The sequence below is a fragment of the Bradyrhizobium niftali genome, assembly GCF_004571025.1.
GTDB lineage: Bacteria > Pseudomonadota > Alphaproteobacteria > Rhizobiales > Xanthobacteraceae > Bradyrhizobium > Bradyrhizobium niftali.
Map to the genome: position 1 here is coordinate 1 of NZ_SPQT01000013.1, position 113,943 is coordinate 113,943.

At 64.4% G+C, this 113,943-nt stretch carries 102 protein-coding genes, 1 tRNA gene and 2 pseudogenes (1 of these 105 only partly in view); 37 read left to right on the forward strand and 68 right to left on the reverse strand.

The features are described 5' to 3' along the window. Positions 1–502 precede the first annotated feature (502 nt). A pseudogene (locus tag E4K65_RS21970) lies at positions 503–1,891 on the reverse strand (ComEC/Rec2 family competence protein); the annotation flags it as partial. Positions 1,892–1,987: 96 nt separating this feature from the next. Beyond that, a complete protein-coding gene (locus tag E4K65_RS21975; protein ID WP_038967854.1) occupies positions 1,988–2,221 on the reverse strand; it encodes a DUF2171 domain-containing protein in 234 nt (77 codons plus the stop codon). 393 nt (positions 2,222–2,614) lie between these two features. Between E4K65_RS21975 and E4K65_RS21980 the strand changes: the two genes are divergently transcribed. Next, entirely contained in the window at positions 2,615–3,943 is a 1,329-nt protein-coding gene (locus E4K65_RS21980) for an MFS transporter (protein ID WP_135175958.1), read from the forward strand. A 64-nt stretch (positions 3,944–4,007) separates the two neighbouring features. Here E4K65_RS21980 and E4K65_RS21985 read toward each other — a convergent pair whose 3' ends face one another. Continuing rightward, a complete protein-coding gene (locus E4K65_RS21985) occupies positions 4,008–4,370 on the reverse strand; it encodes an SPW repeat protein (protein ID WP_167771028.1) in 363 nt (120 codons plus the stop codon). A gap of 234 nt (positions 4,371–4,604) precedes the next feature. Between E4K65_RS21985 and E4K65_RS21990 the strand changes: the two genes are divergently transcribed. Together E4K65_RS21990 and glnA are read left to right on the forward strand one after the other, a co-directional pair. Next, positions 4,605–4,787, forward strand: a complete 183-nt coding sequence (locus E4K65_RS21990; RefSeq protein ID WP_027545803.1) for a hypothetical protein — start codon at positions 4,605–4,607, stop codon at positions 4,785–4,787. Positions 4,788–4,913: 126 nt separating this feature from the next. Continuing rightward, positions 4,914–6,344, forward strand: a complete 1,431-nt coding sequence (gene glnA, locus E4K65_RS21995; protein WP_135175960.1) for a type I glutamate--ammonia ligase — start codon at positions 4,914–4,916, stop codon at positions 6,342–6,344. A gap of 46 nt (positions 6,345–6,390) precedes the next feature. Here the strand turns inward: glnA and E4K65_RS22000 are convergent, their stop codons facing one another. Together E4K65_RS22000 and E4K65_RS22005 are read right to left on the reverse strand one after the other, a co-directional pair. Continuing rightward, positions 6,391–6,777, reverse strand: a complete 387-nt coding sequence (locus E4K65_RS22000; RefSeq protein ID WP_135175961.1) for a YybH family protein — start codon at positions 6,775–6,777, stop codon at positions 6,391–6,393. 7 nt (positions 6,778–6,784) lie between these two features. Continuing rightward, entirely contained in the window at positions 6,785–8,464 is a 1,680-nt protein-coding gene (locus tag E4K65_RS22005; protein ID WP_135175962.1) for a glutamine--tRNA ligase/YqeY domain fusion protein, read from the reverse strand. Positions 8,465–8,618: 154 nt separating this feature from the next. Here E4K65_RS22005 and gltX point away from each other — a divergent pair, with 154 nt between their 5' ends. The 9 genes from gltX (at position 8,619) to E4K65_RS22050 (ending at position 18,670) form a co-directional block, all read left to right on the forward strand. Beyond that, positions 8,619–10,046 (forward strand): glutamate--tRNA ligase, encoded by a 1,428-nt coding sequence (gene gltX, locus E4K65_RS22010; protein WP_135175963.1) that lies wholly within the window; start codon positions 8,619–8,621, stop codon positions 10,044–10,046. Positions 10,047–10,214: 168 nt separating this feature from the next. Further along, a complete protein-coding gene (gltA, locus tag E4K65_RS22015) occupies positions 10,215–11,519 on the forward strand; it encodes a citrate synthase (RefSeq protein ID WP_011087607.1) in 1,305 nt (434 codons plus the stop codon). Positions 11,520–11,560: 41 nt separating this feature from the next. Then, positions 11,561–12,325 (forward strand): hypothetical protein, encoded by a 765-nt coding sequence (locus tag E4K65_RS22020; RefSeq protein ID WP_135175964.1) that lies wholly within the window; start codon positions 11,561–11,563, stop codon positions 12,323–12,325. Between the two features lie 161 nt (positions 12,326–12,486). Then, positions 12,487–13,665 carry an ROK family transcriptional regulator gene (locus E4K65_RS22025; protein ID WP_209312081.1) on the forward strand — a complete coding sequence of 393 codons (1,179 nt, stop codon included), beginning with the start codon at positions 12,487–12,489 and terminating at the stop codon, positions 13,663–13,665. A 58-nt stretch (positions 13,666–13,723) separates the two neighbouring features. Next, the gene (locus E4K65_RS22030) at positions 13,724–15,010 is read left to right on the forward strand and encodes an ABC transporter substrate-binding protein (RefSeq protein WP_135175966.1); all 1,287 of its coding nucleotides are present in this window, start codon (positions 13,724–13,726) and stop codon (positions 15,008–15,010) included. A 44-nt stretch (positions 15,011–15,054) separates the two neighbouring features. Continuing rightward, positions 15,055–15,930, forward strand: a complete 876-nt coding sequence (locus E4K65_RS22035; RefSeq protein WP_135175967.1) for a carbohydrate ABC transporter permease — start codon at positions 15,055–15,057, stop codon at positions 15,928–15,930. Then, positions 15,923–16,780, forward strand: a complete 858-nt coding sequence (locus E4K65_RS22040; protein ID WP_167771029.1) for a carbohydrate ABC transporter permease — start codon at positions 15,923–15,925, stop codon at positions 16,778–16,780. The genes E4K65_RS22035 and E4K65_RS22040 overlap by 8 nt, the downstream gene beginning before the upstream one ends. Before the next feature lie 10 nt (positions 16,781–16,790). Further along, positions 16,791–17,906 (forward strand): ABC transporter ATP-binding protein, encoded by a 1,116-nt coding sequence (locus E4K65_RS22045; protein WP_135175969.1) that lies wholly within the window; start codon positions 16,791–16,793, stop codon positions 17,904–17,906. Further along, entirely contained in the window at positions 17,903–18,670 is a 768-nt protein-coding gene (locus tag E4K65_RS22050; RefSeq protein WP_135175970.1) for an SDR family NAD(P)-dependent oxidoreductase, read from the forward strand. The genes E4K65_RS22045 and E4K65_RS22050 overlap by 4 nt, the downstream gene beginning before the upstream one ends. A 118-nt stretch (positions 18,671–18,788) precedes the next feature. On the opposite strand, the gene lpxB is transcribed toward E4K65_RS22050, so the two are convergent. From lpxB to lpxA, 3 genes are read right to left on the reverse strand one after another with little or no spacing between them, the layout of a single operon-like run. After that, positions 18,789–19,967 carry a lipid-A-disaccharide synthase gene (lpxB, locus tag E4K65_RS22055; protein WP_135175971.1) on the reverse strand — a complete coding sequence of 393 codons (1,179 nt, stop codon included), beginning with the start codon at positions 19,965–19,967 and terminating at the stop codon, positions 18,789–18,791. Next, on the reverse strand, positions 19,964–20,821 hold the full coding sequence (locus E4K65_RS22060) for an LpxI family protein (RefSeq protein WP_049823630.1): 858 nt from the start codon (positions 20,819–20,821) through the stop codon (positions 19,964–19,966). Before E4K65_RS22060 ends, lpxB begins: the two co-directional genes overlap by 4 nt. 19 nt (positions 20,822–20,840) lie before the next feature. Beyond that, entirely contained in the window at positions 20,841–21,632 is a 792-nt protein-coding gene (lpxA, locus tag E4K65_RS22065) for an acyl-ACP--UDP-N-acetylglucosamine O-acyltransferase (RefSeq protein WP_135175972.1), read from the reverse strand. A 175-nt stretch (positions 21,633–21,807) separates the two neighbouring features. Here lpxA and E4K65_RS22070 point away from each other — a divergent pair, with 175 nt between their 5' ends. Continuing rightward, positions 21,808–22,131: a KTSC domain-containing protein gene (locus E4K65_RS22070; RefSeq protein WP_135175973.1), complete on the forward strand. Its 324-nt coding sequence runs from the start codon at positions 21,808–21,810 to the stop codon at positions 22,129–22,131. Positions 22,132–22,156: 25 nt separating this feature from the next. Here the strand turns inward: E4K65_RS22070 and fabZ are convergent, their stop codons facing one another. The 17 genes from fabZ to E4K65_RS22155 form a co-directional block, all read right to left on the reverse strand. Continuing rightward, complete coding sequence (fabZ, locus tag E4K65_RS22075; protein ID WP_092181072.1) at positions 22,157–22,618, reverse strand: 3-hydroxyacyl-ACP dehydratase FabZ; 462 nt, start codon at positions 22,616–22,618, stop codon at positions 22,157–22,159. Continuing rightward, a complete protein-coding gene (gene lpxD, locus E4K65_RS22080) occupies positions 22,615–23,682 on the reverse strand; it encodes a UDP-3-O-(3-hydroxymyristoyl)glucosamine N-acyltransferase (protein WP_135175974.1) in 1,068 nt (355 codons plus the stop codon). Before lpxD ends, fabZ begins: the two co-directional genes overlap by 4 nt. Positions 23,683–23,819: 137 nt before the next feature. Beyond that, the gene (gene bamA / locus E4K65_RS22085) at positions 23,820–26,342 is read right to left on the reverse strand and encodes an outer membrane protein assembly factor BamA (protein WP_135175975.1); all 2,523 of its coding nucleotides are present in this window, start codon (positions 26,340–26,342) and stop codon (positions 23,820–23,822) included. 177 nt (positions 26,343–26,519) lie between these two features. Beyond that, on the reverse strand, positions 26,520–27,671 hold the full coding sequence (gene rseP, locus E4K65_RS22090) for an RIP metalloprotease RseP (RefSeq protein ID WP_135175976.1): 1,152 nt from the start codon (positions 27,669–27,671) through the stop codon (positions 26,520–26,522). 44 nt (positions 27,672–27,715) lie between these two features. Continuing rightward, entirely contained in the window at positions 27,716–28,939 is a 1,224-nt protein-coding gene (gene dxr / locus E4K65_RS22095) for a 1-deoxy-D-xylulose-5-phosphate reductoisomerase (RefSeq protein WP_135175977.1), read from the reverse strand. 4 nt (positions 28,940–28,943) lie between these two features. Continuing rightward, a complete protein-coding gene (locus tag E4K65_RS22100) occupies positions 28,944–29,786 on the reverse strand; it encodes a phosphatidate cytidylyltransferase (RefSeq protein ID WP_027545781.1) in 843 nt (280 codons plus the stop codon). Beyond that, complete coding sequence (locus E4K65_RS22105; protein WP_135175978.1) at positions 29,783–30,541, reverse strand: isoprenyl transferase; 759 nt, start codon at positions 30,539–30,541, stop codon at positions 29,783–29,785. Before E4K65_RS22105 ends, E4K65_RS22100 begins: the two co-directional genes overlap by 4 nt. Before the next feature lie 10 nt (positions 30,542–30,551). Continuing rightward, positions 30,552–31,115 (reverse strand): ribosome recycling factor, encoded by a 564-nt coding sequence (gene frr, locus E4K65_RS22110; RefSeq protein WP_027545779.1) that lies wholly within the window; start codon positions 31,113–31,115, stop codon positions 30,552–30,554. 68 nt (positions 31,116–31,183) lie between these two features. Next, positions 31,184–31,900, reverse strand: a complete 717-nt coding sequence (gene pyrH, locus E4K65_RS22115) for a UMP kinase (RefSeq protein ID WP_027545778.1) — start codon at positions 31,898–31,900, stop codon at positions 31,184–31,186. Positions 31,901–31,958: 58 nt separating this feature from the next. Continuing rightward, a complete protein-coding gene (gene tsf, locus E4K65_RS22120; protein WP_135175979.1) occupies positions 31,959–32,882 on the reverse strand; it encodes a translation elongation factor Ts in 924 nt (307 codons plus the stop codon). Between the two features lie 133 nt (positions 32,883–33,015). After that, complete coding sequence (locus E4K65_RS22125; protein ID WP_028171749.1) at positions 33,016–34,011, reverse strand: 30S ribosomal protein S2; 996 nt, start codon at positions 34,009–34,011, stop codon at positions 33,016–33,018. Positions 34,012–34,244: 233 nt separating this feature from the next. Continuing rightward, positions 34,245–36,806 (reverse strand): caspase family protein, encoded by a 2,562-nt coding sequence (locus tag E4K65_RS22130; protein WP_135175980.1) that lies wholly within the window; start codon positions 36,804–36,806, stop codon positions 34,245–34,247. A 131-nt stretch (positions 36,807–36,937) separates the two neighbouring features. Further along, complete coding sequence (locus tag E4K65_RS22135; RefSeq protein WP_135175981.1) at positions 36,938–37,678, reverse strand: carbonic anhydrase; 741 nt, start codon at positions 37,676–37,678, stop codon at positions 36,938–36,940. A gap of 59 nt (positions 37,679–37,737) precedes the next feature. Further along, positions 37,738–38,211, reverse strand: a complete 474-nt coding sequence (locus E4K65_RS22140) for a DUF2846 domain-containing protein (protein ID WP_235885699.1) — start codon at positions 38,209–38,211, stop codon at positions 37,738–37,740. Between the two features lie 153 nt (positions 38,212–38,364). Further along, complete coding sequence (gene dnaE / locus E4K65_RS22145) at positions 38,365–41,868, reverse strand: DNA polymerase III subunit alpha (RefSeq protein WP_135175982.1); 3,504 nt, start codon at positions 41,866–41,868, stop codon at positions 38,365–38,367. 509 nt (positions 41,869–42,377) lie between these two features. Next, positions 42,378–43,097, reverse strand: a complete 720-nt coding sequence (locus E4K65_RS22150) for an outer membrane protein (protein ID WP_135175983.1) — start codon at positions 43,095–43,097, stop codon at positions 42,378–42,380. Positions 43,098–43,460: 363 nt separating this feature from the next. Then, positions 43,461–44,072, reverse strand: coding sequence for a transglutaminase domain-containing protein (locus tag E4K65_RS22155; RefSeq protein ID WP_167771030.1), 612 nt, complete (start codon positions 44,070–44,072; stop codon positions 43,461–43,463). Positions 44,073–44,487: 415 nt separating this feature from the next. Between E4K65_RS22155 and E4K65_RS22160 the strand changes: the two genes are divergently transcribed. From E4K65_RS22160 to E4K65_RS22170, 3 genes and pseudogenes are all read left to right on the forward strand, one after another. After that, positions 44,488–45,804, forward strand: a complete 1,317-nt coding sequence (locus E4K65_RS22160; protein WP_135175985.1) for an MFS transporter — start codon at positions 44,488–44,490, stop codon at positions 45,802–45,804. A gap of 22 nt (positions 45,805–45,826) precedes the next feature. Further along, positions 45,827–46,078, forward strand: a pseudogene (locus E4K65_RS22165) (alpha/beta fold hydrolase); the annotation flags it as partial. Positions 46,079–46,223: 145 nt separating this feature from the next. Continuing rightward, positions 46,224–47,495, forward strand: a complete 1,272-nt coding sequence (locus E4K65_RS22170; RefSeq protein WP_025575606.1) for a hypothetical protein — start codon at positions 46,224–46,226, stop codon at positions 47,493–47,495. Between the two features lie 170 nt (positions 47,496–47,665). On the opposite strand, the gene E4K65_RS22175 is transcribed toward E4K65_RS22170, so the two are convergent. Continuing rightward, on the reverse strand, positions 47,666–48,259 hold the full coding sequence (locus tag E4K65_RS22175) for a DUF6647 family protein (protein WP_135175986.1): 594 nt from the start codon (positions 48,257–48,259) through the stop codon (positions 47,666–47,668). A gap of 171 nt (positions 48,260–48,430) precedes the next feature. After that, on the reverse strand, positions 48,431–49,174 hold the full coding sequence (locus tag E4K65_RS22180; protein ID WP_135175987.1) for a hypothetical protein: 744 nt from the start codon (positions 49,172–49,174) through the stop codon (positions 48,431–48,433). A gap of 571 nt (positions 49,175–49,745) precedes the next feature. Between E4K65_RS22180 and E4K65_RS22185 the strand changes: the two genes are divergently transcribed. The 3 genes from E4K65_RS22185 to E4K65_RS22195 all read left to right on the forward strand — a co-directional run bounded on the left by E4K65_RS22185 (position 49,746) and on the right by E4K65_RS22195 (position 51,818). Then, positions 49,746–50,045 (forward strand): hypothetical protein, encoded by a 300-nt coding sequence (locus E4K65_RS22185; RefSeq protein ID WP_025575610.1) that lies wholly within the window; start codon positions 49,746–49,748, stop codon positions 50,043–50,045. A 241-nt stretch (positions 50,046–50,286) separates the two neighbouring features. Then, on the forward strand, positions 50,287–50,883 hold the full coding sequence (locus tag E4K65_RS22190) for a TetR/AcrR family transcriptional regulator (protein WP_135176101.1): 597 nt from the start codon (positions 50,287–50,289) through the stop codon (positions 50,881–50,883). A 74-nt stretch (positions 50,884–50,957) separates the two neighbouring features. Continuing rightward, positions 50,958–51,818 carry a DMT family transporter gene (locus tag E4K65_RS22195; protein WP_135175988.1) on the forward strand — a complete coding sequence of 287 codons (861 nt, stop codon included), beginning with the start codon at positions 50,958–50,960 and terminating at the stop codon, positions 51,816–51,818. On the opposite strand, the gene E4K65_RS22200 is transcribed toward E4K65_RS22195, so the two are convergent. Further along, on the reverse strand, positions 51,815–52,630 hold the full coding sequence (locus E4K65_RS22200) for a helix-turn-helix transcriptional regulator (protein WP_025575615.1): 816 nt from the start codon (positions 52,628–52,630) through the stop codon (positions 51,815–51,817). The genes E4K65_RS22195 and E4K65_RS22200 overlap by 4 nt on opposite strands. Positions 52,631–52,739: 109 nt before the next feature. On the opposite strand from E4K65_RS22200, the gene E4K65_RS22205 reads away from it, so the two are divergent. Beyond that, positions 52,740–53,819 (forward strand): quinone oxidoreductase family protein, encoded by a 1,080-nt coding sequence (locus tag E4K65_RS22205; protein ID WP_025575616.1) that lies wholly within the window; start codon positions 52,740–52,742, stop codon positions 53,817–53,819. Between the two features lie 130 nt (positions 53,820–53,949). Here E4K65_RS22205 and E4K65_RS22210 read toward each other — a convergent pair whose 3' ends face one another. From E4K65_RS22210 to E4K65_RS22250, 9 genes are all read right to left on the reverse strand, one after another. After that, positions 53,950–54,654: an ABC transporter ATP-binding protein gene (locus tag E4K65_RS22210; protein ID WP_025575618.1), complete on the reverse strand. Its 705-nt coding sequence runs from the start codon at positions 54,652–54,654 to the stop codon at positions 53,950–53,952. Between the two features lie 7 nt (positions 54,655–54,661). Beyond that, the gene (locus E4K65_RS22215) at positions 54,662–55,942 is read right to left on the reverse strand and encodes a lipoprotein-releasing ABC transporter permease subunit (protein WP_025575620.1); all 1,281 of its coding nucleotides are present in this window, start codon (positions 55,940–55,942) and stop codon (positions 54,662–54,664) included. 73 nt (positions 55,943–56,015) lie between these two features. Next, positions 56,016–57,335: a proline--tRNA ligase gene (gene proS / locus E4K65_RS22220; RefSeq protein ID WP_135175990.1), complete on the reverse strand. Its 1,320-nt coding sequence runs from the start codon at positions 57,333–57,335 to the stop codon at positions 56,016–56,018. A gap of 152 nt (positions 57,336–57,487) precedes the next feature. Beyond that, positions 57,488–59,044, reverse strand: a complete 1,557-nt coding sequence (locus E4K65_RS22225; RefSeq protein WP_167771031.1) for a copper resistance CopC/CopD family protein — start codon at positions 59,042–59,044, stop codon at positions 57,488–57,490. After that, entirely contained in the window at positions 59,044–59,562 is a 519-nt protein-coding gene (locus E4K65_RS22230; RefSeq protein WP_135175992.1) for a YcnI family copper-binding membrane protein, read from the reverse strand. The genes E4K65_RS22225 and E4K65_RS22230 overlap by 1 nt, the downstream gene beginning before the upstream one ends. A 20-nt stretch (positions 59,563–59,582) precedes the next feature. Continuing rightward, complete coding sequence (locus E4K65_RS22235) at positions 59,583–60,014, reverse strand: hypothetical protein (RefSeq protein WP_135175993.1); 432 nt, start codon at positions 60,012–60,014, stop codon at positions 59,583–59,585. Next, a complete protein-coding gene (locus E4K65_RS22240; RefSeq protein WP_135175994.1) occupies positions 60,014–60,535 on the reverse strand; it encodes a copper chaperone PCu(A)C in 522 nt (173 codons plus the stop codon). Before E4K65_RS22240 ends, E4K65_RS22235 begins: the two co-directional genes overlap by 1 nt. Positions 60,536–60,576: 41 nt before the next feature. Beyond that, positions 60,577–63,036: a TonB-dependent receptor gene (locus E4K65_RS22245; RefSeq protein WP_235885700.1), complete on the reverse strand. Its 2,460-nt coding sequence runs from the start codon at positions 63,034–63,036 to the stop codon at positions 60,577–60,579. 84 nt (positions 63,037–63,120) lie between these two features. After that, complete coding sequence (locus tag E4K65_RS22250; protein ID WP_209312080.1) at positions 63,121–63,495, reverse strand: DUF2946 domain-containing protein; 375 nt, start codon at positions 63,493–63,495, stop codon at positions 63,121–63,123. Between the two features lie 479 nt (positions 63,496–63,974). Here E4K65_RS22250 and E4K65_RS22255 point away from each other — a divergent pair, with 479 nt between their 5' ends. The 4 genes from E4K65_RS22255 to E4K65_RS22270 all read left to right on the forward strand — a co-directional run bounded on the left by E4K65_RS22255 (position 63,975) and on the right by E4K65_RS22270 (position 68,103). Then, positions 63,975–64,379 (forward strand): globin, encoded by a 405-nt coding sequence (locus E4K65_RS22255; protein WP_167771032.1) that lies wholly within the window; start codon positions 63,975–63,977, stop codon positions 64,377–64,379. Positions 64,380–64,515: 136 nt separating this feature from the next. Beyond that, complete coding sequence (locus tag E4K65_RS22260; protein WP_025575635.1) at positions 64,516–65,538, forward strand: sugar ABC transporter substrate-binding protein; 1,023 nt, start codon at positions 64,516–64,518, stop codon at positions 65,536–65,538. A 21-nt stretch (positions 65,539–65,559) separates the two neighbouring features. After that, the gene (locus tag E4K65_RS22265) at positions 65,560–67,062 is read left to right on the forward strand and encodes a sugar ABC transporter ATP-binding protein (RefSeq protein WP_135175999.1); all 1,503 of its coding nucleotides are present in this window, start codon (positions 65,560–65,562) and stop codon (positions 67,060–67,062) included. Positions 67,063–67,074: 12 nt separating this feature from the next. Next, positions 67,075–68,103, forward strand: a complete 1,029-nt coding sequence (locus tag E4K65_RS22270) for an ABC transporter permease (RefSeq protein ID WP_135176000.1) — start codon at positions 67,075–67,077, stop codon at positions 68,101–68,103. A gap of 177 nt (positions 68,104–68,280) precedes the next feature. On the opposite strand, the gene E4K65_RS22275 is transcribed toward E4K65_RS22270, so the two are convergent. Both E4K65_RS22275 and E4K65_RS49525 read right to left on the reverse strand, forming a co-directional pair. Then, positions 68,281–68,556 (reverse strand): hypothetical protein, encoded by a 276-nt coding sequence (locus tag E4K65_RS22275; RefSeq protein ID WP_167771033.1) that lies wholly within the window; start codon positions 68,554–68,556, stop codon positions 68,281–68,283. Between the two features lie 122 nt (positions 68,557–68,678). Then, complete coding sequence (locus E4K65_RS49525) at positions 68,679–68,804, reverse strand: hypothetical protein (protein WP_283813863.1); 126 nt, start codon at positions 68,802–68,804, stop codon at positions 68,679–68,681. 611 nt (positions 68,805–69,415) lie between these two features. Here E4K65_RS49525 and E4K65_RS22285 point away from each other — a divergent pair. After that, positions 69,416–70,870: a DUF1254 domain-containing protein gene (locus tag E4K65_RS22285; RefSeq protein WP_135176001.1), complete on the forward strand. Its 1,455-nt coding sequence runs from the start codon at positions 69,416–69,418 to the stop codon at positions 70,868–70,870. Positions 70,871–71,234: 364 nt separating this feature from the next. Next, positions 71,235–72,071, forward strand: coding sequence for a hypothetical protein (locus E4K65_RS22290; RefSeq protein WP_167771034.1), 837 nt, complete (start codon positions 71,235–71,237; stop codon positions 72,069–72,071). Positions 72,072–72,158: 87 nt separating this feature from the next. On the opposite strand, the gene E4K65_RS22295 is transcribed toward E4K65_RS22290, so the two are convergent. From E4K65_RS22295 to E4K65_RS22315, 5 genes are read right to left on the reverse strand one after another with little or no spacing between them, the layout of a single operon-like run. Then, positions 72,159–73,196 carry an ABC transporter ATP-binding protein gene (locus E4K65_RS22295; RefSeq protein WP_135176002.1) on the reverse strand — a complete coding sequence of 346 codons (1,038 nt, stop codon included), beginning with the start codon at positions 73,194–73,196 and terminating at the stop codon, positions 72,159–72,161. After that, entirely contained in the window at positions 73,189–74,169 is a 981-nt protein-coding gene (locus E4K65_RS22300) for an ABC transporter ATP-binding protein (RefSeq protein ID WP_135176003.1), read from the reverse strand. Before E4K65_RS22300 ends, E4K65_RS22295 begins: the two co-directional genes overlap by 8 nt. Further along, positions 74,166–74,987, reverse strand: coding sequence for an ABC transporter permease (locus E4K65_RS22305; protein WP_092180959.1), 822 nt, complete (start codon positions 74,985–74,987; stop codon positions 74,166–74,168). The genes E4K65_RS22300 and E4K65_RS22305 overlap by 4 nt, the downstream gene beginning before the upstream one ends. Beyond that, the gene (locus tag E4K65_RS22310; protein ID WP_135176103.1) at positions 74,984–75,907 is read right to left on the reverse strand and encodes an ABC transporter permease; all 924 of its coding nucleotides are present in this window, start codon (positions 75,905–75,907) and stop codon (positions 74,984–74,986) included. The genes E4K65_RS22305 and E4K65_RS22310 overlap by 4 nt, the downstream gene beginning before the upstream one ends. Before the next feature lie 60 nt (positions 75,908–75,967). Continuing rightward, positions 75,968–77,557, reverse strand: a complete 1,590-nt coding sequence (locus E4K65_RS22315) for an ABC transporter substrate-binding protein (protein WP_135176004.1) — start codon at positions 77,555–77,557, stop codon at positions 75,968–75,970. A 323-nt stretch (positions 77,558–77,880) separates the two neighbouring features. Between E4K65_RS22315 and E4K65_RS22320 the strand changes: the two genes are divergently transcribed. Further along, complete coding sequence (locus E4K65_RS22320; protein ID WP_235885701.1) at positions 77,881–78,732, forward strand: hypothetical protein; 852 nt, start codon at positions 77,881–77,883, stop codon at positions 78,730–78,732. A 13-nt stretch (positions 78,733–78,745) separates the two neighbouring features. Here E4K65_RS22320 and mtnK read toward each other — a convergent pair whose 3' ends face one another. The 24 genes from mtnK to E4K65_RS22440 all read right to left on the reverse strand — a co-directional run bounded on the left by mtnK (position 78,746) and on the right by E4K65_RS22440 (position 102,963). After that, positions 78,746–80,038 (reverse strand): S-methyl-5-thioribose kinase, encoded by a 1,293-nt coding sequence (gene mtnK, locus E4K65_RS22325; RefSeq protein ID WP_135176006.1) that lies wholly within the window; start codon positions 80,036–80,038, stop codon positions 78,746–78,748. A gap of 35 nt (positions 80,039–80,073) precedes the next feature. Continuing rightward, entirely contained in the window at positions 80,074–80,421 is a 348-nt protein-coding gene (locus E4K65_RS22330; RefSeq protein WP_027548089.1) for a hypothetical protein, read from the reverse strand. Between the two features lie 94 nt (positions 80,422–80,515). After that, positions 80,516–80,791, reverse strand: coding sequence for a DUF1467 family protein (locus E4K65_RS22335; protein ID WP_135176007.1), 276 nt, complete (start codon positions 80,789–80,791; stop codon positions 80,516–80,518). 9 nt (positions 80,792–80,800) lie between these two features. After that, positions 80,801–81,205 (reverse strand): methylmalonyl-CoA epimerase, encoded by a 405-nt coding sequence (mce, locus tag E4K65_RS22340; protein ID WP_135176008.1) that lies wholly within the window; start codon positions 81,203–81,205, stop codon positions 80,801–80,803. Between the two features lie 67 nt (positions 81,206–81,272). Continuing rightward, positions 81,273–82,943: a ribonuclease J gene (locus tag E4K65_RS22345; RefSeq protein ID WP_135176009.1), complete on the reverse strand. Its 1,671-nt coding sequence runs from the start codon at positions 82,941–82,943 to the stop codon at positions 81,273–81,275. Further along, a complete protein-coding gene (locus E4K65_RS22350; protein ID WP_135176010.1) occupies positions 82,943–83,749 on the reverse strand; it encodes a biotin--[acetyl-CoA-carboxylase] ligase in 807 nt (268 codons plus the stop codon). Before E4K65_RS22350 ends, E4K65_RS22345 begins: the two co-directional genes overlap by 1 nt. 1 nt (position 83,750) lies before the next feature. Next, positions 83,751–85,187, reverse strand: a complete 1,437-nt coding sequence (gene nuoN, locus E4K65_RS22355; protein WP_135176011.1) for an NADH-quinone oxidoreductase subunit NuoN — start codon at positions 85,185–85,187, stop codon at positions 83,751–83,753. A 22-nt stretch (positions 85,188–85,209) separates the two neighbouring features. Next, positions 85,210–86,718 carry an NADH-quinone oxidoreductase subunit M gene (locus E4K65_RS22360; RefSeq protein WP_135176012.1) on the reverse strand — a complete coding sequence of 503 codons (1,509 nt, stop codon included), beginning with the start codon at positions 86,716–86,718 and terminating at the stop codon, positions 85,210–85,212. Further along, entirely contained in the window at positions 86,719–88,797 is a 2,079-nt protein-coding gene (gene nuoL, locus E4K65_RS22365) for an NADH-quinone oxidoreductase subunit L (RefSeq protein ID WP_135176013.1), read from the reverse strand. A gap of 8 nt (positions 88,798–88,805) precedes the next feature. Then, on the reverse strand, positions 88,806–89,114 hold the full coding sequence (nuoK, locus tag E4K65_RS22370; protein WP_008547737.1) for an NADH-quinone oxidoreductase subunit NuoK: 309 nt from the start codon (positions 89,112–89,114) through the stop codon (positions 88,806–88,808). Then, positions 89,111–89,749, reverse strand: a complete 639-nt coding sequence (locus E4K65_RS22375) for an NADH-quinone oxidoreductase subunit J (RefSeq protein WP_135176014.1) — start codon at positions 89,747–89,749, stop codon at positions 89,111–89,113. Before E4K65_RS22375 ends, nuoK begins: the two co-directional genes overlap by 4 nt. A 9-nt stretch (positions 89,750–89,758) precedes the next feature. Continuing rightward, positions 89,759–90,247 carry an NADH-quinone oxidoreductase subunit NuoI gene (gene nuoI, locus E4K65_RS22380; RefSeq protein WP_026232873.1) on the reverse strand — a complete coding sequence of 163 codons (489 nt, stop codon included), beginning with the start codon at positions 90,245–90,247 and terminating at the stop codon, positions 89,759–89,761. Positions 90,248–90,261: 14 nt separating this feature from the next. Then, positions 90,262–91,329 carry an NADH-quinone oxidoreductase subunit NuoH gene (nuoH, locus tag E4K65_RS22385; RefSeq protein ID WP_135176015.1) on the reverse strand — a complete coding sequence of 356 codons (1,068 nt, stop codon included), beginning with the start codon at positions 91,327–91,329 and terminating at the stop codon, positions 90,262–90,264. 10 nt (positions 91,330–91,339) lie between these two features. Continuing rightward, positions 91,340–93,415: an NADH-quinone oxidoreductase subunit NuoG gene (gene nuoG, locus E4K65_RS22390; protein ID WP_135176016.1), complete on the reverse strand. Its 2,076-nt coding sequence runs from the start codon at positions 93,413–93,415 to the stop codon at positions 91,340–91,342. Between the two features lie 5 nt (positions 93,416–93,420). Next, positions 93,421–94,746, reverse strand: a complete 1,326-nt coding sequence (gene nuoF, locus E4K65_RS22395; protein ID WP_129272069.1) for an NADH-quinone oxidoreductase subunit NuoF — start codon at positions 94,744–94,746, stop codon at positions 93,421–93,423. Positions 94,747–94,761: 15 nt separating this feature from the next. After that, on the reverse strand, positions 94,762–94,968 hold the full coding sequence (locus tag E4K65_RS22400) for a hypothetical protein (protein ID WP_135176017.1): 207 nt from the start codon (positions 94,966–94,968) through the stop codon (positions 94,762–94,764). Continuing rightward, positions 94,968–95,579 (reverse strand): NADH-quinone oxidoreductase subunit NuoE, encoded by a 612-nt coding sequence (nuoE, locus tag E4K65_RS22405; RefSeq protein ID WP_135176018.1) that lies wholly within the window; start codon positions 95,577–95,579, stop codon positions 94,968–94,970. Before nuoE ends, E4K65_RS22400 begins: the two co-directional genes overlap by 1 nt. An 11-nt stretch (positions 95,580–95,590) precedes the next feature. After that, on the reverse strand, positions 95,591–96,568 hold the full coding sequence (locus E4K65_RS22410; RefSeq protein WP_167771035.1) for an FkbM family methyltransferase: 978 nt from the start codon (positions 96,566–96,568) through the stop codon (positions 95,591–95,593). Further along, entirely contained in the window at positions 96,568–97,764 is a 1,197-nt protein-coding gene (locus E4K65_RS22415; protein ID WP_135176020.1) for an NADH-quinone oxidoreductase subunit D, read from the reverse strand. The genes E4K65_RS22410 and E4K65_RS22415 overlap by 1 nt, the downstream gene beginning before the upstream one ends. A 2-nt stretch (positions 97,765–97,766) precedes the next feature. Further along, positions 97,767–98,381 carry an NADH-quinone oxidoreductase subunit C gene (locus tag E4K65_RS22420; protein WP_135176021.1) on the reverse strand — a complete coding sequence of 205 codons (615 nt, stop codon included), beginning with the start codon at positions 98,379–98,381 and terminating at the stop codon, positions 97,767–97,769. A gap of 11 nt (positions 98,382–98,392) precedes the next feature. Beyond that, on the reverse strand, positions 98,393–98,974 hold the full coding sequence (locus E4K65_RS22425) for a NuoB/complex I 20 kDa subunit family protein (protein WP_371090238.1): 582 nt from the start codon (positions 98,972–98,974) through the stop codon (positions 98,393–98,395). Continuing rightward, positions 98,971–99,336: an NADH-quinone oxidoreductase subunit A gene (locus E4K65_RS22430; protein WP_008136158.1), complete on the reverse strand. Its 366-nt coding sequence runs from the start codon at positions 99,334–99,336 to the stop codon at positions 98,971–98,973. The genes E4K65_RS22425 and E4K65_RS22430 overlap by 4 nt, the downstream gene beginning before the upstream one ends. A gap of 686 nt (positions 99,337–100,022) precedes the next feature. Continuing rightward, positions 100,023–102,275, reverse strand: a complete 2,253-nt coding sequence (locus E4K65_RS22435) for a TonB-dependent siderophore receptor (RefSeq protein WP_167771036.1) — start codon at positions 102,273–102,275, stop codon at positions 100,023–100,025. A gap of 178 nt (positions 102,276–102,453) precedes the next feature. Continuing rightward, positions 102,454–102,963, reverse strand: coding sequence for a MarR family winged helix-turn-helix transcriptional regulator (locus tag E4K65_RS22440; protein ID WP_135176023.1), 510 nt, complete (start codon positions 102,961–102,963; stop codon positions 102,454–102,456). A 226-nt stretch (positions 102,964–103,189) separates the two neighbouring features. Between E4K65_RS22440 and E4K65_RS22445 the strand changes: the two genes are divergently transcribed. The 10 genes from E4K65_RS22445 to E4K65_RS22490 all read left to right on the forward strand — a co-directional run. Next, a complete protein-coding gene (locus tag E4K65_RS22445) occupies positions 103,190–104,380 on the forward strand; it encodes an aromatic ring-hydroxylating dioxygenase subunit alpha (protein ID WP_135176024.1) in 1,191 nt (396 codons plus the stop codon). Positions 104,381–104,442: 62 nt separating this feature from the next. Beyond that, positions 104,443–105,738 (forward strand): spinster family MFS transporter, encoded by a 1,296-nt coding sequence (locus E4K65_RS22450; RefSeq protein WP_135176025.1) that lies wholly within the window; start codon positions 104,443–104,445, stop codon positions 105,736–105,738. Between the two features lie 145 nt (positions 105,739–105,883). Then, positions 105,884–106,087, forward strand: a complete 204-nt coding sequence (locus E4K65_RS22455; RefSeq protein WP_025576489.1) for a hypothetical protein — start codon at positions 105,884–105,886, stop codon at positions 106,085–106,087. Positions 106,088–106,247: 160 nt separating this feature from the next. Continuing rightward, positions 106,248–106,324, forward strand: a tRNA-Asp gene (locus tag E4K65_RS22460). 195 nt (positions 106,325–106,519) lie between these two features. Beyond that, positions 106,520–106,849, forward strand: a complete 330-nt coding sequence (locus E4K65_RS22465; protein ID WP_135176026.1) for an HU family DNA-binding protein — start codon at positions 106,520–106,522, stop codon at positions 106,847–106,849. A 201-nt stretch (positions 106,850–107,050) separates the two neighbouring features. Continuing rightward, entirely contained in the window at positions 107,051–108,301 is a 1,251-nt protein-coding gene (gene pepT, locus E4K65_RS22470) for a peptidase T (protein ID WP_135176027.1), read from the forward strand. Between the two features lie 428 nt (positions 108,302–108,729). Beyond that, the gene (locus E4K65_RS22475) at positions 108,730–109,089 is read left to right on the forward strand and encodes a hypothetical protein (protein WP_135176028.1); all 360 of its coding nucleotides are present in this window, start codon (positions 108,730–108,732) and stop codon (positions 109,087–109,089) included. Between the two features lie 130 nt (positions 109,090–109,219). Continuing rightward, positions 109,220–109,618 carry a FixH family protein gene (locus E4K65_RS22480; protein ID WP_135176029.1) on the forward strand — a complete coding sequence of 133 codons (399 nt, stop codon included), beginning with the start codon at positions 109,220–109,222 and terminating at the stop codon, positions 109,616–109,618. Further along, the gene (locus E4K65_RS22485) at positions 109,615–111,024 is read left to right on the forward strand and encodes an efflux RND transporter periplasmic adaptor subunit (RefSeq protein ID WP_135176030.1); all 1,410 of its coding nucleotides are present in this window, start codon (positions 109,615–109,617) and stop codon (positions 111,022–111,024) included. The genes E4K65_RS22480 and E4K65_RS22485 overlap by 4 nt, the downstream gene beginning before the upstream one ends. After that, a protein-coding gene (locus E4K65_RS22490; RefSeq protein ID WP_135176031.1) for an efflux RND transporter permease subunit crosses the window boundary here: on the forward strand, positions 111,021–113,943 show its 5' portion. The gene runs 236 nt beyond the window's last position; 2,923 of the gene's 3,159 nt are visible here — the first part of the coding sequence; it begins with the start codon at positions 111,021–111,023; its stop codon lies off the right edge, out of view. The genes E4K65_RS22485 and E4K65_RS22490 overlap by 4 nt, the downstream gene beginning before the upstream one ends.

The window sequence follows — 113,943 nt, forward strand, 5'->3', positions numbered from 1 at the left end:
CGGCATAGAAGACGTGGAGGAGATCAAGAACGCAACCGGGCTGAACTGAAGCCCAGTGCCCGAAGTCCCGTCGCCGGGACGGTGGATCCGGTGAAGCCGTTACACGCCCAGTGGCCGTCATCTGACGAACCACGCGTATCTAGATAGGCTCACCGCTCCCTCTGACAGCATGATGTGGCGGCCAGGCGTTGACCACGGACAGAAGCATGAGTTCGGCGGCGTGACGTTCACTCGGGAGGCTTGACATCATCGGGCCCATTACAGAAGAACGCAACCGGGCTGAACTGAAGCCCAGTGCCCGAAGTCCCGTCGCCGGGACGGTGGATCCGGTGAAGCCGTTACACGCCCAGTGGCCGTCATCTGACGAACCACGCGTATCTAGATAGGCTCACCGCTCCCTCTGACAGCATGATGTGGCGGCCAGGCGTTGACCACGGACAGAAGCATGAGTTCGGCGGCGTGACGTTCACTCGGGAGGCTTGACATCATCGGGCCCATTACAGAAGGGCGTGGTCGCAAGCCCCGCGATCAGCGAGGCCAGAAACAGCATCGCGATCTCGCGGCCGCCCCACATCGCAATGCGCGCAGTCGCCGAATGATCGGGCGACGCGAACAGGTTCGGCATTCCGATCTGCACCAGCGCAACGAGCCCCAGCGTTGCCGCAAACGACATCTGGAAGCTCGGATGCACCAGCGCTTCCGGCGCGACCGCGAGCACGATCAACGCGGCCACCGCCAGCGTGCGGAAGGTGATGGCGCGGCGGTCGACCATGACGGCGATCAGCACCACGGCGGTCATGAAGAACGAGCGTTGCGTTGCGACCTCCGCGCCCGAGAGCAGCAGATAGAACGCGGCGGCAACCAGCGCCGCGGCCGCGGACCATTTCTTGATGGGAAAACCGACCGCCAGTCCCGGAATCAGAGCGAGCAGCGCGCGGACGGCGAAGAACACGACGCCGGCGACCACCGCCATGTGATAACCGGAGATCGAGAGCACATGGCCGAGCCCTGAAATGAACATTGCGTCGTTGACGGGCGTGGTGATCGCGTCGCGCCGCCCCGTCAGCAGCGCCGTCGCGATCGCGCGATTGTCACCTTCGAGTGTTGCCCGGATGCGCGCGTCGATCCCATCGCGCAGGCTCTGCATGAAGGCGGCATAGCGCAGCCGCAAGCCGCCGGCATCGGGCGGCACTGCTGCCGTGATCGCCCCCATCACGAAGCCGGAGGCGCCGATGCCCTGGAAAAACATGTCGCGCGAGAAATCGTAGCTGCCGGGGCGCACCGGCGAGATCGGCGGCATCAGCCGCGCCTTCAACTGCACGAAGCTGCCGACCTCCGGCGCAGTCCCCTTGCGAACCGAGAGGCGCACTCGCTCCAGCTTCACCTCGCTCCGCTGCGCCTCCATCGCGGTGACACGCAGCACGAAACGGTCGGTGCGCTCGCGGATGTCGCGCGTCTCGACGAAACCCGAGAGCGACACCGAATAGAGCGGTTTTGCGAGCACGGCATGGCCGATGCGCGCCGTCTTCCAGGTCGCCGTGGCAAAGCCGGCTGCGACCGCCGCGATCAGGATCGCAGGCGCGAACAGCCGGCTCCGCCGCAACAGAACCGCACCCAGCATCAACGCGATGGCCGTCGCAGCAACGACCCACAGCACCGGCTCGTGATCAGCGGCAAAGTAGAGCGCTATGCCGTTGCCGAAGGCCACAGGCACCCAGGGCAACAGCCGCCCGGCGCCGGCCTCGGCGCGCATCCATTCGCGCAGTGTCTCGACGAGCGCGGGCCAGGCGCCAATGCCCGCCGGCACAAAGCCACCAGCCGGAGCAGCCCGGCCGACGGGCCAGGTCCCCGCAATACCTTGGGACCGTACTGGCCGGCCCGGCTCCGCCATTCCCCTGCACCTTACGATACGCGACGGAGGCGGAGGCTACCGGAACGTGCAGGGCGGCGAATAGCGGTACAGATCGGGAACGAACTCGAGTGAACCCTACTTTTCCTCTTCCATCGTGACGGCGACATCCGCCTTGGCCGACAGCCGGACCTTGTTGCCCTCGACGCCGGCGACGAGCCCCTTGTCGATGAAATGATGGTGGCCCCTGTGGCTGCCCTCGCCGCTGTCCTTCTTGGTCAGCTTGATCCGATGGCCCTCGACCTTGTCGACCGTGCCGATGTGGACGCCGTCGGCACCGATGACTTCCATATGCTCTGCAATGTTCTGCATGGCGGGCTCCTCGTTGGGGACCCACACAACGCCCGAGAGGTCCTTTCCGTTCATTCGTGACACGACCGCCCGGCGCGATGGGCGACCGTTCTGTCTCTGGACGGAGGCAGCCTGGGTTCGGGTCGATTGAGCCGAAAGTCGCATAAGGGGCCGGCCTTGGCAGGATTAAACTGCTCTCCACGCCTCCCCCGCACAGACGGGCCAGGTCGTGACAGCTCGCGGTACCGAAGGCCGCCGAAGCTCTTCTCAGGTGGTTCAAGGTTCCCCTGAGACCAGGCGTTGCGGACGCAACTCGCAATTCTCGCCTGTAGCGTCGCACACCAAACGCACTCCGCGAGCGAACTGGCGCTGAAATGCGCGAGGAGTGGCGTTTGAATTTGATAGGAGCAGCACATGGCAGTTCAAGTACCGCACGATTTCCGCCGCGTGATCGTTGCTGCATCGGTGGGAAACGTCATCGAATGGTATGATTTCTATATCTTTGGCAGCCTGGCCGCCGTTCTGTCGGTCAAGTTCTTCGAGCAATCCCACCCGGTTGCAGCCCTCCTCAGCACGATCGCTCTGTTCACTGCGGGCTTCCTGATCCGCCCGCTGGGAGCCTTCCTCTTTGGATGGATGGGTGACAGGGTCGGACGAAAATATACATTCCTCATCACGCTGAGCGGAATGGGACTGGGTACGGGGGCAATCGGGTTGATCCCGACCTACCAGTCCATCGGTCTAACGGCGGCGTTCGTTCTGTTCGGCCTGCGCATGATCCAGGGTCTGTGCCTGGGCGGCGAATATGGCGGCGCCATCACCTATGTCGCGGAGCATGTGCCGGACGACAAGCGCGGCTACTACACCGGCTGGCTGCAGACCTCTCCGACTCTCGGCATCGTGGTGTCGCTGGCCGTGATCGTCCTGACACGAACCTGGTTCGGCAATCAGGTCTTCGACGAATGGGCCTGGCGCGTTCCGTTCCTGGTGTCTTTCCTGCTGGTGGCCATCGCGATCTACATTCGGCTCCAGCTCCAGGAGACGCCGATCTTCCAGGAGATCAGGGCCCGCGGCCAAATGACGACGAATCCGTGGAAGGAGGCCTTCCTCAGCTCCAACATCAAATACATCGGGATCGCGATCGTGGTCCTGATCGGACAGGGCGTGGTCTGGTACAGCGGCCAGTTCTGGGCGCTGTACTTCCTGCAGCAGGTCTCCAAGGTGGATGCGGTGACCTCGGCCTACATCGTGGGAGCCGCGCTGCTGATCGCAACACCGAGCCTGATCTTCTTCGGTTGGCTGTCGGACCAGATCGGCCGCAAGCCGGTGATCCTTGGCGGCATGCTGCTCGCTGCGATCACGTACTATCCGCTCTATCTGTGGCTGGGAACGGTCACGCAGCCCGGCAGCATCAACTATCCGACCGCGATCTTCATCATCTTCATCCTGGTTTGCTACGTCGGGATGGTCTACGGGCCGGTCGGCGCATTCCTGGCCGAATACTTTCCGGCCAGGATCAGGTACACGTCGGTATCGGTGCCGTACCACATCGGCAACGGCTGGGGTGGCGGATTGGTGCCGTTCATCACCTCGGCGGCATTCGCCGCGACCGGCAGCATCGGCTACGCACTGATCTACCCGATCGTGGTCCCCGCGGTGTGCTTCGTGCTCGCTGTCTTCCTGATGCCGGAGACGCGCAAGATCAGCATCTGGCAACCGATCGAGCCCAGAGCCGCATTGTAACGTAACCACCTCTCCTCCGGCCGCCAGCCGATGGCGGTCGGAGAGAAGCCGGCAACCTCTCGTCTCAGCCGGCGCGGTGAGGCCAGTGATCGTGCCACCAGGTACTGAAGTCGCGATCGGTTATCAATTCCCAAGCAGCGAGCAAGATCACCAATAGGCCCGACAATACGCTGCTGACCGCGGCCGATACGGGCTCATAGCCAATGGACCAAGGCGCCAGCACCAGAGCCAAGCCCAGCAGCATTTCGCCCCACTCTTCCAGGTAGGACGGGATGACAAAGGCTTCCACGGCAAACAGCATGACGCCGAGCCCGAGTGCGATGGTGATCCAGACAGCCGCCCCGGATAAGCCGAGGACAAAGGACGACAGGACCAGCCACACGCCCACCAACAGGCTACCAGCGTCTTGCCAATGTTGGATGCGCATGATGCTCACCTCCCTTCTCGTATTGATATGGGGGCGCACCGGTGAAGAAGCATCCCTCCGACCTGCGCTGTGTTGCCGCGACCAGGAGCCGGCGCCCCATCCGGCCGCCCACGCCCGGAAAGGGCCCTTGCAAGTGCGGCGCACCAGGATGCAGACTATCGGCGCTTGACAGGTGTCAATGTCTGCCGTTCTAGGCCGCCCGGTTCGCGCCCAGAACAAGAGGGAGATGACGCCATGCGAGAAATGGAAATCCACGATTATGCGCGGCAGTTGCTGGAAGCCCATGGCCCCAAGGCCATTGCGGAAGCCGCTCAAAACGCCATCGACCTCGAGCGGAAGGGCGAGCTCGAATTGGCTAAAACCTGGCGGCACATCGAAGACGCGATGAAGCTGATGCGCGGGCCACATCAAAGCTGACTGCCGTCGCGCGAAGCTTGCCTGACTGCGGCGACAACGCCGAACGTGGACCACAGTCCGTCGCGAGCCGCCAGGTTGCGGCCGAACGGCTACGCGATCTCGGGACGCTGACCTGGGAGCGAAGCCATGGTTGCGAAATGTACGACAGCCGAAGACCTCGTGAAGGCGATCACGGACGAGAAAGTCCAGATGATCGATTTGCGGTTCACCGACCTGCCGGGGATGTGGCAACATTTTTCCGTCCCGCCGAGCGCGGTGAACGCCGATGCACTCAATGAGGGCTTTGGATTCGACGGCTCATCGATCCGAGGCTTCCAGGAGATCCAGGAAAGCGACATGCTGGTTGTCGCCGACCCGACGACGGCATTCGTCGACCCCTATAGTCCGGCCAAAACGCTGGTTCTCATCTGCAACATCCGCGACCCCGTGACCGGCCAGTCCTATAGCCGGGATGCCCGCTACATCGCCCAGAAAGCCGAAATCTACCTCAAGGGCAGCGGGCGCGCCGATACGAGCTATTTCGGCCCGGAAGCGGAGTTCTTCGTCTTCGACGAGGTGCGCTACGCACAGGGCATCAACTACGCCATGCACGCAGTCGACTCCAGCGAAGGCAGCTGGAACACCGGCTCTGAGGAAGGGCCGAACCTCGGCCACAAACCGCGCCCGAAGGAGGGATACTTTCCCGTTCCCCCGACCGACAGCATGCAGGCGCTACGCACCGAAATGGTGCTGACGATGGAATCTCTGGGGATCCAGATCGAGGCCCATCACCATGAAGTCGCAACCGGCGGCCAAAACGAGATCGACATGCGCTTCACCACCCTCACCCGGATGGCCGACAACCTGATGATCTACAAATACGTGGTGAAGAACACCGCGCATCAGCACGGCAAGACCGCGACATTCATGCCGAAGCCGCTGTTCGAGGACAACGCTTCGGGCATGCACGTTCACCAATCGCTCTGGAAGGGTGAGACCAATCTGTTCTACGACAAAGGTGACTACGCCGAGTTGAGCCAGCTCGGCCGCTACTACATCGGCGGGCTATTGAGCCACGCCTGGGCGTTGTGCGGGCTTTGCGCCCCCACCACGAATTCGTATCGGCGTCTGGTGCCGGGCTATGAAGCGCCGATCAACCTCGTCTACTCCCAGCGCAATCGCTCCGCCTGCTGCCGGATTCCGATGTATTCGCCGAATCCGCGCGCCAAGCGCGTCGAGTTTCGTTCGCCAGATCCGTCCTGCAATCCCTACCTGGCCTTCGCGGCAATGCTGATGGCCGGCCTCGACGGTATCGACAAGCGGATCGACCCCGGCGGCCCGATCGACAAGAATCTCTACGACCTCCCGCCTGCGGAGGCGAAGGAGGTGAAGTCCACGCCAGGATCGCTGGACCAGGCGCTCGACGCGCTCGAGCGCGATCACGCATTCCTGCTACGCGGCGATGTCTTCACCGCCGACGTGATCGAAACCTGGCTCGACTACAAGCGCAAGAAGGAGGTCGACCCGATCCGCCTGCGACCACATCCTTACGAGTTCCATCTCTACTACGACATCTAGCGGGCGGCGACCGCGCACCTGGCGGAACGGGCAGAGCCCTCCACTGCTAGATCATCGGGACCCTCGACGAGGCATGGTGATTGACGATCTTCCAGTCGGCGTCCTCGCGCGTGATGACCCAGCTCATCTTGACGGCGAGTTCCGGGCGTTCGCCCGCGAAATCGAACGACACGATCGCGGCCATGTTGATGACATCAGGACCGGCCTGCGCGGCCTGCACCTCGGAAAACGCAGCACTCGGCTTGCGCCAGCGCGGCAGGCCGTTGAAGTAATCGGCGACGCCGTCCCGACCCCGATAGAGTTTTGGGTTGGAGCCGAAGAAGAACGCTCTCTTGGCATAGAGCGATGACAACGCCGCGGCATCCAGCGTCGCGAAGCCGGCGCACCATTTCGCGACGATGGCGGAAACGATGGCGTCGGCTTCACTGCTCATGCGCACCTCAACCTTTCGCGACTTCCTTCGCGAACGTGTCGCGCAGGCCGATGGTGCGCGAGAATACGGGCTTGCCGGGCGTCGAGTCCTTGTCGCGCACGAAATAGCCCTGGCGCTCGAACTGCATCGGCTCGGTCGCATTGCTCTCCGCGACCGATGCCTCGATCCGCGCATCGCTGAGGATCTCCAGCGACTGCGGATTGAGATCGGCGGCGAAGTTCGAGGCGTCCGGGCTCGGGTTCGCGAACAGCTGGTTGTAGATGCGAATTTCGGCCGGCTTCGAAGCTGCCGCCGGCAGCCAGTGCATGGTCGCCTTGACCTTGCGGCCGTCGGGCGCGTTGCCGCCCTTGGTCGCGGGATCGTAGGTGCAGCGCAGCTCCACCACCTCACCGGCATCGTTCTTGATCACGCCGGTGCATTTGACGAAATAGGCGTAGCGCAGCCGGACCTCGTTGCCCGGCGACAGGCGGAAGAACTTCTTGGGCGGGTTCTCCATGAAGTCGTCCTGCTCGATATAGAGCTCGCGGCCGAACGTGATCTTCCGCGTCCCGGCGGAGGGATCGTCGGGATGGTTGATCGCGTCGAGCTCCTCGGTCTGCCCTTCCGGATAGTTCTCGATCACGACCTTGAGCGGCTTCAGCACCGCCATGCGCCGCTGCGATGTGCGGTTCAGCTCCTCGCGGATGCAGAATTCGAGCATGCCGACATCGACCACGCTGTTGGCCTTGGCGACGCCAATACGCTTGACGAATTCACGCAGCGCCGCCGGCGGCACACCGCGACGGCGCATGCCGGCCATGGTCGGCATGCGCGGATCGTCCCAGCCCGCGACATGGCCCTCGCGCACGAGCTGGGTCAGCACGCGCTTGGACAGCAGCGTGTAGGTCAGGTTCAGCCGCGCGAACTCGTACTGGTGCGGCTTCGACGGCACCGGCAGCTTTTCGATGAACCAGTCGTAGAGCGGCCGGTGGTCTTCGAACTCCAGCGTGCAGATCGAATGCGTGATGCCTTCGATCGCGTCCGACTGGCCGTGGGCGTAGTCGTAGCTCGGATAGATACACCATGCGTTGCCGGTGCGCGGATGATGCGCATGCAGGATGCGGTACAGCACGGGATCGCGCAGATTGATGTTGCCCGCTTCCATGTCGATCTTGGCCCGCAGCACCCGCGCGCCGTTGGGGAATTCGCCCGCCTTCATGCGGCGGAACAGGTCGAGGTTCTCGTCCACGCTGCGGTCGCGGAACGGCGAGTTCTTGCCGGGCTCGGTCAACGTGCCGCGCGAGGTGCGGATCTCCTCCTGCGTCTGGTCGTCGACATAGGCGAGCCCGTCGCGGATCAGCGTCTCCGCCCATTCGTACAGGCGGTCGAAATAGTCCGAGGCGAAGAACAGGTTCTTGCCCCAATCGAAGCCGAGCCAGCGCACGTCGGCCTGGATGGAATCGATATATTCCTGCTCTTCCTTGACCGGATTGGTGTCGTCGAAGCGCAGATGGCAGCGGCCCGGAAACTCCTGGGCGATGCCGAAATTGAGCGCGATCGACTTGGCGTGGCCGATATGCAGGTAGCCGTTGGGCTCCGGCGGGAACCGGGTCACGATTTCCTTGTATTTGGCCTGGTCGAGGTCGGCCTGGATGATGTCGCGAATGAAATCGCGCCCAACCTCAGTCGCCACCGGTTCTGTGCTCATCCGAAAATCCTGTAGGGAAATCAGCGGTCCTTCTGCCAAATTCGCGTGGCCGAGCCAAGAGCTTAAGCAAGGCCCGGCAGGTCCGCCGTCGGGCTTTAGTTATGCTCTGGTCCTGCTATACACCACCGCTTCCAATGCATAGGCCCTGCCAAGAATGACCGATTCCGTCGTCACCCGCTTTGCTCCCTCCCCGACCGGCTTCCTCCACATCGGGGGCGCCCGCACGGCGCTGTTCAACTGGCTCTATGCCAAGAAGCATGGCGGCAAGATGCTGCTCCGGATCGAGGACACCGACCGGGAGCGCTCCACCGAGGCCGCGATCGGCGCCATCCTCGACGGATTGAAGTGGCTCGAGCTCGGCTGGGATGGCGACGTCATCTACCAGTTCAGCCGCGCCGCCCGCCACCGCGAGGTCGCCGAGCAGCTGCTCGCCGACGGCAAGGCCTATCGCTGCTACGCCACCGCCGAGGAGCTCACCGCCATGCGCGAGAAGGCACGCGCGGAGGGCCGCACCCGCCTTTATGACGGCATGTGGCGGGACCGCGACCCGGCCACGGCCCCAGCCGACGTCAAGCCCACCATCCGCCTCCGCGCGCCGCAGACCGGCGAGACCGTGATCGAGGACCAGGTCCAGGGCCGCGTGGTCTGGCAGAACGAGAACCTCGACGACCTCGTCCTTTTGCGCGGCGATGGCAACCCGACCTACATGCTCGCAGTGGTGGTCGACGACCACGACATGGGCGTCACCCATGTCATCCGCGGCGACGACCATCTGATCAACGCCGCCCGCCAGAAGCAGATCTATGATGCGATGGGCTGGGCGCTGCCGAGCATGTCCCACATCCCCCTGATCCACGGCCCGGACGGCTCGAAACTGTCGAAGCGCCACGGTGCGCTCGGCGTCGATGCCTATCGCGCCATGGGATACCTCCCGGCCGCACTCCGCAACTACCTCGTCCGCCTCGGCTGGAGCCATGGCGACCAGGAGATCTTCTCGACCGAGGAGATGATCGCCGCGTTCGACCTCGCCAGCGTCGGCCGCGCCGCCGCTCGCTTCGACTTTGCCAAGCTGGAAAACCTCAACGGCCACTACATCCGCCACGCCGACGATCAATCACTCGTGAAGATGTTCGAGGACGTGCTGGACCACGTTGTGCCCAGCCGCGACGAGCTTAAGGCCAAGTTAAACGACACCACGCGCGCGCAGCTTCTCAAGGCCATGCCGGCCCTGAAGGAGCGCGCCAAGACGCTGATCGAGCTGATCGACAGCGCCTATTTCATCTTCGCCGACCGGCCGCTGGAGCTTGATCCCAAGGCGCAGGCGCTGCTGACGCCCGAGAACCGCAAGCTGATCGGCCAGCTTCATTCCGCGCTGGAGAATGTCGAGACATGGAGCGGCGCCACGACGGAAGCCGCGCTGCGCGCCTTTGCCGAGGAAAATAGTCTCAAGCTTGGCGCGGTCGCACAACCCTTGCGGGCCGCGCTGACCGGACGGACCACGTCGCCTGGTATATTTGAGGTTTTGGACGTGCTGGGACGCCAGGAAAGTTTGGGCCGGCTCAAGGATCAGGCCAAGGACTAGGCAAGGACTAGGCTAGACGTAAGTCGAGCATGCGCGGCGCCATCTTGCAGCGCACACAGCAATAATATACCCATCTCCCCCGTACCTTCTGGAACATCCGGCCTGCCCCCACCATGTCATCGGGGCCTTCCGGGTCCGGCCCGTTTCACCATACATCGGGGACCTACGATGGACGCAAAAGCAAGCAATAAGACCGCCACGCTGACGGTCGGAAACAAGAACTACGATCTCCCGATCCACAGCGGCAGCGTCGGGCCTGATGTCATCGATATCGGCAAGCTCTACGGCCAGTCGGGCCTGTTCACCTACGACCCGGGCTTCACTTCCACCGCGAGCTGCCAGTCCAAGATCACCTATATCGACGGCGACGCGGGCGTGCTGGAATACCGCGGCTATCCGATCGAGCAGCTCGCCGAGAACGGCGACTTTCTGGAGACCTGCTACCTGCTGCTCTACGGGAACCTGCCGACCGCCGCGCAGAAGAAGGATTTCGACGACCGCGTGATCCATCACACGATGGTGCACGAGCAGATGGCCCGCTTCTTCCAGGGCTTCCGCCGCGACGCCCATCCGATGGCCGTGATGGTGGCTTCCGTCGGCGCGCTCGCCGCGTTCTATCACGACTCCACCGACATCAACGATCCGAAGCAGCGCATGATCGCGTCGATGCGGATGATCGCGAAGATCCCGACGCTGGCGGCGATGGCCTACAAATACACGATCGGCCAGCCCTTCGTGTATCCGAAGAACTCGCTGAAGTTCGCCGAGAACTTCCTGCACATGTGCTTCGCCGTGCCGTGCGAGGAGTACAAGATCAATCCGGTGCTCGCTGACGCGCTGGACAAGATCTTCATCCTGCACGCCGACCACGAGCAGAACGCCTCGACCTCGACGGTGCGCATCGCCGGCTCCTCCGGCGCCAACCCGTTCGCCTGCATCGCCGCCGGCATCGCCTGCCTCTGGGGCCCGGCGCATGGCGGCGCCAACGAAGCCGCGCTCGCGATGCTCGCCGAGATCGGCAGCGTGGACAAGATCCCCGAGTTCATCGCCAAGGTGAAGGACAAGAACAGCGAAGTCCGCCTGATGGGCTTCGGTCATCGCGTCTACAAGAACTACGATCCGCGCGCCAAGATCATGCAGAAGATGTGTCACGCCGTGCTCAAGGAGACCGGCCATGGCGACGATCCGATGCTGAAGGTGGCGATGGAGCTCGAGAAGATCGCGCTCAGCGACCAGTACTTCATCGACCGCAAGCTCTACCCGAACGTCGACTTCTATTCGGGTATCACGCTGAAGGCGATGGGCTTCCCGGTCTCGATGTTCACCGTGCTGTTCGCGGTCGCCCGCACCGTCGGCTGGATCAGCCAGTGGAGCGAGATGATCGAGGATCCGCAGCAGAAAATCGGCCGTCCGCGCCAGCTCTACACCGGCGTCACCCGCCGCGACTACGTCGCGATCAAGGATCGCAAGTAAGGCTTTAGCCAACACGGCTTTCGAGACGGCGCCATCTCACGATGGCGCCGTTTTTGTTTGGCAGGATGCCGAGACCAGCGAGCAAAGCGCAGGGCGAGCGGATGCGGATCACGAACCCGGTGGATGGATGGTTGCAGGTCGTGGCCTGTTCGACGTTCCCCGATGCAGCCGGCGAGATGGTGCTTCATCCCAGATGCGACATTGACGGGATCATCACTGCGGAGCGCATCGCAGCGACTGCGGTGCGATACAGCGGGTATGATGTACCCAAACCGAAATGGCCGCGCCCCGGGACGGTGCTGCCTGTTACCGTGGACCTTGCTGATCCCACGCGGTTCAGGATCGAATGGGATCTGGTGCCGACCGGGCGCGAAGCCGCCGAAAGGCTCGCTGAGCATCTGCGCGGCGAGCAGCAGGCCGACACGTCTGGCCACCGGCCCTTTCCCCGCGTCTGGCGCGAGGTGGAGCACTCGGGATCGTCGTCGGCGCTGGTCAACGGCCTGACGCCGCAGCAGATGGAGATTGCGCTTGCCGGCGGCGCCGCAGCCCTCGGCCTGGTCCCGACCACGGCGAAGGTGTTGACCGCGCACGAGGTGCAACCAAGCAGCGCTCCGGGCGGGACGTGGGACATCGCCCTCGCGGTGAACGACCCCAACGGCGGAACGGGTTGGGAAGCGGTCACGCGCATGTCATTCAGCAGCTCGAGCCGCCGCGAGAACCGAACCGCCGTCGGGAACGAGTTGCCTGTCCTGGTCGACCCGGACAACCGCAAACGGATCATCGTCGACGTCGTGCGTCTTGCGTGAGCGGTGCGCTGCCGACGGCCAAAGCGGTGACGTCGCTCGTAGATTGCGATCCGATCTTGCTGCCGCGCACAACAACAAGTCGATCTATCGCGCACCAAGCGCCTTGACAGGCGAAACGCTCCGCGCGCAAATTCTTACAGTAAGTAAGAATGACGATAGGGATGGAAATGCCGGAGCAGCCGAGAAGTCGGCGGCAGACGCGCGCTGCCATTTTGACTCATCTGCTTCAGTCGGGTGGTTCGTTTCGCCCGCCTCTGGCCAAGGCCGTGCGCTTGTCGGAAGCGAGCCTGTCGCGCATCCTGTTTGATCTGAAGGCCGAAGGCCTGATCGAGGAGGTGCGCCGCCCTGCCCCTTACGTCGGTGGCCCGACGGGCCTCGTGTCGCTCGATGGTTCGGTGGCGCTTGCGGCCGTCGAGCTGACCGGCCAGTGGCTCAGCGTCGGCGTTGGGACCTTGTCGGGCGAGCTGCACTATACGGAGCGGGTGGCGCTGCCGGAAAAGCCCACAATCGAGTCCGTCGGCCGGGTGTTTCGCGAGGCGCTGACATTGCTGCGTGACTGGACGCGGCGCCGCCGCATCACGCTTGCACAGATCGGCGTCTCCATTCCGGGCCTCGGCCGGCTGAGCATATCGACCAATCCGATCACCCCCTGCGACGTCGGGCGCATCAGCGCCACGCTCGCCCAGCTGTTTGCCGGCGTACCGGTCGAGTTCACCAATTCGGTCGTCGCCCACGCCACCTTTCACCGCTGCCGCAGGGAGAACTATCCGTTCAGTGGCGCGCATCTGTTCGTCTTCGTCGGCCAGGGCGTCGCAGGCACCTGGGTGGACGATCCGACCGAGGCCGATGCCCTCCAGCCGGTCGAACTCGGCCACATGGTGTTCGGCACCGACGGACCGCGTTGCCGCTGCGGCCATCACGGCTGCGTCGAAGCCTATACGTCGCTCCCCGCCCTGGCCGAGCTCCTTGGTGTTTCCGAAGCCGAGTTGCTTCAGCTCGGCAACGAATGGGTGACCGCGATCCCGCTCTCGGCGCGCGTTCGCCAGGAACTGCGCCGGCGACTGTTCCGGCTGGGGCTTGCGATCGGCAACACGCTGAACGTCAAGCCATGCCGCGGCGTTGCAATCAGCGGCTGGCCGTCGCTGCTTGCGGAGGACGATCGGAAGGCTCTGGTCGACGGCGTCGACGCCAGCCTGCTCGGCGGCCCTCAGCATGCGCAGGTATCGCTCGCTTTCGTGCCGCCGTCGAACGGCAATGATCCGCGGGCCGCGCTGGCGTTCGCTGCCTTCTGCCTCGCTTGCCGCGGCGGCATGCCCGCCGCATCGACGGAGGCCGCCTGAAATGCACTGAAGCTGCGCGGCTCTCGCGCGAAAGAGTTCACACCGGGAGGAACTTGCCATGCCGATCACAACAACAAGGCGCCGTCTGCTCGCTGGGTCTGCTGCCGCGCTCGCACTGCCGGCATTTGCCCGCGCCCAAGGCGCGGTCAAGCCGCGCCTGACCGCGATCTCGCAATGGTCCGCCGGCAGCGACGGGGCGGCCATCACGGCGCTCGGCAAGAAATTCGAGGAGAAAGGCGGGGTCTGGCAGCACTCGCCCGTCCCCGGGTTCACCACCGAGATGATGAACAAGCTGCGCGCTCAGATCATTGCCGGCGATCCGCCGGCCTGCTCGCAGCTCAAGGGCCCCGAGATTGCGGCCTGGTCGAAGATCGCCCCGACCGTCGATCTCGACGCCGTCGTCGCTGCGGCAGGTTACGAGAAGGTTGTCGCGCCAGACCTCGCGAAATTGCACAAGCCGGGCGGCAAGTGGATCGCGCTGCCGTTGCAGATCTACAGCACCAACATGCTGTTCCTCTCCAAGCGCGCGATGGACAAGGCCAAGGCCGACAAGATCCCGGTCACCTGGGCCGACTTCAACGATCTTGCCGAAAAGATGAAATCAGGCGGTGTCACATATCCCGTCGCGAACGGTGGCACCCGCGCCGACGATGGTCAAAAATTCGAGGCCTCGCTCGCCGGCATCAGTCCTGCTGCATACCGCACAGCCATCATGAATCTCGACAAGAAGGCCCTGGAGGGTCCCGAGATCAAGGCTGCCTTCGCACAGATGCGCAAGATCACCAACTGGATGGACCCCAATGTCGGCGCCCAACCCTATGCCACCAACTTGAAGCGCTTCGTCGATGGCGACATGGGCATGATGATCATGGGCGGGTGGGCGCAGGGCGTGTTGCGCAACGCCGGTTTCAAGTTCGACGACTTCGTGATCGCGCCGGGCCCCAGCGACAATGGCAAGCCGGTGTTCCTGTTGAATGCCGATGCCTTCATCTTCTGGCAGCGCAAGGAGGCGGATCTCCAGGCCGGCCAGATGTTGATGGCCCAGCTCGTCATGGATCCGGCGATCCAGACCATGTATTCGCAGATCACGGGATCGATCCCCGTGCGCACCGATGTCGATCTGTCCGGTGAGGGCTGGTCGGATGGTCAACGGCGAACCGCAGCCGCACTCAAGGATGCCGTGGCCAACAATCAGGCCGTCCTGAGCCTCGCGCACAACATGGCACAGGAAAACGGCCTGACAGCTGCGATGATCGACGTGTTCACCGAATACGCGAAGAACAAGACGATCAAGCCTGAGGAGGCCGTCACCCGCCTCGCCGACGCCGTCGAGGGCGCGCGTTGACCCACGCCGCTTCGAGGGCAACGGGCCGGTCGGCGACCTCTGAGATGGTGCGCCGGCTGCCCGAATATCTGGTGATCTGGGTGCCGCTGCTGTTGTCCGCAGCGCACCTCATTTCGTTTTCGATCTGGACAATCTGGATTTCATTCACGCCCTCCACCCTTATTCCGGTCTCGGGTTGGGTGGGCCTGCGCAACTACAATGCGGTCCTGGCGTCGCGGAACTGGCAGATCGCTTTCGACAATCTGCTGCTGTTCGGCATCGCTTTCGTGCTGCTCAGTCTGATAACCGGCCTCCTGCTCGCGATCCTGCTCGATCAGCGCATTCGGGCTGAGAACGCGCTGCGGACCATCTTCCTGTACCCGCTGGCGGTGTCGTTCGTCGTCACCGGCACGGTGTGGAGCTGGCTGCTCAATCCCAGCATCGGCATCGAGAAGCTTGTCCATGACCTCGGCTGGACCTCCTTCCACTTCGACTGGCTGGTCAACCGCGACATGGCGATCTGGACCATTGTCATCGCGGCGATCTGGCAATCTTCGGGCTTCGCCATGGCCCTCTTCCTAGCCGGCCTTCGGTCGGTCGACGCCGACATCATCAGGGCCGCGCAGATCGACGGCGCAGGGCCGATCCGAACCTATTGGCGCGTCATTTTGCCTACGCTCTGGCCGATCACCATCACGGTCGTCGTTGTCCAGTTGCAGTTCGCGATCTCGGCGTTCGACCTCGTCCGCGCACTCACCAATGGCGGGCCGGGAATCGCGACCCAGCTGCCGGCCCTCGTCGTCTACGATTTGATGTTCCAGCGTAACCAGCTCGGCCGGGGCGCGGCGGCAGCGGTACTGATGTTGCTCATCCTTCTCGCAGTGCTGCTGCCCTATGCAGCGTGGCGTTATGTCCGGCGACGGAAGGCTGCCCATGCGTGACCGAAGCTTCGCCCCAAGCCGGATTCTGATCTATCTCGTCGTGACATTGTTCGCGGCCGCCTATCTCGCGCCGCTGGTTATCGTCGTGCTGAACTCGCTCCGGACCAATGAGGAGATCGCACAGAGTTCGATGATCGGCTGGCCGCAACACTGGGCCTGGGGCAACTACGCCCTGGCCTGGAGCGGGTTCTGCCTCGCCGAGACCTGCGCCGGCATCCGGCCCTACATGTTGAACTCAGCGCTCATCACGATCCCTGCGACGATCTTCTCGACGCTGCTCGGTGCCGTCGCCGGCTATGCCGTGTCGCTCTGGCGTTTTCGCGGCGATAACTGGATCTACGGTATCGTCACCCTCGGCCTCTTCTTGCCTCAGCAGATGCGCCTGCTGCCCTGGACCATCGTGCTGCGGGACATCGGGCTGATCAACACGCTGTCGGGTCTCGTGCTGATCCACACGATCCAGGGCCTCTCCTTCACCGTTTTGTTCTGCCGAAACTACTATGTCGCAATTCCCCAAGAACTGATCAGGGCCGCGCGCATCGATGGCGCCGGGTTCTTCCGCATTTTCTGGCGCATCATCCTGCCACTCTCCTCGCCGATCCTGATCGTCACCGTGATCTGGCAGTTCACCCATATCTGGAACGAGTTCCTCTATGGCGTGACATTCACGACCGGCCAGCAACAGCCCGTCACAGCCGCGCTCATCGCACTGTCTGCCCCGGTCGCAGATATCCCCAAGCATGGTGTGCAGAGCGCTGCGGTGATCATCGCAGCGCTCCCCACTCTGCTGATCTATCTCTTTGGCGGCAGGTATTTCGTACGCGGCCTCACTGCCGGGGCCGTGAAATGATGGATGTGTCATGGCCGCACTGAGCATTCGCGCCCTGTCCAAGCGCTACGCCAATCTGGAGGTGCTGAAGGGCATCGACCTCGATATCGAGAGCGGCGAATTCACCGTGCTGGTCGGGCCGTCCGGCTGCGGCAAGTCCACGCTGCTCAACATCGTCGCCGGGCTCGATCGCGCGAGCGACGGCACCATCGAGATCGGCGGGCGCGTCGTCAACGACGTCCCGCCCAAGGACCGCGACATCGCCATGGTGTTCCAGTCCTACGCGCTCTATCCGTCGATGACGGTGCGCCAGAACATCACCTTCGGCATGGAATGCCGAGGCATAGCCAAGGCGGAGCAGGAGAAAGCGCTGGCGAACGTCGCCAGGCTGCTCCAGATCGAACCGCTGCTCGCCCGCAAGCCGTCGCAACTGTCCGGCGGCCAGCGCCAGCGCGTGGCGATGGGGCGCGCCCTGGTGCGCGATCCCCTGCTCTTCCTGTTCGACGAGCCGCTCTCCAATCTCGATGCCAAGCTGCGCGTCGAGATGCGCATGGAGATCAAGCGGCTGCACCAGCGCATTGGGGCCACCATCATCTATGTCACCCACGACCAGATCGAGGCGATGACGATGGCAACCCGCATCGCCGTGATGCATCGGGGCGTCGTGCAGCAATTCGCCGACCCTGACACAATCTACCGATACCCGGCCAATCTGTTCGTCGCCCGCTTCATGGGCTCGCCGCCGATGAACACTATGCCGGCCCGTCTCGAGGCCGACGCTGGCGGACCCGTCGTGGTGATCGGCGCAGGCCGTCCGGACGAGGTCCGTCTCCGCCTGCAGGGCTACGACGCGGCGGCGTCCTATGTCGGCCGCGAGGTGGTGCTCGGGATCAGGCCCGAATGCATCGCCGAGGGCGACCGCGTGTTCTCCGGAGCCGTGGGCCCGCCTGTCATCGTCACCGCGCCAGTCGAGCTCGTCGAGCCCACTGGCGCGGAGACCATCGTCCTGCTGCGGCTTGGCGGCGAGCCCGCACAGGCGCGCATCTCGCCGGACATCCGCCCGACGCCGGGTGCCACCGCCTCCTTTGCCCTCGATACCCGTCGCCTTTGCCTGTTCGACCCCGAGACGGAGCGACTGATCGCATGACCCAGACGAGCTATGCCGGCCTCGCGGACCGCGTGGTGCTGATCACCGGTGGCGCCAGCGGCATCGGTGCCGCCTTCGTGCGCGCCTTCGCAGGCCAGGGCGCCCGCGTCGCGTTCCTCGATATCGACGAGGCGGCCGGCGGATCGCTGGTGGCGGAGGTGGCGGCCGCATCCGGCACGGCACCACTGTTCGTGCCCTGCGACCTCCTGGACATCGACGCCTTGCGCGCCGCAATCGCGCAGGTCCACGGATCGCTCGGCGACGCCGCGGTCCTCGTCAACAACGCCGCCAACGACCGGCGCCAGGTGCTGGCCGAGGTGACGCCATCCGAGTTCGACTGGATGATCGGCGTCAACCTCAAGCACGTCTTCTTCGCCGCACAAGCAGTCGTGCCGCAGATGCAGGCGCGCGGCGGCGGCTCGATCATCAACATGTCGTCGATCGCCTGGATGCGCGGCGGGCCGGCGCTGCCGGTCTACGCCGCGGCAAAGGCGGCGATCGTCGGCTTTACCAACTCACTGGCGCGGCTGGTCGGGCCCGACCGCATCCGCGTCAACGCGATTGCGCCCGGCATGGTGATCACCGAACGCCAGCGCCGGTTGTGGTATCCCGACGAGCAGACCATCGCCGAGATTCGCACGCGTCAGGCGATTCCCGATGCAGTGACGCCCGACGACATCGCCAACATGGCGCTGTACCTCGCCTCCGATGAGAGCCAGCGCATCACGCGCCAGTGTTTTCAGGTCGACGGCGGCTTGGGTTAGAGCGTGATCCGGAAGAGTATCGTAGGGTGGGCAAAGCGCAGCGTGCCCACCATCTCTCCGCCACCGAGAAAGGCACGGTGGGCACGCTTTCGCTTTGCCCACCCTACAAGACCGTCGTCTACCGCCGCCCCTTCCGCATCGTCGCGAGAACGACGTCGGCGGCGAGCACGCTCGGCGACTTGTTGCCGGTCGACATGGTGGCGTCGAGCCGGGCGAAGGCTTCGACTTGCCGCTTGCGCAGCGGCGTCTCCGTCAGCACTTCGGCCAGCGCGGGCGCCAGTTTCTCCGGCGTGCAGTCCTCCTGCAAGAACTCCGGAATGACGTCCTCACCGATCACGAGATTGGCAAGGATCACCGAGGAGACGCGGATCGCGCGGCGCAGGATGAAGGCCTCGATGGCGCCGACGCGATAGGCCGTCACCATCGGAATGCCCGACAGCGCCAGCTCCAGCGTGACCGTGCCGGATTTCGCCAGCGCAGCGTGCGCGATCCGGAAGGCGGTGCGCCTCTCGGCCTCGCCGATCACGATCTGCGGCTTGACCGGCCAGCTTGCGATGGCTTCGCGGACGGTGGCTTCGAGATGCGGCATGGTCGGCAGTATCAGCTCGAACGCGCGCCCCTCCGCCTGCAACCGGCCGAGCGCCGCACCGAACACCTCGATATGATGTCGGATCTCGCTACGGCGGCTGCCGGGCAGCACCAGCAGCACCGGCGGTTCGGCGTCGCGGCGCTTCTGCTCCTCCGCATTCGGCCGCAGCGAGCCCAATTGCTCGATCAGGGGATGGCCGACATAGCTGCATGGCGGCCCGCCGAGCTTGCGGTATTCCTCCGGCTCGAACGGCAACAGGCCGAGGACATGATCGACATAGCCGAGCATGGTCCGCGCCCGTCCCGGCCGCCAGGCCCAGAGTTGCGGCGACACGTAGTCGACGATCGGGATCGCAGGATTGCGCGCCCGCACCCGGCGGGCGACGCGATGGGTGAAATCCGGGCTGTCGATGATGACGAGCGCATCGGGCGCGGCCTCCAGCACGGCGTCCGCGGTCTCGCGGATCAAGCGCAGGATCTTCGGCAATTGCTGCACCACCGCGGCGAAACCGACGATCGACAGCTCCTCGATCGGAAACAGGGTCTCGAGCCCCTCGCGCGCCATGGTGCGGCCGCCGACGCCCTCGAACTGCACGCCGTCGCCGAGGCGCTGGCGCAGCACCTTCATCAAGGCGCTGCCGAGCCGGTCGCCGGATTCCTCCGTGGCGATCAGGAAGATCTTCCGCTTGGGATCGCGCCCCTGCATCACGCCGGCAGGCCGATGATGAAGAGGTACTTTGCGTCGGCGAGCGCGATCATCGCCTGCGGCTCGGCGGCGATGGTGTTGCCGGCGATCACGGCGATGCCGGCAAGGCCGGCTCTTGCGACACCCTCGATGGTACGCGGGCCAATCGTCGGTAGGTCGAAACGCAGATCCTGGCTGCTCTTTGGCGCCTTCACCAGCACGCCGCGGCCCGTCGCCGCGCGAATACGGCCCTCCTCGCGCAGCCGCGCGACGCGCGCGAGCAGCGCGTCGGTGCCCTCGATATCCTCGACCGCCACCACATGGCCGTCGATCACCACGACAGCCTGGCCGATGTCGAACGGCCCGAGCGCGGTCAGGACCGCGCGGCCGCGCTCGATGTCGGTCTTGCTGGTGTCACTCGGCCAGGCGCGACTGATGCAGCCCTCGGGCATCAGGAGGTCGGGCGCAACGTCCTTGATCCCGACCATGCGAAAGCCGCCTTGTTCGAGAATGCGCCCGACGCCGGACAACAGATGATCGTCGCCGCCGCGAAAGGCGCGGATGACATTGCCGAGCAGCCGCAACGTCGTGAAGTCGAACCGTATCTCCGAGAGCGAAGGCCGCACCAAGGTGCCGATGAAGATCAGGTCGCGGCAGCCTTCCTCGCGGAACAGCCGCATCGCGCGCCCGAGCTGGCCGACCGAGATCCAGCGGTGGCGGAATTTCTCCACCTGCACCGGATCGCAGGCGCCGCGCAGCGGAAACAGCACCGGCGCGATGCCGCGCGCGGCGAGCGAGTCGGCGACCGCAAACGGCATGGCGCCGCCGCCTGCGACTACGCCGACCGGCGATGAAATCCCTGCCGCCGCCGATGTCATGTCCGCGGCCATCGCAGGTTCACTTCGCAATGGCGGGAAGACAGAGCGGACGCTTGCCCTTGCCGATGAAGCCGAGGATCTCGGCAATCGCCGGATCCTCGCCGGCGAGCGGCCTGGACGCTTCGAGCCGCTCGGCAAAGGTGCCGGGACCGTGGAAGAGCCTCTGGTAGAACGCACGCACGATCGCAAGCCGCTGCTTGGTGAACTTGCGCCGCTTCATGCCGATCAGGTTGAGGCCCTCAAGCACGGCATACTGGCCATTGACCAGCCCGAACGGAATGATGTCGTCGCGTACGCCACACACACCGCCCACCATGACCTGCGGCCCGATGCGCGTGAACTGGTGCACCGCGGACAGGCCGCCGATGAAGACGAAGTCGCCGATCTCGCAGTGACCGCCGAGCGTCGCCGAGGTCGCGAAGATCACGTCATTGCCGACATGGCAGTCATGGCCGACATGGCTGCAATTCATGAAATAGCCGCGATCGCCGACCGTGGTGATGCCGCCGCCGGCGACGGTGCCGGCATTCATGGTCACGGATTCGCGGATAGTGCAGCCCGAGCCGATCTTGAGCTTCGTCAGCTCGCCACGGTAGCTGAGCGACTGCGGTGGCGTGCCGAGTGAGGCAAAGGGATAGATGGTGCAATCATCGCCGATGGTGGTCTGCGCCGTGACATGCACATGTCCGATCAGCTTGCAGTTCGCGCCGATCACGGCATTGGGGCCGATGATGCAGTAGGGGCCGATCTCGGTACCCTCGCCGATCACGGCGCCGTCCTCGACCCGTGCGGTGGGATCAATCTTGCTCATCAAGCAATCTAACTCGTCAAGAAGGTCTGGTTATGTGTTGAAGTCGCTTGGTTTTCCGCTGGTTAGCCCGACTATGCCCGATCTGTCCAGTGACGTATCATCTCGGCGTGTTTCACGTGCCGGATGCGGCGGCCTTCGCGGCCCATCAACACGTTCATGCGGAGCTTCAGGTATCGTGGTCAGGGCCCTGGCAATGCTGCTCGCACAACTGGCGACCGCACCGCTCGTCTCCGAGACGGTGGAGACCGGCGGACACCGCCCCGTCGACCTCGCGACATTCGAATGCCGCGACATTACCCGCAGCACGGTGCTTCAGCGTGTCTGCTACGACCGCGCACAACAGGACCTGATCGTCGCGATCAACGGCGCATATGACCGTTATTGCGGCGTGGGTCCCGATACGGTCGACGGCCTCCTGGGCGCGCCGTCCATGGGCCAGTTCTTCAACCGGAATATCAGACGCACGACACCGGGCAGCCGCTACGATTGCGGCGCGTGAGCCCGCCCTGCGGACCGTAAGCCGCTCAGTCCGTCAGCATGGCGCCGACGTCGGCTTCCGCGACGACCTGGCCGTTGACCTTGGCATCGCCGTGAAACCACCACATGGTCTTGCGGCGGCCGAGCGAGCGCATGTGATACTCGATGGTATCGCCGGGCAGCACGGGCTTGCGGAACTTGCACTTGTCGATGGTGAGGAAATAGACCGCGCGCGGTTTCTCGGTGCCCTCGACCGACTTGATGCCGATCACGCCCGCCGTCTGCGCCATCGCCTCGATCATCATCACGCCGGGATAGACCGGGCGCTCGGGGAAATGTCCCTGGAAGGCCGGCTCGTTGAAGGTGACGTTCTTGATGCCGATGCCGCTGTAATCGGCGCGGATGTTGATCACGCGATCGATCAGCAGCATCGGAAAGCGGTGCGGCAGCGTCTGGAGGATCGCGTTGATGTCCACCAGCTCGAACCTAACAGGTGATTCCTCCGTCATTCCCGTCCCTCGTCCTTCGGATCGGCCTTGCTGTCGCGTACCAGGCGCTCCACCGCGATGATCTCCTTGAACCACTGCTTGGTCGGCTTGGCAAAAAAACCACCCCAGCGTCCGTTCGGCGGGATGTCGTCCTTGACGCCGCTCATCGCGGTGACCTGGGCCCCGTCGCCGATCTTGAGGTGATTGTTGATGCCAACCTTTGCTCCCAGCGCCACGTTGTCGCCGATGGTCAGACTGCCGGCCAGCCCGATCTGGGCCGCCAGCAGGCAATTCCGGCCGATCGTCACATTGTGGCCGATCTGGACCTGGTTGTCGATTTTGGTGCCCTCGCCGATCACGGTGTCGCGCAGGGAACCGCGATCGATGGTGGTGCCGGCGCCGACCTCCACATTGTTCTGGATCAGCACGCGCCCGGTCTGCGGCACCTTCAGGTGCCCCTCGGGGCCGAAGAAGATGAAGCCGTAGCCGTCCTGGCCGATCGAGCAGCCCGGGTGGATCAGCACGTTGTTGCCGATCAGGGCACACTGGATGGCGGTACGGGCGCCGACATTGCAGTCCCGGCCGATCTTGACGCCGGGGCCGATCACGGCGCCAACACCGACCACCGTGCCGCTGCCGATCTCGACATCCGCACCGATGACCGCAAGCGGGTCCACGACCACACCGTCCTCGAGGCGCGCCGTGGGATCGATGATGGCGGACGGCGCGATGCCGTCATTGCCGACCCAGGATTGCGGCCTCAGCGCGTCGCCGTGCCATTCCCGCGCGATCCTGACGAAGGCGCGGAACGGCTGCGCCGCCCGCAGCACGGCGACGTGCGCGGGCACCTGAGCCTCGAAGCGCGGATTGACCAGGCACGCACCCGCTCTGGTCGTCTTGAGCTGATCGGCATATTTCAGGTTGTCGAAGAACGCCAGATGCATCGGGCCGGCTTCGTCGAGCGAAGCCAGGCCCGTGATGACGTGATCGCCCCTTGTGGGGTCGACCAGCAGCGCCTTTGTCAGCGTGGCAATATCGGCCAGCGCCGTCGCAGGCGGCTTTGTGAAGAAGGTCGGCTGCGCCATTCCACCCCGTCGTGGTCCGGCTTCGGCATGAAGCGGCCAAGCCGCATCATGCCTCATCTCCCGGATTGAGCACGAACTTTTTGGAGACCGGCCCCCAGGGGAAACCCAAGGGGCCGGATCATGCTCTGCTGATCGAATTAGAACGAGGTACCGCCGCCGAACCGGAACTCCTGGGTGCGGTCATACTTGCCCTTGCTGAGCGGCACGGCGTAGTCGAAGCGCAGCGGACCGAACGGCGACTGCCAGATCAGGCCGACACCGACCGACGAGCGGATCACCTTGCTGTCGTCGTAGACGAGGCCGGTACAGGTTCCGGCACTCGACGGATTGACGGTCGACGGAATACAGCCAGGCGCGTTGACTTCGTTGGTCACCGTCCAGCTCGTCGGTCCCCTGTAGTCATACAGGCCGCCGGCATCGGCATAGACCGCGCCCTTCAGACCCACTTCCTTCGGCAGGAACCAGAACGGCATCTGCAATTCGAACGAAGCGCCCCAATACTTGGTGCCGCCGAGCGCGTCCTGCGTACCGAAAGGATTCAGATCGCGCGGGCCGATGCCGTTCGGAGAGAAGCCGCGGACGAGGTTCGGACCCATCTGGAACTGGTCGAGCATCCGCAGATCTTTGTCGAGCTTGGTCAGAACACCACCCTGGAGATGGACGAGGCCGACGATATCAGACACCAGCGGGGCGTAGTACTTTCCGTCCGCCGCGGTCTTCAGGTAGGACACGTCGCCGCCGACGCCGGCGAAATCCTGCCGGAAGTCGATGAGCAGGCCGTCGGTGGGGTTCTTGTTGTTGTCGAGCGTGTTGTAGGTCAGCGTATAGCCGAGCGCCGAGGTCAGGGTCTTGCCGTTGGCAAGCTCCTTGCGCACCGGCAGCGAGGCTTCGCCGTCGTTGTAGCAGCCGAGGCCGTTGGTCGAGGCAAGGCTGATGCCGTTGGCGGCCGCATAGGCCGGGCTCGGGTTGAAGGCCGCCGAAGTCGGATCGTTGTTACAGTTCGCCAGGTAGGACGGCAGCGTGATTTCCTGCCGATAGATCGAATAGCGCAGCTGGAGCGACAGATCTTCGCGCAAGGAGAAGCCGAGACGCGGCGAGAAGCCGAGCGTCTTGGTGCCGTAGGAGATGTAGCTGTTGGACAGCTGCTGCCGCTGATAGAGGTCGAGGCCGAGCGCGACGCGGTAGTCGAGCAGATACGGTTCGACGAACGACAGCGAATAGCCGCGCGCGTACTGGCCATAGGTCACCGACGCCTTGGCGAACAGGCCGCGACCAAGCAGGTTGCGTTCGGAGATCGAGACTTCGGCAAGCGCGCCGTCGGTCGTGGAGTACCCGCCCGAGACCGAGAAGTCGCCGGTCGATTTTTCTTCCATGTCGACGACCAGGATGACGCGGTCGCTGGACGAGCCGGGCTCCGTCGTGATCTTCACGGTCTTGAAATAGTCGAGGTTCTTCAGGCGCCGCTCGGCACGATCGACCAGCGCGCGGTTGTAGGCATCGCCCTCGGAGATGTCGAACTCGCGACGGATCACGTAGTCGCGCGTGCGCGTGTTGCCGCGCAGGTTGATGCGCTCGATATAGGTGCGCGGGCCCTCGTCGATGTTGAACACGACCGAGACGGTGTGCGCCTCGAAATTGCGGTCGCCGCCGGGACGGACCACGGCAAAGGCATAGCCGCGGCGCGAGGCCTCGATCTGCATGTCCTCGACCGACTTCTCGACCGATTCGACGTTGTAGAGCGAGCCGACATTGACGCGCGAAAAGGAGCGCATCGAGCTCGGGTCGAAGTTCGGGATGCTGGAACGGAAGTCGAGCGCACCGACGCGGTATTGGGAGCCTTCCTCGATCTTGAAGGTGACGTTGAAGCCCTTCTTCTCCGGATCGTATTCGGTGAGCGCGGCCACGACCTGGACGTCGGCGAAGCCGTTCTTGAGGTAGAAGCGGCGGATCAGGTCGCGGTCGGCCTCGACGCGGTCGGGATCGTAGATGTCGCCGCTGCCAAGGAAGCTCAGCAGGTTCGATTCGCGCGTCTTGATGACGTCCCGCAGGCGGTAGGACGAGAACGCAACGTTGCCGACGAAGTCGATCGACTTGACGCCGGTCTTGGCGCCCTCCTCGATCGTGAAGATGAGATCGACACGGTTGTTCGGCTGCTCGATGACCTCGGGCGTGACGCGGACGTCGTAGCGGCCGGAGCGGCGGTAGATTTCGGCGATTCGCAGCGTGTCGGACTGCACCATGGCGCGGGAGAAGGTGCCGCGCGCCTTGGACTGGACTTCAGCGGTGAGCTGCTCGTCCTTGATTTTCTTGTTGCCCTCGAAGGCGATGCGACCGATCACCGGGTTTTCCACCACGGAGACGACGATCTGGCCACCGGCGCCGCGGTTGATCTTCACGTCCTGGAACAGGCCGGTCTCGATCAGCGCCTTGAGGCCGTCGTCGATGGCGCCCTGATCCAGGCGACCGCCCGGACCCGCCTTGAAATAGGAGCGGATCGTCTCCACCTCGACACGGCGATTTCCCTCGACGGAAATCGACTGGACGGTCTGCGCAAGCGCAGGCGATGACACAAAAGCCGCCCCAATCGGGGCAACCACCGGCGCGCCGAACATGATCAGGGTGGCAAGCAAGCCGCCCCGGAGTCGCAGTCCAAACTTCATTGCGCAACGCGCCCTTATCATTCCGTGCCAGACCCAACCCCAACGCCGGTCCGGAGATTCCCCAAGTTCAGAGCCGCTTGTAGCCAATTTCACCGACGCCGCAAACGGCCGAGCGCGCCGCAATTTCAATTTCATTCCAAGACGTTGCTCAACAGCAACGCCTCAAAAAAGCCCCTATCAGGAAGCCGCCATCCGCAGGATGTCGTTGTAGGTCGCAAACACCATCAGCATCAGCACCAAACCAAGCCCGATTCGGAACCCCATCTCCTGCGTCCGCTCGGACAGGGGCCGGCCGCGGACCACTTCCGCCGCGTAGAACATAAGGTGACCGCCATCCAGCAGCGGAATCGGGAACAGGTTCAGCAGGCCAATCGACACCGACAGCACCGCACAGAGGTTGATCACGAACTGGAACCCGGCGCTGGCCGCCTGCCCCGACATCTTCGCGATCCCGAGGACGCCGCTGACCTCGTTGGGATTGCCGTTTCCGACAAACAGCGAGCCCAGGAACTTGAAGGTGCTGGTGATGATGAACCAGACCTGCTCGACCCCGATCTTGAGCGCCTCGCCGACACCGACCGGTGTGGTCGAGGCCTCACCAGCCTGGGACTTGTGCTCGACGCCCAGCACGCCGAGGCGGTGGCTGTTGCCGAACGGATCCTTGCGCTCGAGCAGCGCCGGCGTCGCGGTCAGCGACACGATGGCGCCGTCACGCTTCACCTGGAAGGCAAGCGCCGAACCGGCATTCATCGCCACGATTCGCTGCATGTCGGCAAAGCTCTCGATCGGCTTGCCGTCGATCTGGACGACGACGTCCCCGATCTTGAAGCCGGCCACAGCCGCCGCGCCATCGGCGACGACGCCGTCGACGCGCGCGATCGTGCTCGGCTTGCCGTAATACAGGGCCATGCCGGCGAAGATCAGCGCCCCCAGAATGAAATTGGCGATCGGTCCGGCCGCGACGATGGCGGCGCGCGGGCCGACCTTCTTGTGGTGGAAGCTGCCGGCGCGCTCCTCGGCCGTCATGGCCGCGAGCGTCTCGGCCGACGGGGTCGAGGCCTCGCTCTCGTCCCCGAAGAACTTGACGTAACCGCCGAGCGGGATCGCCGAAATCTTCCAGCGGGTGCCATGGCGGTCATTGAAACCGACCAGCTCGGGCCCGAAGCCGAGCGAGAAGGTTAACACCCGAACGCCAGCCCAGCGCGCGACCAGGAAATGGCCGAGTTCGTGGAAGAACACGACGATGGTCAGGACGAACAGGAAGGGAATTGCGTAGCCGAGGAGCCCATGGCTCAACGTATTGAAACTATGGACAAAAAAGTCGATCATCGAATTCCCTTATCCAGCGCCGCAAGGCCCTGGCCCCGAACCATCTAGGATGCCTTTAAGGCAATTTGAGGCAATAGGGCGGCAGCTCTATTTCGAGCAACATGGTCAACGGAGATTGCATCGTCGGCGGACGTCAGGGGCGTCTGGTTACCACCCCGGATCCAGTCTTCCAGCGTCGCCTCGACCAGGCGGGCGATCGCACCGAACCGGATCTTGCCGGCGATGAAGGCGGCGACCGCGATCTCGTTGGCGGCGTTGTACACCGTGGTCGCCCCCTTCCCGGTCCGGAGCGAATCGTAAGCCAGCCGTAGTCCGGGGAACCGCTCGAAATCGGGCGCCTCGAAGGTCAGCTGCCCGATCTTGGCCAGATCGAGCTTGGCCGCCGGTCCCTTGATGCGGTCGGGCCAGCCGAGGCAGTGGGCGATCGGCGTGCGCATGTCGGGAGAGCCGAGCTGGGCCACGACCGAACGGTCGGAGAACTCGACCATGCCGTGGATGATCGACTGCGGATGAACGAGAACGTCGATCTCGTCGGGCGAGAGTGCGAACAGATAGGAGGCCTCGATCACCTCGAGCCCCTTGTTCATCATCGAGGCGGAATCGATCGTGATCTTCTGGCCCATGCTCCAGTTCGGATGCTTCAGCGCCTGGGCGAGTGTCGCCTGCTCGATGTCGACAGGCTTCCAGGTCCGGAACGGACCGCCGGATGCCGTGATGATGACACGGACCAGTTCGTCGCGATTGCCTGAGCCGAGCGCCTGGAACAGCGCATTGTGCTCGGAATCCGCTGGCAGGATGCAGGCGCCGGCTTTCGCCGCGCGCTGCATGAAGAAATCGCCGGCGCAGACGAGGCATTCCTTGTTGGCGAGCGCGACATGTGCGCCGCGATCGACCGCGGCGAGCGCCGGCTTCAGTCCGGCGGCGCCGCTCACGGCGGCCATCACCCAATCGGCCGGGCGCGCACCCGCTTCGATCACCGCGCTTTCGCCGGCGCCGCATTCGGTGCTCGTGCCCGCAAGCGCAGCCTTGAGCTCGGCGAACTTGGAAGTGTCGGCGATCGCCACGAAGCGCGCCGAAAACTCCTTCGCGAGCTTTGCCAGCGCTTCGACATTGCCGTTCGCCGTCAGTGCCTCGACGCGGTAGCGTTCGGGAGAGGCGCGCAGCAGATCCATCGTGCTGTCGCCGATCGAGCCGGTGGCACCGAGAACCGTGACGCTGCGGACGGCAGACGCCGCAGCCTTGTTATTACGCAATGGGACCGCGCTCATATCCTCACCAAACCACAAGACCGCTTCCGGCGCTATGCACACCATGGCGGAGAAAGCCGATAATCCATGCCGCCAGGATGGCGGCGACAAAGCCGTCCAGACGGTCCAGTAGACCGCCATGACCGGGAATTAAGTGACTGGAATCCTTGACACCGAAGCGCCGCTTCACGGCGGATTCGAAGAGATCGCCGAGTTGCGAGACCACCGACAGGACGGCGCTGACGAGCAGCAGTGGAACCGCCTTCCCGAGCCCGCAAGCCGCAAAGCCCGCGGCAACCGCAAGGCTGGCGGCAAAGCCGCCGAGGGCGCCGGCCCAGGTCTTCTTCGGGCTCACGCGCGGCCACAGCTTCGGTCCGCCAATGCCGCGACCGGCGAAATAGCCGCCGATATCGGTCACCCACACCACGAGCAGCACGAACATCAGCGCGGCAAAGCCGTTCACGAGATCCTGCCGTACCAGGATCGAGGCCAGCAGCGCCGCCGATGCATAGGCGAATCCGGAGGCCGCCCAGACGAACTTGCCTCGCGCGATCAGCGTCACGATGGCGCCGCCAACGAGGCCGGTGACGACGGCGGTCTTGAGCGCGCCGAAGGCGACGCAGAAGCCCATGATGGCGAGGACGATCGTTCCGGACGCGGTCAGTGCAACGGACCCAGCACCCACCACCATCAGCCATTCCGCGAACAGCCCGATCGACACCAGGGTGACGAGGAGCGCCCACAGCCAGCCGCCGGCATAAGCGAGCGCAATGGCAAGCGGCGCCAGCACCAGCGCTGCGAGGACCCGCATCACGAGATTGCTCGGGGCAGGCTTCGCGCCAGCCGGTGCGGTTTCGGGTTCGCTCACGAGGCGGTTTTCGCAACCAGGCCGCCGAAACGGCGCTCGCGCCTGGCAAATTCGGCGATCGCGCCTTCCAGCGCCGCCTTGTCGAAATCGGGCCAGTGGATCGGCACGAACACGAGCTCGCTATAGGCGGCCTGCCACATCAGGAAGTTGGACAGGCGCTGCTCGCCGCTGGTGCGGATGATGAGATCGGGATCGGGAATGTCGGGCGCATCGAGATGCGCGCCAAGCGTCTCGGCGTCGATGGTGGCAGGATCGCGCCTGCCCTCCGCGACCTCGCGCGCGAGCTTCTGCGCCGCTTTCGCGATCTCCTGCCGCGAGCCGTAGTTGAAGGCGACGACGAGCGTCAGGCGCGTGTTGTCGCGCGTCAGTTCCTCGGCCTCGTTGAGCAGCGCGCAGATGTCGCTATCGAGCCCTTCGCGCTCGCCGATGATGCGGACCTTGACGCCGTCGCGATGCAGGCTCGCGAGATCGTTGCGGATGAAGCGCCTGAGCAGGCCGAACAGATCGCCGATCTCGCTCGCCGGGCGCGACCAGTTCTCCGAGCTGAAGGAAAAGATGGTGAGATAGCGGATGCCGAGCTCGTGCGAGGCGCGCACCACGCGGCGCAAGGCCTCCACGCCGCGGCGATGACCTTCAGCCCGCGGCAGACCACGCGCGGCCGCCCAACGCCCGTTGCCATCCATGATGATGGCGACATGCGCAGGCGCGTCGGACCGGTCGGGTCCTTCCGTTGCGGGCGCGGCGGCGTTGGACATGACGGCAGCCTCAGACGGTGAGGATTTCTTTTTCCTTGGCGGCCAGCAGCTGGTCGATCTCGGCGATCGTGCCGTCGGTCGCCTTCTGCACCTCGTCGGCATGACGCTTCTGATCGTCCTCCGACATCTCGTGATTTTTCTCGAGCTTCTTCAGAACGTCGAGGCCGTCGCGGCGGACATGACGCGTGGCGACCTTGGCGGCTTCCGCGTATTTGTGCGCGACCTTGACGAGCTCCTTGCGTCGCTCCTCGTTGAGCTCGGGGATGCGCAGGCGCAGCACCTGGCCTTCGGTCGCGGGCGACAGGCCGAGATTGGAATCGACGATCGCCTTCTCCACCGCCTTGACCATCGACTTGTCCCAGACCTGCACCGAGATGAGGCGCGGCTCGGGCACGCTGACGGTGGCGAGCTGGTTCAGCGGCATGTGGCTGCCATAGGCCTCGACCTGCACCGGATCGAGCATCGAGGCGGAGGCGCGGCCGGTGCGCAAGCCGCCGAGCTCGTGCTTGAGGGACTGGACGGCGCCTTGCATGCGGCGCTTCACTTCGTTGAGGTCGAAATTACCCGTGGGCATCACGTTTCTCCTTCAAAATCCCGGCGACCTCACCGCGCCCCTCCCTTCAGGGCGCGCCAGATGAGCCGTCAGCCGGCGACGATGGTACCGTGGCCGATGCCACGCAGAATCGCACCGATCGACCCCGGCTCCGCGATCGAGAACACGATGATAGGCAGCGACGTCTCGCGGGCAAGCGCGAAGGCGGTCGCATCCATCACCTTGTAGCCGCCCTCGATCGCCTGCGAATGCGTCAGCCGGTCGAACCGCGTGGCGGTCGGATCCTTCTTCGGGTCGGCCGAGTAGACGCCGTCGACATTGGTCGCCTTCAGGACCGCCTGGGCGCCGATTTCGGCGGCGCGCAGCACCGCGGTCGTATCGGTGGTGAAGAACGGATTGCCGGTTCCGCCGCCGAGCAGCACGATCCGGCCCTCGGCGAGGTATTTGTGCGCCGCAGTTCGGGTGAACAGCTCGGAAATCTCGGGCATGACGAAGGCCGACAGCGTGCGCGCCGGCGTGCCCTTGCGCTCGATCGCCGCTTCCAGCGCGAGGCAGTTCATCATGGTGGCGAGCATGCCCATGGTGTCGCCGGTCGGGCGCGAGACGCCGCGGGAGGACACCTCGACGCCGCGCACGATGTTGCCGCCGCCGATCACGACCGCAACCTCGGTGCCGAGATGGCGGGCGGCGATCAGATCGTCCGCAACCCTGTCGACGGTCGGCTGATCGATGCCAAAACCCTGCTGTCCCGCGAGATATTCGCCGGACAGCTTGATCACGACGCGACGATAGACCGGATCAGTCATGAGCACTTTCCTCGTCCGGGCGCCGCTTCCGGCGGCACGCCGGAAGGAACGTTCCGGCTTACTTCTTGCCGCTGGCCGCAGCGACCTCGGCTGCGAAGTGGCTTTCCTGCTTCTCGATTCCCTCACCGAGAGCATAGCGCACAAAGCCGGCAATCTTCACAGCCCCGCCGACCTTGCCTTCGGCTTCCTTCACCGCCTGCGCCACCGACTTGCCGGTGTCGTGGATGAAGGCCTGCTCGAGCAGGCAGACTTCCTTGTAATAGGTCTTGAGGCCGGACTCGACGATCTTCTCGATCACGTTCTCGGGCTTGCCCTGCTGGCGATATTTGTCGGCGAGCACGTCCTTCTCGCGCTTGACGACCGCCGGATCGAGGCCGGACGGATCGAGCGCCAGCGGGTTGGCGGCAGCGACATGCATCGCGATCTGGCGGCCGAGCGCGGCAAGCTCGTCGGCCTTGCCGGGCGATTCCAGCGCCACGATCACGCCCATCTTGCCGGCGCCGTCGATGACCGCACCGTGGACGTAGTGCGACACCACGCCCTGGCTCACTTCGAGCGAAGCTGCGCGGCGCAGCGTCATGTTCTCGCCGATGGTCGCGATCGCGTCATTGATCGCGGTTTCGATGGTGACGTCACCGACCTTGGCGGCCTTGATTTTCTCGACATCGGCGCCGACGTCGAATCCGACCTGCGCGATCATCTTGACCAGGCCCTGGAACTGGCCGTTGCGCGCGACGAAGTCGGTCTCGGAGTTGACCTCGACCACGACGCCCTTGGTGCCCTTGGTGAGCGCGCCGATCAGGCCCTCAGCCGCGACGCGGCCGGACTTCTTGGCGGCCTTCGACAGGCCTTTCTTGCGCAGCCAATCCTGCGCCGCTTCCATGTTGCCGTCGTTCTCGGTCAGCGCGGCCTTGCAGTCCATCATGCCCGCGCCGGTCGACTCGCGCAGGTCCTTGACCATCGCAGCTGTGATCGTTGCCATCGTTGAATATCCTTTGTGCCTGCCGGTCTGCCGCGGCGCGGCATCCAATTGCCCCGCCGCGGTCCATCTCAGGGATTCGCGTCAACTGAAATGGTGGCCGGAATCTATCCGGCCAACCCATCGCTCTTTTTGACTATTCCGCTTCCGCGGTCAGCGCCTTGGCCTTGGCCACCCAGGCATCAGCGCGGCTCGGCAGACCGACCTCTTCACCGATCGTGTGCGCGGTGTCGTGGTCGAGCTCGGCCAGCTGCCAGAAATGGAAGATGCCGAGGTCGTTGAACTTCTTCTCGATCGCGCCCGACACGCCCGGGAGCTTCTTGAGGTCGTCGGCGGTGCCGCGGGGACCCGCAAGGCCCTGGAAGCCGCTTGAGGAAGCCGCCGGCAGCTCTTCGGCGAGCGGACGGGCCGAAGCACCGATGTCGATGCCCGAATCGCCCTGGGCGCGCGAGATGCCGTCGATCGCCGCACGCGCAATGAGATCGCAGTACAGCGAAATGGCGCGGCCGGCGTCGTCATTGCCCGGCACCACATAAGTGATGCCCTTCGGGTCCGAATTGGTGTCGACGATCGCGGCAACCGGGATGTTGAGGCGCTGGGCCTCCTGGATCGCGATGTCTTCCTTGTTGGTGTCGATCACGAAGATCAGGTCGGGCAGACCGCCCATGTCCTTGATGCCGCCGAGCGAGCGGTCGAGCTTGTCGCGCTCGCGCTGAAGCGTCAGGCGCTCCTTCTTCGTGTACGAATTGGCTTCGCCGCCCGAGAGCACGTCGTCGAGGTGACGCAGGCGCTTGATCGAGGCCGAGATCGTCTTCCAGTTGGTCAGCGTGCCGCCGAGCCAGCGCGAATTGACGAAATACTGCGCGCAGCGCTTGGCCGCGTCCGCGACGCCGTCCTGCGCCTGGCGCTTGGTGCCGACGAACAGGATGCGGCCGCCCTTGGCAACCGTGTCGCTGACCGCCTGGAGGGCATGGTGCAGCATCGGCACGGTCTGGGCGAGATCGACGATGTGGATGTTGTTGCGGGTGCCGAAAATGAACGGAGCCATTTTCGGATTCCAGCGGTGAGACTGGTGACCAAAGTGCACGCCAGCTTCCAAAAGCTGACGCATGGTGAAATCGGGTAGCGCCATCGTTATAATTCTCCGGTTGGTTCCTCCGGAAGCGTGTGAGCAAAACGGAGCGTTGTCGCCCCGGCAGCCACCGGACGGCCTTGTGAGCCATGCTTCCGTGTGAGATGGCGCGCTATATAGCGCGATTTCGGCCAGAAGCAAGGAAATAAGGGCCGTTCGCGGGCGGTTTTCGCCCGCGAGAGGCCCCCTTCCTTAAAGGCCGCGCCGCGCCCCAGCGCTGGATCAGCACCTGACTAGCACTTGGGCTGGTTCGGCGGGCACTTCTTGGCTGCCGCCGGCGGCGGGGCCGCGGGACGCGGCGGAGGTGCTGCCGGGCGCGGCGGCGGAGGCGCGACGGCCATCCGCGGTGGGGGCGGCGGTGGCGCCGGCCGGGCTACCGGCGGGGGCGGCGCAGGCCGGGCCATTGGCGGCGGCGCCGGTCGCGCGGCCGCCACCGGCGGAGCGGGTCGCGGCGGCGGAGGTGCAGCCATCCTTGGCGGCGGCGCGGACACGTGCGGCGGAGGTGGCGGCGTGGGCCGCGCCACGGCCTGGGGTCGCGGGGGCGGTGCGGCTGGCCTGGCAGCCTGCGGCGGGGCCGGCGGGTGAGCCTGTGGCCTGATCGGCTCGCGCACAGCCGACGGAGGCGGCACGACCGGTTTTCCCGCGGCAGCGGGCGGCGGGCCGGCCGGCTCACGGGTTGCGGACTTGGCACGATCGGCAGGCCCGGCCCCGGGCGGGGTCTGCGCGACCGGCGGCTTGGGCGGTTGGCCGGGCACAGCGGCCGGATTTGTCGTGGTGGGCGCAACGGTCGTCGGAGCGGCGGCCGTTGGCGCACCAGGATGGGGTGGCGGGGTTGTGCCGGGCGCAGCCGTAGTCGGCGCTCCCGGATGAGCCGGCGGCGTTACACCGGGAGCGGTCGCCGTCGGCAAGGGCCTGCCGCCCGGCAGAGTCCCTGCCCCTGCCGGCGGCGCCGGCGGCCCACCATGGGAGCCCGGAACCGGCAGCGTGTTGGCGGCAGGCAACTTGGTCTGCGGCGCGGCGTTCGGTGCTGTACCTGGGGCGTTCGGCGCCGCACCTGGCGAGGTACCTGGCAAGGTACTTGGCAAGGTACTTGGCAAGGCACCCGGCAGCGCGCTTGGTCGCGCATTTGGTGCGACATTGGCGGGCGTGCCCGGCGGTGTCGCGGGTCTTGCCGTCGGCTGGATCGTCGCACTCGGCGGCATCGGCGCCTTGCCCTGCTGGATCAGAGCCGCGCGCTGCGCGACTGCCTGCGGCACGGCTGCACCGGCCGGATTGGCCCGGCCGGCAACCGCCGGCGCGAGATTGCCCGGTCCGGCTCCTGCTCCCACTCCCGCGGCAGGTGCCGGCGGCCGGTTGATCACGGTGTTGATGACCGTGGTGTTATGGATGTTGTTGTAGATGATGTTGTTCGGCGGCGGCGCGACATAGACCGGTGGGCTGACGAACACCGGGATCGGCACGAACATTGGCTGCGGCAGCACGAACAGGCCGACCACGGGCAGCGGCGGCTCGAGCACGACGAAATCCGGCGGCGGCGGCGGCAGATAATAGACCGGCGGCGGCGGCGGCGGCGCGAAGCCAAAATCAGGATCGCTGAAGTACAGCACGGGACGGTCGACATAGACCACCTCCTCCGGCGGCGGCGGCGGCACGTCATAGTCGATCATCGCGAAGCTCGGCGGCGGCTCGGCCGGCGCGGTGAGGATCGCGAGGCGCCGGCGCGCATCGCCTGCATGCGGGCCGCGCGGATAGCGGCGCAGATACGACCAATAGGCCTCCGGCGTGTCGGTGCGATAAGTCCGCCGCCAGGTGATCGCCTCGCGGCGCGCCGCAACGATCGCCATCACGCGCCTGGACATTGGATCGTTCGGATAGGCCGCGAGAAATTCCTCATAAGCCGGCAGCGTGTCGCGCTCCAGCGCGGCGGCGTAGGCGTCCTGCACGCCGAGATCGCGGATCGGCTTGTTGCGAATCGCGCCGACCTGGGCGGCCGAGGCCTCCGGCGGCGGCGCGTCGGGCCCGCGATCGAAGAACGAGAATGGCGCCGATATCTTCTGCTCGTTCCAGGGCACCTGTGCGCCCTTGGAGGCCTCGTTGACGCGCAGGCGGACGCGATCGAACACCTCAGGCAGCGGCAGGCCGCCGGTGCGGATCATCTCCGCCAGCGACTGCGCATAGATGCCGTAAGGCCCCGGGTCCTGTGGCGCCACCGTGCCGGGCGCGGCGTTGAAGGCGATCAGCATGTTCGGGTCGGGTTCGACCAGCGCCAGGCCGCTAGCGATCGGCTGGCCGCCCTCGATGAAGGGCTGCGCCCGCGCCGCGTCGAGCACGACGATGTTGGCCTTGAGTGGAATCGCCGCCAGCTGGCGCGCATAGTCGCTGATGCGCAGGGCCTCGGTCGGGATGTCGGTGTCGCGGGTGATGTTGGAATCGACCGGGATGAAATAGTTCTCGCCGGCAAGCTGCACGCCATAGCCGGCGAGATAGACCATCGCGACGGTGCCCGGGCCGGAGGCCTGCGCCTTCTGGATGAAATCGCGAAAGCTCTTGCGCAGCGTGTCGCCGTCGAGATCGCGCGCGCCGACGACGTCGAACCCCGCCGCCTGCAGCGTCTGCGCGATCAGGCCGGCATCGTTCGCGGTCGTCGCCAGCGGCGACTTGGCATAGGCGCCGTTGCCGACCACGAGCGCGATGCGCTTTTCCTGCTGCTGCGCGCGCGCCGGATCGGGCGCGCCCGCGGCAAGGACCGCGATCGGCAGAAGAAGGCAGATGAAGATTCTGAGCGTCCCACGCATGGCTTGCCTAACCGCTTTTGTTGTTGAGGTGCCGCCGCGCATCAGACGCGCGGCCAGCTGAATGGCGCTTGAACGAAAAGCTTGGATTGAGGCGGTGGCATGGCCACGCCGTCGGCGGCGTCAGCCCCGCGTCAGCCTTGCGCAATCAGCTCGACCGTTCCCGTCGTGAGCCGGTAGATGCCGCCGACGACCTTCAGCTTGCCCTGTTCCACGGCCGCATTGAGGATCGGCGCGGCCGATTTCAGCTTGGCGACGTTGTCGATCACGTTCTGCCGGATCGCATTGTTGAGCACGTCCCCGCCCTGCTGCATCGCAGCTTTTGCGGCGTGCGCGATCGCATCGACGAGCGAGGGGATGTGGCCGGGCGGCGACGTGTTGTCCTTGATCGCCTTCAGAGCCGCATCGACCGCGCCGCAGCTGTCATGGCCGAGCACGAGGATCAGCGGCGCATTGAGCACGGCGACCGCATATTCCATGCTGGCGATGGTCTCGGTACCGGCAAAGTTTCCGGCCACGCGGCAGACGAACAGATCGCCGCGACCGGTGTCGAAGGCATATTCAGGCGCGATGCGCGAGTCGGCGCAGCTCAGCACGGCCGCGAACGGGTTCTGGCCGCCGGCCAGCGCCTCGCGCTCATGCTTGAAATCGTGCCGCCGCGACACGCCTTCGACATAACGGACGTTGCCCTCCATCAGCCGCTTCAACGCTGCGTCTGGCGACAGCACGTTCTGCGGCTTGGGCGGAGCCTTGGTCTCCTTGGCAAGGGCGACGCCGCCCAGGGCAAGCCCGAGCGCCGAGACCGTCAGATGGATGAGCGATCTCCGCGAAGGGCCGATGTGGACGTCGCGATCACCGCCGCAATTCTCGCACATGCCTGGCTCCTCCCAATCGAGCCGCCGTCGTTGATGCAGCGGCCATCGTGCCGCGCATCTTACTCGATAGCCTGTAGCTCCGCGAGCTTCGTTCGCGCGGTCGCCTCGTCCAGCGCGACGAGCTCGGCCGGCCCGGGATTGGCGTCTCCTGCCGTCGCAACGGAGACGACGGCAAGCCCGGCGAGGCCACCGAGAATCGCTCCCCCCGTGGCGGCATCGTGCCTGGGACTGCTCTTGATGAGGTAAAAGTGCGTCCGGCCGGCTTCCATGACGATGTCGCGCTTGGTGTCGCCGGGAAACATCAGCTCGGTCACCAGCACTTCGTGACGGCCGGCCGGCCGATCGGCATAGGCATATTTCCCGGCCACGACCTTGCCAAGCGGCGCACCGTCGAGCTTCACCTCGCAGGCGCAAATGGCCATGCTGAGCCCATTCCTCTTGTCCTGCAGCAGGACGATGCGCGAATGCCCGGGGCGCGGCGGTCCGACCTTCTTTGACACCGATGCAAAGTCGGTTCCGACCTGATCGCTCACACACCCCGTCAGCATGGCACCAACGGCCAACAACAACGCGCCCCGTCGCAGCATCGCACACCCCATTCCATTCCCCGGGTGCATGCTAGCCAGAAACAGCGCGAGGTTGCAACACGCTCCGACGACGACGGCACTGATCGCGCAGACCGGCCGTCAGAGCTGCTGCACGTCCACGACGCCCGCCACCGCCTTGATGGCGCCGGCGATCTGCGGCGAGACCTTGAAGCGGCCGGGCAGCTTCATCTCGACCTCGGTCTCGGGGTCGAGCATCATCACCAGCGAGACCTCGCCGTCGCCATTGGAGCGCGGAGCAATCCCCGGGCTGCCGACCTTTGGCGCGGCGCCGTTCGAGCCAGCCATCTCGGGGCCGGCGAGACGCTTGGCAATCGATTCCAGCGGCTTGGTGTCGCGCAGGAAGATGCGCAGGCCCTTCTGCGTCTTGGCGGCGGCATCGTCGAGCGGCTCGGCATGCAGCACGCGGGCGCGCACGTCCTCGCCCTGGAGCTCGGCGCCAAGCTGGAGCAGCACGGCGGCGCCCGGCTCGAGCACGTCGCGATATTGCGCAAGCCCTTCCGAGAACAGCACCGCCTCAAAGTGGCCGGTGGGATCAGAGAGCCCCATGATGCCCATCTTGTTGCCGGTCTTGGTGCGCCGCTCCATGCGCGAGACCACGGTGGCCGCGACCTTGCCGGCGGTGGCGCCGGTCTTCACCGCGCGCGAGAACTCCGCCCAGCTCTGCACCCGCAGGCGCTTCAGCACGGTGGCATAGTCGTCGAGCGGATGTCCGGACAGGAAGAAGCCGATCGCGTCGTATTCGCGGCGCAGCCGCTCGGCCGGCAGCCACGCCTCGATCTGCGGCAGCATGATGGTCGGCGCATCGGCCGCGCTGCCGAACATGTCGTTCTGGCCGATGGTCGCGGCCTCATGCGCGCGCTGGCAGGCGGCGAGGATCGCGTCGGCGCCGGCGAAGACGCGCGCGCGGTTCGGCTCCAGCGTGTCGAAGGCGCCGGCGGCGGCGAGACTCTCGATGATGCGCTTGTTGATCGCACGCGGATTGACGCGCGCGGCGAAGTCGGCGAGCGAGGTGAAGAGACCGTTCCTGGTACGCTCCTCGATGATCTGGTCGATCGCCTGAATGCCGACGCCCTTGAGCGCGGCGAGCGCGTAATAGATGGTCTTTTCTCCGACCTCGAAGGTCGCGCCGGAGCGATTGATGTTCGGCGGCTCGACCTTGATGCCGAGACGCTGCGCCTCGGAGCGGAATTCGGAGAGCTTGTCGGTGTTGTTGAGATCGAGCGTCATCGACGCCGCGATGAACTCCACCGGATAATGCGCCTTCATGTAGGCGGTGTGGTAGGACACCAGCGCATAGGCCGCCGCGTGGCTCTTGTTGAAGCCGTAGTCGGCGAACTTCGCCAGCAGCTCGAAGATGGTCTCGGCCTGCCCCTTCGGCACGCCGTTCTTCACCGCGCCGGCGACGAAGATGTCGCGCTGCTTGTCCATCTCGGCGCGGATCTTCTTGCCCATGGCGCGGCGCAGCAGGTCGGCGTCGCCGAGCGAATAGCCCGACATCACCTGCGCGATCTGCATCACCTGTTCCTGGTAGATGATGACGCCGAAGGTCTCCTTCAGGATCGGCTCCAGCACGGGATGCAGATATTCCGGCTCCTCGTCGCCATGCTTGCGCGAGCAGTAGGTCGGGATGTTCGCCATCGGGCCGGGGCGATAGAGCGCGACCAGCGCGATGATGTCCTCAAAACGGTCGGGGCGCATGTCGATCAGCGCGCGCCGCATGCCCTGGCTTTCAACCTGGAACACGCCGACCACGTCGCCGCGCGCCAGCATCTGGTAGCTCTCGGCATCGTCGATCGGCAGCGTCGCGAGATCGACATGGATGTCGCGCGGCTTGAGCAGTTTGCACGCGACGTCGAGCACGGTCAGTGTCTTCAGGCCCAGGAAGTCGAATTTGACGAGGCCGGCCGGCTCGACCCATTTCATGTTGAACTGGGTCACCGGCATGTCGGATTTGGGATCGCGGTACATCGGCACGAGTTCGCTCAGGGGGCGATCGCCGATCACGATGCCGGCCGCGTGCGTCGAGGCGTGACGGGTCAGGCCTTCGAGGCGCTGCGCGATGTCGAAGGCGCGCGCCACCACCGGATCCTCGTCGCGGAACGCCTGAAGCTTCGGCTCGCTCTCGATGGCGGCCGCCAGCGTCACCGGCGCGGCCGGATTCTGCGGCACCAGCTTGGTCAGCTTGTCGACCTGGCCATAGGGCATTTGCAGCACGCGACCGACGTCGCGCAGCACGCCGCGCGCCTGCAGCGTACCGAAGGTGATGATCTGCGCGACCTGGTCGCGACCGTAACGCTCCTGGACGTACTTGATCACCTCGCCGCGGCGGTCCTGGCAGAAATCGATGTCGAAGTCAGGCATCGAGACGCGCTCGGGATTGAGGAAGCGCTCGAACAGCAGGCCGAACTTGATCGGGTCGAGATCGGTGATGGTCAGCGCCCAGGCGACCAGCGAGCCTGCACCCGAGCCGCGGCCCGGCCCGACCGGAATCCCTTGCGACTTCGCCCATTTGATGAAGTCGGACACGATCAAGAAGTAGCCCGCGTACTTCATCCGCATGATGACGTCGAGCTCGAACGCCAGGCGCTTGTTGTAGTCCTCTTCCGTGGTGCCCTGCGACAGGCCATGCACGCGCAGGCGGTTGGCGAGCCCCTCCTCCGCCTGGCGCTTCAATTCGGCCGCCTCGACTGCGGCCGCATCGGAGCTGCCGGCGGCGCCGACGGTGAAGAACGGCAGGATCGGCTTGCGCGTCATCGGGCGGAACGAGCAGCGTTCGGCGATCTCGACCGTCGAGGCCAGCGCCTCCGGAATGTCGGCGAACAGCACCGCCATCTCGGCGCGGGTCTTGAAGCGGTGATCCGGGGTGAGCTGCACGCGATCGCTCTCGGCGATCAGCCGGCCGCCGGCGATACACAAAAGCGCATCGTGCGCCTCGTAATCGTCGGTTGCGGCGAAATACGGCTCGTTGGTCGCAACCAGCGGCAGGCCCTTGGCATAGGCGATGTCGATCAGCCCGCTTTCGACGCGCCGCTCCTTGTCGATGTTGTGACGCTGCAGCTCGATGTAGAGCCGGTCCCCGAACAGCGTGGCGAGACGCTCGCAGCGCGCAGCCGCAAGCTCGGCATGGCCGCCGGCGAGCGCCAGCGAGATCGGCCCGTCAGGGCCGCCGGTGAGCGCGATCAGGCCCTCGGTCTCGCCGTCGAGCCAGTCGAACTTGATGAAGGGTGCGTGGCTGTCGGGCGATTCCAGGAACGCGCGCGAATTGAGCCGCATCAGGCTGCGATAGCCGCGCTCCTGCGCCGCCAGCAGCACCACGCGCGACGGGCCAATCGCGTTGCGTGCATTGGGATCCTGGTCTGCGAAGTCGATCGCGAGCTCGCAGCCGACGATCGGCTGGATGCCGGAGCCCGCCATCTTGTCGGAGAACTCCAGCGCACCGAACAGATTGTCGGTGTCGGTCAGCGCCAGGGCCGGCTGATGATCTTTCTTTGCGAGCTCGGCGAGCTTGGCGATCTTGATCGAGCCCTTGAGCAGCGAATAGGCCGAGTGAACGTGAAGGTGGACAAATCCGGCGCTCGGCATGGTCGCGTGACGGCCTCTTGCAGATGAGATGGAGCGGTCGCCGGCCTCAAGGGGATGCCGAGGGGATCATGAGAGCATCCTGCACCTGCGCTCCACCCGTCTTTGCCGACTCGCCGCACCATGGTGGGGCGTCGCTGCCGCAGAGTCCACGCCGGAGCGGCCGATCGGCCACCTCGTCCCGCTTTTCCCCAAGCGCGCCCAGGAGTTCCCGGGCGCCGGTTTTCCAACCCGCTACTCTAGAGCTGCGGAATCACCTGCGCCCAGATTGCGATCATCCCGACGAACAGCGTGATCGATGCCAGTGCGGCGGCTTCTTCCACGAAAATCCTGAACATGGCCTGCTCCCTTGCTGGAACGTATGAAGAACATTGTTCTCATTTCGTTCTCGGGAGTCAAGCCGTCTGAGCCATCCCGCAAAGGAATGGTTAACTCGTTGACTTCAAACAACAAAAAAAGCCCCGGCCAACGGCCGGGGCTTTCGACAACCGCTTCTTGCGAAGCGATCGGTATCAGTAGCGGCCGAGCATCGGGCCACCGAACTTGTAGTTCAGGCGGACGAGACCCATGTCGACGTCCTGACGGATGCGCTCCGTACCGGCGAAGCCAGCGAAGGTCACGTCCTTGTCGGACAGGAAGATGTGGTTGTACTCGACGCCAACCGACCAGTTCGGCGCGAAGCCGTACTCGAGGCCGGCACCGACCGTGCCACCCCAGCGGGTGTCGCTGGTCGAGGCGAGCAGTGCGCCCGCCGTGCTGGAGATCTCGTACTTGTCGCTGACCACAGCCGCACCGCCCTTGACGTAGATCAGGACGTTGTTCCAGGCGTAGCCGACCTGACCGGTGATCAGACCGAACGCATCGATCTTGGTGCGGTTGCGAGTCGCGAACAGCGCGCTGGTATTGTCGCCCGAGAAGTCGGCCCAGTTGCCCTGGCCTTCCACGCCGAACACCCACTGGCCGGACTGCCAGCGATAGCCGATCTGGCCACCGACCGTGCCGCCGGTCGCATCGTGCGAACCTTCGCGACCAACGCCGACGAAATCCCAGGTCGCGTGCGACGAACCGCCGCCGCCGTTGATGCCGATGTAGAAGCCGCTCCAGTCGTAGATCGCGGCGACCATCGCAGGCGCCTTGGTGTACGGCCGAGCCGCGAGATCAGCAGCCAGCGCCGGTGCAGCCGCGCCCAGCGCGACGAGGCTCACAGCAGCAAGCAACAAATTCTTCTTCATTTGAATCCCGTTCCAGTTTCGTCGTTAGGCCCCCGGGCCGTCGCGTGGTCATAACAGCGATCGACGGAATTGCTGTAACCCCGACGCAACAGTTCGCTCCAAAGGGCCGCGCTTCATTAATGAAGATTAATCAGAGCGCGCTGGAAACCCTTTGAAACAAGAGTTTTCAGCGATTCCAATGTCGACGACACGAGATGCACTGCTGACGCGCGTAACATCGCCGCGCGCACATTCGCGTGACTGGAGATTCGAGATGCGCGCTTTGTTTACACTCCTCATTGTCGCCACATTTTCGCTCGCAATCGCCACATTCGCGTAAGCGCGGCTGCAAGCAATTGCAGCCGGGCACGGGTCTCGAACGATCTAGTGCCAGGGTGGCGCACTGAGCGATGGCGCGATCTCGATCGCACCCGCCTCACCGCGCTGCGCGATACCATCACATCGCGACAGAGCAGCGTCGTCCAACACGCGATGTGGTTCGCGCGCGGCGCGCCACGTATCCCATGCCGAGGCCTCGATCTTGGCGAGCGCGAGCAGATCGCGCACGAGGTTGACGCGCGCAAAGAACAGGCCGGTCGTCGTTCCGTGGCCAAGCTGCGCAGGATCGATGGCGCCGGTCCGGCATAGCTTCCATGCCTCGATCCCGGTGATGAACGCCGTACGAGGCACATCCGCCGGCTCGAAATCGAACTTGAGCAGACTGCGGTGCAGCTCGTCGAGCTCGGCATCGACCAGGACCCAGCGTTGCTCGTCCCGGGACCAATACTCGCACACCCAATGATCGTGATAGGGATGCCCGGTAAAATATCTGCCGAAACCGCAGCGTATGCGGGCCGGCACGCGATGATGCCGCAGGACGGCGCACGACATCAGTGAAAAATCCCGGCACGTCGCCAATACCCTCGACGCGCCCGGTCGGGCGATGGTCAGCGGTCTCGGGTCGATCGCCAGAATCTGCTTCAGGCGCTCGGCCACAGGCAAGGTGGCGCGGCTTTGACCGGTGAAGGCAGCGACGTCCAATCCCTGCCTCTCGATCCATGCTTCGTGGATCAGGAGGCCCTGCAAGGTGCGACACAACCCTGGAATATCCAGCGGCAGGCCGCCGATCAGGGCGGCGTCAGTGCCGGGATCGGTGAGCGCGCTAGTCGGGAGTCGCGAATTCAGTCATCGAGACATATCGGCAAGGGCGAGCGGATCATATCAGGCCCCTGCCGCCCTGCACACGCTCTCGCCATCGCCACCCGCAAATCGGGACGCTGATATGCGGCCGGCCTTGCATCGCGGCTCCGGTGTTGACGCAGACTGCTCCGGGTTTAAGTACGACAGCAAATCTTGCAGGGATGGCGACGTTAGCTGGGCTGGTTCCCTTGACGCCACCAATGCAGGACACATGTCGATATCGCCTCAAGCGACCTCGCCCCGCGCGACCACGGCCTCCGCGCCCCCTCACCTCGCCATCGTCCTGTTCTCGCTCGCGATGGGCGGCTTTGCGATCGGAACCACCGAATTCGCATCGATGAGCCTGCTGCCGTTCTTCGCCGCCGACCTCGGGATCGACGAGCCGGCTGCGGGACACGCGATCAGTGCCTACGCGCTCGGCGTGGTGCTGGGCGCACCGCTGATCGCCGTGCTTGGTGCGCGCTTCGCCCGGCGCACGCAGCTCCTGGTCCTGATGGCCGTGTTCGCGCTCGGCAATGCGCTCACCGCGCTTGCGCCGGGCTTTGGCTGGATGATCGCGGCCCGTTTTCTCGCAGGGCTGCCGCATGGCGCCTATTTCGGCATCGCCGCGCTGGTCGCAGCCTCGCTCGTTCCTCAACATCGCCGCTCGCGCGCGATCGGCCAGGTGATGCTCGGCCTGACCGGCGCCACCATCATTGGCGTGCCCTTAGCCAATCTGGTCGGCCAGACGGTCGGCTGGCGCGCCAGCTTCGGCCTCGTGTCGTTGCTGGCGCTGCTCACCGTCCTGCTTTGCGCCCTGTTCGCGCCGCGCGACCAGGCCGGCAGGTCGGACCCGCTGCGAGAGCTCGGCGCCCTCCGAAGCGGCCGCGTCTGGATCACGCTGGCGATCGCCGCCATCGGCTTCGGCGGCATGTTCGCCGTCTATACTTACCTTGCGACGACATTGATCGAGGTCACCAAGGTCAGCCCCGCGGTGATTCCGATCTTTCTCGCCGTGTTCGGCGTCGGCGCGACGCTCGGCAATCTGTTCGTGCCGCGCTTCGCGGACCGCGCCTTGATGCCGACGGCGGGCAGCATCCTGTTGTTTTCAGCGGTCGCGCTGCTGGTCTTCCCGCTTGCGGCCGGCAATCCCTGGCTGCTCGCGGCAGACGTCTTCGTGATCGGCGCCAGCGTCTCGCTCGGGGCTGTCCTCCAGACGCGCCTCATGGACGTCGCGGGCGACGCGCAGGCGCTCGCTGCTGCGCTGAACCATTCGGCGTTCAACACCGCCAACGCGCTCGGCCCGTTCCTGGGCGGCCTTGCCATTCGCGAAGGGCTGGGCTGGACCTCTACCGGTCCCGTCGGCGCTGCGCTCGCGCTTCTCGGCTTTCTGATCTGGATCGTCGCCTGGCGCGACGCCGGACCCGCGCCGGGCGCGGACACATCAAGCGACGCTACCTTGCTGAAGACCACTCCCGCCAGGCCGGCGCCACCGCTGGCGCCGGATGACCGGAGCCGTTCGGATGCCGTCAGGGATCCGGTGGCTTAACGGCAGCTCGAGCAACTCTTGGGGCCGATTCTACTGGGAGAATAATAACAACAACTTCAGCTCGGCCGCGCAGAAGACCACGGAGATCACGGTGCCGGTCGCGGTGACCGTGTTCCCCACCGAGATCTATCGCGCGCCGAAGACATGGACGCAGCGCGCATATCCGACGCTCCATTACTTCAACGAGGTCGACAAGGGCGGCCACTTCGCAGCGTGGGAGCAGCCGCAGCTCTTCGCCACGGAGATGCGGGCGGCCTTCAGATCGCTGCGCTAGGCCGTTCGATCCGTGAGCCGGGCGGTGCTGTCGTGGCGCCGCCCGGCGCAATAAACGCGCACATGCACGCCACCGAAAGTTGTATGCGCGCTGATCATCATGTAACGTCAGCGTCTATCTTCACCGCGCGTGGCCCAGTCGTTACATGCTTGCCCGTATTCTGTTTCTCGTGGCCATGCTGCTTCCATGCGCACTGCGTGCCGAGGAAGCGCCTGCCGAAAAAACCGGATTTGCGCGCAAGCTGACGATCTATCTGGCCAAGGGGGCACCGGACGCGTGCGGACCGGGCTGCGACCGCTGGATCGCCATCGAGGGCGAGATCGATGGGGATGCAAGCCAACGCATTCGCCGCTTCCTGGCCGGCGTCAACGACACGCAGCGTCCGATCTACCTTCATTCGCCCGGCGGGAACGTGGAGCAGTCCTACGTCATCGGTCGGCTGCTGCGCAGTCGCAAGGCGGTCGCGCGGGTCGGACGGACGATCGCGACCGCGTGCGCCGCCGGCACACAGGTGGACGCCGCATGCCTGAAGACGAAGGCCGCCGGCGGCGAGGTCGAGGCGGAGCTCACGACCTACCATGCGATGTGCAACTCGGCCTGCGGTTACCTGTTTCTCGGGGCGACATCACGCGAGGTGGCTCCCGACGCCGCGCTGGCGGTCCATAACTCCAGGCTGGTCCTCGTCTTTCACGGGCATCCAGCTCCGCAGGCGGTTGCGGAATACAGGCAGCGCCGCATCGCGAATGCCGAACGCGACCGCGCCGCATTCATCGCAGCGATGGGGATCAGCCGCGAGCTCGACAATCTCATCCGGACGGTGAAGTTCGAAAACCTGCATATGCTGACGCGAGCCGAGCTCTATCGTTTCGGAATCGACACGCGAGCGTTTGCCGAAGGGATGTGGAAGCTGGAAAAGGCAACGCCGCCGTTCATCAGCAAGATTGCGGTGATGAAGAAGGAGAGCGGTTCTTCGTTCCGGACGATGGAGTGGCGCATGTTTTGCGACACCAGGAATCGTGTGCAACTGATGTTCGCGGGCGAGATCGACGAGGCGAGCGTCGGCAAGAGTACGATCATGATGACCGCGGACGCCGACAAGGACCAGGAAGCCGGAGGCTCTCCGGTGCGAGCCGCGAAGTACGAGATGTGGAGCGGCAGTATCGACCCTGACATGGTCAAGGCGATCATGGCGTCCCGCTCCCTCCATGTACGGCGGTCCACGCCGATGCCGGACGAAAAGGTGGACGTCACGAAATTTGACATCGACCTCACGGGCCTGGCGTCGATGCGAACTCAGCTTGCGGCGGCGTGCTCGTCGGTAGCGGCCAAGCCGAAAGGTCCCTGGCCGGCGAGCCCTGGGCCAGCCATTCCGCTGCCGAACGTCACCGCACCACCCTCGGCCGTGCCCTCGCCGTAAGCGCAGGAGCGCCATTCGAAGGCCCGTGGCATAACGTAGCTTCACTCTGGGGCCGTTGCTGACTTCGCCTGCGCCACCTAAGATCTTGTTGGTACGTACGAGACGATCTCAGCTTTGCGCTCCTTTGGAAAGGCAATCGTTCGACAGCGACTGGGATCGACCGGTCACAATCAATACATGCATGCTGATGAAATCAGCACTGTGAACATGTCGACGTCGAACTCATTCTCCAAGCTAAGTCCGAACCGCTCTAACCATTTATCCTGAGCCAGGTAGGCCAACTTCTCTCGCGCCTGAGGGCAATCAAATTTGAGCTTTCCAACATTCTGAAGGTGATGGACCATTTCGTGTACCAGGACCGATTGGTCGGTCGGCGAAGTGCCGCCCCAATCATCAGGAAGCAGGATCGTTCTCGTCTCGTTGTCGTAAAGTGCGACAACCTCGCGCCGAGCTAGTTGCCCATCGCTTTCCATGAAGCCTTGCGAAGAAGTACGGTCCCTCGCACGCAACCTCGCAAGCTCCATCTTCGATGCAAATTCAACGACGGGACGCTGTTTGATGGCAGGCAGGTCGAAATTCGATGAGAGCCAAGTCACAATGTCATCCAACAGGGCTTCCGTAAGTTGAGCTGTATCAGAATGCAACGAAACCGAACGCGACTCGGCGGACGCGCTGCGCTCCAAAGCATATCCGCGATGGGCTTTCGTGGATGTGGCTAACGTTAGGGAGACTATCGCCGCGACCAAGAGGAATTGCTTGAACATGATCCTCTCCTCAGAGGCTGTTCGAAAAAGAAACTCTTCAAAAAATCAGTCGGCAGTTAAACAGCTGGAACATAGCATTCGCCTGGCGACGTCGTTGTGAACCCATTCACACCCAAAGAACTCACAACGCCGCTGTCAGCGCTCGCCTGCCCGAAACTCGGTTGCTCGTCTTCATGGCGGCGGCAGAGCGGCCGCGATTCCGCCGCTGAGGTCAGGCGGCCGCACGAAGAGAAGACGGGAGGTCGCCGGTATTTCCGCGTCATCCCTGCCGTCCTGGCCGATCAGGATCAATCCCGCTCCGCCATTCGCCACATTGAGAACCACCGGCCCTCCGCTCCACGTCTTGATTGGCTGCATTCCCACGATGAGGAATTCGCCCATGGGCTGATCAAGATATTGAAGGCGCAATTGCGGACCGACCTCCGCTGCCGCAAGTTCAAAGCCGAGTTGCCGGGCTCGCGCGTAAATGACGGCCAGAGGCACGCTATCGGCTTTAAAGCCAAGCTCGACCGCGGATACCGCCACAAGCTCTACGTCCATCTTGCTGGAACTGACGGTGAAGGCCGGTCGAGCGAGAACTTCCGCGGCCAGCCCGCCGATACTGCAACCGACGGAATCCAATGCATCGCGCAACGCAACGGAGTTGCCAAAGGTACCGACGGCAATCGTCTTCCATGTCGGCACATCGCGGGCGGACCCGATGAGTTTTTGCGGCAAATCAACTGCGCGAACTTTGCCGAGCTTCAGTTGATTCTGTAAGACGTCGCGCGCCGAGCATTGTCCCCACGCCTTGGGCGTGACCTGAAACAAGGAAGCGGCACAGAGCAATGCAACCATCAAGCAATGGCTGCCCCACCTCGCGTTCAGATGGTGATGTGGTGCGGCGCGATCCGCTTGGCTTGTCAGAATGCACATGTCGAATATCGACTTGTTGCAAAATTCAACTGAAAAGAACCCGCCTCCGAGTCAATGGGAAGAACGGAGGCCAATGAAAAACATCGTCCGACCGAGCTCAAAAGGGGAGCCGGAGGCGGGGCACTATTGGCTCAAGTATTCCAATTTCAAATGAACGGGCGGCGGTCCGTAAGCCCGATCGCTCGTCGCATCAAACCGAAAACGGAATGACGTGCTGAAACGTAGCACCACGAGTCCCTCGGTACAATCAGCAACTCCGCCCACCAGCGTGCATAGCGCGCTTCACCACGATCGCGACGTTCGAACAACCACTCTGGCACTCGAAGTTGCGCTACGTGGGTTCAGCAAATCTCAGGTTCGCCGCGAACACCGCTCCGCGCGAATACTTGCTTGCCAGTGACGGTGCGCCGCCATCCGCCGAGAAACGGCAGAGTTGCTTCCGCTTGCGAAGACTGAACCAGGATCGCGCCGCTGAAGACGAACCTTCATCGAGATTGAACAGGAGGTTCGCTTCTCGAACGTTGCTCGATACATGCCTCATGGACATTTTACACAACTATGGAGGTATCCCATGCCGATCGTCCAATTTACTCGCTTCAAAACCGACAAGTCCGAGGAAATGGTCCAGATCATCAGGCAGGCGAAGAAAATCTTTGAAAAACACGGTGCCGAATTTCTTCGGCTCTCCCGTTTCCACACCGGTCCCTGGGCAGGAGAGTTGCTCGTTACGACGCGCTACTCCAGCTGGGAAGTTTACGGCAAGGTGCAGGAGGCCGTGTCAAAGGATCCGGAGTTTGCGCAGGTGCAGGCTGACGGAATGAAGATTGCCGAGCTCCAGGGCCGTAACATCGCCGTTAGCATCGATCTCTAGTCGGAGCGCCGCCCCGCAAACCACATTAAGCGCGAAGGCCACTCGACATATGCCGGTGGCCTTCCCGATCCGGTCACAGCGCTTCCGGCCACGCACCGTAAGCGGCGGCTTGGCGGGTCAAGGCGGGTTCAATCCGCCTTTCCAGCGTTCAATTTCACCGGCCAAAAGGCATCCGGATTCAACGCGCTTGCGATTTAACGACCATTCGGTCTATATATTGGCAATGAGCCGCCAAGCCCCAATGCAGTTGCCCCGCGGTCGCCCCCGCAGTTTCGACGTGGAAGCCGCTGTCGAGCGCGCGATGGATGTGTTCTGGTCGCGCGGCTATCACGGCACGGCGCTCCCCGACCTTCTTCGTGCGACGAAGCTTTCGCGTGGCAGCCTTTACGCCGCTTTCGGTGACAAGCACTCGCTATTCTTGCGCGCGCTCGATCACTACATTGCCGATGCTCTGACCCGGATGGATATCGAGCTCGCCCCCCGCAGGGAGCCGGTCGACGGCCTGCGGACCTTCCTTGCCGGCTATGTCGACCGCACGAGCGGTGCTAATGGCCGGCGCGGATGCCTGCTCGTGGCCACAGCCATGGAACTGGCCGGCCAGGACGCCGAAGTCGGTCGGCGCGTCGCGAGCTTTTTCAAGGCCATGGAGGCCAGGCTGGCCGATGCACTTTCGCGTGCGGGGGCGGCGGGCAAGCTGGCCGACGGTGTCGAGCCTTCAAGTTCCGCCCGAATTCTCGTCTGTTTCGTCGAGGGGCTGCGCGTGGTCGGCAAGACGGCACCGGCACGGATGACGTCGCAAGCCACCGCCGACGCGCTGCTCGACCGGTTCATCAGGTGAACAACCCATGCCGCGCCTTCCGCCGTTGTCGCGCGCCAATATTTGAACCGATCGGTCTTGAAAGGAAGGATGCCATGTCTGCCATCCAGATCGTCTGCGCGGTCATCGTTCCCCTGCTCTGGGGTTACCAGTTCGTGGCCATCAAAGTGGGCGTGACGGAGTTTCCGCCTCTCTTCTTCCTCGCGCTGCGCTTCCTGGCCATCGCGCTGCTGCTTGTTCCGTTCGTCAAGAGGCCTGCGCGCCACCAGATCGGCCCCGTCGCAGCCATTTCGATTTTCCTTGGCGGACTGAATTTCGGGCTCTTCTATGTTGGCCTCGGGCTCGGCTCGGGAAGCCTGTCGGCGATCGCGTATCAGCTCGCCACGCCCTTCACCGTCCTGCTCGCCTGGCCGCTGCTCGCGGAGAGACCGTCTGCCACCACGTCCGCCGGTGTGGCGCTTGCATTCGTCGGCGTGGTCGTGCTGGCAGCGGGGCCCGGCTTGTCGGCAAACGCGCTGCCGCTGCTGCTCGTGGTTGGGGCAGCCTTCGCCTTCGCGGTGTCCAACGTCTTGACGAAACGCTGCGGCCCTTTCGATCCCCTGATGTTGATGGGATGGTCGTCGCTGTTCACGGTGCCGCAGGTCATGGTGATGTCGCTGCTCCTCGAATATGGGCAACTGGCGAGCCTTGTCACGGCGGATGAACGCGGCTGGCTGGCCCTCGCCTACACCATCTTCATCGGAGGAATTGTCGGGTTTGGCCTCTGGTTCTGGCTGATCGCGCGTTGCTCCATGGGCCGCGTCGCCCCCTTCGGCCTGCTACTTCCGGTGTTCGCGTTGCTTTCGAGCGTGTTGTTCCTTGGCGACCGCATAACCCCGAAGTTGATCGTCGGTGGGCTGCTCGCGATCTCCGGCGTCGCCCTGACACAGATCAGACCGAGCGTTCGAGCAACCTAACTCCCGGAAGCCCACGCACGGCCTCCTGAGCCGCCGCCCCTGACCGGCGTGTAGATCACGAGCTTCAGCGCGGGATCATCGTTGGCCTGAAAACTGGTGTGCTCGAAATGCAGCACGCCCAGAGTTGGATGAGACATCGTCTTGAGGCCCGAGGCGGTGCTGCGGATCTCGTGGGCTTCCCACCATTTGACGAATTCCGAGCTACCTTGCCGCAGCCGCGTCAGCAATTCCGCGAAGGCGGGATCGCCAGCCCAGACGTCGTGGGTGGCGCGAAACATCGCGACCATGCGCTTGGCGACCTCCGCCCAGCCCGCGCCGTAAGCCTTGCGCGTCTGCCTGTTGGTCATCATCAGGAGCATCGTGTTGCGATCCTCCTCCGGCAACCGGCCGAACGCAAAAACCTGCTCGGCGGCTTCGTTCCAGGCCAGCACGTCCCAGCGCCGTCCGGTGATATAGGCCGGATGCGGCAGGCTCTCGATCAGCCGCAGGATCGGCGGCGGCACGATCTCGCGCGTGAACGCCCGTCTGTCGCCGTCGCGCGCCAGCGCCTTGAGATGCGCATGCTCGGTCTTGCTGAGCCGCAGCGCACGGGCAAGCGCATCGACGGTGGTGACCGACGGGCTGACGGTGCGGCCCTGCTCGAGACGGATGTACCAGTCGACACCGATGCCGGCGAGTTGGGCGACCTCCTCGCGGCGCAGCCCCGCGGTGCGCCGCCGGAGCCCTGCCGGAAGCCCGACGGTCTTCGGCGACAGCTTTTCGCGGCGGGACCGCAGGAAGTCGCCGAATTCGACGCGGCGTGGGTCGGCCATGATGTCGCTCCCGCGATGGAGGGTCTGGAGAATACTAGGATAATACCAGGCCTTCTAGTCCCCTCCAAGGCGGCGCATATGCGTTTCACCCCAATTCGAGGTGAACATCATGAAAGCCGCCGTACTCAAATCCTTCGGAACGCCGCTGGTGATCGAGACTGCTCCGGACCCGGTGCTCGGCACCGGCGAGGTCATCGTCGACGTCGTCGCCACGCGCGTGCTGTCTTATATGAACGAAGTCTTCAGCGGCGAACGAAACTATGCACTCGATTTGCCGATCATCCCGGGCCCGGGCGGCATCGGCCGGGTGCGGGCGATCGGCCCTGATGCAACCAAGCTCAAGATCGGCGACTGGGTGTTCTGCGACCCGACGGTGCGCTCGCGCGACGACGCAATTGCGCCCGACATCGCCCTGCAGGGATTAACGGCCGCCGGCGCGGGCGGCATGCTTCTGCAAAAGCATTTTCGCCACGGCTCATTTGCTGAGCAGATGCGCGTGCCGACCGAGAATGTGAAGCGGCTCGGCGCGATCACGTCGGAGGAAGCCTCGCAATGGTGCGCGCTGGGGACGGCGCTGGTGCCCTATGGCGGCTTCCTCGCCGCCAACCTTCAACCGGGCGAGACCGTGCTGGTGAGTGGCGCCACCGGCAATTTCGGCAGCGCTGCGGTGTCGGTCGCGCTCGCGATGGGCGCGGCCTGCGTGGTGGCGCCCGGTCGCAACGAAGGGATCCTCGCCGACCTCGTCCGCCGCTTCGGCAGCCGCGTGAAGCCGGTCAGGCTCACCGGCAACGAGGATGACGACCGCGAAGCGATGAAGCGCGCCGCGCCCGGCCCGATCGATTGCGTGTTCGACATCATGCCGCCCTCGGTGAGCGCCACCGTGGTGCGCGCCGCGATCATGACGGTGCGCGCTTACGGACGCGTCGTGCTGATGGGCGGCGTCGGCATGGCGGGGGGCGCGGGCCTCGAGCTGCCCTACCCCTGGATCATGCGCAACTGCATCTCCATCCACGGCGTCTGGATGTATCCGCCGGATGCGGCGAGCCGCCTGATCGCGCTGGTGCGATCAGGACTCCTCCGGCTTGACGAATACAGGACGACGGCCTTCGACCTCGATCACGTCAATGAGGCGGTGGCACACGCCGCGGCCAATGGCGGGCCGTTCAAATTGACGGTGATCCGACCGTAAAACGCCGCACACCAGGGCGATGCGCCGGCGCAGCCGTTTTGCTTGACCTGTCAAAGGGCTGCAAGGCGTCACCCCGATCGTAGCCGGCCACGGCCGGCTACTGTGCATGGGGTTGTTTTCGCAGTTTTTGTTACTCGAGCTCGACCACCTGGCCGTTCGACAGCGACACGCGCCGGTCCATACGGCCGGCCAGCTCCATGTTGTGGGTCGCGATCAGCATGGAGACCTTTGTCGCCTTGACCAGCTGCATCAGGGCCTGGAAGACGTGATCGGCCGTGTGCGGATCGAGGTTGCCGGTCGGCTCGTCCGCGAACAGCACGCGCGGCGCATTCGCCACCGCGCGCGCGATCGCAACGCGCTGCTGCTCGCCGCCCGACAGCTCCGCCGGGCGGTGGGTGATGCGGTCGCCGAGGCCGAGATAGCCCAGGATCTCCTTGGCGCGCTTGACGCTCTCGGACTTCTTCAGGCCGCGGATCATCTGCGGCAGCATGACGTTCTCCAGCGCCGAGAACTCCGGCAGCAGCCGGTGCGACTGGTAGACGAAGCCGATGTCGGTGCGGCGCAGCTGCGTACGCTCGATGTCGGGCAGTTGCGAGGTCGGCGCGCCATTGACGTAGACTTCGCCGGAATCGGGCGCTTCCAGCAGTCCCGCGATGTGCAGCAACGTCGATTTGCCCGAGCCCGACGGCGCCACCAGCGCGACCGATTGCCCGGCCCACAGCGCGAGCTTGGCGTTGTCGAGGATCGTCAGCGGCACCTCGCCCTGCAAGTACTGCCGCTTTATCTCGTGGAGATAAATGACCGGTACATCCTCAGCCCCCTGTTGCTGCTCCATCAGCCCCTCACTCGTACCGGAGCGCTTCGACGGGATCGAGGCGCGCAGCGCGCCACGACGGATACAGCGTCGCCAGGAACGACAGCGTCAGCGCCATGATGACGACGGCCGTGGTCTCGCCGACGTCGATCTCGGCGGGCAGTTTCGACAGGAAATAGAGCTCCGGCGAGAACAGCTCGGTGCTGGTGAGCCAGGACAGGAATTGCCTGATCGATTCGATGTTGAGGCAGATCACGAGGCCGACGAAGAAGCCGACCAGCGTGCCGACCACGCCGATCGAGGCGCCCGTGATCAGGAAGATGCGCATGATCGAGCCTTGCGAGGCGCCCATGGTGCGCAGGATGGCGATGTCGCTGCCCTTGTCTTTCACCAGCATGATCAGGCCGGACACGATGTTGAGTGCGGCGACCAGCACGATCATGGTCAGAATCAGGAACATCACGTTGCGCTCGACCTGGAGCGCGTTGAAGAAAGTCGAGTTGCGCTGCCGCCAGTCGACCAGGAACACCGGGCGGCCCGCCGCTTCCGTCACCGCCTTGCGGAAGGCGTCGATCTTGTCGGGATTGGTGGTGAACACCTCGATCGAGGTGACGTCGTTGCTGCGGTTGAAATAGGCCTGCGCCTCCGCCAGCGGCATGAACACGAAGCCGAGATCGTATTCGGACATGCCGATCTCGAACACGGCGACGATCTTGTAAGGCTTGATGCGCGGCGTCGTGCCCATCGGCGTGACCGCGCCCTTCGGCGCCACCAGCGTGATGCTGTCGCCGGCGTGCAGCGACAACTGGTCGGCGAGGCGCCGGCCGATCGCGACGCCCTGCCCGTCGTCAAAGCCTTCGAGCGAGCCCTGCTTGATGTTCTTGGCGATCGAGGTGAGGTTGTTGAGGTCGTCGGAGCGGATGCCGCGCACCAGCACGCCCGAGGCGTTCCAGGGCGAGGACGCCAGCGCCTGGCCATCCACCACGGGCGCTGCAAGCCGGATGCCCTGGACCTGGCTGATGCGGTCGGCGACGTCCTTCCAGTCGGTCAGCGGCGATTCCAGCGGCTGGACCAGGATGTGGCCGTTCAGCCCCAGGATCTTGTCGAGCAGCTCCTTGCGGAAGCCGTTCATGACGGCCATCACGATGATCAGCGTCGCCACGCCCAGCATGATGCCAAGGAACGAGAACCCGGCGATGACCGAGATGAATCCCTCCTTGCGGCGCGCCCGCAAATAGCGCCCCGACAGCATCCACTCGAATGGCGCAAAAGGCGCGGTTTTCACGGTTTCGGTCATGGTCTCATCCATCGCTCGATAATCCCATGATTCGGGGTCAATTGTGGCCGGATTGGCGGCCGCGATATCGGGCGATGAACAATATTCAGCCGACCAGCCGGGCGACCGCGTCCGCAGGCGACATCGTCTCGCGTGAGCCGTCGCTGCGCCGCTTGAGCTCGACCTTGCCGTCGGCGAGCCCCTTCGGCCCGATCATGATCTGCCAGGGGATTCCGATCAGGTCGGCAGCGGCGAATTTGGCGCCGGCGCGCTGGTCGGTGTCGTCGTAGAGTACGTCGACGCCCTTGGCCTGGAGCTCCGCGTAAAGCTTCTCGCAGGCCGCATCGACCGCGGGATCGCCCTGCTTGAGGTTCAGCACCACCGCGCGGAACGGCGCGACAGCTTCCGGCCATTTGATGCCGGCATCGTCATGGCAGGCCTCGATGATGGCGCCGAGCAGGCGCGAGACGCCGACACCGTAGGAGCCGCCGTGGATCGGCACGTCGACACCGTCGGGGCCTGCCACCATCGCCTTCATCGGCTCGGAATATTTCGTGCCGAAATAGAATATCTGGCCGACCTCGATGCCGCGGGTGTTCACGCGCTTGTCAGCGGGCACTTCCTGCTCGAACCGCGCGGCGTCGTGCACGTCCTCGGTCGCAGCATAGACCGACGTCCATTGCTTGATGATCGGCGTGAGGTCGCTCTCATAGTCGACGTCCTCGCCGGGCACTGGCAGGTCCAGCACGTCGCGATTGATGAACACGCCGGATTCGCCGGTTTCGGCGAGCACGATGAATTCGTGGCTGAGATCGCCGCCGATCGGGCCGGTCTCGGCGCGCATCGGGATTGCCTTCAGCCCCATCCGCGCGAAGGTGCGCAGATAAGCAACGAACATCTTGTTGTAGGCGACGCGCGCCGCCGCCTCGTTGAGGTCGAAGGAATACGCATCCTTCATCAGGAATTCGCGGCCGCGCATCACGCCGAAGCGCGGGCGCTGCTCGTCGCGGAATTTCCATTGGATATGATAGAGATTCAGCGGCAGGTTCTTGTAGGACTTCACATAGGCGCGGAAGATCTCGGTGATCATTTCCTCGTTGGTCGGCCCGTACAGCAGCTCGCGCTTGTGGCGGTCGGCGATGCGAAGCATCTCCGGGCCGTAGGCGTCGTAGCGGCCGCTCTCGCGCCAGAGGTCGGCGAGCTGGAGCGTCGGCATCAGCAGTTCCAGCGCACCGGAGCGGTCCTGCTCCTCGCGCACGATCTGCTCGATCTTCTTCAGCACGCGGAAGCCGAGCGGCAGCCAGGCATAGATGCCGGCCGCCTCCTGCCGGATCATGCCGGCGCGCAGCATCAGCCGGTGCGAGACGATCTCCGCCTCTTTCGGATTTTCCTTCAGGATGGGCAGAAAGAACCGCGACAACCGCATGGCAACACTCTGGGAATCAGTGAGGGGTTGCAGTGAAACCGGATTGGGAGCGAAAACACAAGACCGGGAATGAGGAAAAGCCGCTAACACGGCGGAATTCCTTGTCATTTTTCCGTTGCCTTCAGGTTCAGCTTGAACCGCTGCCGTGCCCCTTACGGCATCACCTCGAGCTCGTCCTCGAGCGTGATCTTCTCGAAGTCGGTCACCAGCGCATCGATCCGCACATGCCAGCGGCCGGCAAAGGGCAGCTCGACCTTGCGCACATGCCAATAGCCATCCGGCCCGCGCGAGGCGTCCCGCTCCATCGGCTCGATGCCGCGCTCGGGCAGACTCAGGGTCAGCGTCACTTCCTTGGCCGCCAGCGGCGTCGCTTCACCGGTCATCAGCTGGAGCACGAAGTCATCGACGCCGGCCTTGCCCGGCGAGACCAGGACCTGGAACATCGCCTTGTCGGTGTGGATGTGGATCGCCAGAGGCGTCTCCGGAACGATTGTCCGTGGCGGCGGCGTGAAGCGCCAGCCGGCGACGACGGCAAGGATCGCGAGGCCGATCAAGCATTCGAGCAGGATCGAGCGCTTCAGCGCCGGCGCAACCGCCTCGTCCCGGGCCAGCGCCGGGGTCAGGCGAACGCGATTGAGCGCGGCCAGCGCCAATAGTGCAGCGACCAGCGCGAGCTTGATCGAGAGGATGAGGCCGTAACGGGTCTCGACCAGCGCCGTCGGCTTTTCGAGCTGGACGACCGCGAGCGCAAGACCGGTCAATGCCAGCATCGCGACGACAGGCACCGCGATCCGGGAGAAGCGGTACACGACGGGCAATGCCGCCGCCGGCTTCGAGACGAGTGCAGCGAGCGGGGCCAGCGCCCCGATCCAGAACGCAACGCCGAGGCCGTGGAGGAAGATCGCCGGCCGTGTCACCATTTCGGGCGGTGCCGTTGCGGCGTGTCCGGTCATGGCCAGCGACAAGCCGACGCCGACAAACGCAATGGCCGCAAGCGCCCGCGCGTACCACGCACCACGCAGCGCCAGCATCGCCACCAGCATCGCGGTGACGGCGATCAGCACTGCGGGACCGGCGCTCGTCGCGGACGCAACCTTCCAGGGAGTAACGGTCGCGAGAGCCGCTGGCGGCAGGCCGAGGAGATCGAGGCCCAGGACGCCAAGGGCGACAACAGCGCTCGGCAGGCCAACCACGAGCGCGACACGCGCCACGGCCGTTCCCGTCATCGACCATGCAATCCAGCGCGCAAAGAACACACCGCCGACACCGACGAACAGCCCGATATAGAGACCGACCCGCACCAGCCAGATCAGCGCGTTCAATCCGCCATCCGTAGTGGCAGGAGGTTGCGTTCCCGTCGGCATGCCGATCGAGAAGATGACCGATCCCGCGACGGGATGGCCGTCTTGCGAGATCACGCGATAGCTCACAACCGCCGTGCCCTGCGGCAGGTCGGCCGGCAGCGCGACCGAGATGGTTTCGCCCGATGCGCTGACGCGCGCATCGTCCCGTGCCCTGCCCGCGCCGTCGATCAGCAGAATCGCGCCCGGCGTCACCGCCTCGTTGAAGCGCAACTCCACCGCCTTCGGTGCGGACGCAAGCATGCTGCCGCTCGCCGGCTCGACCGCGACGAGCGCCGCATGCGCAAAGGCGCCGGTCGCGAAGCCGACAACAAGAAGCAGCGTCGCGAGCGCGGCGAGAAGGCGCATCAGGGTTTTGGCAACAGCTTCAGGCCAGGTGCCGGCGACTTGCCCTCGTGCGAATGCCCCGCCCCTTCCGCCGGAATTTCGATCCAGCGGCTGACGCCGGTCTCGCATTCCTGGACGACGGGAAAGTACAAAGTCGTGTTCGGCTTCAGGCTGTCGGTGAGGAAGCTGCTGATGACGAACTCGTCGTAATTGTGATCCGGCAGCTTGCCGCCGGACCACGCCACCTCCTTGACGCCGGAGGAGAGCTTGTTGCCGTGATAATCGTACTCATTGGCGTATTTGCCTTCGACCACGTCGACGCTCCAGCCCGCCTTCGGCATCGGCTTCACCGCGATGACGCCTTCCGGGATCTGGACGCGGATCTTCACCGTGGGCGAACCCGCGCAGCCATGCGGCACGGCGAAGACGGCCTTATAGTACGAGCCAACCGCCGCCTGCTTGGTCTCCAGCGTGACATGCGCCGACGCCGGCGATGCGGCGAGTGCAGCGATCAGGATCAGGCAGGATTTCTTCGACATGTTCAGCACCCTCGACAACGTCATTTGATCAGGATCGGCGATTCAATGCTGACATGATCGGCCTCGGAGATCGAAATTCCGAGGCCCAGCATCCAGCGTCCCGGCGTCAATTGCGCGACCTTCACATGCCAGCTGTCCTCGCCGTCGCGCGAAGCCTCGACCGGTGCGAGCTTCCTGCCAGACTGGTCCACGAGCGTCACCGACACGGCTTTAGCCGTGAGCGGCGCCTCGTCCGTCGTCTCGAGCTGGATCGCGATCTCGACCGGACCAGCCCGGCCCGGCGAGACCGTGACATTGGCCATCGCCTTCTCGGTATGCAGATGGGTGAAGAAACTGTCGTCGTCGGTCGCCGCAGCAAGCGGTGTCGCGGCAACCGACAGCAACGCAGCCATCGCGAGCGCAAGGCCCACGAAATATCGAGGCAAGGTCATCGGGGACTTGATCCGTTTCATCACATCTTCATTCCCGAATGATCAGGCATTTTCTTCATCATGTGCCCGCCGTCGCCGGGCGCCTGCGCGCCGACGCCCTGGACGTCCAGGGAAACGGCGACCTTGCCGGCCTTCTCGAACTGAAGCGTCACCGGCACCTTGTCGCCCTGCTTGAACGGACCCTTCAGCTCCTGGAGCATCAAATGATAGCCGCCGGGCGCGAACTTCACGGTCTTGCCCGGCTCGATCAACAGCCCCTTGTCGAGCTGACGCATCTTCATCACGCCATTGTCCACCGCCATCTCGTGGACCTCGGCCTTGCCGGCGATATCGGCGGAAACGCTGACCAGCCTGTCCGCCACTGTGCCCTTGTTCTCGATGGTGAGATAGCCGCCCGCGACCTTGGCGCCACCAGGCGTCGCCCGGCTCCAGGCCTGCGAGATGACGAGATCGCCGGCCTTGACGTCGTCGGCATGCACCGGGGCTGCAAACATTGCGGCGGAGAGCGCTGCGAGCGTGAGCATGCGTGACAGCTTATTCATGTCGTTTGCCTTTCTTGTCGTCGTGAACATCATCCCGCCCGTCAGAACGTGTACTTGCCGGCGAGAACGAAGGTTCGCCCCGGGAACGGATGGAACAGGAAATACTGCTCGTTGAAGAGATTATCGATGCCGAAGTCGAACGCGAGATTCTTCGTCGCGTTATAGTGCATCTTCAAGTCCACAACGAAAAAGTTATCGAACGCGCCGTAGACGTGGGAGACACGATCGGTGTTGTCCAGCGTCGAGTACTGCTTGCCGCTGTAGCGTGCGGCAACGGTATAGGCCCAGTTCTCGTTCGGCCGATAGGTGACGCCCAATTTGGCGCGCCAGTCCGGGACGTAGGGCACGCGCTTGCCGACGACGGTCGTGGCAAGATTCGTCAGAGGATCGAAACCGGCCCAGCCCGCGTCGGCCAGGATTCGCGAGTCGACATAGGTCACGCTGCCGAACAACTGTAGACCGTTGATGAGAACGTTGTCCTTATCGGCGGACAACTCGACACCCTGCAACCGGATCGCATCGACATTGCTGAACGTGGTTGCGCTCTGGGTCGCGTTGATCATGTTGGTTTGCGCGATGATCGCGTTGTTGGTCCGCTCCCTGAACACGGTCAACCGGACTCGACCATCATTCCAGTGACGCTCGATATTGAGCTCGCCGGTAAAGTCCTGCTCGGGTTTCAGGAAGGGATTGGCCACCGTGATCGTATTGCCGACGGTCACGTTCTGATAGAGTTCGAGAACTGTCGGGTAGCGATAGGCCTCGCCGAAATTGACCGTGATGTTCCAATCCTTGTTCGGGTCGTAGGAGAGCGACGCCTTCGGCGAGAAATTCGTCGACGCAAGGCCCGGCTGGTTCTTCGTGAACGACGAGGTGATGACACCCGCCCCGCTGGCCAAGGTCACGACGTTCTGACCATCGAGCGATTGCCAGGTCTCCAGCCGCCCGCCCAAGGTCAATTTCAGATTGGGCTGGATTTTCCAGGCATCCTGAAGCCAAAGCGCGCCGGTGCGCGTTTCCCCCTGACTGTTCGCGTAAAGCTGCCCCGTGCCGGTCGCGGCCTGATACCAGACGGCCGAGCCATAGGTCGGGTTTTCCAGGCGGTACCGGTCGCCGTGGATGCCGAAGCTGATCTCGTGCGCCCCGCCGTAACCGAGCGGACGCCAGATGCCCTTGGCGTCGGCGTTCTGCCAGTTGGTGCCGTCCATGCGCTGGATCTTGCCGTTCTGCGAGAAGCCGACGCCGGTGGGAGTTACGGTATAGGGATTGAGCTGGGCGTCCTCGAGATAGTTGTAGCTCGAGGCCGACAGATCGAAATCGAAAGTGCCTTTGGTGTCGCTCTTGATCGCGACCGCGTTGCTCACATGGGTTTGGTCCCAGATATATTTGGCGTTCGCGAAGGTCGTGATGTTGTTGAAGGTCGGCAGCCCGGTCGCCGCCGACCGCAGGTAGGTCTGCGGATCGGAGACCTGATGGTTGTTCCAGATCCCGAATGAATAAGTCGCCTGCACTTGCGCCGTCACGTCATAGGCGAGGCGGATATTTCCGGAAGTCTGCTGCGAATGCGCGAGGATGCCCGTGCCGACAACATTGGCGGGAACGCCTTGCTTGTTCAGCGCAGGAAACGTGCCGGTCGTACCGGCCGGGATCGTGCTGCTCGTCGTATAGGTCAGCGGCTGCTGAAAACTGTCGAGATAATTGGCGCTGACAAGCCAGGACAGCCTGCCGTCGCGATTGCCCGCGGCCGCACTGGTCTGGCTGGTCACGTAGGTGTCCTTGGTGCCGTACTGATTCCACGGCATCACCGAGACCGTTTCCTTGGCGACCGCAAATGGCTTGTCCGGCATCTTGGACGAGATCAGCAATACGCCGCCGATCGAGTTGCCGGGATAGGCCGCGGCGAACGGGCCATTGAGGTAGTCGATCCGACCGATCGCTTCAGGCGAGATCAGGTTCCATCTTGGCGAGGAGTTCGTGTTGTTGTTGCCGATCAGCGCCGAGATGAGGAGGTCGTCGTAATAGATCAGCGTGCGCGCGCTCGAGTTCACGCCCCAGCTTCGCGTCGCCAGCACCGCCTGGTTGTCGCCGTCGTTGCGTTTCCGTACCAACAGGCTCGGCATGTATTTGACGGCGTCCTCGGGGTCCTTGAGGTTGATGGTCTCATCCACCTCTTTCGCGGTTATGCTGAATGACCGCTGCGGCAATTGATAGCGCGCCACCGCAACCGGCGGCTCCAGTGATGCGCGGGCACCGCCCGCCCCCTGCTCGCCCGTGACGGTGGGAGCCGCCCGCTCGCTGGCGGGCTTTGCCGACCGGCTCCTGGCGGCGGCCGTACTCACCGCCGGCTTGCGTGGCTTGGGTTGAACTGCGGCGGGCGCGTCGACGGTCACCGGCGGCAGCACTGCACTGCTGTTTTGGGCGAAGGCTCCGCTCGACGACGCAAGCAGCGCGGCCTGAACGGCAACGACGCTCACGCCACGGCGGGCATGACGACGTAACATGAGACATTCCTGACGCCGGCTTTCTTCCCGGCTGTTCGACAGCATCAATCGCCAGCGGACGAACCGCGGCGACACCGAAGGTCGTCAGGAAAAGCTTGGAGGCGCACGCGCCTGGGCACTTCCGCCCTTTTGGACGGAAACAGCGGACGTCTCCGCCACGTGCCACGTCACGCGCTCGGCGTGGCGGAAGGGAACGGCCAGCGCAACCTCTGGCGACGAACCGAGCGACGCGTTGGCCTGGGCCAGACAGCAGAGCGCACACGCAGCGCCATGCGCGGTTGGGGTGCCGGTCTGATCGTTCAGGCCGCCCTGTTCATTCGCACTGTGGCAGATGACGGCGGCAGACAGCGGATCGGCCACAGCCTGACCGGCCGCCCAACAGGCGGCAATCGGCGCCAGCACCTGCATCACCAGGGCGAGCAGGACCAGGGGTAGGAATTTTTGCAGCCGAGCGCGCATCCACCGAACCATTCGTTCGTGCGCTAACTAAACACCTCGCCGGGACCCGAGTCGAGGTCAGTTCCGCCGCCCGCTTGGTCCAGCGCAAATTTGCCGAAAACTGTGGTCGGAGCGCCCCATCGGGGGCGGGTCCGGCATTTGAGGCAGCCGACGCGCCTCGCCCATCCACAGATTTCTTATATTTGTCATATGCTTACATGACTAAGAGCCCGATCGTTTCGTCAGCTGCTCTTATTTTGAACAATCGTTGCTGAAAATGATGACAAGTGAGAAAAGTTGATCTAGCATCCCTCTTGCTCAGGCTGGCCGAGAGGTCGAAGTCTGGTGGTCCAAGTCTCGGGAGGAGCCCCTGGCGCGCAAAACGCAGCGTCGCCCCGTCAATCAAGAGCAAATCTTAGAATCGGGGATAATAGGGTCGACACAATTTTTGAGCGGGGCTAGGGCCCCGCTCTTTTTTTGTCTGCATGGCGCTTACGCCGATGAATGTCTCCCCCAATCCGGTCGAACTGAGCTTTGAACGCGCGGCCTTGCGCTGCGCGGATCTCTCGCCGCTGGTCTACCAACGCCTCTTCACCGAGCCCCCGGAAACGCGAGCGATGTTCCGATCGCAAGGCAGCGAGCTCGTGAAGGGATCGATGCTCGCGCTGGCGATCGAGGCGATCCTCGACTTCGCCGGCGAACGCAGTGGACATTTCCGGCTGATCGCCTGCGAGGTCGTCTCGCACGATGCCTATGGCACGCCCCGCGCGCTGTTCATTGCCTTCTTCGCCGTCATCAGGGATACGCTGCGCGAGCTGCTCGGCGTCGAATGGTCGCCCGACATCGCGCAGGCCTGGGACACGTTGCTCGTCGACATCGACATATACGCCGCCGCTCAGGCCTGACGCTTTGCGCTGCACCAACGCGGCTGCGGCGATCTCGCGACTGATTGCAGATTGAGTGGCATCAACTCTTGTGAGACACTTTCGGACATCGGTCGCGCAATCAATGACGCGCCGACTAAATTTATGGGAGCGAGCGATGTCCGGGACGAAAGATTTCTCGACGACGAGGCGCGATCTTCTTCAGGCGGCAGCGACCGCCGGCGCCGCGACTGCCCTTCTCGGCAGCATGGGCATAAACCCCGCCCTTGCAGCCGAAGTCGGACGATCCGAGAAGCCGCTGAAGGCGGCGTTCTCCAATGCGGGTCTCCAGGCGACCTGGTGCGCGCAGGGCAAGCAGGCCGCGGAATTCTGGGGCAAGCTGTTCAATGTCGAAGTCACCTGGTTCGACGGCCAGCTCGATGCGGTGAAGCAGCGCGCCGCGATCGACAACATGGCCTCGCAGAAATGGGATTTCGTCGCGATCCAGGCTTTCGGTATCGGCACCCTCACCCAGCCCGTGCAGAAGATGATCGATGCCGGCACGCCCGTGATCGACATGGACACGCTGATTGCCCCGCTCGACCAGATCAACGTCCACTCTTTCCTTGCCCCCGACAACGAGTTCATGGGCGCCTCGGTGACGCAGGCGCTGTGCAACGCCATGGGCGGCAAAGGCAAGATCATCATGACGCAAGGCGCGCTGGGCCATACCGGGGCGCAAGGGCGCGCCAAGGGCTTCAACAGTGTCGTCAAGCAATTCCCGAACATCGAGGTGCTCGACACCCAGCCCGCCGATTGGGACGTCTCCAAGACCGCGCGCCTCTGGGAAACCTATCTGACCAAATATCCGCAGATCGACGCGGCGTTCTTCCACAATGACGACATGGCGCTCGCCGCCGCCAACATCATGAAGGCGCGCAATCGCACCAACATCCTGATCGGCGGCGTCGACGCGATGCCGCCCGCGATCCAGGCGGTGAGCGAGGGCCGCATGTTCGCGACCGTGCGCAATCCCTCCTGCCGCATCCATGGCGGCGCGATCATCGCGGGCGTTTCCGCCGTGGTCGGCGGCGAGAAGAGCGGACAGGGCATCCCCAAGAACGTCGTCACCGACGGCCCGGTCGTGACCAAGGCCAACGCCGCCGGAATGCAGTGGATGCAGGATCACTTCCTGATCTGAGCCTCCAAGATCTGATCTGCAATGCGAGAGGATCGTTCGCCCATCCTGGAACTGCAAGGCATCACGAAGAGCTTCGGCGGCGTCGAGGCGCTTCGTGGTGTCGACTTCGCGCTTCATCCCGGCGAGATCCACGGTCTCGTCGGCGAGAACGGCGCCGGAAAAAGCACGCTGATGAAGATCATCGCCGGCGTGCACACCGAATTCACCGGCCGTTTCCTGGTCGACGGCAAGGAGACCCATTTCCGCTCGGCGCGCGACGCGCATGCGGCCGGGATCGCCATGGTGCATCAGGAGCTCAGCGTCGCGCCCGACCTCACGGTCGCGGAGAACGTCTTCCTCGGCAACCAGCCGACCAACGCCCTCGGCCTGGTACAGTGGCGGCGCATGGCACGCGAGGCCGGCGAGCAGCTTGCCCGCTTCGGCATCAACGTCGATCCGATGAGCCGGCTCGGCGACCTTCCGATCGGGCTCCAGCAGCTCATCGAGATCGCCCGCGTGCTGTTCTCCGGCGCCCGCATCGTCATCCTCGACGAGCCGACCTCCGCTCTCTCCCCGCCCGAGGTCGAGCGGCTGTTCGCGACGCTCAGGCGCCTGCGCGAGGCAGGCACTGCAATCGTCTTCATCTCGCATTTCATCGAGGACATTTTGCTCGTGTCGGACACGGTGACAGTGTTCCGCAACGGACGGAAGGTCGCGGAGACAGCGAGCGCTGCGACCAGCAAGGGCGCGCTGATCGAGGCTATGATCGGCCGCGGCGGCGAAGCGCTCGAGCACAGCTATACCGACGATCTGATGCTGCCCCAGCCGAGCGACAGCTCGGTGATCCTGAAGGTCGACCAGCTTTCGCTAGCCCGCAGCCTGAAGGACATCTCCTTCGAGGCGCGTGCCGGCGAAGTGCTCGGCATCTACGGCTTCATGGGCTGCGGCCAGCAGGAGCTCTCGCGCATCCTGTTCGGCAAGCTGAAGCCGGACGGCGGCACGCTCGCCGTCGAGGGGAAACCCAAGACCTTCGCCAGCACGGCGGCCGCGCGCCGCGCGGGCGTGGCGCTGGTGCCGGAAAGCCGGCGCGACATGCTGTTTCACCAGGAGCCGGTCTACAAGAACATCTCGATCAGCATCCTGGATCGCATCTCATCGCTGCTGCTCAAGCCCGCGCAGGAGCGCGACATCGCCAAACGACAGGTCGAGCAGCTCCAGATCCGGCCGCCCGTGGTCGGCCTCGATCTCGGCATGCTCTCCGGCGGCAACCAGCAGAAGGTCGCGCTGGCGAAATGGCTGACCTATCCGCCAAAACTGCTGGTGCTGTGCGAGCCGACCCGCGGCATGGATGTCGGCGCCAAGAACGACGTCATCAACATCGTCCGCGACCTCCGCACCAGGGGGCTCGCCATCATCGTGCTGTCGACCGAGCCGGAAACGGTGCTGTCGCTGGCCGACCGCATCCTCGTGCTCAAGCGCGGCGCGGTGGTGCGGGAGTTCAAGAACGAACCGGTCAGCAAGGACCGCCTGCTGGAAGCGGCGTGACGGAGAAGCACAATGGCGAGCAGTGAGACGGCCTTTGCTGAAGCTCATCGGGCGCGTGGTCTCGCGCCCTTCCTGCGCTCGCAGATGCGCAACATAGCACCGTTCCTGACACTGATCTTCCTCTCCGCCTTCTTCTGCTTTGCGAGCCCCTCCTTCGCGACGCTTGACAATCTCGGCAACATCCTGACGCAGGTGTCGGTGACAGGCATCATCGCCGTCGGCCTCACCTTCGTGATCCTCTGCGCGGAGATCGACCTCTCGATCGCCAGCATCGCCAACGTCACCGGCATCGCGGTCGCCTATTTCACGCTGCAAGAGTCCTACGTCAACATCGCCAACATCCCCCTGCCCGGCGCGGTTGCGATCCTGCTGTCGATCCTGCTCTGCGCGCTGCTCGGCCTCGTCAATGCGCTGGGGCTGACCGTGATCGGCATCCCCTCCTTCATCATGACCTTGGCGATGATGCAGATCGCAGCCGGCATCTCGGCGCTGCTGGTGCGCGGCCAGATCGCCTACAAGGTGCCCGGCCTGATCACGACGCTCGGGTCCGGTTCGATCGGCGGCATCCCATGGATCGTCATCGTCGCGGCCATCATGCTGCTCGGCGGCCATCTGGTGCTGACCTACACGCGCTTCGGCCGCTACGTCTACATGGTCGGGGGCAATCGCGAGGCGGCCGAATATTCCGGCCTCAACGTCAAGCTCATCCTCGGCGCCGTCATGGTGATCTCGGCGGTGTGCTCCGGCATCGGCGGCATGCTGGGCGTCGCGCATTTCGGCAGCGCGCAGCAGAACGAGTTCGACACCTATCTGCTCGACTCCATCGCCGCGGTCGTCGTCGGCGGCACCAGCCTGTTCGGCGGCCGCGGCGGCATCGGCAACACCATCGTCGGCCTGTTCGTGCTCGGCGTCCTCAACAACGGCCTCGACCACGTCAACATCGACAGCTTCCTGAAGATCCTGATCCGCGGCCTGATCCTGCTGGCGGCGCTGGTCATCAACGTCTATGCGCAGCGGCTGAGGGAGAAAGCGGCGGAGTAGACCGCCCTCAAAAACAAAAACTGCGAAAACAACCCCATGCACAGTAGAAACTGTGAGGAAGTTCAGCCGCTTACCAAACCCGCGATTGCGTAAGCGCGACCGCGCCGACGTTTGACTCGTCGGGCAAGACAGGAGCACAACGCCATCATGGCGCCGATCCCGTAGGGAGCGCAGAGCTCAGGGGAGCGGCTCGACCTTTGCCGCCATGTCGGGGACGCGGGTAATTCTGAACCAGGCGTTGCTGCATTTCAGAAGCCAAACGTCGCGATCAGGTTGAGACAACCTCGCATTTTTCTTTGCGCCGAGTGGCTTTTCGCACGTGAAGCCTTGTGCACGGATCTGGGCCGCCAGCATTCCCTGAATCGTTTCGGCCGGAATTTGCTGCGCCCGCACTTGCGGACCAAAAAGAATAAAAGCGAAGGAAAAGAGTAATGATCCAGATGCTCTGTGCATGATTTCAACCCTTGAAGCAGCCACCCCGCGAGTTCGAATGTCGCACTATAGCAGAAACACCGGTGTTGTCCGCGCCCGGACGAGCCCGCCTTAGCGCGGCCTGCTCCAGTTAGCCTCCGTGCTCACGAATACGCCGTATAGGAACTGACCCACACCAGGATCGAGGCGAGCAGGCCGATCACCCCTGCATTCCCGGCAAAGGGAGCGGCGCTGCCGGACATTTCCGGACGAAGCGAGTCACGGCTCATCCCATCGGTATCGATATCTCAGCCGGAAATCACCGTCGTACCGTCAAGCGCGTTTGTACACGCCGGCCCCTAGCACACAAAATAATGACCAAGGCTGGTCCTCATTGGACGGTTGTGCTAGCGTTCCATTTGCAATGGAGGTTTCAAGAAATGGCCTCGTCGCAACTTTTTCACTGCGCCTCATTTCGATTCTCGCATACGCCGTCGAGCGTTTGATGCATCGCATATTGCTGGAAGATGCGCGCCCTGGCGCGCCAAAGCACGAGTGTTTCAAGTCGTTCCGTGGTTTTGTGTATAAGGAATGATGTCATGCGTATCACAATGCTGAATCAATTTTTCGGAATTCTCGCCGTCACCGCGACGTTGCGCGGGACCGAAACAGCGTTCGCCCGGAACGCGGCAGCCCTGCCTCCACCCTATCATTGAGACGATCGAAGACGCGGGGAACGCGCGCGACGTGTGGGCCAAGGCTCCGGCGATATGATGTGGCTCAACTGATCGAAAATACGCCGGGCTCGACCGTCACGAGAGACGATACGATTCCGACGTTGGGCAAGGAGAATTGAACGAAGCCGTAAATCCAAATCAAAAATCAGCAGAGGAGGTTCGAGATGTTTCGAGGATTCCTGCCACTGACATTGTCTCTCTGCCTTGGTGCGGCGACAGCACCAGCAACGCGGGCTCAATCGGCGCCGCCGACCACCGAACAGGAGGCGCACGCCATCGCGGTCGACGCCTATGTTTACTTCTACTCCATCATGTCGATGGACGTATCCCGCAAGCAATTCACCAACGGCACGACCGATTTCAGGGGGCCGATGAACACGTTCGTCAACGTGCCCGAATACCCGCCGGCGGATTTCAAGGGCGTGGTGCGTTCCAACTTCGATACGCTGTATTCCGTCTCCTGGCTCGACATGACCAAGGAGCCGGTCGTCATCTCGGCGCCGGATACCGATGGGCGCTACTATCTGCTGCCGATGCTCGACATGTGGACGGACGTCTTCGCATCGCCGGGCTGGCGCACGACGGGCACCAAGGCCGGGACGTTCCTGGTGGCGCCGGCGAACTGGCGGCCGGATCTGCGCGACAGATTCGCTGAGGAGTTCAAGCTTCCAAAAGACACCCAGCGCATCGACGCGCCAACGCCCTACGTCTGGCTGATCGGCCGGACCAAGACCGACGGGCCGCCGGATTATGATGCGGTCCACAAGATCCAGGCCGGCTACAAGGTCACCCTGCTTTCCGAGTATGGCAAAACGCCCAGGCCGGTCGAATTCAAGCCGGACCCAAGCGTCGACATGAAGACGCCGCCGAAAACCCAGGTCGATACCATGACGGCCGGCGTGTATTTCGCCAATGCTGCGGAGCTGCTCAAGCTGCATCCGCCTCATGTCACCGACGAGCCGATCATCGCGCAGATGAAGAAAATCGGCATCGAGCCCGGCAAGAGCTTTGATATCGGCAAGCTCGATCCGGCCGTGCAAAGGGCGCTGGAAACCGCACCGCAGGACGCGCAGAAGCTGATGGCCTGGAAGCTGCCGACGCTGGCGCGGGTTGCCAACGGCTGGGGGATGAACACCGACACGGTGGGTGTTTACGGCAACTACTACCTGAAGCGGGCCATTCTCGCGCAGCAGGGGCTTGGCGCCAACGTGGTCGAGGATGCCATCTATCCGCTCAATCTCGCCGACGACACCGGTAAGCCGCTCGATGGCGCGAACAAATACACCCTCACTTTCGAGAGGGGCGCCACGCCGCCTGTCAATGCGTTCTGGTCGATCACGCTCTACGATCAGGACGGCTTCCAGGTCGGCAACACGCTGAACCGCTTTGCGGTCTCTAGCTGGATGCCGTTCAAGTACAATGCGGATGGTTCGCTCGACCTCTACTTCCAGAACGCGAGCCCCGGCAAGGAGCTCGAAGCCAACTGGCTTCCTGCACCGAAGGCGCCGTTCAATCTGACCATGCGCCTGTACGCGCCAAAGTCGGAAGCGCTGACCGGAAAATGGAATCCGCCGCCGGTTGTGAAGTCACAGACAACGGTTGGCATATCGGCCCAATAAAAGTTGACGGCTCGCCGGCGCTTCGGCGCCGGCGTCCGACAGAGCGAACGCGAAGCAGGCGTCTAACCGTCGGCGACTACACCAACGGCCTTATCGCCGGAGGACGCTTGAACCCGCAGCTTGGCGGTCAGGCCTAAAGGCTCTGGTGCAAGTCCGTTGCTGAAGGGTCAGCACTCCTTCCATAATTCTCCAAATACGAACATAGTTCCGCCCTGCTCGGCTGCGTTAAAAATCAACACCGAGCGGCTGGCAAGAAACAATCCTCGCAGGCCCAATTACCGATGCGTTGAGTGTTCGCTCGCCGTGCGCACACGCGCGGATCGCTCTCACGCGAATGCCATTGCATTTTGATACGGAGCATCAAATGAACTCCATGCTGGACGACAGGCTCGTGGAAGGGCAGATCGCAAGCTTGGAGGAGCAACTGTCGAACCTGGCACGCGAAGCAGGAGTCAGTTCTGCGGCCGCGCCGACCAGCATCAAGCGGTTTCCCATCCTGCTGGCAACGCTTCAGGCGGATTGGCGCTATGTGGCTTTGGTCGGCTCCCTGTTGGCAGTATCCCTTGGTGTGGTTGCCTGGTGGTGGTCATTCTCCGCCGACACGGCAAAGATGCCTCCCCCAGACCCGGCACCTCTGGCGCGCTCCGCCGCGCCGGAGTCGGTCGTGCCGACTGCCGTTGCCCTGCGTCCCGAGTCGTCGCAGCAGCTCCAAACGACGGCGCGTGATCTTGCTGCCTTGAGCCAAACGGTCGAACAGCTTAAGGCGAGGCAGGAACAATTGATCCGCGACAATGAAAATCTGGCAAGCCAACTCAAGGACAGTCGAGAGGAATCGGCGCGCAACAACGGCATCATCTTCCAGATCAGGGCCGATCAGATCCAAATGGCGCGCGAAAACCAGACGCTCACCGAGCGGCTCAACGCAAGTCAGGACCAACTCGCCCGCGTCATCGCCAACGCTTCGGAACCAAAGGCAATGCCCGAGGCGTCACCAACGACGAGCCCCGAACAGCCAAAGACGATGCCCGAAGCGTCGCCAGCGGTGAGCTCTGAAGAGCCCAAAGTGGTACCCGACATACCGCTGCCACGCCCGCGGCAGTCGGCCAATGTCGTTCAAACGCAAAGGACCGCGCGCCCCCCGGAGCGGCCGCAAGCCAAGAAGCCGCAACCGTCAATCTCATGGCCATGGTCCACGCGCTAAAGCGGGCATCGACGTTCCACAGAAATTGACGCTGCGAGCGGTGGCAGCCGGCGAACTTGGGATGCGCCAACGAACGCGCTCTCCATTCTATGGATGTCCGCTTTCGGTCGAGGCCAATGCCATCTGGCCGGCAATTTCGTCAGCTCGCCAACACCGCACCGCATGTCCGTCGGCTCGCGTCTCCAGCGACGGCCCTGGCTCCCGGCGGCACACGTCCTCGGCATATCGACATCGCGGACTGAACGCGCAGCCGTCCGGCGGATCGAGCGGATTGGGAAGGTCGCCCCCTGTCGTCGCCAACGGTGCATGGCGCAACGGATCGGGGATGGCGGCGATCAGGGCTTGCGTATAGGGGTGCGCCGGCCGTTCGAAGATTTCGCGCCAGTCGCCATTCTCGACAATGCGCCCGAGATACATCACGGCGACCCTGTCGCTCATGTGCTCGACGACGCCGAGGTCGTGGCTGATCATGATGTAGGAGAGGCCGAGCGTCTCCTTCAATTCCAGCAGCAGATTGATGATCTGGGCGCGGATCGAGACATCGAGCGCCGACACGGGTTCGTCGCAGATGACGATCTTGGGATTGAGGATCAGAGCGCGCGCAATGCCGATGCGCTGGCGCTGGCCGCCCGAGAATTCATGCGGGTAGCGGTCGGCCTGTTCGGGCCGCAGGCCCACATGCCGCAGCATCGTCGCGACGCGGTCCTCGATCTCGCTTGCGGCGGTTACGCCATGCACCCGCAGGGGATCCTCGAGCGTGCGGCGAACGGTCTGGCGCGGATTGAGCGAAGCATACGGATCCTGAAACACCATCTGCACGATGCGGGCCAACGCCTTGCGATCGCCGGATTGCCTGTTCGTCACGACCTGTCCATCCAGCACGATGCGGCCGCGCGTCGGCGTCAGCAGACCAAGGATCGACAATGCGACCGTCGACTTGCCGGAGCCGGACTCGCCGACGAGGCCGAGACATTCGCCGCGCTTCAGCCTGAGATCGACACCGTCGACGGCACGGAGCAGCCGCCGGCCGCGCCCCAGCAAGCCGCCCCCGAGCGGAAAATGAACCGCGAGATCCTCGATGCTGAGAATGACGTCGCCGTCCGGCCTGCCCTGCGGTTCATGCATGGTGGTGACACCTCACCAGACCGCCCGCCTCCAGCCATGTCGTCTCCGGCGCAGTGGTCCGGCAAATATCGGTCGCCTTCGGACAACGCGGATTGAACCTGCAGCCATCAGGGAAAGCCGTGATCGCCGGGACGACGCCCGCGATCTCCTGCAGCCTGGTACGGCCAAGCGCGGCGCGACTGCCGAGCCGCGGCAACGAGTCGACGAGGCCCTGCGTATAGGGGTGCGAAGGCGCACGGAAGATATCGGCCGAGCCGCGCTCCTCGACGATGCGGCCGGCATACATCACCGCAACGCGGCGACAGACATTGGCGACCAGGCCGAGATCATGGCTGATCATCAGGATGGCCGTTCCTCGCTCGGCACAGAGATTGCGCATCAGCTCGATGATCTCCGCCTGAACGGTCACGTCGAGCGCGGTGGTCGGCTCGTCGGCGATCAGAAGATCCGGGCCGCAGGCGAGCGCGATGGCGATCATCACGCGCTGGCGCATGCCGCCCGACAGCTGGTGCGGGTAATCCTTCACGCGTCGCTGGGGCGCAGGGACGCGGACGCTCGCCAGCGCCTCGACCGCCAGCTGGTCGGCCTCGCGCCAGCTCTTGCCCTGATGCAGCACGAACATCTCGGCGATCTGCCGTCCCACCGGCGAGACCGGATTCAGCGCCGTCATCGGCTCCTGGAAGATCATGGCGATGCGATTGCCGCGCAGCGCCCGCTGCCGGGCAGCTGGGAGCCGCTGGATCTCCCGCCCCTCAAACCGGATGACGCCGCCGCCGATCGACAAGGGCGGCCGCAACAGGCCGATCAGGGCCAGCGCCGTGATGCTCTTGCCGCAGCCGGATTCGCCGACCAGGCCGAACGTCTCACCCCGATCGATGCGGAACGAAACGCCCTCCACGGCGGGAACCTGGCCGGAACCGTGGTTGAGGTCGATGCGCAAATCCTCGACTTCGATCAGCGGCGAGCCCGTCATGTGCGCCGGCTCCGCGATTGCGGATCGAGAATGTCGCGCAGGCCATCGCCGAGCAGGTTGAGGCCGAGCACCGTCAGGAAGATGGCAAGGCCGGGAAACACCGAGAGCCACGGCGCCGTGGTGATCTGGTCGCGGGCTTCCGACAGCATGCTGCCCCAGCTTGGAAAAGGCGGGCGGACGCCGAGGCCGAGGAACGACAACGCGGCTTCGGACAAGACCGCGCTGCCCATGCCAAGCGTGCCGATGACGACGATGGGTCCGAGCATATTCGGCAAGAGCTGCGTGATCATGATGCGCACATCGCCGTAGCCGAGCACGGTTGCAGCCTGCACGTAGCCCTGGCTCCTCAGCGACAGCGCCGAGGCCCGTGCGAGGCGGCAGGTGAAGGACCAGTTGGTCAGCCCGAGTGCGATGAGCAGGCTGGTCAGGCCGGGGCCGAGCACCGCCATGATGGCGAGCGCGAAGATCAGCGAGGGGATCGCGAGCATCAGATTGGTCAGGCCATTGACGACATCGTCCCACCAGCCGCCAAAATAGCCGGCGCTCAGGCCCAGCGCCACGCCGATGACGCTGTTGATGAGCTGGGAGACGATGCCGACGGTCAGCGAGACGCGTGCGCCGTACAGGACGCGGGAATAGATGTCGCGGCCCTGCCCGTCGGTGCCGAACCACCAGGTCCAGCTCGGGGGCTCCTCCGCATTCATCAGGTTGGCGTCCATGACGGGGTCGGTGTGCGCCAGCCAGGGCGCGAGCAGGCCGACGACGATCGCAAGCGCGAACAACGATCCGCCGATGACGAGATTGGCGCGGAGCTTCATGCGTATCTGATCCTGGGATCGATCACGCCGTAGAGCACGTCGATCAGCAGATTGATCGCGAGAAAGAACAGCACCACCACGAGAATGGAGCCCTGGACGGCGGGAATGTCGCGCTGCAGGACGCTGTCGACGAGCAGCGAGCCGATGCCCGGCCAGGAGAACAGTTTCTCGACGACGACCGCCTGCCCCATCAGCGCGCCGAACTGCAGGCCCATTGTCGTGAGAATCAGGACGAGCGCGTTGCGCATCACGTGCCACTTCACGACCCTGGTCTCGCTCATGCCCTTCGAGCGGGCCGTGCGGACAAAATCAGCGGTCATGATCTCGAGCACCGCGGCGCGCGTCGTCCGCGCCAGCAGCGCCATCGGCGAGACGCCGAGCGTCACGGCCGGCAGGATCAGATATTTGAGGCCGCCGTCGCCATAGCCGAAACTCGGCAGCCAGCCGAGTTTCAGCGCGAACAGGTACATCAGCAGCAGTCCGAGCCAGAACTTGGCCATCGAAAGTCCCGACACCGCCACCACCATCGCTGCGCTGTCGACGATACCACCCGGCCGCAGGGCCGCGACGAAGCCCAGCGGCACGCCGACCACGACCGCAAATGCCATGGACGCGAAGATCAGTTGCAGCGTCGGCCCCATCCGCTTGGCGATCATGGTCGTGACCGGCTCGCGCGTCCGGAACGACGTCCCGAAATCACCTGTGGCGAGCTTCGCGACATAGGCGCCGAACCGCATGTAAACGGGCTCGTCGAGTCCGAGCTGCTTTTTCATGCGCGCCTCGACCTGCGGGTCGCTGTCATCGCTCATGGTCGAGATGATGCTGCCCGGAACGACGCTGAACAGCACGAAGACCAGCATCACGACGGCCAGTACGGTCGGAACGGTTTGCAGGAGTCGACGGATCAGGAAGGAGAGCATCGGCACTTTTCCTCTCTCCCTCCATCTGACGTCACGATGGAGGGAGCGCGATAGCGCATGTCACTTCGCGGGCGAGGTCTCGTCGACCCAGAGGTCCTCGACGTTCTGATGGGTCAGCTCCGTCGCGTTCAACTGAATTCCCTTGAGCCAAGGCTGCACGGCCATGACCGCCTTGTTGTAGTTGAAGAACCAGACCGGCGCCTCTTCATAGAGCAGCGCATTGGCCTTTTGCAGCAGCTGGCCGCGCTTTGCGGCGTCGTCGGTCTGCCCGGCCTCGTCGATCAACTTGTCGAAGTCTGCGTTCTTGAAGTTCATGTAGTTGCAGGCCGATTGCGGCGTCGACGAGTGGAAGCATTTGAGGGCGGCCTGCGGATCCGGGCCGGACTGCTGGGAGTAGACAAACGCCTGGTAGTCGCCGCTGCGGACCACCTCCGCCAGAATCGCGGTCTCGACCTGCTTGACCTTCGCCTTGATGCCCACCTTGTCCAGCATCGGGATGACGGCCGTGACGATCGGCAGGCCCCAGCTCTCGTTCTGGCTGGTGGTCCATTCGAACTCGAAGCCTGAGGGATAGCCTGCGTCGGCGAGCAGTTGCTTGGCCTTGGCGGGATCGTAGGCGTAGGGCTTCATGGTCTTGTCGTAGAGCGGCGAGGTCAGCGGCAGCCAGCTGGTGGCGCGATAGGCCTTGTTCTTGACCAGCTTGTTGATGATCAGGTCGGTGTCGATCGCATAGTTGATCGCCTGCCGGACGCGCTTGTCGGTGAACGGCTTGAATGCGGGATTCATCCCCATGTAGCGCGTGAAGACCTCGGCGACCTCGACGATGGTGCCCTTGAGATCCGCGTCGGATTGATATGCGACATACTGCGCAGGTCCCAGCACCGAAGTGTCGATCTCCTTGTTGCGGAAGGCGACATCGCGGGCCGCGGCCTCGCCCATGACCGATACGATGACCTTGTCGGCGTAGGGCTTGCCGGGCTTGTAGAACCGGTCCCACCGTTCGAGCACAATGCGCGATCCCGGCACGTGCTCGACGAACTTGAACGGTCCAAGACCGATCGGTTTCTGGATAAAGCCCTCCTTGGCGGCCTCGTCGGCGGGATAGATCGAGGTCAGCGCGGTGAAGAGGTAGAAGCCCGGATCGACCTTCTCGGTCAGCTTCATTTCGAGGGTGAAGTCGTCGATCTTCTTCAGGCCGGAAATTTCCTTGGCCTGGCCCTTCTCGACCGCGGCGGCGCCCTCGATCACGCGGACATAGCGCGCGCCCGGGTAGGCCTTGGCGCCGTCCATGATGCGGTTGTAGGACCAGATGACGTCGTCGGCGGTCATCTTGCGGCCATTGTGGAAATAGGCGTCGTCGCGAAGCTTGAAGGTGTAAACGAGACCGCCGCCCGAGACGACGACCTCCTTGGCAAGCTCCGGAACCGGCTTTCCTTCCGCGGAATCCCAGATGTAGAGCGAGCGATGCAGCGCCTTGGCGTAGATCTCGTCCTGGGCGCGCTGGGTGGTGTGAATGTCCAGGCTGGTGAAACTCGAGCCATAAGGCGCGGTCATGCGGATGGTTCCACCCTTGCGCGGTGTCTGAGCCTCTGCTGATCCGGCGAGCGCCAGTCCCAAGCCCGCGACGATCGCAATCATCCTGAACATCATGGTCCCTCCGACAATGCAGGCGTATTCCAGTCAGCGAGTTGACCATCCGCAGCACGTCGAGCGCAAGCTCCTCTTTTCGTCTTGGATGCCGCAGTTCCTTGCAACGCATCCTCCAAGACGCCCGCCCCGGGGGCAAAGCCCTCAGGATGAGGCCGTGCTCTGCGGCGAGACCTTCAATCCATCGAGAATCGGAAGCGGAAACAACGATCTACGAACGGTGAACGCCTTGCGCGATCGATGCGACCAAGCTCAGGACAAGGGCCTTGGCCCGAAGATCTCGTCGCGATGGGAATCCGGACATGAAAAGCCGAACGCTAGGTGCTTTGCTTATCGGCGGACTGGTCGCCGCGACGGCCGTGCTGGCAAGCCCGGTCGCGGCCAGCCTCGGCCGGTACAGCGAGGCGGACAGCATCCGGTTCGGCTGGAGTCGCACCACCGGCGTGAACGACTATCTTGACGAAACGGGGTGGGCGGTCCGGGGCCATGACACTCCGGATAATTTCGTCGAACGACTGCTCAGCATCCCCGTCGGAGCGGTCGCACGGGGCGCAGGTGCGGGTTTCGAAGCCAGGGTTTCCCAAGGTACCGGTCTGCCACTGCCAGAGAGCTGGAGCATCGCCACGGCGAAGAATTCGCCGTACATCACGTCGGTCTACGCCGAGACCCCGCGCGATCTCGCGGCGGTGCTCGGCTTCTATCGCGCCGAGCTCGGCAAGCGTGGCTGGATCGAGACGGTGGTCGAACCAGACCGGGCCGTGATCACCTTCACGACGGTCCGTGGACCGGTCCTGCTCCGGCTTTCCCGTCAGAACGACAGGACAATCGCCGAACTTTCGCTGCGCAAGCCGGGTGTCGCGAATGCCGGCCTCCTGCCGAGGCCGAGGCAGGCAAAGCTGATGCTCGGCAACAAGTCGGACGAGGGGGCGGTCATCACCGTCGCCGACCAGACCATCAAGCTGCCGGCGCACGCCGGCGAGAAACTGGCGCACTCCGACTCCGCCGCATCCGAAATACCGGACAGCCAAAAAATCGATCTGCCACCCGGCAAGTACAAGGTCACCCTCAAGGTCGAGGGTGGCACGGTCGATATCCGGGAGTTCGAGGTCGCGGCCAACGAGACCTGGGGTCTGCTGGCCGGTACAGACGGCGTCCTGCTGCCGATGCGGCTCTATTGAAGCGCATCGGCCTCTAGCCGTTCACAAACTCCGGCATCCAGTCCCGCAGCTTTCGCGCGGCGCCGGTGACGTCGGCGATCGCAGGGAATGCCCCCGTCTCCACCATCATCGCCCGCGCCAGCCGCACGGCGCGCGCCTCGCTGATCGCCCGCCTCCGCGGATCCTCGATCAGCTCGAAATCGATGTTGTGGGCGAGGCCGAAGATGCGGCGGATGGTTTTGGCCGCGGCGAAGCCGACCGCATCGGCGAACAGGCGCTGCATGTAGGCCTGCCGCTCGGCCTCCAGCCGCGCCGCGCCCGTCTCGCCGGCGAAGAGCGAGGCCGGATAGGCGTCACCGGCGGCTCCGGCGCGCCAGAGATCGAGGAATTTGCGGGCGAACTCGTTCCAGACCTGCTCGACCGTCTCCAGCACCCAGCCCTCGAACGCAGCCCGTTCGCCCGGCGCGCGCTCGTGACCGGCGGAGGCGAAATAGGCCATCAGCAGATTGGCCAGCACGGCGCCGACGTCGAACCCCATCGGGCCGTAGAATGCGAATTCCGGGTCGATCACCCGCGTCTGGCTGTCGGTGACCATGATCGAGCCGGTGTGGAGATCGCCGTGGAGCAGTGCCTCGGGACTTGCCATGAACTTCAGCTTCAGCCGGGAGATGGCGACGTGCAGGTCCATGTCGTCGCGCAACGACGCTGCCAGGCCGTCGAGGTAAGGCGCGGTCCAGCGGTTCTGCTCGGCGATGCGGTAGGGATCGGTGAAGATCAGATCCTCGGTGATCTTGCACAGCGCATGGTTGCCGGCGAAGGCGGCGATGCCCTCCTTCTTCTCGGCCGCGGAGAGCGCGAGGTCGGACGTGAAGAACAGCGTCCGCGCCATGAAGGCGGTGATGTCGCCCGCAAAGCGCGGATATTGCGCTGCCGCGACCAGCCCCTTGCGCATGATGATGTGGGGCTCGAGCAGCTCCATCACCGTCAGCGCCAGTGTCTCGTTGTGGTGCAGCAGCGCCGGCACGAGGCCGGGCGCGAGGTCAGCCTGCTTTGACAAGGCGAGATATTCGTAATGAGCCCGCGACAGCGGCAGCGGCCAGCTCTTGCCGACGAGGCGGACATAGGGCAGCGCCTGCTTCACGGCGACGCCGCCGCGATCGCCCTTGACGATGAAAACGAGATTGAGATTGCCGTCACCGACCTCGGTGATCGACCAGGACACCGGCTCAGCGCCGAGCAGCGCCACGAGATCCGGGAGACCCGCGAGATAATCCCGCAAGGCCGCCTCATGCAGAATCCGGTAGTCCCCTGCCCGATCCCCGGTCATGACGATCCCATCCCATGCTTGGCACGGCCGGATCGTTACTCCCGCTCCAGGAAGCTCGAGCCGATCCCGGCCTTTCTTTTGATGGGATCGTAATCACAATAGACGCCGTCCGCCAACAGCGTGTAGCTGGCGCTGACGTTGTATTTGTCCAGCTTGACCGAGTTCAACCCGATCACCGAGGTGCTCTTGCCGCCGTTCCACTTGAACGGCGTCGAGCTCTTGGCCTGCTCGCAGGCCATCACGGCTTCGTTGAAGACGTAGCCCTCGACGAACGCCTTCAGCGTCCGCACCTGCACGGCCATCTTCCACTCGAAATAGCCGATGGCGCCCAGGCCGGCGACGATCAGCACCAGAAGCGCGACGACGATCCTCTGAAAAGTCATTCGTTCCCCCAAAACAATATCGTCAGCAAAAAAAGTCCTTTTGTTTGAGCATGATCTGCTCGGAAAACCGCTGCACACTTTTCCGGATCATGCTCTAGAACGGCATGCCCATCAATTTCGACAGGCGTTCGATCGAAAGGTAACCGGCGTGGTAGGCGGCAAGGCCCGCGCCGTAGATGATCGCCGAGATGATCGTGGTCCAGATCAGCTTCCGTCCCATCCGCGTCCGGATCGGCGCACCGGGATCGGTCCCGGGCGCGCCCACGCCGTCCTCGTGCTGGCTGCGCACGCCGAACGGCAGCGTCAGGAACAGCGCGATCCACCAGATGACGAAGTAGATCGCGATCGCGGTCGATATCTGGATGGCCATGGGGCGGCCTTACGCCTGCTCGATTTCGACCAGCGCGCCGGAAAAGTCCTTCGGGTGCAGGAACAGCACCGGCTTGCCGTGGGCACCGATCTTCGGCACGCCGTCGCCGAGCACCCGCGCGCCCTCCTTCACCAGGGTGTCGCGCGAGGCGATGATGTCCACGACCTCGTAGCAGACGTGGTGGATGCCACCATCGGCGTTGCGTTCGAGGAACTTTGCAATCGGGGAAGTTTCACCGAGCGGCTCGATGAACTCGATCTTGGTGTTGGGGAGCGTCGCGAACACCGTGGTGACGCCATGCTCGGGCAGCGGCACGGCCTCCGAGATCTGCGCCCCGAACGCGGCGCCATAGATTTTTGCAGCCTTGACGGCATCCTTGGTCGCGATCGCGACATGGTTGAGCCGACCCAGCATGGTTCTTCTCCCTTAGGGCATGATCCGGAAAAGCGCGAAGCGGTTTTCCGAAAAGATCATGCCCAAATTATACTGTCAGTACGTGTACCAGACAGGCGGGCTTTTTGCCCCAATGTTCGTTGATCACGGCCCGGACCGCGCGTCGCACCGACTCAGCCAGGGCGTCCGGATCGCGGCGGCGCGCTTTTGGCAGCCCCTCGATCGTGGACATCACGGCTTCAAAGACCAGATCGTCGAAAGCCTCGCCCGCCCTGTTCTTCTCGGGAACGCCGACGAGATCGACCTCGGGTTCGTCCACAAGCTCGCCCTGCGCGGTCATGGCGATGGCGACGAAAGCGCAGCCGGAAAAGGCCATGCGGCGGCGTTCGACCACCGCGCGGGACTTGGAATCCTCCAGGATCGTGCCGTCCTTGTAGAGACGGCCCGAGGGCACCTCGCCGACGATGCCGGGATCGCCGGGGCCGAGCTTGACGAGGTCGCCGTTGCGGCAGACCAGCACGCGCGGCACGCCGGCGGCGCGCGCGAGCTTGGCGTGCTCGTGCAGGTGCAGCGCCTCGCCATGGACCGGGATCAGGAGCTGCGGGCGCACCCAGGCGATCATGTCGCGCAGCTCATCGCGGCGGGGATGGCCGGAGACGTGGACCAGCGCGTCGCGGTCGGTGATCACCTCGACGCCCTGGAGCACCAGATTGTTGATGATCGACCCGACCGCCTTCTCGTTGCCGGGAATGGTGCGCGAGGAGAAGATCACGCAATCGCCGCGGTTGAGCGTGATCTCGGGATGGTCGTCATTGGCGATGCGCGCCAGCGCCGCGCGGGCCTCGCCCTGGCTGCCGGTGCAGAGCGCCAGCACCTTGTCCTGCGGCAGATGGCCGTAGACGTCGGTCGAACGGAAGTTCTGCACGCCGTCGAGATAGCCGGTCTCGCGCGCGACCTGCGACACGCGGTCCATGGCGCGCCCGACCACGACGACCTCGCGATCGGCGGCCTTGGCGGCGTCGGCGACGGCTTTGATGCGGGCGACGTTGGAGGCGAAGGTCGTCACGGCAACCCTGCGCTTGGCGGCCTTGACCAGCCCGGCAATGGTCTTGGCGACCTCGGCTTCGGAGGGCGAGCGGCCGTCGCGCACCGCGTTGGTGGAATCGCCGATCAGGGCGAGCACGCCCTCGTCGCCGAGTTCGCGCAGCCGCTTTTCGTCGGTCGGGCGGCCGATGATCGGGGTCGGGTCGATCTTCCAGTCGCCGGTGTGCAGCACGATGCCGGCTTCGGTGTGGATCGCCAGCGCGTGCGATTCAGGTATCGAATGCGCGACCGGGATGAACTCGACGTTGAACGGGCCGATATCGACGCGGCCTCCCGACGGCACCACCGTCACCGGAATCTTTGGCGCGTTGCGCTCGGCGGCGCATTTGGCCTCGAACAGCGCCGCGCTGAACTGCGTCGCATAGATCGGGCATTTCAGCCTGGGCCAGAGGTCGATGATGGCGCCGAAATGGTCCTCATGGGCGTGGGTCAGCACCAGGCCCATCAGGTTCTTGCGTTCCTTCTCCAGGAAGCTGATGTCGGGCATGATCAGGTCGATGCCCGGCAGATGCTCCTCGTCGCCGAAGGAGACGCCGAGATCGACCGCGAGCCAGGCGCGCTGATGGCGGTTGCCCAGCCCGTAGATCGACAGGTTCATGCCGATCTCGCCGACACCGCCGAGCGGCGCAAACACCAGTTCGTCAGGCCGTGCCATCACGCAGCTCCCACGGAGGCGGCCGAGCCGAAGAACACCTCGCCGGCCGCCACCGGCAGGCGTCGGCCGTCAGCAGTGCGGACGATCAGGCAACCGGTGTCGTCGATCGTGTCGAAAATGCCTTCCAGCGTCGTCGTTCCCGTGTTGATCGCAACCTTCTCGCCAAGACCGGCGGCCCGCTCCAGCCAGAGCTTGCGGATCTCGGCAAAGCCGCGGCCATTGTCCCAGGTGCCGCGGAACTCGACCCAGGCGTCCGACAGGGCGGAAAACAGCTCCTCGGCGCTGATCTGGACGCCAAGCGCGGCCAGCGAGACCGCGGGCGTCGGCGTGCCCTCCGGCGCGGCGACGACGTTGGTGCCTATGCCGACGACGACGGCGAGGCGGTCGCCGATGATTTCGGCCTCGAGCCCGATGCCGACCAGCTTCTTGCCGCCGACCAGCACGTCGTTCGGCCATTTCAGAGCGTAGCGGGGACGGCCCTCGCCGAGGCGGAGCGCAGCCTCCAGGCTCACCTTCTCCAGGGCCGCCTCCTCCGCCAGCCCCGCGGCAAAGCCAAGCGTGGCCGCGACGGCGGGGGGCACGTTCATGACTTCGAGGATGCTGGCGGCCAGATTGCCCCGCGGCGCGATCCAGGCGCGCTGGCGCCGGCCGCGGCCGGCCGTCTGCTCCGATGTGACGAACCACATCGGGCCGCGTTCGCCGCTCCTGGCGTGCTCGATCGCCTCGGTATTGGTCGAGCCGGTCCGCTCGAAAGCTGCGAGCTTGTAGCCCGCCGAGAGTGCGCGAGGACCGAGCGCGAACCCCATCCTAGAACAGCGACTTTGCGGCGGCAGAGGCGACGCTCACCACCGGCCCCGCGAACAACGCGAACAGGATATTGAACAGGCCCGCGACCGCCAGCACCGTCTTCACCTCGACGCGCACCGGGTCGACCTGACCGGCCGGCTCGTCGAAATACATCGTCTTGACGATGGCGAGATAGTAGTAGGCACCCACCACGCTGGAGAGCACGCCGATCACGGCGAGCGTGAACAGGTTCGCCTTGATGGCGGCGACGAAGACGTACCATTTGGCGAAGAAGCCGGCGAGCGGCGGAATGCCCGCGAGCGAGAACAGCAGCATCGCGAACATGAAGGCGAGCAACGGATTGGTGCGCGACAGACCGGCGAAATCGCTGATCTGCTCCACGGCCTGGCCGTTGCGCTTCATGGCGAGGATGATCGAGAACGAGCCGAGCGTCATCGCGACATAGATCACGATGTACATCAGGACGCCCTGCGCGCCCTCGACCGTGCCGGAGGCAAGGCCGACCAGGGCAAAGCCCATGTGGCCGATCGAGGAATAGGCCATCAGGCGCTTGATGTTGCTCTGGCCGATCGCGGCGAACGAACCCAGCGCCATCGAGGCGATCGCCACGAACACCAGGATCTGCTGCCACTGCGAGACGATGCCGGGGAAAGCGGTCAGCGTGACGCGGGTGAAGACGGCGAGCGCGGCCACCTTCGGCGCCGAGGCGAAGAAGGCGGTGACCGGCGTCGGTGCGCCCTCGTAGACATCAGGCGTCCACATGTGGAACGGCACGGCCGAGACCTTGAAGCAGAGGCCGGCGAGCAGGAAGACGAGACCGAACACCAGGCCGACATTCGCGGCCGTTGCGGCGGCCGCGATGCCGGTGAAGCTGACCGTGCCGGTGAAGCCGTAGATCAGCGAGGAGCCGTAGAGCAGCATGCCCGAGGACAGTGCGCCGAGCACAAAGTACTTCAGGCCGGCTTCGGTCGACTTGGCGTTGTCGCGGTTCGAGGACGCCACGACGTAGAGCGCGAGCGACATCAATTCGAGGCCGAGATAGAGCGAGATCAGGTCGCCGGCCGAGATCAGCACCATCATGCCGAGGGTCGAGAGCAGCACCAGGATGGCGTATTCGAAGATGCGGCGCGAGGGGTCGGACAGGAACTCGGTCGACAGCACCAGCGTCACCGCCGAGCCGATCAGGGCCAGAATCTTCATGAAGCGGGCGAAGTCGTCGACGATGAAGCTGCCGCCAAAGGTCACCTGCTTGCCCGCGGGCAGCATGTATTCGAGCACGCCGACCACGACCAGAAGCAGGACCGCCAGCGTCGTGATCGCCTTGGTCGTCTCCTGCCCGCGATACGCACCGAGCATCAGAAGCGCCATGGCGCCGACCGCGAGCACGAGCTCGGGCAGCACGGGCGCCAGTTGATAACCTGCAGTCGAAAAGCTCATGGCGATATCCTGACCTGCCCGATCACTGGAGCAGTGCGGCGGCCTTCACGGCCGTCACAGCGGTGTTGTAGTTGTTGACGAGTTGCTGGACCGAGGCGGCCGACATGTTGAGCACCGGCTTCGGATAGACGCCGAACAGGATCGTCAGCGCGATCAGCGGGAACAGCGTCACGCACTCACGCAAGGTGAGATCCTTCATGCTCATCAGCGACGGCTTGACCAGCGCCCCGAATACGACCTTGCGGTAGAGCCACAGCGCGTAGCCCGCCGACAGGATCACGCCGAAGGTGGCGAAGAACGCGGTCGGGATCGAGACCTTGAACGTGCCGAGCAGCGTCATGAACTCGCCGACGAAGCCGGACGTGCCGGGCAGTCCGACATTGGCCATGGTGAAGATCATGAAGGTCAGCGCGTAGAGCGGCATCCGGTTGACGAGGCCGCCATAGGCCGCGATCTCGCGGGTGTGCAGGCGGTCGTAGACGACGCCGACGCAGAGGAACAGCGCGCCGGAGACGATGCCGTGCGAGATCATCTGGAACACGCCGCCGGCGACGCCCTGCATGGTGCCGGCGAAGATGCCCATGGTGACGAAGCCCATATGCGCCACTGACGAGTACGCGATCAGCTTCTTCATGTCCTCCTGCATCAGCGCCACCAGCGAGGTGTAGACGATGGCGATGACCGAGAGCGTGAACACCAGCGGCGCGAAGTCATGCGACGCCAGGGGGAACATCGGCAGCGAGAAGCGCAGGAAGCCGTAGCCGCCCATCTTCAGCAGGATCGCGGCCAGGACCACGGAGCCTGCCGTCGGCGCCTCGACGTGCGCGTCGGGAAGCCAGGTGTGCACCGGCCACATCGGCATCTTCACCGCGAAGGAGGCGAAGAAGGCGAGCCAGGCCCAGGTCTGCAACGACCGCGGCACGGCGGTGTGCATCAGGGTCGGGATATCGGTGGTGCCGCCGTTCCAGTACAGCGCCATGATGGCGAGCAGCATCAGCACCGAGCCGAGCAGCGTGTAGAGGAAGAACTTGAAGGACGCGTAGACCCGGCGCGGGCCGCCCCAGACGCCGATGATCAGGAACATCGGGATCAGGCCGCCTTCGAAGAACAGGTAGAACAGCACCAGATCGAGCGCGGAGAAGGTGCCGATCATCAGCGTTTCCAGGATCAGGAACGCCATCATGTATTCGCGGACGCGGCTGGTGATCGCCTTCCAGCTCGCGATGATGCAGAACGGCATGATGGCGGTGGTCAGGATCACGAGCGGCAGCGAAATGCCGTCCACGCCCATGTGGTAGGTGATGCCGGTGGCGAGCCAGGCCGACTTCTCGACGAACTGGAAGTCGGCATTCGCAGGATCGAAGCGCATGACCAGGATCACCGACACCGCGAAGGTGATCAGCGTGGTCCACAATGCGATCCAGCGCGAGTTGCGCCGCGCCGCCTCGTCGTCGCCGCGGCTGAGATAGACGATCAGCGCGCCGACCAGCGGCAGGAAGGTCGTGACCGATACAATGGGCCAGGTCGTCATTTACTGGCCTCCAAAGCCGAACATGAACCAGGTGATCAGGCCGGCGGCGCCGATCAGCATGGCGAATGCGTAGTGATAGAGATAGCCGGTCTGGATCTTCACGACGTTGCGGGTGACGTCCAGCACGCGGGCCGAGACGCCGTCGGGTCCGAGGCCGTCGATGATGAAGCCGTCGCCCTTCTTCCAGAGCTGGTAGCCGATCCACTTCGCCGGACGGACGAAGATGAGGTCGTACAGCTCGTCGAAGTACCATTTGTTGAGCAGGAACTGGTACAGCATCGGCTGCTCTGCAGCGAGCCGAACGGGGATGTAGGGCCGGCGGATGTAGAACAGGTACGAGACCAGGAAGCCCAGCACCATCATCACCGTCGGAAGCAAGGCGATGGTCTCGGGGATGTGGTGCATCTCCTCGATGATGTGCGGGTTCATCTTCACGGACTCGCGGAAGAACTCCTCGACGCCGTGGCCGGCGAACAGCTCCTTGAACGGGAAGCCCGCGACGATCGAGCCGACCGCGAGCACGCCGATCGGGACCAGGATCCAGAGCGGGGCCTCATGCGCGGCCTCGTAATGATGCTCGTCATGCGGTTCGCCGTGGAAGGTCTTGAAGATCAGGCGCCAGGAGTAGAACGAGGTCAGGCCGGCGGCCACGACCGTCATCAGGAAGCCGTACATCGCGAACGGATTGTGCGAGGCGTAGGCCGATTCGATGATCGCATCCTTGGAGAAGTAGCCGGCGGTGAGCGGGAAGCCCGTGAGCGCCAGCGTGCCGACCACCATCACCGCGTAGGTGTAGGGGATCTTCTTCCAGAGGCCGCCCATGTTGCGGATGTCCTGCTCGTGGTGCATCGCGTAGATCACCGAGCCGGAGCCCAAGAACAGCAGCGCCTTGAAGAAGGCGTGCGTGAACAGGTGGAACATGCCGACCGAATAGGCCCCTGCTCCCATCGCCACGAACATGTAGCCGAGCTGCGAACAGGTCGAGTAGGCAACGATGCGCTTGATGTCGTTCTGGACGAGGCCGATGGTCGCGGCGAAGAACGCCGTGGTCGCGCCGAAGAACATCACGACGGCCTGCGCGTTCGGGGCGAGCTCGAACAGCGGCGACAGTCGCGCCACCATGAACACGCCCGCGGTGACCATGGTTGCGGCGTGGATCAGCGCGGAGACCGGGGTCGGACCTTCCATCGCGTCCGGCAACCAGGTGTGGAGCAGGAACTGCGCCGACTTGCCCATCGCGCCCATGAACAGCAGGAGGCAGGTCAGGGTCAGCGCGTCGGCGTGCCAGCCGAGGAAGTTGATGGTCTTGCCGGTGAGGCCGGGCGCGGCATGGAAGATCGTCTCGAAATCGGTCGAGCCAACCAGCATGAAGATCGCGAAGATGCCGAGCGCGAAGCCGAAATCGCCGACGCGGTTGACCACGAAGGCCTTGATGGCGGCCGCGTTCGCCGACGGCTTCTGATACCAGAAGCCGATCAGCAGGTAGCTGGCCAGACCCACGCCTTCCCAGCCGAAGAACAGCTGCACGAGGTTGTCCGCCGTTACCAGCATCAGCATGGCGAAGGTGAACAGCGAGAGATAGCCGAAGAAGCGCGGCCGGTACGGATCCTCGTCCATGTAGCCGATGGAATAGAGGTGCACGAGCGAGGACACGGTCGTCACCACCACCAGCATCACGGCGGTGAGCGTATCGACGCGCAGCGTCCAGTAGACCTGGAGGTCGCCGGAGAGGATCCACGGCAACAGCGGAATCCGCATGTCATGGTGCATGAAGCCGACATCGACCAGCGTCATCCAGGACAGCCCAGCCGACACGAACAGCAATGCCGTCGTGATCAGCTCGGCCGCGCGCGAGCCCGCCGCAGCCGGCTCGACCGGTCCGTGCCCGTGGTCGTCATGGCCATGATCGTCGTGACCATGATCGTCATGGGCCGCCGACGCATGCGCATCGCCGTGACCGTGGTCGCCGTGATGCTCGACCTCGTCGCCTGAGGGGTTGCGGGCATGCGCGCCGAACAGCGCGATCAGGCCGGCCAAGATGGCGCCCAGGAGCGGCAGGAATACGATTGCCTGAACCATGACTGAGCTCAGCCCTTCATCAGATTGACGTCCTCAACCGCGATCGAGCCGCGGTTGCGGAAATAGACCACCAGGATGGCGAGACCGATCGCGGCTTCGGCAGCGGCGACCGTCAGCACCAGAAGCGCGAAGACCTGGCCGACGATGTCGCCGAGGAAGGTCGAGAACGCGACGAGGTTGATGTTGACCGAGAGCAGAATCAGCTCGATCGACATCAGGATGACGATGATGTTCTTGCGGTTCAGGAAGATGCCGAGGATCCCGAGCGTGAACAGGATCGCGCCGACCGCCAGATAGTGTCCGAGCCCGATCGTCATTTCACCCACTCCGCCGCGTCGGCATCCGAGAGCCCCTGCCCTGGCGCCACCTTGCGCATCGCCATCGCCATCTCGGGCGTGCGCGCGTTCTGAACGTTGATGTCCTGCCGCTTCACGCTCGCCTTGTGCCTGAGCGTCAGCACGATGGCACCGATCATGGCGACCAGCAGCACCATGCCCGCGAGCTGGAAGTAGTGGATGTACTTCGTATAGAGCACGAGGCCGAGCGCCTCGGTGTTCGAGACGTTGGTCGGGATCGCCGCCGTGATCGTCTTGGAGACGCCGGGGTTGATGACCCAGAAGCCGACGGTGAGCAGCAGCTCGAACATGAAGATGCCGCCGATCACGAGGCCGACCGGCAGGTACTCGATGAAGCCCTCGCGCAGCTCGAGGAAGTCGACGTCGAGCATCATGATCACGAACAGGAACAGCACCGCGACCGCGCCGACATAGACGACGATCAGCATCATGCCGAGGAATTCGGCACCCATCAGCACGAACAGGCCGGAGGCGTTGACGAAGGCCAGGATCAGGTACAGCACGGAGTGCACGGGATTGCGCGAGACAATCACCATCACCGCCGAGGCGACACAGATGCCGGCGAAGAGATAGAAGAACAGCGCGGGAAGGATCATGCTCTCATCTCACCGGTACGGCGCGTCGAGCTCGATCGCCTTCGCGATCTCGCGTTCCCAGCGGTCGCCATTGGCGAGCAGCTTGGCCTTGTCATAGAACAGTTCCTCGCGGGTCTCGGTCGCGAACTCGAAGTTCGGACCTTCGACGATGGCGTCGACCGGACAGGCCTCCTGGCAGAGGCCGCAATAGATGCACTTCACCATGTCGATGTCGTAGCGCACCGTGCGGCGGGTGCCGTCGTTGCGGCGCGGGCCGGCCTCGATGGTGATGGCCTGCGCCGGGCACACGGCTTCGCACAGCTTGCAGGCGATGCAGCGTTCCTCGCCGTTCGGATAGCGGCGCAGCGCGTGCTCGCCGCGGAAGCGCGGCGAGATCGGACCCTTCTCGAAGGGATAGTTCAGCGTCGGCTTCGGCTGGAAGAAATAGCGCATGGCGAGGAAGAACGCCGAGACGAATTCCGACAGCAGAAGCGAGCGTGCAGTGGCGTTGATGTTGATACCCATGACGGCCCTCACTTCGGCGCGATGCCGGCGAAATGCAGCACGCCGGCCACCACGATCACCATCGCCAGCGACAGCGGCAGGAACACCTTCCAGCCGAGGCGCATCAGTTGATCGTAGCGGTAGCGGGGCACGATCGCCTTCGCCATCGCGAACAGGAAGAACATGAAGAAGACTTTGAGCGAGAACCAGATGATCCCCGGCACCCAGTTGAAGGGCGGCAGGTCCACCGGCGGCAGCCAGCCTCCGAGGAACAGGATCGTCGCCAGCGCGCACATCGTGACGATCGCGACATACTCGCCGAGCATGAACAGGAGGTACGGCGTCGAGCCGTATTCGACCATGAAGCCGGCGACGAGCTCGGATTCGGCTTCGACGAGGTCGAACGGCGGACGGTTAGTTTCCGCCAGCGCCGAGACGTAGAACACCACGAACATCGGGAACAACGGCCACACATACCAGTTCAGGATGGTGAGCTGCGGCAGCCCGATCAGGCTGGCAAGGCCGCGGGCATGCTGGGCCTCGACCACGGCCGACAGGTTCAACGTGCCGGCGCAGAGCAGCACGGTGATGATGACGAAGCCGATCGAGACTTCATAGGACACCATCTGCGCCGCCGAGCGCAGCGCAGCCAGGAACGGGTATTTCGAGTTCGACGACCAGCCGGCCATGATGATGCCGTAGATCGACAGCGACGAGATCGCGAAGATGAAGAGGACGCCGACATTGATGTCGGAGATCACCCAGCCGAGACTGGTCGGGATCACCGCCCAGGCGGCGAGCGCGAGCACGCATGAGACCAAGGGAGCAAGGAGAAACACGCCCTTGTTGGCGCCGGCCGGGATGATCGGCTCCTTCAGCACGAACTTCAGCAGGTCGGCGAAGGACTGCAGCAGGCCCCAGGGGCCGACCACGTTGGGACCGCGGCGGATCTGCACCGCCGCCCAGATCTTGCGGTCGGCGAGCAGGATGTAGGCGATCGCGACCAGCAGGACGACGAGCACCAAGACGCTCTCCGCGACCATGATGATCAGCGGCCAGAGGAAACCGGTCCAGAATGCGCTTTCGAAGAATTCCATCAGGTCACGCTCACTCCGCTGCGGTCAGCATCTGCCCGGAGGCAAGCCGCGAGCACTCCGCCATCACGGCGGACGCACGCGCGATTGGGTTGGTCAAATAGAAGTCCTCGACCAGAGGCTTGAACGGCGCCTTCTCGGGCGAGCCGCCCTTACCCGCCAGCTTCTTGATCTGGTCGGCAGAGCCGGCCGCGATCTGGTCGAGACGGATCAGATGCGGCACGGCCTTGAAGATCGCCTGGCGCAACGCGGCAAGCGAGTCGTAGCCGAGCTTCTTGCCGAGCGCTTCCGACAGCGCGCGGACGATCGCCCAGTCCTCACGGGCCTCGCCCGGCGGGAATGCGGCACGTCCCGTCATCTGCACGCGGCCTTCGGTGTTGACGTAGATCGCGGATTTCTCGGTGTAGGCGGCCGCCGGCAGGATCACGTCGGCGCGGTGCGCGCCGCGGTCGCCATGGGTGCCGATATAGACGACGAAGGTGCCGTCCGGCGCCTTGATCTCGTCGGCGCCCAGCAGGAACAGCAGGTCGAGCGTCCCGAAGGTCGTCATCTGCGCGGCGTTCAGGCCGCCGGCGGTGGCGGAGAAGCCGATGTCGAGCGCGCCGACGCGCGAGGCGGTCTCGTGCAGCACGCCGAAACCGTTCCAGCCGTCCTTGACCGCACCAACATCCATCGCGAGCTTGGCGGCAGCGGCCAGAATGGCGGCGCCGTCGTGACGCGAGGCTGCGCCCGCACCGACCAGGATAATCGGGTTCTTGGCGTTCTTCAGCACGTCCATGAAGGAGTGCTTGCCGGCCGCGAGTTCACCGAGCGTCTCGGTGCCCGCGCCGAGATGGTCGTAGTCGTAGGTCAGGTCGGCCTTGGCGCCGATCACGCCGACCTTGAAGCCGCCGGAGCGCCAGCGCTTGCGGATACGGGCGTTGAACACGGCCGCTTCCTTGCGCGGATTGGCGCCGATGACGAGCAGCGCGTCGGCCTGCTCCACGCCTGCAAGCGTCGGGTTGAAGATGTAGGAGCCGCGGCCGAGCGCGGGATCGAAGGCGTCGCCGCCCTGCACCGCCAGATTGCTCGAGCCGTATTTGGCGAGCAGATCCTTCAGCGCGAACATCTCCTCGACACCGGCGAGGTCGCCGGCGATCGCGCCGATGCGCTTGCCGTCGGTACGTGCCGCTTTCGCAGCGATCGCGGCAAAGGCCTCGGGCCAGCTCGCCGCGCGCAGCTTGCCGGCTTCGCGGATATAGGGCCGGTCGAGGCGCTGGGTGCGCAGGCCGTCGACGATGTGGCGGGTCTTGTCCGAGATCCACTCCTCGTTCACGGCCTCGTTGATGCGCGGCAGCACGCGCATCACCTCGCGGCCGCGGGTATCGACGCGGATCGCCGAGCCAACGCCGTCCATGACGTCGATCGACTGGGTCTTGCCGAGCTCCCACGGACGGGCCGCGAAAGCATAGGGCTTCGAGGTCAGCGCACCGACCGGACAGATGTCGACGAGGTTGCCCTGCAACTCCGACGTCAGCGCATGCTCCAGATAGGTCGTGATCTCCATGTCCTCGCCGCGACCGGTCGCGCCCATTTCAGGGGCGCCGGCGACTTCCGCCGAGAAGCGGACGCAGCGCGTGCACTGGATGCAGCGGTTCATCGAGGTCTTGACCAGCGCGCCGAGATACTTGTCCTCGACCGCGCGCTTGTTCTCGGCGAAGCGGCTGGTGTCCACACCATAGCCCATCGCCTGGTCCTGCAGGTCGCACTCGCCGCCCTGGTCGCAGATCGGGCAGTCCAGTGGATGGTTGATCAGAAGGAATTCCATCACGCCTTCGCGCGCCTTCTTCACCATCGGCGAACGGGTGGAGATTTCCGGCGGCTCGCCCTTGGGACCCGGACGGCAGTCGCGCACGCCCCAGGCGCAGCTCGCGACCGGCTTCGGGCCGCCCTTCACCTCGACGAGGCACATCCGGCAATTACCGGCGATCGACAGCCGCTCATGATAGCAGAAGCGCGGAATCTCGGCGCCGGCGGCCTCGCACGCCTGAAGCAGCGTGTACTCGGCCGGAACATCGATCTCTTTGCCGTCGATGATGAGCTTGGTCATGTCTCTTACTCCGCCGCGACCATGTTCACGGGATCGCGGACGCCGATATCGTCGATGTCGGCCTTGTGCGAATACTGGTCGATGCGCGCTTCGATCTCATGACGGAAATGCGCGATCAGGCCCTGGATCGGCCAGGCGGCTGCGTCGCCGAGCGCGCAGATGGTGTGGCCTTCGACCTGCTTTGTGACTTCGAGCAGCATGTCGATCTCGCGCTTGTGGGCGCGGCCGTCCGCCATGCGGGTCAGGACGCGCCACATCCACCCCGTACCCTCGCGGCACGGCGTGCACTGGCCGCAGCTCTCGTGCTTGTAGAAGTACGAGATGCGGGCGATTGAGCGGATCAAATCGGTGGACTTGTCCATCACGATCACGGCCGCGGTGCCGAGACCCGAGCGCAGCTTGCTCAAGCTGTCGAAATCCATCGGCGTGTCGATGATCTGCTCGGCCGGCACCATGCGCACCGACGAGCCGCCGGGGATCACGGCCTTCAGATTGTCCCAGCCGCCGCGGATGCCGCCGCAATGCTTGTCGATCAGCTCACGGAACGGGATGCCCATGGCCTCTTCGACGTTGCAGGGCCGCTCGACATGGCCGGAGATGCAGAACAGCTTCGTACCGACATTGTTCGGACGGCCGATGCCGGCGAACCAGGCCGCGCCACGGCGCAGGATATCCGGCGCCACCGCGATCGACTCGACGTTGTTGACGGTGGTCGGGCAGCCGAACAGGCCGACATTGGCCGGGAACGGCGGCTTCAGGCGCGGCTGGCCCTTCTTGCCCTCGAGGCTTTCGAGCAGCGCGGTTTCCTCGCCGCAGATATAGGCGCCGGCGCCGTGCGCGACGTAGATGTCGAACGGCCAGCCGTTGACGTTGTCCTTGCCGACCAGCTTGGCCTCGTAGGCCTGGTCGATCGCGGCCTGGAGATGCTCGCGCTCGCGGATGAACTCGCCGCGGACATAGATGTAGCAGGCATGCGCGTTCATGGCGCAGCTGGCGATCAGGCAGCCCTCGATCAGGAGATGCGGATCGTGCCGCATGATCTCGCGATCCTTGCAGGTGCCGGGCTCGGATTCGTCGGCGTTGACGACGAGATAGCTCGGCCGGCCGTCGGTCGATTCCTTCGGCATGAACGACCATTTCAGGCCGGTCGGGAAGCCCGCGCCGCCGCGGCCGCGCAGGCCCGACGCCTTCATCTCGTTGATGATCCAGTCGCGGCCCTTGTCGATGATATTCTTCGTACCATCCCAGGCGCCGCGGCGCCGCGCACCCTCGAGCCCCCAGTCATGGAGGCCGTAGAGGTTCTTGAAGATGCGGTCCTTGTCCTCGAGCATATCAGTGCTTTCCGATCAACGATTGGACTGCTTGTAGGCAAGTCCGGCGGCGCAGACGGCGAAGGTCAGCGCCCAGAGCAGGCTGGATTCCAGCGACGCGTTCAGGCTGAAACGCTGAAGCAGGAAAATGAAAATGGCCGCCACCGCGGCATGCATCGCGATGAAGCCCCACTTCTTCATGGCACCGCTTTCCTCCACTGCCGGCGACGAGAGATCCCGCATCAGGTGATCTCCTTCAGCGTGGTCGGCCCGTTGATCGGCGCCGAGAACTGACGGCCGTTCTGCGGACCGGGCTTGGGCGGATTGCCGGAGGCAAAGCCGTCGAGCACCTTGCCAAAGCTCTCCTTGGTCAGGTCCTCATAGGTGTCCTTGCCGATCAGCACCATCGGCGCGTTCACGCAGGCGCCGAGACACTCGACCTCTTCCCAGCTGAAATTGCCGTCCTTGGAGAGATGGAAGGGCTCGTGATGGATGCGGTGCTCGCAGACGTGGATGAGGTCCTCGGCGCCGCGCAGGCGGCACGGCGTGGTGCCGCAGACCTGGACGTGGGCCTTCTTGCCGACGGGGGCGAGCTGGAACATCGTGTAGAAGGTCGCGACCTCGAGCACGCGGATATAGGGCATGTCGAGCAAGTCGGCGACGGCGCGGATGGCGGCTTCCGACACCCAGCCTTCGTGCTGCTCCTGGACGCGCCAAAGGATCGCGATGACCGCGGAGGCCTGGCGCCCGGCCGGATATTTCGCGATCTGCTGCTTGGCGAACGCGAGGTTCTCCTCCGTGAACGCAAAGCTCGCGGGCTGGACTTCCTTCGGTGCTAATCGGCGGACGGACATCTCTTAATCTCTCACTGCATGCGGCGCGTGGTCTTGGCATTCAGAGTCTTGGCATTCAGGGCATCGATCCTGTCCTGCCAGAATGCGCTTGCGGTGCCGAAAACGTTGTAGCCGACGTGGGTCGAGACCTTGATGCGGTCGAGGATCGACAGCTCCTTCACGGTCTCCATCCGGTTGCTGCGCGGATCGAACACGATCAGCTTCAGCGGGGTCTGTTCGAGGATGTAGCGCGACACCGCGTGGCTGCGGTCGCTGCCGTGCTCCTCGCACATGATGACGCTGTCGGTCTCAAGCAGCCGGGCGCCGCCCTTGATCGCCTCGATCTCGACGCCCTCGACGTCGAGCTTGATCAGGTATTTGCCACTCGCTGCAACCTTGCCGTCGTCGATGAGGTTGTCCAGCGCGATGACCGGCACCTCCTCGCCGCCCGACGACGGATCGCCGGCGATGCTGAAGGCCTCGTGCTTGGTGCCCGACAGCCGCGCGGTGCCACGGGCAGAGCCGATCGCGCACTTCAGGGTCTCGAAGCGGCCAGCGTTGACGCGGGCGTTGTTGGCAAGCTTCGGATAGTTCTGCCCCGACGGCTCGATCGCGATCGCCTTGTGCGAGCCGAACGGCCTGCTCGACACCAGCACCGACCAGTAGCCGTAATTGGCGCCGCAATCGAGCAGCGTGTAGTCGACGTCGATGGAGTCGGCGAACAGGAGCTCCAGCTCGTCCTCATAGTTATAGGAGCGGTTGAGCAGCTTGCTCCAATAGCCGTCGCCATAAGGGAATTCGAACACGGCGTCGGGATTGAGCTTGATCGCGATGTTGCGCTCGGGCAGCGTTTTCCGCAGCAGGTTCGCGCAGGCGATGTAGCCCATATGCGAGAAATGCGACGAGATCTTCGATCCCGTCACCAGCGCCAAGGCAGCCGTCCGCTCCCACAGGTTGGCCCCTTCAAGGGCCCCCGAGGCGCGGTCAAACTGGATTGGCGCCTGCGCCATCACCGATCGACCTCTCCGAACACGATGTCGAGCGAACCCAGGATCGCCGAGACGTCGGCGAGCAGATGGCCGCGGCAGATATGATCCATGGCTTGGAGATGGGCGAAGCCCGGCGCGCGGATCTTGCACTTGTAGGGCTTGTTGGTGCCGTCGGCGACGAGATAGACGCCAAACTCGCCCTTGGGGGCCTCGACCGCGGCGTAGACCTCGCCGGCCGGCACGTGAACGCCTTCGGTGTAGAGCTTGAAGTGGTGGATCAGCGCTTCCATCGAGCGCTTCATCTCGCCACGGCGGGGCGGCGCGACCTTGTTGTCCTCGACGACGACGGGGCCCCTGCCCTCAGGCGCGTTCAGCTTCTGGATGCACTGCTTCATGATGCGCACCGACTGGCGCATCTCTTCCATGCGGATCAGGTAGCGGTCGTAGCAGTCGCCGTTCTTTCCGATCGGAATGTCGAAATCCATCTCGGCGTAGCACTCATAGGGCTGCGACTTGCGCAGGTCCCAGGCCGCGCCGGAGCCGCGCACCATCACGCCCGAGAAGCCCCACGCCCAGGCTTCCTTCAGCGGCACCACGCCGATATCGACGTTGCGCTGCTTGAAGATGCGGTTGGCGGTGAGCAGGCGATCGAGATCTTCGACCACCTTCAGGAACGGATCGCACCAGGCCTCGATGTCGTCGACCAGCTTTTGCGGCAGGTCCTGATGCACGCCGCCGACGCGGAAGAAGGCTGCGTGCATACGGCTGCCCGAGGCGCGCTCGTAGAACACCATCAGCTTCTCGCGCTCTTCGAAACCCCACAGCGGCGGGGTCAGCGCGCCGACGTCCATCGCCTGCGTGGTGACGTTGAGCAGATGGGACAGGATGCGGCCGATCTCGCAATAGAGCACGCGGATCAGCTGGCCGCGGCGCGGCACCTCGATGCCGAGCAGCTTCTCGGCCGCGAGACAGAAGGCGTGCTCCTGGTTCATCGGCGCGACGTAGTCGAGGCGATCGAAATAAGGGATCGCCTGGAGATAGGTCTTCTGCTCGATCAGCTTCTCGGTGCCGCGGTGAAGCAGGCCGATATGCGGGTCGACGCGGGCGACGACCTCGCCGTCAAGCTCCAGCACCAAGCGCAGCACGCCGTGCGCGGCCGGATGCTGCGGACCGAAATTGATTGTGAAATTGCGAAGCTGTTCGGGTTGCTCGTTCATGATCAGACCTTCGGCCCTGCTTTTTCATCACCCGGAAGGACCGGATAGTCGGCGCCCTCCCACGGCGACAAAAAGTCGAACTTGCGGAATTCCTGGTTGAGCCTGACAGGCTCGTACACCACCCGCTTCTCCTGGTCGTCGTAGCGGACCTCGACGAAGCCGGTGGTCGGGAAATCCTTGCGCAGCGGATGGCCCTCGAAACCGTAATCGGTGAGGATGCGGCGCATGTCGGGATGGCCGACGAAGAACACGCCATAGAGGTCGTAGGCCTCGCGCTCGAACCAGTCGGCGCCGGGGAACACATCGATCAGCGACGGCACCTGGGTGGTCTCGTCGGCTTGAGCCCTGAGCCGGATCCGCGTGTTCAGCGTCGGTGACAGAAAGTGGTAGATCACGTCGAAGCGCTTCTCGCGATCCGGATAGTCCACCGCCGTGATGTCGGTGAAGTTGACGAAGCGGCAGCTCGGATCGTCGCGGAGGTACTTGACCACCTCAACGATCTTGCTGGCCTCGACATCCACCGTCAGCTGGTTGAAGGCCACCGAATGACCGGTGGCCGCGCCCGGAAGCGCGCTAACGATCGTTTGCCCAAGGGCGTCGAGCTTGCCATCGTCCATGACGTAAAACCTTAGCGTTCGATGGTGCCGGTGCGCCGGATCTTCTTCTGAAGCAGCAGCACGCCGTAGAGCAGCGCTTCCGCCGTGGGCGGGCAGCCCGGCACATAGATGTCGATCGGCACGATGCGGTCGCAGCCGCGCACGACCGAATAGGAATAGTGATAGTAGCCGCCGCCATTGGCGCACGAGCCCATCGAGATGACGTAGCGCGGCTCGGGCATCTGGTCGTAGACCTTGCGCAGCGCCGGGGCCATCTTGTTGGTGAGCGTACCCGCGACGATCATCACGTCGGACTGGCGCGGCGAGGCACGCGGCGCGAAGCCGAAACGCTCGACGTCGTAGCGCGGCATCGACACCTGCATCATCTCGACCGCGCAGCAGGCGAGACCGAAGGTCATCCACATCAGCGAGCCGGTGCGCGCCCAGGTGATGAGGTCGTCGGTCGCGGCCACGAAGAAGCCCTTGTCGGACAACTCCGAATTGACCTCGAGGAAGAACGGATCATTGGCCCCGACCGGCTTGCCGGTCGACGGATCCAGAATGCCCTTGGGGGCCGGCGCGAGAACCGGACCGGCGGACGGTGCAGGGTTCAATCCCATTCCAGTGCCCCTTTCTTCCATTCATAGGCGAACCCGACCGTCAGCACGGCAAGGAACACCACCATGGACCAGAAGCCGGTCGCGCCAAGCTTGCCGAACGCCACCGCCCAGGGAAACAGGAACGCCACCTCGAGGTCGAAGATGATGAAGAGGATGGCGACCAGGTAGAAGCGGACGTCGAACTTCATGCGGGCGTCGTCGAAAGCGTTGAAACCGCACTCATACGCCGACAGCTTTTCTGGGTCCGGCTGCTGGAACGCCACGATGAAAGGCGCGATCAGCAGCACGAGGCCGATGAGGCCCGCTACCCCTATGAAGACAACGAGTGGAAGATAGTTCTGTAGAATGCCGCTCATTGGCGAGCCCTTTTTCCCGCGACGTCGGGGGAGCCGCGGATTCGTCCCGATTTGGAATTATTCTGAGCCTTAGCGCAGTGCACCAATGGGCGCAAGACACGCTCTTTTTAGGCCCTTTGCCGCCCCAGAACGGTAGAAATCCCGGAATCACCCCGCGGCTGGTATGGAGCAGATCGACCGCCCCAGCAAGGGCGATCCCGATCAGCCCAAGTGCGCTCGGCGGCGATATCCGCTGTTGGGGAAGCTCACTTTATCGAGGCCGCGCAGCAAAATCTACCACGAGGACAGGCGCCCAGCGTCACCCGGGCGACACACTGGCTGCGTCTTCCTCGGAGCAGCACAGCCAGGGGAGCCGGTGATGGTCGCGACCGCGGTGCAAGAAAGACACGTATCCACAGGCGCGACGGTCAGACGAGCCATGCATCACGACGGGACCGGGGCTCGTCTGGCGAATGCGTCGGCTGGCGCACCCGGATCGGCCGCGAGCGCGGCGTCGGCGACTTGCCAGGGCGTCGCACGCGCCGCGCTCGCATGAGCTCCGGGCCGGGGGGCATCGCCCGGCAGCTCATCGACCTCCAGGTGGAAGATCAGCGGTATCAGTCAGCGAAGCAGACAGAGGGCCAAGTTCAGGCCGGTCCGAGGCCCGACAGGCGCAGCTTCACGTTGGCCTGTCCTCGTCGTTTGCCTCACCATTTGTAGGAGACGCTGGCGGTGATGCGCCGGCGGTCGCCGTAGAAGCAGGACGAGGCCGAGGCGCAACTTGCGACATAGATCTTGTCGGTCAGGTTGATCACGTTGAGTGCCGTGCGCCAGTTCTGCCATTCGTAGTGGAGCGCGAGGTCGCCGAGAACCACCGCGGGAACTTCGAGCGTATTGGCGGTGTCGGCCCAGGACGAGCCGACGTAGCGGACCCCGCCGCCGAAGCCGAACCCCGTCAGCGGTCCTTCCTTGAAGGTGTAGTCGGCCCAGCCTGATGCCAGGAGTGAAGGCGTGTTGGTCGGCGTCTTGCCGACCAGCGTCGGATCGAGATCCCTGCTGGTGAAGATGTGATAGCTGGTGAAGGCGCCAATCAGCTTCAGCTCCTTCGTAACATTGGCCACCGCTTCAAGCTCGATGCCGCGCGAGGTCACCTCGCCGGTCTGGTTCTGCAGCAACGAATTCGACGGATCGGTCGTCAGCGCGTTCTGGCGCTTCAGGTCGAAAGCCGAAACCGTGAAATAGCCATCGAAGCCCTTGGGCTGCACTTTCAAGCCGACTTCGGCCTGCTTGCCGGTTTCCGGCAAGAGCAACTGGTTGCTGGCATTCAAGCCAATGACCGGGTTGTAGCTCGTCGAATAGGAGACGTAGGGCGCGATGCCGTTGTCGAAATTGTAGATCAGGCCCGCGCGTCCGCTGAACCTGCTGTCGTCGCGGCTGGCAACCATGGCGCCCGTAAAGCGCTTGTCCTGAGTGGTCTCGACCCAATCATTGCGGCCGCTCAGCACCAGCGTGAAATTGCCGAGCTTCATCTGGTCCTGGAGATAGGTACCGGCCTGCTTCTGCGTGATCCGGAAGTTTCGGAACGGATCGCCCGCGAACGGAATGTCGCTCAATCCGTAGGTGGGATTGAAGACGCTGATCGAGGGCACGCCGCCCCCGAAGAGCTGGTAATCGTCGATCTGATAGCCCTTCAAGTCGACGCCGAACAGCATCGTGTGTTTCAACGGGCCGGTGTCGAAGCGATACTCCAGCTGGTTGTCGAGATCGGCCTGGTTGGCGGTGTTCTTCGCATACCAATTGTAGCGGTTGAGAGTGGCCGTGTTGACGTCGGCCCAACCATTGCCGACGTAACCGCGATAGGTCACGTCGACATGGGCGAAGCGCGCATTCTGCCGGAACGTCAGATCGTCGTTGAGATTGCGCTCGAACTGGTAGCCGAGCATCTCCTGCTCGCGCGTGAACTTGTCGACATTCGGATCGCCGGCAAAGAAGCTGGTCGGGATCTTGCCGAAGGGCGCATTGGTCACCGTGCCCTGGTAGGGCAGGAAGTTGATGCCACGCGTGTCCTGCTTCGAGGCCGAGGCCAGCACCGTGAAGGTGGTGTCGGCATCCGGCTTCCAGGTGACCGACGGCGCGATGAAGTAGTTGTTGTCCGGCGTGAAGTTGACCTGGGTCGGGCCGTTCTGGACCTGGCCGACGACGCGGTAGAACAGCTTGCCGTTCCCGCTCTGCGTCGCGACCGGCCCGCCGACGTCGAAGCCGACATAGGCGTTGCCGAAATTGTTGACACCCGTCTCGACGTAGCGGATCGGCTCGGCCGGCGGCATCTTGCTGATGACGTTGACGATGCCGCTCGGGCTCGATCCGCCATAGAGCACCGCCGACGGGCCGCGCAGCACCTCGACACGCTCCATGTTGGGCGTCTGGAGCTTCCAGCTCGCATAGGACGTGTAGAACAGCTGCATGCCGTCGAGGAACAGCCCGACGTCGTCGGACTTGAAGCCGCGGATCAGCCACCAGTCGTTGCGCGTATCCGCGCCGAAGGTCCCTGCCCGCACGCCGGCGGTGTAGCGCAGCACCTCGTCGAGCTTGTTCGGCTTCTGGTCGCGGATCTGTTCCGCGCCGATCACCGAGACCGCCTGCGGCGTCTCCATGATCGGCGTATTGGTTTTCGTGCCCGACGAACTGCGACCGGCAACGTAGCCATTCACCGGCCCGCGCGGCGTCTCGACGAAGCCGACATTGCGCTGCGGTTGCGGCTTGTTGCGATTGGCGGCCTGCACCGACCGCCGCTGCGCGCTGTGCACGACCGAAGCGGGTGCGCGGCGGCGCGCCTCCGGCGCCGTGACGGTCACCGCCGGCAAGCTCTGTACGCCACCCTGCGTAGACGATTGTGCGAGCGATGCCTGCGGCACCAAGACCCAAGCGGATGCGGTCGCCAACACGGCCGACCGCAGCATTCCAAGACTGTTCAACGCGCCACCCCAAAGCTGCATGTTCGATGCGTCATGCCGTGGTGTCCCAGCACGGCATGCGCTTAAAGGTGACGCTTATGAGAGGGCGCGCGATTTCCCTAATTGAAAGCTTCTTAGAGAGACTCTTAGAAGCGATCCATTATTTCCAGGGATTGCCGAGACATCAGCGCCAATTCTTTTCGGCCTCGAGCATCTCGGCGGCAACCGCGCTGAGCTGATCGATCTGCCGCAGCAGCGCATCGAACTCGGCTTCGCTCAGCTGTTCCAGCAGGCGCCGGTTGCGCTCCTGCGCGCCTTCGACGATCGCATCATGCGCGGCAAGGCCGGTTGCGGTCAGCGAGACCAGCACTTCGCGGCTATCCTTCGGATTTGCCGACTTCGCGATCAGCTTGCGCGACACGAGGTTCGCGAGCGCGCGGCTGATCTGTCCCTTGTCCTGGCCGACGGCCTCAGCGAGCCGCGCCACGCTCATCGGCGGGCGCCGGCCGAGCGAGGCGACGAGACCGAACTCGACGGAAGACAATCCGGTGAGGCGCTTGTAGCGCAGGATGGCGCCACGCTTGAGCAGATTGGCGAGCACCATCAGCCGCGACGACAGCATGACGGTGATCGGCGCCGGCTCGCTCTCGTCCGCCTCGGGCGTCGTCCACCCGTCCCTCGGTGTCTGGTTCATGCTCCACCTGTGCCAAGAAAGCGGTGGCCTGCCAAGCCCAAGTCCAAGCCCAAGTCCGAAGCAAGTCCAAAGCAAGTCCGAGGCTCAAGGCAGGCCGCCTCCCCACCTCATCCGACTGCGACTAAGAGGCATTTGGAAGATCGTTGACATTGTCATCGAATTATTTTTCACTGGGGACAAGGCATCAAAAAGGCCAGCCAGCACGGCCCACGGCGGGAGGACCAGCATGACCATCACCCAGCGGGATCGCGATCTCGGCACGGCCTATGCGATGAAGCCGGCGCAGACGCGCACGGAGCTCACCTCGGTCGTGCGCGGCACGCCGATGGGTGAACTGCTCCGCCGTTACTGGCACCCGGTCGGGCTCGTCGGTGATGCCACCGGCACCCCGAAGAAGGTGCGCGCGCTGGGCGAGGATCTGGTGCTGTTCCGTGACAAGCATGGCCGTACGGGTCTCCTGCACGCGCGCTGCTGCCATCGCGGCACCACGCTCTACTATGGCAAGGTCGAGGAGGACGGCATCCGCTGCTGCTATCACGGCTGGAAGTTCGACGCCGAGGGCCACTGCCTGGAGCAGCCCTGCGAGCCCGGCGGCGGCCAGTTCAAGGACAAGGTGCGCCAGCCCTGGTATCCGGTCGAGGAACGCTACGGACTGATCTTCGCCTATATGGGCCCGGCCGAGAAACGCCCGGTGCTGCCGCGCTATGAGTGCCTCGAAAACATGGACGATGGCGAGTTCGTCGAGGCGGACGATTCCTCGATCGGCGGCGGCGGACCTGCAGTGATCCCCTGCAACTGGCTCCAGCATTTCGAGAACGTGGTCGATCCCTACCACGTGCCGGTGCTGCACGGCTCGTTCTCGGGGCCGCAATTCACTGACATGATGGCCTCGATGCCGGAGGTGAGGTTCGACAAGACGCCGCGCGGGATCGCCGTGCGCTCGATCCGCAAACAGGACGACGGCAAGGTGTTTTACCGCGTCACCGAAGCCGCCCTCCCCACCTTGCGCGTCGTGCCGAACCCGCGCGTGGCGCAATTCGCCCGCGTCGAGTCGATCGGCTGGACGCTGCCGATCGACGACACATCGTTCCGCATCTACGTCGCCGGCCGCGTCAAGACATCAGGCGACATCGGCCGGATGCGCTCGAAGTTCAACGGAAAATTCTGGTGGGACATGACCGAGGAAGAGCACCAGCAATTCCCGGGCGATTACGAGGCCCAGGTCGGCCAGGGCGAGGTGACGGTTCACGCCGAGGAGCATTTCGGCCAGAGCGACCGCGGCATCCTGATGATCCGGCGCATGCTGAGCGAACAACTGGAGGCGATGGACGCAGATCGCGACCCGATCGGCGTCTCGTTCGACGCAAGCGCGCCCCCGGTCGAATTCGAAGCGGGGAACTACATCCGCGACGCGTGATGCTGCCGGCTCCAATAGGGGCTGGACCGACAACGACAACAACGACAAATTGGGGGGATGCGATGGTCGATGTGACGTCACAAGTGTCGGTGCAAACGGCCACCGCGGCAAAGCCCTCGGCGCGGCGCTATTACGTGCTGGGGCTGCTCACCATCATCTACGCGCTGAACTTCCTCGACCGCACGATCTTCAACGTCCTGATCGAGCCGATCAAGAAGGAGTTCGCCCTCAGCGACACCATGATGGGCCTGCTCGCAGGCTTCGGCTTCGCGCTGTTCTACTCCCTGCTCGGCATCCCCATCGCGCGCGCCGCCGACCGGCTCAACCGGCGCAACATCGTGGCCGTGGCCTTCGCGTTCTGGAGCGCGATGACGGCGCTGTGCGGCGCGGCCTCGAGCGTGACCTCGCTGGCGCTGGCGCGCATCGGCGTCGGCATCGGCGAATCCGCGGGCTCGCCCGCCTCGCAGTCGATCGTCGCCGATCTCTTCGCCAAGAACGAGCGCCCGCGCGCGCTCGGCATCTACGCCATCGGCACCTATCTCGGCGTCTTCCTCGGCTATTTCGTCGGCGGCTACGTCAACCAGCACTATGGCTGGCGGATGGCGTTCTATGTCGCGGGCTTGCCGGGCATCCTGCTCGCGTTGGTCCTGTGGCTGACGATCTCCGAGCCGAAGCGCGGCGCCATGCAGGAGAGCTTCGTGCCCGAACCGCTCGGACCGACGCTGCGGTTCCTGTCCTCGCAGCGGAGCTTCGTCATCGTGCTGATCGGCTTCTGCCTCACCACCTACACGAACTACGCGACCGCGGCGTGGATCCCGCCGTTCCTGGCCCGCGTGCACCATCTGTCGAGCGCCGAGATCGGCACCTATGCCGGCACCTTCAAGGGGCTGGCCGGCATGGCCGGCACCCTGCTCGGCGGCTTCGTGGTGGCGCAAGTGAGCCGCAGCGACGACCGCTGGAAGCTGTGGGCGCCCGCGATCACCTCGGGCCTCGCCGGCCCGGTGTTCGCGCTGTGCATGCTGACGCAGGATTTCGCGATGATGGTGGCGATGCTGGCGCTGACCTCGTTCCTGGTCGGCTTCCATCTCGGGCAGATCTTCGCGATCGCCCAGACCGTGGCGAAGCCGAGCATGCGGGCGCTGGCCTCCGCGCTGATCGCGCTCACCGCGACCTGCTTCGGCCAGGGCGTCGGCCCGCTCGCCGTCGGCATGGTCAACGATGCCCTGAAGGGAAGTTACGGCGCAGACGCCGTGCGGTACTCCCTGCTCTCGGCGGCGGTCACGACCACGCTGGGCGCCGTGCTGTTCGTATGGGCCGCCCGCGCGATCCGGGTCGATATTGGTCGGGCCGCGGCCTGAGGCCGGCCCGGATCCCGCCGCCGCCCGGTGAAACCAGCCGGGCGGGCAGATGAAACCATTTTGCGGAACCCGCGAAACCATCCGGAAACAGACGGTCATTAGAAGAAGAGCCATAGACGGCGGCAAAGCCCGTCGGGAGGCTCAGATGAACCACTCAATTCACTCTGCTGATCGTGCGACCCACCTGAAGATCGTGGTGGTGGCGCTGGTGGCCGGCATCGCGGTGGCCGGTTTCGGGATCGCAGCCCGCACCAATGCCGATTACAGCCAGACCGCCCAGTCGACCCACGTGATCAAGGCCGGCAAGCCGGTGGTGGTGACGAGCGCGGGCTCGTCGGAGATTCGCTGACACGCCCTGTTCCGGGCTGACCATTGGCCGCCTCCGGGCGGCCTTTTTCGTTTTCCAGAGCAATGCTTAGCCGATGTGTCCTGACGAAGCGCAACGTCCTTGACTTCAACAGGTCCCGCCTTTAAGTCCCCCCTCGTTCCGCGCGCTTTCAGCGAACCACGCGGGAGTAGCTCAGTTGGTTAGAGCGCCGGCCTGTCACGCCGGAGGTCGCGGGTTCGAGCCCCGTCTCTCGCGCCATTTTGGCAATCCCTTCATAGTCTTAGCCCGAACTCCTCGATGCCTTTCACGGCACTGACGGCGCTTGCCGGCGTCCGGCGGGAACTCGTGGCATAGTCAGCCCGCGCCCGAATCGTCTACGCCTTCCAGGACTTAGAGGGATCCCCACGCTTTACCGGCTTTTCCGGGGCTTCCCTGTCATTGAGGAGGCCAGACATGGGTAAAAAGGATTCGGCTAAGAAGGATTCGGCGAAGAAGGCAGCCGCTCCCGCCACCATCACGCTCAAGCACCTGGCCGCTGACATCGCGGAGAGCCAGGACCTGTCGAAAAAGCACGCTGAGGCCGTCCTGACCGACATGGTCGACCTGATCGCCAAGCATCTCAAGAAAGGCGACCGCGTCCGCATCGTCGGTCTTGGCATCCTCCAGGTCCGCAAGCGGGCCGCCCGGACCGGCCGCAACCCCGCCACCGGCGAGGCCATCCACATCAAGGCCAGCAAGAAGGTCGTCTTCCGCCCGGTCAAGGAACTGAAGGAAGCGATCTAGAGGCGGTTCCGATGGCATCGGAACCGCCTCTAGATTTTTTGTTTGACGCGTTTTCTTTACGCGAACCGGTGCCCACTTCGCTCGAAAACGCTCTGGCCGCTACTTTTCGTTAAGCCTGCTCCGCATCGTTCCGGCCGCATCAAAGCCCCGCTTTTCTGATATACCGCCTGCATCCCCAAAGACCCGGCGGTTTGACCAGAAATGTCCTCCCTCACCTTTTCGCATACCGTGACCGAGCGCTTCCTGCGCTACGTCACCATCGACACCCAGTCCGATCCGGAATCCCCCAGCTCGCCTTCGACCGAGAAGCAGAAGGATCTCGGCCGCGTCCTCGTCACCGAGCTGAGGGCGATGGGCGTCGCCGACGCCCATCTCGACGATTACGGCTACGTTTACGGAACGATCCCGGCCAACACCGACAAGAAGGTGCCGGTGATCTGCTTCTGCTCGCACATGGACACTTCGCCCGACGTCACCGGCAAGGACGTCAAGCCGCAAATGGTGAGAAACTATCGCGGCGGCGACATCACCCTGCCGGGCGATACCAGCCAGGTGATCCGCTTCACCGAGCATCCCGCGCTGAAGAACCAGATCGGCAACGACATCATCACCACCGACGGCACCACGCTGCTGGGCGCCGACAACAAGGCCGGTGTCGCCGAGATCATGGATGCCGCGTATTTCTTCATCAACAATCCCGATGTGAAGCACGGCACCATCAAGATCCTGTTCACGCCCGACGAGGAGGTCGGCCGCGGCGTCGACAACGTCGACATCAAGAAGTTGGGGGCCGATTTCGGCTACACCATGGACGGCGAGAGCGCGGGCTCTGTCGAGGACGAGACCTTCTCGGCCGACGGCGCCACCATCACCATCAACGGTGTCAGCGCCCATCCCGGCTACGCCAAGGGCAAGATGGAGCACGCGATCAAGATCGCGGCCGCCATCGTCGAGCGACTGCCGAAGGAGGGCTGTTCGCCCGAGACGACGTCAGGCAAGCAGGGCTTCCTGCATCCGATCAGCATCGACGGCGCGCTCGAGCAGGCGACGCTCTCCTTCATCGTCCGCGACTTCACCGAGGAAGGCCTGAAGGAGAAGGAGATCCTGCTCGAGAACATCGTCAAGGACGTGATGAAGGACTATCCGCGCTCGACCTACACGTTCGAGGTCAGGGAGCAGTACCGCAACATGAAGCAGGTGATCGACCGTCACCCGCACATCCTCGAATACGCTATCGAGGCGATCCGCCGCGCCGGCCTGCGGCCGATGCGCACCGCGATCCGCGGCGGCACCGACGGCTCACGCCTGTCCTTCATGGGCCTGCCCTGCCCCAACATTTTCGCCGGCGAGCACGCGTTCCACTCGCGCCTCGAATGGGTCAGCCGGCAGGACATGGAAAAGGCGGTGCAGACGATCGTCCATCTCGCCATGATCTGGGAGGAGAAGGCGTAGGCACGCCACTAGTCCCGGCAACGGGCGCAAAAGCCTCCACGACGTCATGCCCGGGCTTGTCCCGGGCACCCACGTTCTTCGCGCAGCGTGACTAGACGTGGATGGCCGGGACAAGCCCGGGCATGACGACCTCTGTGCAATCGCACCGATGACCGGCGCAAAATAATCCCAAGCCCCACGGAACGTGCCGGCGCGGGGCGCGTTGGTGATGCAAGTCCCAAGGATGAAGATTGTGAGCACAAAAGGCCTCAGCCGGTCAGCCCCGGGCTGGGGCCTTTCCGCGTTCTGGCATACCCGTCCAGCGAGGCATCGCGCAGTAGCATCGTACTCCGCGATCGTTCGAGACGATTAACCACCCACGCGCCCTGCTCGCACACTCGTGAACCACTGGACTTTCCAATGTTGTTCCCGTGTGAGAATGTCGCGCCATGATTGCTCGTCGCATCCTCAGGCTCGTGCTCGCGGTCCTCGTGACCGCGGGGCTGATGGTTGCGCCGCTGGTGACGCCAGCAGCGGCAGGACTGCCGATGGCCAGCGACATGCAGATGACCGACGCGCAAGACATGTCCGCCGACATGCCTTGCTGTCCCGATCAGCACGACGGCAAGCAATGCCAGGACTGCCCTCTCCTCGCGATCTGCATGTTGAAGGTGTTGCAGGCTGGGCCGGCGGTCGTGACGGCAACTCTCGATCCGCGTGCGCTCGAACTGCTCCGGCCGCTCGATGATACCATTGCCGACGGCCTTACCCGTCCACCTCCGGATCATCCACCTCGATTGACGGTCTGACCGGCGCTCACGCGCCGGACGAATGTGCGCGTCGATAACGGCGCGCGCATCGCTGCCTGCCGTCTTGTTGCTTGTCCCCTGGGGCGCGCGGTCATGGCGGTACCATCAGATCCATCGAGGAATTGAAATCATGACAATGTCCAACGTCGCGCGTGCCGCCATGGCCGCGCTGATCGCCGCCGCGTTTGCGGGTGCCGCACGCGCCGAAATCAAGAACTACGAGTTCCAGCTCGTGCAGCCGACCGTCAAGGCCGGCGCCGATCGCATCGTGACGGTGCGACTGGTCGACAAGACCACCGGCAAGACCGTGCCGGATGCCGTGATTTTCGCCAGCCGGCTCGACATGGCGCCCGACGGCATGCAGGAGATGGCCACCAAGGTCACCGCGATGCCGGGCACTGAGCCCGGGACATACCGGTTCAAGGCGACCTTCGGCATGGCCGGTCGCTGGCAACTCTCGCTCGGCGCCAAGGTGCAGGGCGAAACCGGAACGGTCGAGAACAAGCTCCTCGTCACGGCCGAGAAATGACCCGCCGCCTCCTCATCGGCACTGCCGCTGCGATTCTCGCCGCGGCAGGTCTCGCGCTGTTCGCCGCCGGCGTCCTGCGGCCACAGCCCGACGTCGGCCAACTCATATCCTCGGCAAACGCGGCGGATACGGTTGCCCCGATCTATTATCAGGACCCGGACGGCAAGCCGCTGTATTCGCTGACCCCGAAGAACACCGAGGACGGCCGCACCTATCGTGCCGTACCTGCGGGCGCGGACATCAGCTTCGACGAGCCCGAGCAGCCCGCGGTGACGGCTGCGGCCGAGGCCAGGGGCGATCGCAAAGTCAAATACTACCGCAACCCAATGGGTCTGCCGGACACCTCGCCGGTGCCGAAGAAGGACTCCATGGGGATGGACTATATCCCTGTCTACGAAGGCGACGATAGCGACGACGGTTCCGTCCGGCTATCTCCGGGCAGGATCCAGCGTACGGGCGTCAGGTCCGAGCCCGCTGCGCTCCGCACGATCCGCACGATGGTCCGTGCCCCCGGCGTCATTCAACTCGACGAGCGGCGAGTCTCCGTCATCTCGATGCGGTCCGAAAGCTTCATCCTGAAAGTCGCCAACGTGACGACCGGCTCCCACGTCGTGAAGGGGCAGCCTTTGATGGAGGTCTACAGCCCCGCCGTCGTGTCGGCGGCCGCCGAATATCTCGCCACCATCACGTCCAAGACGACGGGCGGTGACCAGGCCTACGGCCGCGGCTCCCGTCAGCGACTGATCAACCTTGACGTACCGGAAGCCGCCATAGCGGCGATCGAGAAAAGCCGGAGCGTGCCGACCTCCGTCGAGTGGACTGCGCCACGCGATGGCATCGTCCTGGAGCGTAGCGCGATCGAGGGCATGCGCGTGCAGCCGGGCGGCGTGCTGTTCCGGATCGCGGATCACTCGGTAATGTGGGCGTTGATCGACGTAGCGGAACGCGACCTGGGCATGATTTCCAAAGGTCAGTTGGCTACCGTGCGGGCCCGGAGTTTTCCGGGCCGCGAATTCTCGGGGAGGGTCGAAGTGATCTATCCCGAGATCAACAAGGAGACCCGAACCGCGCGCATCCGCGTCGAATTGCCGAACCCAGACCTCGCGCTGCTGCACGACATGTACGTCGACGCCGGGATCGACACCGGGACGGGCGAACCGGTCCTGACCGTCCCTGAGAGCGCGGTGATGGATACCGGCAGTCGGCAGGCCGTCTTCGTCGACAAGGGAGAGGGCCGGTTCGAGCCGCGCGAGGTCAAGACCGGCCATCGCGGCTCGGGATACGTGGAGGTCAGGCAGGGTGTCGCCGATGGCGAGCCCGTCGTCGTGTCCGCCAACTTCCTGATCGACGCGGAGAGCAACCTGAAGGCGGCGCTCAAGGGTTTTGCCGAAGGAGCCCAGCAATGATCGCCCGCCTGATCGCCTGGTCGGCCCGCAATCTGCTGCTGGTGCTGTTCGGCACCGGCTTTGCCGCTGCTGCCGGCCTCTATGCCTTGCTCCATCTGCCGCTGGACGCCATTCCGGATCTCTCCGACACCCAAGTCATCGTCTACACCGAATATCAGGGTCAGGCGCCCCAGGTGATCGAGGACCAGGTCACCTACCCTCTCACTACCGCCATGCTGACGGTGCCGAAGTCGAAGGTGGTGCGCGGCTTCTCCTTCTTCGGCGTCTCCTTCGTCTACATCATCTTCGAGGACGGTACCGACATCTACTGGGCCCGCTCGCGCGTGCTCGAATTCCTCAACGGCGCCGCGGCACGGCTGCCGGCCGGCGTCACGCCAACGATCGGCCCTGACGCCACCGGCGTCGGCTGGGTCTACCAATACGCCGTGATGTCCAAGGAGCTGAACCTTGCCGAGACGCGGACAATCCAGGACTGGAACCTGAAATTCGCCCTCGCCAAGGCCGAAGGCGTCGCGGAGGTCGCCAGCGTCGGCGGCTTCGTCAGGCAGTACAACGTCATCCTTGATCCGCAGCGCATGCGCGATCTCGGCATCACCATGCAGAAGATGCGCGACGCCATCCGCGCCAGCAATGCCGACGTCGGCGGTCGCACCGTCGAGCTCTCCGAGTTCGAATATGTCATCCGCGGCAAGGGCTATCTGAAGAACGTCGACGACCTCGGCAACATCGTGCTGAAGACGAGCAACGGGACGCCGGTCAAGCTGCGCGACGTCGCCCGCATCGAGCTCGGGCCGGACGAGCGGCGCGGCATCGCCGAGCTCAACGGCGAGGGCGAGGTGGCGAGCGGCATCGTGCTGCAGCGCTTCGGCATGAACGCGCTCGACGTGATCGAGAGCGTCAAGAAGCGGTTCAGGGAGAGCGCAACCAGCCTGCCGAAATCGGTCGAGATCGTTCCGGTCTACGACCGCTCCAACCTGATCAAGGCCGCGATCGAGACGCTCAGGCACACGCTGCTCGAGGAGAGCATCGTGGTGGCGCTGGTCTGCATCGTGTTCCTGCTGCATGTCCGCAGCGCGCTGGTCGCCATCCTGATGCTCCCCGTCGGGGTGCTGATGGCGTTCGGGGCGATGAAGCTGCTCGGGATCGGCTCCAACATCATGAGCCTCGGCGGCATCGCGATCGCTATCGGCGCCATGATTGATGCCGCGATCGTCATGATCGAGAACGCGCACAAGCATCTCGAGCGCGCCGAGCCCGGCCATTCGCGGGTGGCGATCCTGATCGAGGCCGCCGCCGAGGTCGGCCCGGCGCTGTTCTTCAGCCTGCTGATCATCACCGTCTCGTTCATGCCGATCTTCACGCTGGAATCGCAGGAGGGCCGGCTGTTCAGCCCGCTCGCCTTCACCAAGACTTTTGCGATGGCGGCGGCGGCGCTGCTGTCGGTCACGCTGGTGCCGGCGCTGATGGTGATCTTCGTCCGCGGCAGGATCATCCCGGAGCACAAGAACCCGATCAACCGCGTCCTGATCTGGATCTACCGGCCGGTCATATCAGGCGTGCTGCGCGCACGGATCTTGGTGATCCTGCTCGCGCTCGGCGTGCTCGCCGCCTCGATCTGGCCGGCCGGCCGGCTCGGCTCCGAGTTCATGCCGAACCTCAACGAAGGCACCCTGCTCTACATGCCGACGACGCTTCCCGGCATTTCCGTGACCAAGGCGGCCGAGCTGATGCAGACCCAGGACCGCATCATCCGCTCGTTTCCGGAGGTCGCCTCGGTCTACGGCAAGGCCGGTCGCGCGGCCACCGCGACCGATCCGGCGCCGTCGGAGATGTTCGAGACCATCGTCGACCTCAAGCCGAAGAACGAGTGGCGCGCCGGCGTGACCATCGACAGCCTGATCGCCGAGATGGACAAGGCACTGCAATTTCCGGGCGTCTCCAACGCCTGGACGATGCCGATCAAGGCCCGCATCGACATGCTCTCGACCGGCATCCGCACCCCCGTTGGCATCAAGGTCATGGGCACCGATCTCGCCGGGATCGACAGACTGGCCCGGCAGATCGAACAGGTGCTCAAGGCGGTGCCCGGCACCTCCTCGGCCTATGCCGAGCGGAGCCTCGGCGGCTACTATCTCGAGATCACGCCGGACCGCGAGACGCTGTCGCGCTACGGCATCATGGTGCAGGACGTGCAGGACACGATCGCGACCGCGCTCGGCGGCCAGGCGGTGACGACGACCGTCGAGGGCCGGCAGCGCTTCACCGTCAACATGCGCTATCCGCGCGATCTGCGCGACAATCCGAAGGCGATCGCCAGCGACATCCTGGTGCCGATGCCGGGCGGCGGCGCCGTTCCGCTCGGCGAGGTCGCGAGCGTCGCGCCGGCGCGTGGGCCGACCTCGATCCGGACCGAGAACGGGCAGCTTGCGACTTACATCTATGTCGATATCCGCGACCGCGACCTCGGCGGCTATGTCGCCGACGCGAGGGCCGCGGTGCAAGCGAGCATCCAGTTCCCATCAGGCTATTATGTGGTCTGGAGCGGGCAATACGAATATCTGGAACGCGCCACCGCGCGGCTGAAGATCGTGGTGCCGGTGACGCTGCTGATCATCTTCCTGCTGCTCTATCTCAACTTCCGCTCGATCACCGAGACCCTGATCGTGATGCTCTCCCTGCCCTTCGCCCTCGTCGGCGGTCTGTGGCTGATGTGGTGGCTCGGCTTCAACCTCTCGGTCGCGGTCGCGGTCGGCTTCATCGCACTCGCGGGCGTGGCGGCAGAGACCGGCGTGGTGATGCTGATCTATCTCAACCAGGCGCTCGCCGAGGCCAAAGCGCGCTGCGCTCGCGCGGGCCGCGCCCTGACCCGCGACGATCTCGACAAGGCGATCATGGAAGGCGCGGTCGAGCGCGTCCGCC

Bases quoted from the DNA above. Each gene is read 5' to 3' on its own strand.
- tsf (WP_135175979.1), bottom strand. From the start codon at position 32,882: ATGGCAACGATCACAGCTGCGATGGTCAAGGACCTGCGCGAGTCGACC.
- E4K65_RS21990 (WP_027545803.1), top strand. From the start codon at position 4,605: ATGCGAGAAATGGAAATCCACGATTATGCGCGGCAGTTGCTGGAAGCC.
- frr (WP_027545779.1), bottom strand. From the start codon at position 31,115: ATGCCCACGGGTAATTTCGACCTCAACGAAGTGAAGCGCCGCATGCAA.
- E4K65_RS22185 (WP_025575610.1), top strand. From the start codon at position 49,746: ATGCCGATCGTCCAATTTACTCGCTTCAAAACCGACAAGTCCGAGGAA.
- E4K65_RS22125 (WP_028171749.1), bottom strand. From the start codon at position 34,011: ATGGCGCTACCCGATTTCACCATGCGTCAGCTTTTGGAAGCTGGCGTG.
- E4K65_RS22330 (WP_027548089.1), bottom strand. From the start codon at position 80,421: ATGACTTTTCAGAGGATCGTCGTCGCGCTTCTGGTGCTGATCGTCGCC.
- E4K65_RS22360 (WP_135176012.1), bottom strand. From the start codon at position 86,718: ATGACGACCTGGCCCATTGTATCGGTCACGACCTTCCTGCCGCTGGTC.
- E4K65_RS22270 (WP_135176000.1), top strand. From the start codon at position 67,075: ATGGCGAGCAGTGAGACGGCCTTTGCTGAAGCTCATCGGGCGCGTGGT.
- E4K65_RS22180 (WP_135175987.1), bottom strand. From the start codon at position 49,174: ATGTGCATTCTGACAAGCCAAGCGGATCGCGCCGCACCACATCACCAT.
- pyrH (WP_027545778.1), bottom strand. From the start codon at position 31,900: ATGACTGATCCGGTCTATCGTCGCGTCGTGATCAAGCTGTCCGGCGAA.
- pepT (WP_135176027.1), top strand. From the start codon at position 107,051: ATGTCCTCCCTCACCTTTTCGCATACCGTGACCGAGCGCTTCCTGCGC.
- rseP (WP_135175976.1), bottom strand. From the start codon at position 27,671: ATGATCGACTTTTTTGTCCATAGTTTCAATACGTTGAGCCATGGGCTC.
- E4K65_RS22485 (WP_135176030.1), top strand. From the start codon at position 109,615: ATGACCCGCCGCCTCCTCATCGGCACTGCCGCTGCGATTCTCGCCGCG.
- proS (WP_135175990.1), bottom strand. From the start codon at position 57,335: ATGCGGTTGTCGCGGTTCTTTCTGCCCATCCTGAAGGAAAATCCGAAA.
- E4K65_RS22420 (WP_135176021.1), bottom strand. From the start codon at position 98,381: ATGGACGATGGCAAGCTCGACGCCCTTGGGCAAACGATCGTTAGCGCG.
- nuoN (WP_135176011.1), bottom strand. From the start codon at position 85,187: ATGAGCTTTTCGACTGCAGGTTATCAACTGGCGCCCGTGCTGCCCGAG.
- E4K65_RS22410 (WP_167771035.1), bottom strand. From the start codon at position 96,568: ATGGCGCAGGCGCCAATCCAGTTTGACCGCGCCTCGGGGGCCCTTGAA.
- E4K65_RS22455 (WP_025576489.1), top strand. From the start codon at position 105,884: ATGAACCACTCAATTCACTCTGCTGATCGTGCGACCCACCTGAAGATC.
- E4K65_RS22250 (WP_209312080.1), bottom strand. From the start codon at position 63,495: ATGCGCGCTCGGCTGCAAAAATTCCTACCCCTGGTCCTGCTCGCCCTG.
- E4K65_RS22290 (WP_167771034.1), top strand. From the start codon at position 71,235: ATGAACTCCATGCTGGACGACAGGCTCGTGGAAGGGCAGATCGCAAGC.
- E4K65_RS22235 (WP_135175993.1), bottom strand. From the start codon at position 60,014: ATGAAACGGATCAAGTCCCCGATGACCTTGCCTCGATATTTCGTGGGC.
- gltX (WP_135175963.1), top strand. From the start codon at position 8,619: ATGACCGATTCCGTCGTCACCCGCTTTGCTCCCTCCCCGACCGGCTTC.
- glnA (WP_135175960.1), top strand. From the start codon at position 4,914: ATGGTTGCGAAATGTACGACAGCCGAAGACCTCGTGAAGGCGATCACG.
- E4K65_RS22200 (WP_025575615.1), bottom strand. From the start codon at position 52,630: ATGGCCGACCCACGCCGCGTCGAATTCGGCGACTTCCTGCGGTCCCGC.
- E4K65_RS22150 (WP_135175983.1), bottom strand. From the start codon at position 43,097: ATGAAGAAGAATTTGTTGCTTGCTGCTGTGAGCCTCGTCGCGCTGGGC.
- E4K65_RS22260 (WP_025575635.1), top strand. From the start codon at position 64,516: ATGTCCGGGACGAAAGATTTCTCGACGACGAGGCGCGATCTTCTTCAG.
- E4K65_RS22435 (WP_167771036.1), bottom strand. From the start codon at position 102,275: ATGCTGCGGTCGGCCGTGTTGGCGACCGCATCCGCTTGGGTCTTGGTG.
- nuoG (WP_135176016.1), bottom strand. From the start codon at position 93,415: ATGACCAAGCTCATCATCGACGGCAAAGAGATCGATGTTCCGGCCGAG.
- fabZ (WP_092181072.1), bottom strand. From the start codon at position 22,618: ATGACGGAGGAATCACCTGTTAGGTTCGAGCTGGTGGACATCAACGCG.
- E4K65_RS22130 (WP_135175980.1), bottom strand. From the start codon at position 36,806: ATGCGTGGGACGCTCAGAATCTTCATCTGCCTTCTTCTGCCGATCGCG.
- mtnK (WP_135176006.1), bottom strand. From the start codon at position 80,038: ATGACCGGGGATCGGGCAGGGGACTACCGGATTCTGCATGAGGCGGCC.
- E4K65_RS22440 (WP_135176023.1), bottom strand. From the start codon at position 102,963: ATGAACCAGACACCGAGGGACGGGTGGACGACGCCCGAGGCGGACGAG.
- E4K65_RS21985 (WP_167771028.1), bottom strand. From the start codon at position 4,370: ATGCGCATCCAACATTGGCAAGACGCTGGTAGCCTGTTGGTGGGCGTG.
- nuoH (WP_135176015.1), bottom strand. From the start codon at position 91,329: ATGGAATTCTTCGAAAGCGCATTCTGGACCGGTTTCCTCTGGCCGCTG.
- E4K65_RS22310 (WP_135176103.1), bottom strand. From the start codon at position 75,907: ATGCTCTCCTTCCTGATCCGTCGACTCCTGCAAACCGTTCCGACCGTA.
- E4K65_RS22375 (WP_135176014.1), bottom strand. From the start codon at position 89,749: ATGATCCTTCCCGCGCTGTTCTTCTATCTCTTCGCCGGCATCTGTGTC.
- E4K65_RS22190 (WP_135176101.1), top strand. From the start codon at position 50,287: ATGCAGTTGCCCCGCGGTCGCCCCCGCAGTTTCGACGTGGAAGCCGCT.
- E4K65_RS22400 (WP_135176017.1), bottom strand. From the start codon at position 94,968: ATGCGGGATCTCTCGTCGCCGGCAGTGGAGGAAAGCGGTGCCATGAAG.
- dnaE (WP_135175982.1), bottom strand. From the start codon at position 41,868: ATGCCGAGCGCCGGATTTGTCCACCTTCACGTTCACTCGGCCTATTCG.
- E4K65_RS22450 (WP_135176025.1), top strand. From the start codon at position 104,443: ATGGTCGATGTGACGTCACAAGTGTCGGTGCAAACGGCCACCGCGGCA.
- E4K65_RS22005 (WP_135175962.1), bottom strand. From the start codon at position 8,464: ATGAGCACAGAACCGGTGGCGACTGAGGTTGGGCGCGATTTCATTCGC.
- E4K65_RS21975 (WP_038967854.1), bottom strand. From the start codon at position 2,221: ATGCAGAACATTGCAGAGCATATGGAAGTCATCGGTGCCGACGGCGTC.
- bamA (WP_135175975.1), bottom strand. From the start codon at position 26,342: ATGAAGTTTGGACTGCGACTCCGGGGCGGCTTGCTTGCCACCCTGATC.
- E4K65_RS22350 (WP_135176010.1), bottom strand. From the start codon at position 83,749: ATGGGGTTCGCGCTCGGTCCTCGCGCACTCTCGGCGGGCTACAAGCTC.
- E4K65_RS22465 (WP_135176026.1), top strand. From the start codon at position 106,520: ATGGGTAAAAAGGATTCGGCTAAGAAGGATTCGGCGAAGAAGGCAGCC.
- E4K65_RS22160 (WP_135175985.1), top strand. From the start codon at position 44,488: ATGTCGATATCGCCTCAAGCGACCTCGCCCCGCGCGACCACGGCCTCC.
- E4K65_RS22035 (WP_135175967.1), top strand. From the start codon at position 15,055: ATGGTGCGCCGGCTGCCCGAATATCTGGTGATCTGGGTGCCGCTGCTG.
- E4K65_RS22300 (WP_135176003.1), bottom strand. From the start codon at position 74,169: ATGACGGGCTCGCCGCTGATCGAAGTCGAGGATTTGCGCATCGACCTC.
- E4K65_RS22285 (WP_135176001.1), top strand. From the start codon at position 69,416: ATGTTTCGAGGATTCCTGCCACTGACATTGTCTCTCTGCCTTGGTGCG.
- E4K65_RS22215 (WP_025575620.1), bottom strand. From the start codon at position 55,942: ATGGATGAGACCATGACCGAAACCGTGAAAACCGCGCCTTTTGCGCCA.
- E4K65_RS22345 (WP_135176009.1), bottom strand. From the start codon at position 82,943: ATGGCACGGCCTGACGAACTGGTGTTTGCGCCGCTCGGCGGTGTCGGC.
- E4K65_RS22255 (WP_167771032.1), top strand. From the start codon at position 63,975: ATGAATGTCTCCCCCAATCCGGTCGAACTGAGCTTTGAACGCGCGGCC.
- nuoL (WP_135176013.1), bottom strand. From the start codon at position 88,797: ATGGTTCAGGCAATCGTATTCCTGCCGCTCCTGGGCGCCATCTTGGCC.
- E4K65_RS22050 (WP_135175970.1), top strand. From the start codon at position 17,903: ATGACCCAGACGAGCTATGCCGGCCTCGCGGACCGCGTGGTGCTGATC.
- E4K65_RS22045 (WP_135175969.1), top strand. From the start codon at position 16,791: ATGGCCGCACTGAGCATTCGCGCCCTGTCCAAGCGCTACGCCAATCTG.
- E4K65_RS49525 (WP_283813863.1), bottom strand. From the start codon at position 68,804: ATGAGCCGTGACTCGCTTCGTCCGGAAATGTCCGGCAGCGCCGCTCCC.
- E4K65_RS22025 (WP_209312081.1), top strand. From the start codon at position 12,487: ATGGAAATGCCGGAGCAGCCGAGAAGTCGGCGGCAGACGCGCGCTGCC.
- E4K65_RS22230 (WP_135175992.1), bottom strand. From the start codon at position 59,562: ATGTCGAAGAAATCCTGCCTGATCCTGATCGCTGCACTCGCCGCATCG.
- E4K65_RS22275 (WP_167771033.1), bottom strand. From the start codon at position 68,556: ATGCACAGAGCATCTGGATCATTACTCTTTTCCTTCGCTTTTATTCTT.
- E4K65_RS22335 (WP_135176007.1), bottom strand. From the start codon at position 80,791: ATGGCCATCCAGATATCGACCGCGATCGCGATCTACTTCGTCATCTGG.
- E4K65_RS22205 (WP_025575616.1), top strand. From the start codon at position 52,740: ATGAAAGCCGCCGTACTCAAATCCTTCGGAACGCCGCTGGTGATCGAG.
- E4K65_RS22105 (WP_135175978.1), bottom strand. From the start codon at position 30,541: ATGTCCAACGCCGCCGCGCCCGCAACGGAAGGACCCGACCGGTCCGAC.
- E4K65_RS22135 (WP_135175981.1), bottom strand. From the start codon at position 37,678: ATGTGCGAGAATTGCGGCGGTGATCGCGACGTCCACATCGGCCCTTCG.
- E4K65_RS22240 (WP_135175994.1), bottom strand. From the start codon at position 60,535: ATGAATAAGCTGTCACGCATGCTCACGCTCGCAGCGCTCTCCGCCGCA.
- E4K65_RS22040 (WP_167771029.1), top strand. From the start codon at position 15,923: ATGCGTGACCGAAGCTTCGCCCCAAGCCGGATTCTGATCTATCTCGTC.
- E4K65_RS22305 (WP_092180959.1), bottom strand. From the start codon at position 74,987: ATGAAGCTCCGCGCCAATCTCGTCATCGGCGGATCGTTGTTCGCGCTT.
- nuoE (WP_135176018.1), bottom strand. From the start codon at position 95,579: ATGTCCGTCCGCCGATTAGCACCGAAGGAAGTCCAGCCCGCGAGCTTT.
- E4K65_RS22315 (WP_135176004.1), bottom strand. From the start codon at position 77,557: ATGATGTTCAGGATGATTGCGATCGTCGCGGGCTTGGGACTGGCGCTC.
- E4K65_RS22245 (WP_235885700.1), bottom strand. From the start codon at position 63,036: ATGTTACGTCGTCATGCCCGCCGTGGCGTGAGCGTCGTTGCCGTTCAG.
- gltA (WP_011087607.1), top strand. From the start codon at position 10,215: ATGGACGCAAAAGCAAGCAATAAGACCGCCACGCTGACGGTCGGAAAC.
- E4K65_RS22475 (WP_135176028.1), top strand. From the start codon at position 108,730: ATGATTGCTCGTCGCATCCTCAGGCTCGTGCTCGCGGTCCTCGTGACC.
- nuoF (WP_129272069.1), bottom strand. From the start codon at position 94,746: ATGCTCGAGGACAAGGACCGCATCTTCAAGAACCTCTACGGCCTCCAT.
- E4K65_RS22415 (WP_135176020.1), bottom strand. From the start codon at position 97,764: ATGAACGAGCAACCCGAACAGCTTCGCAATTTCACAATCAATTTCGGT.
- nuoK (WP_008547737.1), bottom strand. From the start codon at position 89,114: ATGACGATCGGGCTCGGACACTATCTGGCGGTCGGCGCGATCCTGTTC.
- E4K65_RS21980 (WP_135175958.1), top strand. From the start codon at position 2,615: ATGGCAGTTCAAGTACCGCACGATTTCCGCCGCGTGATCGTTGCTGCA.
- E4K65_RS22225 (WP_167771031.1), bottom strand. From the start codon at position 59,044: ATGCGCCTTCTCGCCGCGCTCGCGACGCTGCTTCTTGTTGTCGGCTTC.
- E4K65_RS22210 (WP_025575618.1), bottom strand. From the start codon at position 54,654: ATGGAGCAGCAACAGGGGGCTGAGGATGTACCGGTCATTTATCTCCAC.
- E4K65_RS22265 (WP_135175999.1), top strand. From the start codon at position 65,560: ATGCGAGAGGATCGTTCGCCCATCCTGGAACTGCAAGGCATCACGAAG.
- lpxA (WP_135175972.1), bottom strand. From the start codon at position 21,632: ATGAGCAAGATTGATCCCACCGCACGGGTCGAGGACGGCGCCGTGATC.
- E4K65_RS22295 (WP_135176002.1), bottom strand. From the start codon at position 73,196: ATGCATGAACCGCAGGGCAGGCCGGACGGCGACGTCATTCTCAGCATC.
- E4K65_RS22000 (WP_135175961.1), bottom strand. From the start codon at position 6,777: ATGAGCAGTGAAGCCGACGCCATCGTTTCCGCCATCGTCGCGAAATGG.
- E4K65_RS22170 (WP_025575606.1), top strand. From the start codon at position 46,224: ATGCTTGCCCGTATTCTGTTTCTCGTGGCCATGCTGCTTCCATGCGCA.
- E4K65_RS22175 (WP_135175986.1), bottom strand. From the start codon at position 48,259: ATGTTCAAGCAATTCCTCTTGGTCGCGGCGATAGTCTCCCTAACGTTA.
- lpxD (WP_135175974.1), bottom strand. From the start codon at position 23,682: ATGGCGCAGCCGACCTTCTTCACAAAGCCGCCTGCGACGGCGCTGGCC.
- E4K65_RS22060 (WP_049823630.1), bottom strand. From the start codon at position 20,821: ATGACATCGGCGGCGGCAGGGATTTCATCGCCGGTCGGCGTAGTCGCA.
- E4K65_RS22020 (WP_135175964.1), top strand. From the start codon at position 11,561: ATGGCGCCGTTTTTGTTTGGCAGGATGCCGAGACCAGCGAGCAAAGCG.
- E4K65_RS22480 (WP_135176029.1), top strand. From the start codon at position 109,220: ATGACAATGTCCAACGTCGCGCGTGCCGCCATGGCCGCGCTGATCGCC.
- E4K65_RS22445 (WP_135176024.1), top strand. From the start codon at position 103,190: ATGACCATCACCCAGCGGGATCGCGATCTCGGCACGGCCTATGCGATG.
- E4K65_RS22030 (WP_135175966.1), top strand. From the start codon at position 13,724: ATGCCGATCACAACAACAAGGCGCCGTCTGCTCGCTGGGTCTGCTGCC.
- E4K65_RS22430 (WP_008136158.1), bottom strand. From the start codon at position 99,336: ATGAGCGGCATTCTACAGAACTATCTTCCACTCGTTGTCTTCATAGGG.
- E4K65_RS22195 (WP_135175988.1), top strand. From the start codon at position 50,958: ATGTCTGCCATCCAGATCGTCTGCGCGGTCATCGTTCCCCTGCTCTGG.
- mce (WP_135176008.1), bottom strand. From the start codon at position 81,205: ATGCTGGGTCGGCTCAACCATGTCGCGATCGCGACCAAGGATGCCGTC.
- dxr (WP_135175977.1), bottom strand. From the start codon at position 28,939: ATGAGCGCGGTCCCATTGCGTAATAACAAGGCTGCGGCGTCTGCCGTC.